Raw genomic sequence first — 115343 nt, forward strand, 5'->3', positions numbered from 1 at the left:
ATCAGACACCGAACGACGCAACGCGCTACCCGACTGGCTGCACTTCTACAATCACCACAGGCAACACTCCGCCATCGGAGCCGCACCCATCAGCAGACTCAACAACCTGCCTGGACATCACACCTAGCCGGCCTGCAGAACTCCTTCGATTCGGGGTAGGCACCGGTGGGTCAGGGACTCATCAGCTTCCGCGCGAGCGGATCGAAGGAGTTCAGCAGACCGCGGCGGGGAGCGGGATTCGACAGGGTCGACCGCAGCGCGGCGAGCACCTCTTCTCGCCGGTAAAGGATGTCCTCCGCGATGGGTGGGATCGTCGTGTAACCCAGCGCTGCCGCCGCAAGGTCGCGGCGACGGTCGCGTTTCTGCGACTCCCACCCTTCGTGGTGCGCACGGCTGTCGCATTCGACGATGAGCCAGCCGTCGACCACGAAGTCGACGCGGCCGACCCCGGCGATCTTCACCTGGACCTCGGTCCGGCAGCCGAGCCCGCGCAGCATCAGTCGCATGATGGTCTCCGGCCCCGACTCCGATCGAGGGTCGAGCAGACGGCGAAGCCGCCGGTACTGCCGCGGCAGCAGCGAGAACACGGCGGCGATGCCAGCTTCGTCGACGAGTCCGTGGTGCCAGGCGCTGTCCAGGGTGGCGATCGCGTCGCGCGGTCTCTGGCACCGGCATGCCTGTGCGAGCGCCTCGAGGAGGTCGGCGGCGAGTGTCTCCCGCTCGCGCGTGGTGGCCCGCCAATGCGCCACCACGTCAGCGCCGCGCGGCGGCAGTCGGCTGGCGCCCTTGTCGACCTGCACGTGCAGGCGGTCGCTCGTGTGGATGAAGACGCCGATCGTGTGCAGCAGCGACACGCAGTCGAGCCGGGCGCCGAGCCGCGCCGCCGTGAGCAGAGCGGGGTGGACGCCTGGTTGACAATAGCGGCCCTTGCGCAGCCGAAGGAGGCCCCCGGTGCGCACGAGACCGGCGATCGTGTGGCGGCTGAACCCTGCGTCTGCCAGCGCGCCCGGGCCGAGGAAGGTCGCAGAGAACACCTGGGCCGCGAGCAGAGGGGGCGCGGGAACGGGCACCCCATCCATCCGACACGCTGGGGCGCAGGACTCGGGCCATCCTTGCCGGATCTGTGGATCCGGTGGGTCGCTCGACGGTTGGGGAGGAGTCCGCGCGACACAGCGCCAGCGCTGCAGAACTCCTTCGAACCCCGCCTAGCCGCCGCTCCGGCGGGCGATCAAGCGGTCGCAAGTCATCGATCGAAGGAGTTCTGCAGCGCCGACAGTGCCCATTGGTGGTCGGTCAGCGGCGGGCCACGTCGGGGTGTGACGCCAGGTACGCCTCGAAGGCCTCAGACGAGGTCTTCGAGGGGGTGAACCCGAACCCGTCCTTCAGCTTCGCGTTCGCGAGCACGGGACGGTAGCGGAGGAAGCGCACCTGTTCCGGGCCGTGGACGGTGAGGCGCAGCATCCGTCCCATCCGCAGGCCGAAGCCCAGCAGCCCGGCAGGCACGGTCACGACGGGCTTGCCGAGGCGCCGGGCGATCTCGGGCACGGTCACGCGGCCGTCGCCGGCGACGTTGTAGATGCCGGGAGGGCCGTCGGTGGCGGCGCGCGCCATCGCGGCGGCGACGTCGTCGACCCACACGAAGACGAAGGGCGACTCCGAGCCGCGCACCTTGAGGAGGGCGGGGCCGTCCCAGAGCGCCGTGATCTGGTTCTGCACCGTCGGGCCCAGGATCGTGCCGATGCGGAACACGACCTGCTCGAGCTCGGGGTGCGCCTCGCGGTATCCGGCGAGCAGCTGCTCGACCAGACGCTTGTGCTTCGAGTACGGGAACTCGTCGTTGCCCCGCACGGGGTCGCTCTCGCGCAGCCACTCGGGGTTGTCGGCGTGATAGCCGTAGGCGGCGCCGGACGACGACACCACGATCCGCTTCACACCGGCCTCCACGCACGCCTCGAGCACGTGCCGCGAGCCGTCCACATCCACCCGGTATTCGAGGCCGTGGTCGCGGCCGGGGTTGACGATCGCGGCGAGGTGCACGACGACGTCGATCCGGTGGCGGCGCAGCAGCGGCACGAGGCCGTCGGGACGGGTGACGTCGCACTCGTCGTACACGACGCCGTCGACGGGATGCTGCGGCCGCCGCAGGTCGCCGGCCACGACCAGCTCCACATCCGGGCGGGCGGCGAGGGCAGCGGCGACGCGCGAGCCGAGGAAGCCGGCGCCGCCGGTGACGAGGGCGCGGCGGCTCATGCGACGGGCTCCGCGGGATCGACCGACCCCGTCGCGGACCCGGTCGCGCCGTCCGCCGACGAGCGCAGCGCGTGGCGGGACGCGTCGCCCTTGGCGGAGCCCGTGCGCTTCTTGGTGTGCCGCGCCCAGAGGGCCGCGACGATGAGCCCCGCGATGATGTCCCAGATGCCCCACCAGCCGGCGACGATCGCCATGCCGCCGAGGCCCCCGAAGAACGCGAAGACGAGTCCGAGACCCAGGCCCGCGTTGCGGATGCCGACCTCGAACGTCATCGCCTTGCGCTCGCGGGTGCCGAGGCCGCCGACGACCGCGGTGCTGTACCCGATCGCCAGGGCGACCGCATCGTGGATCGTGACGACGAGGATGATGACGCCGAGGAACGCGACGAAGTAGGCCCAGTTGCCGACGAGTGCGGCGACGATGAAGCCGACGAGCGCGAGCAGCGAGAACCACTTCACGAACGGCTGCACGCGCTTCGCGAAGACGGGGAAGCGGTGCCGGATGAACAGGCCCAGCGCGAACGGCAGACCGATGATGAGCAGGATGTCGCCGAGCATCGCCCACGCGTCGAGCGACACCGCCTCGAGCAGCGTGCGCGCCGTCGGGTGCAGCGAACCCCAGAACGCGATCGACAGCGGCAGCACGAAGATGTAGACGATGTTCGAGACGGCGGTCATCGACACCGAGAGCGCCACGTTGCCGCCGGAGCGATGCGTGAGCACCTGCGAGATGTTGCCCGGCGGGCAGCAGGCGACGAGGATCATGCCGAGCGCCATGGACGGCGTCACCGGCAGGATCAGGGTCAGCCCGAACGTCACGGCGGGCAGCACGATGAGCTGCGCGAGGATCGCGATGACGAAGGGCTTCGGCTTGCGCGCGACGACCTTGAAGTCGTCCAGGGTCGTATCCAGCGCGATGCCGAACATGATCAGCCCGAGCACGACGTTGAGGATCACGAGTGTGCCCGGATTGAAGTTGAGCACGACGTCGTCGGGGTTCACGCCGTCACCTCCCGGCGGGCGGCACCGCGCGCCCGTCGCGGGCCGCGGGCTGCGGCATCCGTCTTCAGCGCCTGAGTGGCTGTGCGGACGGCGCCGCGGTAGGCGTCTTTGTTGACGTAGTACGACATGCGCTCGAGGCCCAGGTAGTTGTAGCCCCCGGTGAGGTCGGGCCACGGTTCGCCCGTCACGCGCGCCCGGAAGGCGGCCGCGCGGTCGGGGTGGCGCTGGAGTGCCGCCAGGTACGCGGCGATGAGCTCGGCCTGCTCGTACCGACCCTGCCAGCCGATTCCGGATGCCTCGATCATGCCCATCACGTAGAGCCCGTTGAACGTCGGGGTGAAGGTGTTGAGGAAGAGGCGCGGCGCCATGCCCGACCACGCGAGGGCGCCGCGGTCGACGAACGGGTAGTCGAGCTTGTAGCCGGTGGCGAGCAGCACCGTGTCGTACTCGGCCGACGACCCGTCGCGGAAGTGCACCGTACGCCCGTCGAAGCGGTCGATGTCGGGAACGATCCGCAGGTCGCCCTGGCCCAGGTGGTTGAGGATGAGCGTGTTGACGATGGGGTGCGACTCGTAGATCTTGTAGTCGGGCTTGGGGAACCCGAACCGCACGGGGTCGCCGGTGAAGGCGCGCAGCACCCGCGTGTCCACGAACTGCTTGATGCGCGCCGGGAGCGGCTTGCCCTGGTTGAGCGTGTCGGAGGGCTTGCCGAACAGATAGCGCGGCACGAAGTAGTAGCCGCGGCGCACGCTCATGTCGACGGATGCCGCGTGGTGCACGGCATCGACCGCGATGTCGCAGCCGGAGTTGCCCGCGCCGATGATGAGCACCCGCTTGCCGGTGAGCTGGGTCGCGGACTTGTAGGCGCTCGTGTGGAGGAGCTCACCCGTGAACTCACCACGGAAAGCGGGGACGTTCGGCTCGGCGAGCGTGCCGTTCGCGAGGATCACCCCGTCATAGCGCTGCTCGACCGGGCCGTCGCCGCCGGTCCCTGAGCTTGTCGAGGGGCCCTCGGCGCGCAGCATCCAACCGCCGTCGTCCGTGGGCTCGAGCGAGGTGATCTTCGTGTCGAAGCGGAATCGGGCGGTCAGCCCGAAGTGATCGGCGAAGTCGCGGAAGTAGGTGATGAGCTCGCGGTGGCTCGGGTAGTCGGCCTTCGTGCGCATCGGGAACTCGGCGAACTCGGTCGTGGTGCGCGACGAGATGAGGTGCGCCGACTCGTACATCGTGGAGCGCGGGTTCTCGATGTCCCAGAGGCCTCCGACCCCGCGCGACGCCTCGAAGCCGTCGAACTCGATCCCGGCCCTCTGCAGCGCCCGAGCGGCGGAGAGGCCCGAAGGCCCGGCGCCGATGATGGCATAGCGGTGCGCGCTCATGCGTCCTTCATTCCGTCTCCACACGTCGTCGTGTCGTCGGCGCGACGGTGCCGACCCCAGTTTCGAGAGCAACCCTAAGCGTTAGTCGGAATTAACCGAAATCCCGCGTCGCCTCACACGAAGACTGCCAGGATGCCCCGCACCAGCACCACCGTCGCGCCGGCCCACGCGATGGCCAGCATCGCCACCCGGGCGATCCGCGGCGACACGTTGCGCGACAGGATCGTGCCGATCGCGATGCCGGCGATCGTGGCGACCACGAGGGTGCTCACGTCCTCGATGGGGGAGACGGGCAGCCCACGCAGCGCCACGGACGCGATGCCGAATGCCAGGAAGATGACCTGCACGCTGGCCGCGAAGCGGCGCTGCGGCCACTTGTCGCCGACCGCGTACGCGGCCAGTGCGGGGCCGGACAGGCCGCTCGCGGCGTTCATGAAGCCGGCGGCCGATCCGGCGACGATCGCGCCTGTCCGACCGGACAGCGACGCCGAGAGCGCGGGGATGTGACTCGCCACGAGCGCGAAGTACGCCATCGCGGCGATCAGCAGGAGCAGGGCGGCCTCCGGCAGCAGGTGCACCAGCAGCACGCCGAACGGCGAGGCCAGCAGTCCCGGCCAGATGAGCCACCACGTGCGCCGCCATTCGACGTGCTTCCAGACGAACGGGACCGCGGTGCACGCGGCCACGAGGGCGAGCAGCACGGCGATCGTGACCCCTTCGACCGGTCCGTAGAGCACGACGATCGGCCCCACGAGCACCAGCACGAACCCGAGTCCGGTGATGCGCTGGATCACCGCCGCGACGAAGGCCGCGATCGCCGCGAGGACCAGCGTGAGCGCCACGGGGTCAGCCCTGCGCGAGCGCGAAGGCTCCGACGAGCTCGGTGAGCTGGTCGCGCATGTCCTCGTCGGAGATCGTCGGGGTGTTGTCGCCGGCCTGCAGGCCGTAGTCGCCGAACGAGGAGTGGCTCGCGCCCTCGATCTCGTGCATCTCGGCGTCCTCGGGCAGCAGGTGGCGGGCGTCCGCGATCTTCTCGGGCGTCGAGAGCCCGTCCTCGCTGCCGGAGACGCTGATCACCGGCAGACCCGACTCCGACAGGTCGTTCGAGCAGTAGGAGCCGAACAGGGCCAGGCCGTCGGCGTCCGACGCGAGCTGGCACGCCCGGACGCCGCCGAGCGAGTGCCCGCCCACCAGCCACGTGTCGACGTCGGGCGCGAGGCCGGTGAACGTCGACAGCGGCCGGACATCGAAGAACGCGAGGTTGAGCCACGGCTTGGTGATGACGACGGTGACGCCGTCCTCGGCGACGAGGCCCGAGACCTTGTACGCGTACGCCCACGGGTCGACCTTCGCCCCCGGGATGTACACCAGTCCCACGTCGGCGGACTCGCCGGTGGGGGAGAGCACGATGCCCGCGTCGGTGTCGGTGATCTCGATGCCGGGGTTCGCCTTCACCTCCGCGAGCGGATCCGCCTCGGCGCCCATCACGCCGACCTGGCTCCAGATGAGGATGCCGACGACCGCGAGCACGATGAGCGCCCCGATCGAGCCGAGGATCCACCACAGCACCCGCAACCCGCGTCGGCGGGGCTTGGCCGCCGGCGCGGAGGGGGCGCCCGTCGCGGGGTCGGCGTCGGGTGCGGGATCGGCGTCGCGTGCGTTCACCTCACGAGCGTAGCCCGGCGGGAATCTACCCTTTCGCGCTTCCGAGCTCCGCCTGCCGGGCCGCCACGACCGCCTCGACCTTCGGGAAGAGTGGATGCTGCGGCTCGAGGCCCGTGACCGACTCGGTGAACGAGGCGGCATCCTGTTCTCGCAGCATCCGCTGCAGGTCCACCGACTGGGCGTCCTCGGTGTCGTCGAACGCGAGCGCCGCACCCATCGCCGCGACCAGCGCGTCGACGCCGAGCCCGCGCTCGGCGGCCTCGGCCGCCGGACCCACGAACCGCTCGTGCCGCGAGAGCTTGCGCAGCGGCTGCCGCCCGACGCGCCACACGGTGTCGGGGAGCGCCTTGTTGCGGAACCGGCCGAGGATAGTCGCGCGGTAGTCAGCCAGCGAGGCCGCGTCGAGCCCGTGCTTCGCTTCCAGCAGCGCCGACGTCTCTTCGAGCGCAGCCTCGACCCGCGACGCGATCGCCGGGTCCGCCAGTGCCCCGGCGATCCCCTCGACCCCGGCCTGCGCCCCGAAGTAGGCCGTGGCCGCGTGCCCGGTGTTGACCGTGAAGAGCTTCCGCTCGATGTAGGGCGCGAGGTCGTCGACGAAGTGCGCGCCCGGGATGTGGGGCGGGTCGTCGCCGAACGGCGGCCGCTCGATCGCCCACTCGAAGAACGGCTCGACGGTGACGTCGACGCCGGCGCCCTCCGGCTGGGCCGGCACGATGCGGTCGACCGCCGTATTGGCGAAGACCGCGCGGGCGGCGAGAGCATCCCATGCGTCGCCGGCGAGAGCCTTGATCTCGTCGCGCAGCAGGTCGGTGGCATTGATCGCGTTCTCGCACGCCATGATCTGCAGCGGCGGGCTCGAGGGGTCGCGGAGCGCCAGCCCTGCGACGATGTGCGGCGCGACGAACTTCAGGATCGTGGGTCCGACCGCCGTCGTGACGACGTTGGCCCCGGCGATCTCGTCGATGACCTTGTCGGGGTGCTCCGCGCTGTTGATGGCTGTGAAACCCGTCACCACCGTGTCGCGACCGCCCTCGCCCACCTCGTGCACCGTGTAGCGGGACACGTGGTTGATCGCGTCGACGAGCGGGGCGGCGACGTCCGAGAAGACGAGCTGGTACCCGCCCTCGTGCAGGAGCAGCCCGACGAACCCTCGCCCGATGTTGCCGGCCCCGAAGTGGACGGCCTTCATCACACGCCTGCCGCCGACACCAGGCCGAACAGCTCCTCCGGCGTCTGCGCGGTCTTGAGGCGTTCGACCTCGTCCTCGTCCGAGAAGAGGATCGCGATCTGCGACAGGATCTCGAGGTGCTCGTCGCCTTTGCCGGCGATGCCGACCACGAAGGTCACGGGGTTGCCGTCCCAATCCACGCCGCCGTCGTAGCGCACGACCGACAGCGCCGACTCGAGGATCTCGCCCTTGGTCTCGTTGGTGCCGTGGGGGATCGCGAGCTCGTTGCCCATGTACGTCGACACGGTCTGCTCGCGCTGGAGCATCGCGTCGTAGTAGGCGCCGGTCACCGCGCCCGCCGACTGGAGGATGTCGGCCGCCTCCCGCATCGCCTCGTCCCGTGTCGCGCTCCCGGAGTGGATGCGCACCTGCCCGATGCTCAGAACCTCGCGTGCCATGTTCTCGCCTTTCTCGTCGTTCGTCTCTGGTGTCGTCGGAGGAGATACGGATGCCGCGACCCGCCGCCCGTACCGAGCAGCGGGGCGCGGCCGTGCCGAGGGCGATGGGGCCGGGGGCTTCTCGCCCGCCCGGCCCCACCGCGGTCTCAGCTACGCAGTCCCATCCTCGTGCTGGGCGCGGACAAGGTCCACGACCTCGTCGTAGCGCGGCGAGTTCATGAAGTTGTCGACCGACACGTGCACCGAGCCCGGCGTCTTCTGCCGCGCCCGGTCGGTGAGCTGGTTCTGCGTGATCACGAGATCCGCCGACGCGTCCAGGGCCGCGATCGCCTTGTTGGTGACCGTGACGTCCTCGATGCCCGCCTTCTTGATCTTGTTGCGCAGCACGCTCGCGCCCATGGCCGACGAACCCATGCCCGCGTCGCACGCGAACACGATGTTCTTGATCTCGCGCTCGGTCATGGTGGCGGGCTCGATGCCGCCGTCCGCGCTCGTGGCGGCGCCGCTGCGCAGGCCGTCGAGCGCCGCCGACGTCTTGCCCTTGGCGGCCGCGGTCTGCGTGATCGCCGCGCCGAACGCGTCGTCGGTCGCCGCCATCGCCTCGAGGTCGCGCTTGCGCGACGCCCGCAGGATGACCCACGAGATGAGGAACGTCACGGTGGCGGCGAGCACCACCGAGAGCAGCACTGCGACATACGAGTTGTTCGCGACTTGAGCGATCACCGCGAAGATGCTGCCCGGTGCGGCCGGTGCTCTCAGGGCACCGCCGAGGAGCATGTTCGTCGTGACGCCGGTCATGCCGCCCGCGATCAGCGCGAGGATCAGCATCGGCTTCATCAGCGCGTACGGGAAGTACACCTCGTGGATGCCGCCGAAGAACTGGATCACCGCGGCGCCCGGGGCGGAGGCGCGCGCGGCGCCGATGCCGAAGAACGTGAACGCGAGGAGGAGACCCACACCGGGACCGGGGTTGGCCTCGAGCAGGAACAGGATCGACGAGCCGGTCTCGGCGGACTGCTGGATGCCGAGCGGCGTCAGCACGCCGTGGTTGATGGCGTTGTTGAGGAAGAACACCTTCGCCGGCTCGATGATGATGCTCGTCAGCGGCAGCAGGTTCATCGAGACGAGCCAGTCGACCGCGTTGCTGAGCACCTGCATGATGCCGTTGACGACCCATGCGATCGGGTAGAAGCCGATGATCGCGAGCACGAAGCCCCAGATGCCCGCCGAGAACATGTTCACGAGCATCTCGAAGCCGGCCTTGATCTTGCCTTCCCACAGGCTGTCCAGCCACCGCATGGAGTACGCGCAGATCGGCGCCATGATCATCGCGCCGATGAACATGTGCACCTGGCCGAGCTGGTTGTCGGCGGGGAGGTCGGCGTTGATCTGCGCGATCAGGTAGTCCGACCCCGCGATCGCGCCGAACGTGCCGATCGAGGCCACCACGCCGCCGCGCACGCCGTAGATGATGTTGCCGCCCGTGTAGGCGATGAGGATCGGCAGGAGGTAGTGGATGAAGGGCCCCACCAGCGTCGCGAGCGCCGGGACCGGGGTCCAGCCGACCGCGATGAAGAACGCGGTGAAGATGCCCCACGCGATGAGGGCGGGGATGTTCGGCATGATCATGCCGGACAGGAACGTGCCGAAGCGCTGGACTCCGACCCGCGCCTTGCTGGTGCCCGAGGCGGGCACTGACGCCGTTGTCATTTTGCTGTCTCCCTTGTGTGTGGGTGTCCGGGCCGCCGGGGCGACCTATCGGGTGGCCGCCTGCTGGGCTGCGGACCGGGCGGATGCCGCGTCATTGGCGGCGAGTGCGGCCGTGGCGATGTCGCGCGCCTCGGCGATGGTGTGCTGGAGAAGGGTGGCGCGCACGTCGGCGAGGGCCGTGGGTGCCATGGACAGGCTCGTGGCGCCCAGGCCGACGAGCACGACGGCGAGCAGGGGATCTGCCGCCGCCTCACCGCAGATGCCGACCGGCTTGCCGTTCGCGCGGCCGGCGTCGCCGACCTCGCGGATCAGGCGCAGCACCGCCGGGTGCCACGGATCCTGGAACGACGCGACCGATCCGAGGAGCCGGTCTGCGGCGAGCGTGTACTGCGTGAGGTCGTTGGTGCCGATGGAGGCGAAGTCCGCGTCCACCAGGATGCGGTCGGCGAGAAGCGCGGACGAGGGCACCTCGACCATGACGCCGGCGGTCTTGATGCCGTAGTCGCGGGCGAGGGCGGTGAAGTACTCCGTCTCCTCGACGGTGGCGATCATCGGCGCCATGACCCACAGGTCGGCGTCGGTGGCGGCATCCGCTTCGGCGAGGGCCGTGAGCTGTTCGCGCAGGATGTCCTCGCTGGCGCGGAGGGCACGGATGCCTCGGAGCCCGAGCGCGGGGTTCTCCTCGTGCGCGTCGTTCAGGAACGCGAGCGGCTTGTCGGCGCCGGCGTCGAGCACGCGCACGACGACCTTCTTGCCCGGGAACGCGGAGAGGAGCTTCGTGTACGACTCGCGCTGCTGCTCGACGGTGGGTGCCTGGTTGGAGCTCAGGAACAGGAACTCGGTGCGGAACAGTCCCACACCCTCGGCGCCCAGCGCGACCGCGTCGGCGGCGCCTTCCGGGTTGCCGAGGTTCGCCAGCAGCGGGATCGCGGTGCCGTCCGCGAGGGCGCCGTCGGTGATCGGAGCGGATGCTGCGGACGCACGTGCGTCTGCGCGGTTCTGCGCCCGCTCGAGCTCGTCGGCGGTCGGGTCGGTCGTCACGACGCCGGCGGCGGCATCCACGATCACCGTCTCGCCGTCGCGCAGTCCCGTCGCCGAGGTGGCGCCCACGATCGCGACGATCGACTTCTCGCGCGCGAGGATCGCGGTGTGAGAGGTCGGGCCGCCCTCGGTGGTCACGAGGGCCAGCACCTTGGTGAGGTCGAGGAGCGCGGTGTCGGCCGGTGCGAGGTCCTTGGCGACGAGCACGAACGGATGCCCGGGATCCGGCACGCCCGGGGCCGGCACCCCGCGCAGCCGGGCGATCACGCGCTGCGCGACGTCGTCGAGGTCGGCGGCGCGCTCGCCGAGGTAGCCGCCCATCGCCGTGAGCTGATCGCGGAACGACGCGAACGCGTCGTACACCGCGAACTCACCGGTCTTGCCCTGCGCGAGCCGCGTGCCGATCTCGTCGGCGAGGGTCGGGTCCTCGGCCATCATGGCCTGCGCCTCGAGCACCTCCTGCGCGGCGCCGCCCGCCTGCGCGCCGCGGGCCTCGAGCTCTCGCGCGACGGCGGCGACGGCATCCGTCACGCGCGCCTTCTCCTCGTCGGCACTGATCGTGCTCGGCGCGTCCGACGGAGCCGGCGCGGGCTCCGCCATTCGCGCGACGGGTCCCTGGGCGACGCCCAGTCCGATTCCCACACCCCGGAGTTCGGTCATGGTTCAGGCCTCCGCGTCGTGGTCGGTGGTCAGCAGTTCCGCGAGCGTGTCGAGCGTCGACTCCGCCCCGTCGCCGTCTGCCGTGAGGGTCACGTAGTCGCCCTGCTCGATGCCGAGCGCGATCACGCCGAGGATGCTCGCTGCATTCACCGGGCTCCCCGCGTCCTTCGCGATGGTGATCGGGATGCCGGCATCCTTCGCCGCCTGCGCGAACAGCTTCGCCGGACGCGCGTGCAGACCGTGCGCCGATCCGATCCGGACGGTGCGGGAGATGGGTGGCATGTCGTGACCTCTCTGTCTGTTCCTGGTTCGTCGCGGGTGAAGTTCAGTCCTGGAGCGGCGGCACCGCATCCGCGGCCGGGAGCGGCCCCCCGGGGCTCCCGATCGCGGCGCGGACCAGCGCGAGTGTCCGCGTGCCGTCCCGGTCTCCGAAGATGTCGGGCGGCAGCAGCACCACCGTCGTGCCTCGCGCGGCGGCATCCCGTTCTATGCGCTCGAGCGCATGGACCAGGTGCGGACCGACGAGGACGACGTCGGCGGCATCGAGATCGATCGGAAGCGACTGCTCGGTGCCGGCGAAGGCGGAATAGTCGAGTCCCTCTGCGTGGGCCGCGTGACGCACGCGCTGAGCGACGAAGGTGCTCGAGGCACCCGCTCCGCAGACCACCAGGATCCTCATCGATCCGCCTCCTCTTCTGGCCATTCTTGTGAGAACGCTGGGAGCGGCACAACCACTCCTTCTTCCGCGGGGGCGGAAACGCGGAAGCGGCCGACGGCCTCGGGCGACGGTGCGCGTGGTTGACTGGGCGTGTGACCCGAGCCCGGCAAGATCGTGTGCTCGGACTGCTCCTGCGCGACGGCGACTGGGTCACCGCATCCGCTCTGGCCGACGCGCTGGGCGTGACTCCGCGCAGCATCCGCTCCTACGTCACCGCCGCGAACGCGCGGGTGGCGCCGGGCGTCGCTGTGGAATCCGGGCCGCAGGGCTACCGCGCCGGATCCGATGCCGCGGCGGCTCTCCGGGCGGGCGGCGACACGGGCACACCACGCGATCGGCTGCACACGCTGGTGCGTTCGCTGCTCGACGCCCCGGAGGGCATCGAGGTGTTCGAGACCGCCGACGCGCTCCATGTCTCGCCGGCCACGCTCGACGCCGACCTCGCCCGCGTCCGCGGGCTCCTCGGCGGAACCGAGCTCACCCTCGAGCGCTCCGCGTCCCGCGCCCGGCTGCGCGGCACCGAGGGCGCGCAGCGACGCCTGCTGAGCAGGCTCGCCCACGACGAGATGGATGCGGGCTCCTTCGACCTCGCCGCCCTCCGCCGCACGCTCGGCGAGGGATCGGTCGGCGCCCAGGCGTTCGGCCCCTTCAAGACAGAGCTCGTCGCGCGCCTCGGCGAACTGGGCTGGTTCGTCAACGAGTTCGGCATCGCCGACGTCGTCATGCACATCGCGATCGCCGCAGACCGCACGTCGCGCGACCGCCCGCTCGACGCGGCCGGCGGCAGCGCGGCGGAGCGGCCGACCCAGAGCCAGGTCGCCGAGATCATCGCGGAGCTGTCCGAGCGGCACCTCGGCGTGCGGCTCGGCAGCGCCGATCTGCAGCACCTCGCGACGCTGGTGCTGACGCGCGTCGTCGCTCCCGACGGCCATGAGGACGCCGCATCCGGGACCGCTCCGTCGTCACTCGATCCCGAGGTCGAGGCCGTGGTGCGCGAGGTCGTGACGGCGGCCGCCGACGAGTTCCTCGTCGACATCGCGCACGACGACTTCGTGGCTCGGCTCGCGCTCCACGTCCAGAACCTGCTGCACCGCGCCCGCGAGCAGGCGTGGTCGCGCAACCCTTTGACGCGGTCGCTCAAGTCGACGTACCCGATGATCTTCGAGGTCGCGGTGTTCATCGCGAGCCGGCTGCAGCAGCGACTGGGAATCCCGCTTCCCGACGACGAGATCGCGTACATCGCGATGCACGTCGGGGGTCGGCTCGAGCGCAGCCGCCGCGCCGACCAGCTCCTCACCGCGACCATCGTGTGCCCCGGCTACTACGACCTGCACGAGCTGCTGCGCTCCAGCGTCGACCGCTCGCTCGGGCAGGCGATCGAGGTCGTGGGCGTCGAGACCCGCGTCGATCCCGACTGGGCCTCGATCGACACCGACCTCGTCCTGACGACGATCGACCCGCCCACGACGAACGACCGGATCGTGCGCATCCAGCCGTTCCTCACCGACGCCGACGTCGAGCGCGTGCAGGCCGCTGCCGGGAGGATCCGGCGCTCGCGCCGCCTCGCGCGGCTGCGCGCCGAGCTGGAGCGCTACTTCGAGCCGTCCGCGTTCCTCCGCGGCCTCGATGAGGCTGCCGGCGAGGAGGGCGTGATCCGGGGGCTGGGCGCCCTGCTGCAGGCCAGCGGCGTCATCGACGCCGAGTACGTCGAGCGCACGATCGAGCGCGAGCGCCTGTCATCGACCGCGTTCACCGACGCCCTGGCGGTGCCGCACGCGCTCGAGATGACGGCATCCCGCACCGCCATCGCCATCGGCATCGCCGACCCGTCGATCCCGTGGGGCGACGGGCGCGTGCAGGTCGTGGCGCTCGTGGCGTTCTCCGAGACCGACCGCGAGGCCTTCCAGACCGTGTTCGAGCAGTTCGTCGAGGTGTTCAGCGAGCGCGACAGCGTGCAGCGCCTCGTCCGCCGGGGCACCGACTTCAACGCCTTCCTCGACGAGCTCGTCGCCGTCATCGACGGCTGAGCCCGCCGAAGCCTGAGCCCGAGCCTGCCGCATCAGTCTTCGGGAACGGATGCTGCGCCCTCGGGTCAGCCGCGGGCGAGGCGCTCGGTGAGGTCGAGGCGGACGGCGGGCCACTCGGTCGGGAGGATCGAGAAGACCACGGTGTCGCGCAGGGTGCCGTCGGGGCCGAGGCGGTGGTTGCGGAGCACGCCGTCCTGTTTGGCGCCGAGGCGCGCGATCGCGGCGCGGGACTGGCGGTTGTGCCAGTGCGTGCGGAACTCCACCGCGATGGCGTCGCACTGATCGAACGCGTGGGCGAGAAGCAGCAGCTTCGAGGCGGTGTTCACGGCCGTGCGCTGGGCTTCGAGTCCGATCCACGTGTGCCCGATCTCGACGTGCCGGTTGGCCTGGTCGATGTTGCAGAACGTGGTCGTGCCGATCACTCGCCCGGTATCGAGCCGACGCACCGCCCACGGGTTCATGTGCCCCTCGTCGCGCCACGCCAGCCGCTGCGCGATGTCGGCGGCGATGCCCTCGGGGCGCGGCACCGAGGTGTACCAGGTGTGCTCCAGCCCCACCGCCGCGGCAGCGAGGTCGGCCTCGTGCTCGAGGGAGAGGGGTTCCAGCCGCACGTGCGCGTTCTCGAGGGTGACCGGCGAGGTGAGGAGCATGTTCCGAGCGTAGGCCGCGGGTGCGCGGAACCATGCCGGATGGGCATCGTGCGAAGCAACCCGATCGCGTTGACGTCCACATGCGCGCCCGCGCGTCGTCATACTTCGCAATTGTTCGCCCCGCCCGGCCCTCGCCTCCGGAGCCCCGCCTAGGCTCGAACGGTGCGTCCATTCCGGCGCATGCACAGCGAAGAGGACTCGAAACAGATGAAGACGAAGAGGCGAGTGATCGCCCCCATCGCACTGGCACTGGCGGCGACCATCGGTCTGGCCGCCTGCGCGCAGGGCGATGCCGCACCCGAGACGTCCGGTGCCGAGGCCACCGGCCAGCTCACCTACGCGATCGCGAGCGACCCGTCGTCGCTCAACCCGATCAACGTCAGCGACCGCTGGGGCCTGACCGTCACGAACATCGTCTACTCGCCGCTCGCGCGGGTCGAGGGCGACGGCACCGTCGTCAACGAGCTGGCCGAGTCCATCGAGCCCGCCGACGACGGCCTCTCGGTCACCGTCACGCTGAAGGACGGCCTGAAGTGGTCCGACGGCGAGCCTCTCACGGCCGATGACGTCGTCTTCACGTACACGAACAAGGCCGTCCGCGAGAACGGCAACGCCGACCTGCTGTACGTGGGCGACCAGCCCATCACCGCCGAGGCGACCGACGAGCGCACCGTGGTCTTCCACCTGCCGAGCGTCAGCGCCGCGGCCCTCAGCAACATCGCGACCGAGACGTACATCATCCCCGAGCACGTGTACGGCGACGTCACCGACTTCTCGGTGACCGAGCTCGACCCGCTCGCGGTCGGTTCCGGCCCCTACACGCTCACCGAGTACGAGCGCGGCCAGTACCTCACGTTCGAGGCGAACGAGAACTACTACGGCGCGGCGCCGAAGATCCCCGAGCTGACGCTGCGCATCGTGTCGGACCCGAACACGACCAAGACGGCGTTGCAGACCGGTGAGGTCGACGCGTCGTTCGCCACGCCCGACGCGATCGCCGAGCTCGAGGGCGCGGGACTCAACGTCTACCCGTACGCCGAGGGCCGCGTGGCCTACCTGGGCCTCAACGCCGCGAAGCTCACCGACCAGAAGGTCCGCCAGGCGATCTTCTTCGCCCTGAGCCGCGACGACATCAACACTGCCGCGTTCCTCAGCGACGACTACTACGAGAACGCCTACACGATCCTTCCGCCGAGCAACGCGTTCGCGACCGAGGACGTCGAGAAGTACGAACAGGACGCGGATGCCTCGGCAGCCCTCCTCGAGGAGGCCGGCGTCTCCGACCTCTCGTTCACGCTCGCGTACGCCGGGGCCGACCCCGCGCAGAAGACCGAGGCGACCCTCATCCAGCAGCAGCTGAAGGACGCCGGCATCACGGTGGAGCTCGCGGGCATCGAGCCCGCCGCGGTCTTCGAGGAGATCCAGAAGGGCGCCGACTCGCAGTACGACGCGTTCCTCGGCGGCTACATCATGGGTCAGGACCCCGACGCCTACAGCCTGCTGTACCGCACGGGCGCCTCGGCGAACTACTTCTCGTACTCGAACCCGGCCACGGACGCGCTGTTCGACCAGGGTGCTGTCGAGCTCGACCCCGAGGCCCGCACGGCGATCTACGCCGACCTGCAGGCGCAGATCGCCGAGGACGCGGTGGTCTTCCCGCTCGCCGACAACCTCAAGATCCTCGCCGTGAACCCGCGGATCGGCGGCGTCGAGGACGCCAAGCTGGTCCCGATCTACACGTTCGAGAACTTCGGGCTCCTCACCGAGCAGTAGAACGCCGAACGTCGCGGACGCGCCGCGCGGAGGTGGGCCCACGCGCCCCGAGGCTCCGCGCGGCGCGCCAGCGCCGCGTGGAGGGGGCGTGGGGAGTCCCGGCACCGGGGCCCGTGACGTCGTCCTGTGTCCGGGACGCTGCGCCGCAGCATCCCGGACACCGCCCGTGAAAGGAGAACGATGGCGGTCTACATCCTCCGCCGCCTGCTGCAGGTCGTGCCGATGCTGCTGCTCGTGACGTTCGTCGTCTTCGCGCTGCTGCACGCGGCGCCGTACGACGTCGTCGACACCATCACGACGCCGCAGATGTCGGAAGAGACCAAGGCCGCCATGCGCGAGCGGTACGGCCTCGACCAGCCCATCGTGGTGCAGTACGGCCTCTGGCTCGTCAATGTGCTGCAGGGCGACTTCGGCTACTCGCTCGCCAGCCGCCACTCGATCGCCGAGGAGCTGGCCGCGCGCATCCCCAACACGATCATGCTCGTGGCTCCCGCGTACCTCGCGGCGCTGCTGCTCGCGGTGGTGCTCGGCCTCATCGCGGGCTCGCGCCGCGGCACGGTCGTCGACAAGGCCATCGACGGTCTCGCGGGCATCGGCATCGCGACGCCGTCGTTCTGGTTCGCGCTGCTCGTGATCTACGTCTTCGGGTACCAGCTGCGGTGGTTCCCGATCATCGGCATGCACTCCGTCGGCAAGCAGGGGGATCCCGTCGACTTCCTCATGCACTTCGTCATGCCGTTCCTGGTGCTTGTGGTCGCGTTCTTCCCCGAGCTCGCGCGGTACGTGCGATCGGCGACGATCAGCCAGTTCTCGCAGGACTACGTGCTCGTGCAGCGAGGGTTCGGCGCCTCTCGGCGTCAGGTGCTCACCCGCCACGTCGGCCGCAACGTGATGCTCCCGATCATCACGCAGCTCGGTCTCGCCCTGCCGATCCTCGTCACGGGTGCCATCGTGACCGAGTCGATCTTCGGCTGGCCCGGGATCGGCCCCTACTTCCTCACGGCGACCCGCAGCCTCGACTACCCGGTCGTGCTCGCGGTGCTGCTGCTGTCGGCGGTGCTCGTCATCGTCGGCAACCTCATCGCCGACGTGCTGTACGTCGTCGTCGACCCGCGCATCCGGATCGGAGCGGGCTCATGACCACGACGACCACTCCGAACGTCGCGGCGGTCGTCGACGCGACCACGCTGGTGCACCGGACGCGCTCGTTCCGCTCGGTCTCGGCACTGCTCGCGATCGCGTTCCTGGTCGTCGTGGGGCTGGTCGCGCTCCTCGCACCGCTGCTGCCCCTCGACCCGTCGACCACCGACCTCGCGATCCGCTGGCAGCCGCCGAGCGCCGCGCACTGGTTCGGCACCGACGAGCTCGGCCGCGACTACTTCTCGCGGGTCGTCTACGGCGCCCGCATCTCGCTGACCGTGGGCATCCTCGCGATGGCCGCCGCGACCGCCATCGGCGTCATGGTCGGGCTCATCGCGGGCTACGCCGGCGGACGCGTCGACGACGCCCTCATGCGGTTCGTCGACTTCCTCTCGTCCATCCCGTGGATGGTGCTCGTGATCGTCGCGAGCGTCTTCCTCAAGCCGGGCCTCTGGACGATCATCTTCGTGATCGGCGTCTTCTCGTGGATGGCGACGGCCCGCCTCGTGCGGGCCGAGACCCTCACGCTGCGTGAGCGGGCGTTCGTCCGCTACGCGCGGTACATCGGCGTGCGGCGCGAGCTCGTGATGTGGCGACACGTCGTGCCCGACGCGGCGCCGACGATCATCGTCGCCGCGACAGCGAGCATCTCGACCGCGATCCTCACCGAGTCGGCGCTCAGCTTCCTCGGGCTAGGGATCCAGCCGCCGATGGCGTCATGGGGGAGCCTGCTCGAGAGCGCGCAGGGAAGCCTCCAGACCGCGCCGTATCTCGCGCTCATCCCCGGTGTGCTGATCCTGCTCACCGTGCTGTCGTTCAACGTGCTGGGCGACGCGCTGCGTCAGTCGGTCAGCGAAGGAGGAGCGTCATGACGTCGACGAGCGATGTGCTGCTCAGCGTCGACGGGCTCGACGTCGACCTGCCCGGCCGCACGGGCGGTCGTGTGACCGTGCTCGACGACGTCTCGTTCGACGTCCCGCGCGGGCGCGTGGTGGGCATCGTCGGCGAGTCGGGCTCGGGCAAGACGATGCTGCTGCGGGCGCTCATGGGGATCCTCCCCGACGGTGCGAACCGCGAGTGGCGCCGCGTGCTCCTCGACGGAGAGGACGTCACGTCCTCGCGCCGTCGGCTGCCCGCGGCCATGGTCTTCCAGGACCCGATGACCTCGTTCAACCCGCTCGTGCGGATCGGCGCGCACCTCACCGAGGTGGCGCAGCGGTTCCAGAAGGTAGGCAAGCGTCAGGCGACTGTGCTCGCCCGCGAGGCACTCGCCGCCGTGCGCATCCCCGAGCCCGATCGCGTGCTGTCGCGGTACCCGCACGAGCTCTCGGGCGGCATGCGCCAGCGTGCGATGATCGCGATGGCCCTGCTGGCGCAGGCCGAGCTGCTCCTCGCCGACGAGCCGACCACGGCGCTCGACGCCACGATCCAGGCCCAGATCCTGGCACTCCTGCGCACCCTCCAGGCTGAGCGGTCGCTCACCGTGCTCATCGTCACGCACGACCTGGGCGTGGTCGCCGCCGTCTGCGACGACGTGCTCGTGATGAAGGACGGCCGCATCGTCGAATCGGGCAGCGTGGATCGCGTCTTCCGCGAGCCGCACCATCCGTACACGAAGGAGCTGTTGGATGCTGCGCCCGACGCCCCCGCAGAACTCGGGGCGCATGCCGACCAAGGAGGCGACGCGTGAGCGCTGAAACCCCGACCCGCACCGCGGACCTCGTCGAGGTGCAGGGGCTCGTCAAGACCTTCCCGCAGCGCAACGCCTGGGGACGCACCGTCGGCACGACGCGCGCCGTCGACGGGATCGACCTGACCATCCGCCGCGGTGAGACGCTGGCGCTCGTGGGGGAGTCCGGCAGCGGCAAGTCCACGCTCGGGCGCTGCATCCTGCAGATGGACGAGCCCACGAGCGGCACGGTCACGTACGAGGGCGTCGACCTCACGGGGCTTCCCCGCGCGAAGCGCGCGCCGTACCACCGCTCGATGCAGGTGATCTTCCAGGACCCGTTCTCGTCGCTCAACCCGCACCGGACGGCACTCCAGAACGTGATGGAGCCCCTGACGGTGCTCGCCCCCGACTCCGATCCGCGCTCGCGCGCCATCGAGGCCCTCGCCGCCGTGGGGATCGACGGGGATGCCGTGAACCGTCGCCCGCGCGCGTTCTCGGGCGGTCAGCGCCAGCGCATCGTGATCGCCCGCGCGATCGCCGTGCGGCCCGGCTTCGTGGTCTGCGACGAGCCGCTGTCGGCGCTCGACATGTCGATCCAGGCGCAGGTGACCGACCTCCTGCTGCGGCTGCAGCGCGAGCTGGAGCTCACCTACCTGTTCATCTCGCACGACCTGTCGGTCGTGCGGGAGATCGCCACGCGCACCGCCGTCATGAACCGTGGGCGCATCGTCGAACTCGGCCCCACCGCCGAGGTCTTCGCGTCACCGCAGCACCCGTACACGCGGCACCTGCTCGACGCGGCACTGTCGACCGACCCCGCGCAGGCGCGCCGCCGCCTCGAGCGCATCTCCGCGCGCCCCGAGCCGGTCGGCCTCGAGCCCGACGGCACCGCACTGGCCGAGGTGACGCCCGGCCACTTCGTGCTCCGCTGAACGACGAAGGGGACGGATGCTGCGAGCCCGCGGCATCCGTCCCCTTCCTCGTCGTGTCAGCCGCCGTACTCGGCGAGCAGCGCGCGGGCGCCGTCGGCGAGGGCTGCGATGCGCGCAGCGGCGTCCTCGCGGGACTCGCCGCGCACGTCGAGGTACAGCTTGAGCTTGGGCTCGGTGCCGCTCGGGCGCACGATGACGCGCGAGCCGTCGGCGAGCCACAGACGCAGCACGTCGCCCGGGGGCAGGTCGTCGACGCCGTCGAGCAGGTCGTCGATGCGGTCGACCGCGACGTCGCCGACGGATGACGGGTGCCGCTCCCGCAGCGCCGCCATGATCCGGGCGATCTGCGACACGTCCTCGACGCGGATCGAGACCTGGTCGCTCGCGAACGCCCCGAACTGCTCGTCGAACTCGGTCAGCAGATCCCCCAGCGTCGCGCCGCGTCCGCGGGCCTCCGACACCATGCCCAGCATCGCGACGGCGGCCGAGATGCCGTCCTTGTCGCGGACGGTCCCGGGGTTCACGAGGTAGCCGAGCGCCTCCTCGAAGCCGAAGACGATGCCGGGCGCGCGCGAGATCCATTTGAAGCCGGTGAGCGTCGCGTGGAAGTCGAGCCCGTAATGCTGGGCGACCGCCTCCAGGCCGGGGGACGACACCAGCGAGCATGCGAGCGAGGCGCCCTCGGCGGCTCCGTCGGCGGTCGCGAGCCGGCCGGCGCGCCAGCCGAGCAAGAGGCCGATCTCGTTGCCCGTGAGGCGGCGCCAGCCGCCTTCTGCGGACTCGTCAGGCAGGGCGACGGCCAGGCGGTCGGCGTCGGGGTCGTTCGCGATGACGAGCTCGGCGCCCGCCTCGCGCGCGGCCTCGAACGCGAGGTCCATCGCGCCGGGCTCCTCGGGGTTCGGGAACGCGACGGTCGGGAAGGCGCCGTCGGGCTCGAGCTGGGCCGAGACCGGCACCGGGGCGGGGTAGCCCGCGGTCTCGAGGATGCGCGACAGCGTCTCCCAGCCGACCCCGTGCATCGCCGTGTACACCCACGTGAGACCCTCGGCCCCCGCGGGGGCGGGTGCGACCGCGGCCGTCGCGGCGACGTACTCGTCGACGACGCTCTCGGTGGCCAGCTCGAACCCGAGCGACCTCGGCACCGTGCTGATGTCGCCGGCCTCCGCCACGCGCGCGATGTGCGCGGCGATGTCGGCGTCGGCGGGCGACACGATCTGCGAGCCGTCGTCGTCACCGCCCAGGTACACCTTGTAGCCGTTGTCGTCGGGCGGGTTGTGGCTCGCCGTGACCATGACGCCGGCCGCCGCACCGAAGTGGCGCACGGCAAACGCGAGCACGGGCGTCGGCAGCAGCCGCGGCATGAGGATCGCGCGGAGCCCCGCTCCGGCGAAGATCTCGGCAGAGTCGCGGGCGAACACATCGGAGTTGCGGCGGCCGTCGTAGCCGATGACGACGATCGGGGCGTCGTCGAGGATTCCCGGCACCTCGGGCCCTTCCGCCTCGAGCGCGTCGGCCGAGGGGGTCTCGGTGAGCTGGGGCGCGGACGGCTCCGCGAGTTCCTCCGGAGCGGATGCCTCGGCACCGCCGTCGTTCGTGACGTCGGCGCTCTCGTCGCCGGGCTCATCCCCGCGGCCGGCGGTCTCGCCGTCAGCGGCGAGGTCGGCGTCGGCCGGCGTCGACGCCTCATCGTCCGACGGCGTACCCGCCGCGTCATCCGTCTGCTCATCGCCCGCAGGCGCCACGGCGACGCCGTCGTCCGCCGCGCCCTCGTGGGCGGCGGTCGCAGCATCCGCGTGGTCCTCCTGCGAGCCGGCCTCGACGCCCACCGGCGGGAGCCCCGCCGACTCGCGCACGTACGCCGCGAGTCCTGCGGCCGCCTGTGCCACGAGCACGCGGTTCATGCGGTTGCTGCCGGCGCCCAGCGCGCCTCGCAGTCCGGCGGTCCCGAAGGCGAGGCGCGCCGAGAAGCGGTCCTCGAGATCCTCGATCGCGGCCGGGTTGCCCGACTCCGCTGCCTCGATCAGTGCGCGCAGCTCGGCGCGGGTCTCGCCGTCGGGGTCCTGCGCGAGCCACGCGTGTGCCCGCGAGATGACATCGGTGGCAGCATCCGCCCCGCTGTTCACCTCCCCGCTGTTCACCTCCCCGCTGTTCACAGTGCCCCGATCACGCGCGCCAGCAGCGAAGAGATGACGGGCTCGGCGTTGCGGCCGGCCTCGAGCACCTCGTCGTGGCTGAGCGGGTGCTTCTGGATGCCCGCGGCCATGTTCGTGATGAGCGAGAAGCCGAGGATCTCCATGCCCGCCTGGCGCGCGGCGATCGCCTCGAGCGCGGTCGACATCCCTACGATGTGCCCGCCGAACGACTTGACCATCTGCACTTCGGCCGGCGTCTCGTACTGGGGTCCGCGGAACTGCGTGTAGACGCCCTCGTCGAGGCTCGCGTCGATCGAGCGGGCGAGGTCGCGCAGTCGCAGCGAGTACAGGTCGGTGAGATCGATGAAGGTCGCGCCCTCGAGCGGGGTGTCGCCGGTCAGGTTGATGTGGTCGCTGATCAGCACGGGGCGCCCCGGGTGCCAGGTGTGCTTGATGCCGCCCGCGCCGTTCGTGAGCACCATCGTCTGCACGCCGGCCGCGGCGGCGGTGCGCACACTGTGCACCACGCGACGGACGCCGTACCCCTCGTAGTAGTGGGTGCGGGCGCCGATCACGAGGACACGGCGGCCCTTCGGCGTGACGACGCTGCGGAGGGTCCCGACGTGGCCCGTGAGAGCCGGGGCGCTGAAGCCGGTCACCTGAGTGGCGGGGAAGGTCGAGGTGGTCTCACCGAGGAGCTCCGCGGCCTTTCCCCAGCCGCTGCCGAGCGTGAGCGCGATGTCGTGACGCTCGACGCCGGTGATGCGGGCGATGTCCTCCGCGGCGGCGGCGGCCACCGCGAACGGGTCGGCCGTGGGGTCGTCGAGAGGATTGCCGGTGGTGTCTGACATGGGACCACTTTAGGAACGGACGGCGACGAGGGCCAGCGGAGCCGCATCGGGGCGCACCCGGGAGTGTCGCGGTGTCGTGTGCGAGGCGCTCGGCAGGGGAGAATGGAATTCATGTCGATCAGCTTCGAGACCACCCAGACCGTCGCCATCCTCGGCGGCGGACCCGGAGGCTACGAAGCGGCGCTGGCCGCCGCCCAGCTCGGAGCCGAGGTGACGGTGGTCGAGCGCGCCGGCATCGGCGGCTCGGCGGTCATCACCGACGTCGTCCCGTCGAAGTCGCTCATCGCGACCGCCGACGCGGCCGTCGCGATCGCAGGCGCCGGCGACCTCGGCGTGCAGCTGTTCGCCAAGGGCAAGGACGGCAAGCCGCTCAAGCCCGAGATCGCCATCAACCTCACGGCCGTCAACAAGCGCCTCCTGACGCTCGCCCGCCAGCAGTCCGACGACATGCGCGCGTCGCTCGCCGAGGCGGGCGTCCGCATCATCTCCGGCCACGGCCGCCTCGAGGGCGACAATGCCGTCGTGGTGTCGACCGGCCCCGGGGGCACCGACTTCGACCGCATCGAGGCCGACACGCTCGTCGTATCGGTGGGCGCGTCACCCCGGGAGCTCGCCAGCGCGAAGCCCGACGGTGAGCGCATCCTCACGTGGACGCAGCTGTACAACATGACCGCGCTCCCCGAGCACCTGATCGTGGTCGGCTCGGGCGTCACGGGCGCCGAGTTCGCCGGCGCGTACATGAACCTCGGCGCGAAGGTGACCCTGGTGTCGAGCCGCGACCAGGTGCTCCCCGGCGAGGACAAGGATGCTGCCGCCGTGCTCGAACGCGTCTTCAAGCGCGGCGGCATGAAGCTGCTGTCGAAGTCGCGGGCCGACAAGGTCGAGAACACCGGCGACGGCGTCGTCGTGACCCTGTCCGACGGCCGCACCGTCGAGGGCAGCCACTGCCTCATGGCGGTCGGCTCGATCCCGAACACGAAGGGCATCGGCCTCGAGGAGGCCGGCGTCCAGATGACCGAGTCCGGCCACATCCAGGTCAACCGCGTCGCGCGCACCTCGGTGCCGAACATCTACGCCGCCGGCGACTGCACCACGTTCGTGCCGCTCGCCTCCGTCGCCTCGATGCAGGGCCGCACCGCCGTCTTCCACGCGCTCGGCGACGTCGTGATCCCGCTCGAGCGACGCCGCATCACCTCGAACATCTTCACCGCGCCCGAGATCGCCACCGTCGGCTGGCAGGAGAACGACATCGAGGACGGCCACATCAACGGCGTCGTCCACAAGCTGCCGCTGGCGGCCAACCCGCGCGCCAAGATGATGGGCATCAAGGACGGCTTCGTCAAGATCATCGCCCGCGAGGGCAGCGGCACCGTCATCGGCGGCGTCATCGTCGGCCCCCGCGCCTCCGAGCTCATCTACCCGATCGCGATCGCCGTCGAGCGCCGCCTGACGGTCGACCAGGTCTCCCGCGTCTTCGCGGTCTACCCGTCGCTGTCGGGCAGCATCACGGATGCCTCGCGCGCGATGCACGTCGTCGACCACAACGTCTACGGGGGCTGACCCCCACACTCCCCAGGTCTTTCGCCGCGCCGCCGGCATGGTGCGCGCAGCGCGCCGGCCGCGGAGGTCTCGCTGAGTCGCAGCATCCATCCCTCCCTGCTCCGACAGGTCAACCGCGGTTCCACAGGACCGCGGATGCTGATCGGCTCATGTGGAAGCCCGGTTGACCTGTCGAACAAGGGCGAGGGATGACGGATGCTGCGCCCCGCCGCCCGCGGGGAGAGTCCGGCGTCAGCCGAGGCCGGTGTTGCCGCGCCAGAGGTCGGCGGCGCGGTTCGCGGCGGCGTCGACCAGGGCGCGCAGCTCCGGACGATCGGGCATCGCGAACGACACGTACGCGCCGCGCCCGCCGGCGACCGGGCGGCCGTAGGCCTTCACCGCCACGGAGTGGTCGGGGAGCAGGCGCACCGTGAGCGACTGCAGCTCGAACTCCTCGCCGCGGCGCACGTCCGTCCAGCGCAGCTCGGGCGGGATCACGACGTTGATCGCGAGCGCCGACACCTCGGGCGCTTCGCCGGTGGGGGCATCCATCCGGCTATCCTGCCGCGCGTGCGGCGCCGCGTCGAGGACGCGTCAGGAGATGGTGAGGAGCTGGTGGCCAGCCGACACGGTCGTGCCGGGGTCGGCGTTGATGGCGCCGATGACGCCGTCCTTGTGGGCCTGGATGGGCTGCTCCATCTTCATCGCCTCGAGGACGATGACGAGGTCGCCCTTGACGACCTGCTGCCCCTCCTCGACGGCGACCTTCACGACTGTGGCCTGCATCGGCGACTTCACCGCGTCGCCCGAGGCGCCCGCGACGACCGAGGGGGCGTGCGAGCGGCGCGACGGCGGCACGGCCGCGGGGCGTCCGGCGACGCCGACGGGCGCGACGACGCGGTCGGGCAGGCTCACCTCGAGACGCCGGCCGGCGACCTCGACGACGACCGTGTGCCGCGCCTCGGCGGGAGTGGGCTCGCTGAGCTCGCCGTCCCACGGGGCGATGTCGTTGACGAACTCGGTCTCGATCCAGCGGGTGAAGACGCCGAAGCGGCCGTCCTCCGCGGTGAAGGCGGGATCCCGCACGACGGCGCGGTGGAAGGGCAGGACGGTCGGCAGTCCCGAGACCTCGAACTCGTCGAGCGCGCGGCGCGAGCGCTCGAGCGCCTCGGCGCGGTCGCGGCCGGTGACGATGATCTTCGCGAGCAGCGAGTCGAACGCACCCGACACGCTGTCGCCGGCGGTGACGCCGGAGTCGAGACGGATGCCGGGGCCGCCGAACGTCTTGAACACGTGGATCGGCCCGGGCTGGGGGAGGAAGCCGCGGCCGGGGTCCTCGCCGTTGATGCGGAACTCGATCGAGTGGCCCTCGGGCTCGGGGTCGTCGTACCCGAGCTCCTCGCCCTCGGCGAGGCGGAACTGCTCGCGCACGAGATCGATGCCGGTGACCTCTTCCGAGACCGGGTGCTCGACCTGCAGACGCGTGTTGACCTCGAGGAACGAGATCGTGCCGTCGGCGCCGATCAGGAACTCGCAGGTGCCCGCGCCGACGTAGCCGACCTCCTTGAGGATGGCCTTCGACGCCTCGTACAGGGTCTTGTTCTGCTCGTCGCTGAGGAACGGCGCGGGGGCCTCCTCGACGAGCTTCTGGTGCCGGCGCTGCAGCGAGCAGTCGCGCGTCGAGATGACGACGACGTTGCCGGCGGCATCCGCGAGGCACTGCGTCTCGACGTGACGCGGCTTGTCGAGGTACTTCTCGACGAAGCATTCGCCGCGACCGAAGGCGGTGATCGCCTCGCGGGTCGCCGACTCGAACAGCTCGGGCACCTCATCGATCGTGCGGGCGACCTTGAGGCCGCGTCCGCCGCCGCCGTACGCGGCCTTGATCGCGATGGGCAGGCCCACCTCCTCGGCGAACGCGACGACCTCGTCGGCGCCGGCCACGGGGCCGGGGGTGCCGGGGGCGAGCGGCGCGCCGACCTTCTCGGCGACCGCGCGGGCGGTCACCTTGTCGCCGAGGGCCTCGATCGCCTCGGGCGACGGGCCGATCCAGACGAGGCCCGCCGCGATGACGGCGCGGGCGAAGTCGGCGTTCTCGGCCAGGAAGCCGTAGCCGGGGTGCACCGCGTCGGCGCCGGAGCGCCGCGCGACGGAGAGGATCTTCTCGATCGACAGGTACGTCTCGGCGCTGGTCGCCCCCTCGAGCGCGTACGCCTCGTCGGCGAGGCGCGCGTGCATGGCGTCGCGGTCCTGATCGGCGTAGACGGCGACCGACGCCTTCCCGGCGTCGCGGGCGGCGCGGATGACGCGGACGGCGATCTCGCCGCGGTTGGCAACGAGAACCTTGGCGATCTGAGGCATGAGTGCCAGCCTACCGACGGCATCCCGAGGGCTTTTGAGCGGTTCGTACAAGAACCGATGAGAAACGTGGGGTTCCTACTACAAAGCGAACGCCCTCACTGCGCCCCGTCTTCCATGAACGACTTCTCACCGATCTCGGACCGTTCGAGCGACGGATCCGAGCTGTTCCACAGCGAGGTCCACTCCACCCCCACCTCGCGGACGAGCTGCCGCAACGTCGACACCGACATGCCGACGACCGTGGACGGATCGCCCTCGACGCGCTCGATGAACGCGCCGCCGAGGCTGTCGACCGTGAACGCGCCCGCCACGTGCAGGGGCTCGCCGGTGGCGACGTACGCGTCGATCTCGGCATCCGTCACGTCCGCCACGAAGGAGACGGATGCTGCGGCCGTCGCGTGCACCTCGCGCGGGGGTTCGCCCGGTTCGATGCGCACCACGGCGTGGCCCGAATGCAGCACTCCGGTGCGCCCGCGCATCGTGCGCCAGCGGGCGGCCGCGTTCTCGGGCGTGTACGGCTTGCCGAGCACCTCGCCGTCGAGCTCGAACATCGAGTCGCCGCCGATCACGATGCCGTCGAAGTCGGGGATGTCGTCGCGCAGCCGCGCCGCGACGTCCGCCGCCTTGCGCCGCGCGAGCAGCAGGACGTGCTCGTCGGGCGCGAGCGTGCGGGCCTCGGCCGCCTCGACCGCCGCGATGACCGCCTCTTCGTCCACGTCGGGGGCGACGGTGAGCGGACGGATGCCGAACTGCCCGAGCAGCATGAGCCGGGCGGGCGAGGTCGAGGCGAGGCAGACGCGCATCCCCTCACAGTACGGGGCGGGGACGTAGGCTCGTCGGGTGAGTGAAACCGGCGACCTCCTCGATCTCGACATCACGGGCGTCGCCCACGGCGGCGTCTTCGTCGCCCGGCACGAAGGCCGCGTCGTGTTCGTGCCCGACACGATCCCGGGGGAGCGCGTGCGCGTGCGCCTCACCGACACCGGCAAGAAGTCGTTCTGGCGCGGCGAGACGCTCGAGGTGCTCGACGCGTCGCCGCACCGGCAGCTGCACGTGTGGCGGCAGGCCGATGTCGACATCCCGCCGGAGCAGCGGCCCGGCGGCGCCGACTTCGGCCACATCGCGCTCGAGCACCAGCGCGCGCTCAAGCTCGAGGTGCTGCGCGACGCGCTGCAGCGGTTCGGCGGCATCGACGACCCGGTCGCCACGATGAGCGGTGTCGCGGCTGTGCCCGCCCCGGATGGCGCCGAGGCCGACGGCGAGTCCGTCGACGGCACCGGGTGGCGCACCCGGGTGAGCCTGCACGTCGACGCGGACGGCAACGTCGGCCAGTACGCCGCGCGCAGCCACCGGGTGGTCCCACTCGAGGACCTGCCCCTCGCCACGCCTGCCGTCGAGCGCGCCGCGCTCGCCCTCGCCGGCAGCGAGCCCGGGCGCATCGACCTCGTCCAGCCCGCGGACGGTCGTGTCCGTGTACTCCCGCGGCCGGAGAAGAAGCCGGATGCTGCGGGTCGGCGCGGACGCGGCGCTCGCGCGGCGACCAGGCACCGCAAGGCGCCCGCTCCCGAGATCGTCCTCGAGAGCGTCGGCGGCCGCGATTTCCGCGTCGATGCCGGCGGCTTCTGGCAGGTCCACCGTCTGGCGGCGCACACCCTCACCACCACCGTCGCCGCGGCGCTCGGCGCGCTCCCCGGCGATGCCGTCGCCGTCGACCCCGACGCCTGGCACCTGGACCTCTACGGCGGCGTCGGCCTCTTCGCCGCGACGCTCGGCGACCTGGGCGGATCCTCGACCCGCGTGACGAGCGTCGAGTCCGACGCGCGCGCGACCGAGCACGCGGGGGAGAACCTCGCCGAGTGGGTCGGGGCCCGCGCCGAGACCGGGCGCGTCGACCGGTGGCTCGCGCGGCTCGCGGCCGAGGCATCCGTCCCCGAACGCGAGCGGCTGTCGCGTGGGGTCGTCCTGCTCGACCCGCCTCGCTCGGGAGCGGGCCGCGAGGTCGTCGACCATCTCACGTCCCTCGCCCCCTCGACCGTCGTCTACGTCGCGTGCGACCCGGTCGCCCTCGCACGCGACATCGCGACCTTCCGTGCCGGCGGGTACGAGGTCGCAAGTGTCGATGGCCTGGACCTTTTTCCGAATTCGCATCACGTCGAAGCCGTGGCGGTTCTCACGCGCGGGTGACACTCGTCGCTAGGCTGGCGGAATGACGCGGGTGGCCTTCATCGATGATCACGAGTCGGTCCGGCTCGGCCTCGAGGCTGCATGCGCGCGCGCCGAGATGATGAGCGTCGCCTTCTCAGGCAGCACCGTCACGGAGTACGTCGACTGGCGTGCGTACGAGCGTCAGGCCCCCGCCGACGTCGTCGTGCTCGACCTGACGCTCGGCGACGGCACCACGGTGACCGAGAACGTGCGGCGCCTCGTGCTCGACGGTTCGAGCGTCATCATCCACAGCGTCGCCGACCGGCCGGCGGCCGTACGAGAGGCGCTTTCGGCCGGTGCCGCCGGCGTCGTCAGCAAGTCCTCGCCGATCGGCGACGTCATCGCGGCGGTCCGCACGGTCGCCCGCGGCGAGCCGCTCAACAACGTCGAGTGGGCCAGCGCCGTCGAGGGCGACCGCGCCTTCGCCGACGCGCAGTTGTCGGCGCGCGAGCGCGATGTGCTGCGCCTCTACGCCGCCGGACTGCCGCTCAAGGTCGTCGCCGATCGCCTCGGGGTCGCGTACTCGACGGCGAAGGAGAACATCACACGCATCCGCGTCAAGTACGTCGAGGTCGGCAGGCCCGCGCCCACGAAGATCGATCTGCTGCACCGCGCCGTCGAGGACGGGATCCTCGTCGAGCCCTCGGCGGACCCGGGAGACGCCACGCGTGGCCGTTGACGCGCAGACAGGCGTGCTCGACACCGCGTGGGGGCAGATCCCGCACTCGCCGCAGACGACGGCAGGGATCGGGTCGTTCACACGGTCCCGCGTCGAGCGCATCATCTCGCTCGTCGCCGGCGGGTTCGGCTCGCTGATCCTCGGACTCCAGTCATTCCTGAGCGCCCTGGGGCCCGCCCCGGAACGTCCGGGGTGGCACGTGCCGCTCATGGTCGTCGTGTTCGGTGCTCTCGGCGTGATGGTGCTCGCGTGCGTGGTGGGCCGCGGTGTGCGTCCGGCCGCGGGCGTCTTCGCGATCGTGTATGTCCTCGTCCTCCTCGCGTGGCCGATCGCCACGGCCGGCGTCGAAGCTCCGACCACCGACGAGCCGTGGATCTGGTACCTGCTCAACCTCGCGACGCTGGCGGCCGTGCTCGCCTTCCCCTTCCCTCTGCAGATCGCGTTCACGATCGCCCTGCCCCTGCTGTTCGGCGTCGTCCGGATGATCCAGGTCGGCCTCGAGCCGCTCTACTGGCCCGTCGTGATCCTCGACGTGAGCTTCGCGCTCATCCTGGGCGGCATCATCCTGACGCTGGGGTGGCTGTTCCGATCGGTGGCCGTGAACGTGGACAAGACCCGGGCGCAGGCCGTCTCGTCGTACGCGAAGGCGGCCGCCGCCGACGCCGCCGAGCAGGAACGCGTCGCGGTGGCGGCGCTCATGCATGACAGCGTGCTGGCTGCTTTGATCGCCGCGGAGCGGGCGACGACGCCCCGGGAGCGCACGCTGGCGGCGACCATGGCGCGTGAGGCGCTCACCCGGCTGGCCAACACCGAACAGGACGAGCACGAAGGGCCCGACGAGCCGTGGGCGCCCGCCGTGCTGTCCGAGGAGATCGCGCAGGCCGCCGACGAGCTGGGGGTCAGCGTCGATGTGCAGCGGGAGATCGACCCGGACGCCCCGTCCATCCCCGGACGCGTGGCCCGCGCGATCGCGCTGGCCGCGACGCAGGCGATCGCCAACGCGGTCCAGCACGCCGGCGGCGCCGGGCTGGGCGTCGTGCTGCATGCGGCCTATGGGACGGTGCGCGTCGAGGTCCACGATGCGGGCGAGGGATTCGACCTGGACGCCGTCCCCGATGACCGCCTGGGCATCCGCGCGTCGATCATCGCGCGGGTAGCCGCGGTGGGCGGGCGCGCCGAGCTGGAGTCAGGACCCCACGGCACCGTCGTGCGGCTCATCTGGCGGGAGCCGTCGGCATGATCAGCGTCAAGAACGTCCTCACCGTGCTCGGCGTCGCGTTCACCGCCTACTTCGCCGCACGAGGGCTGCTGTGGACCGGGCGGCCGATCCCGCAGCCGCTCATCATCGTCATCTCCGTGGGGATCTACCTCGCGGTGACGTGGCTCTGCATCTTCTGGCAGCCGTCATCGCGTCGCTCGAGTCCGCCCCCTCGCGTGGACGGCTCGACCGACGACGAGTCGCTCGAGAGTCTCGAGGCGCAGGCGGCGCCGCACCCCGCCGGCGAAGGCATCCGCGGCCCGCTGCCGTTGCCGGTGACGGCCCAGGTCCTCGCGCTCGCCTGCGCGGTGATCGTGCCGAACGCCATCCCGATCGCGGTCGGCGAGACGGCTCGCACCGTCTCCTTCGCGACGTGGTACCTCGGGGGCATCGGCGCACTCATGACGATCGTCATGGTGCGCCGTCGTCCCTGGACGGCGTGGGCGGGCATCGTGCTCCTCACGATCGCGTCGTTCCTCTGGATGGGCCCGCTCAATGCGCTCGCGCTCGGGCTGGTCGGCTCGATCGTCTGGGTGACGTGCGCCCAGCTGCTGGTGTTCTCGATGGACCGCGCCGCGCGCGACACCTCGCGGCTCACGCGCCTCCAGCGCGCCGCCACGGGATGGCAGACGTCGCAGGTGGTCCGCCAGCGCGAGCGGCGCGTGCAGGTGCAGCGGGCGCTCGCGGTCGCAGGCCCCGTGCTCACACGCACGGTCGCCCACGCGGGCGTGCTCACGGAGGCCGACCGCCTCGAGGCGCGCATCGCCGAGGGCCGGCTGCGCGACGAGATGCGCGGTCCGCGCCTGCTCGATGACGAGGTGCGCGCGGAGCTCGAGCGGGCACGCCGCCGCGGCGCCAACGTCACCGTGCTCGACGAGGGCGGACTCGACGACGTCGACGATGAGACCCTCGGCATCATCCGCGCGCAGTTGGCCGAGGCCCTGCGCTCGGCGAGCTCGGACCGCCTCTACATCCGCACGTCGCCCGACGAGCGCGTCGCGGTCACGGTCGTCGGCCGCTCGCCCTCCATGGGTGGGCCCAGCGACGAAGACTCCGTCGACCTGTGGCGCGAGATCCCGCACCCGGGCAGGGCCTGACCCTCACTTCTGACAGGGGGGATGCTGCGATTCGTCGTGCCCCCCGGACGCCTGAACCGCGCCCTCCTGGAGGCAGACTCGCTCCCCGCCGGAAAGGGGGAGGGGATTCCTGGCGGAGAGCGGGAAATGAAGGAGGCGAGGGGCGGCGAAGCCGCCCGCCCCTCGCCTGCGCGGAAGGTTACCCGAAAACCATCCGCATGGCCGGATCCGGGGCATCCGCTAAGCGGTGCCGGATCGACCGAACGCAGAAGCGTTCCAGCGAGTCAAGTATCTCGGGGTTGCAAGGGGTGTGTCTGTAGGTATTTCGGGGGACAAACCCGCCACGCCGTGGACCGGGTCCATAAACCTCCGCGGACGGCGTCCACGGTCAGGCGCTCCCGAATCGGCCCCACCCGAGGTCGCGATCAAGCGGCTGCCGCAGCGTCCGCTGCGAGAGCTGCCAGCCGGTGCGGCTCTGGCGGTCGTCGGCGACGGCCTCGGCGGCCTCCCCGGTGTACGCCTCGCTCACGACGGCGATCAGCGCGGCGAGCTCCACCTCGGTGGGCGCGCCGCGGAGGACCTCGATGGTCGGGCCCTGGGGCGCAGCTGGGCCCACGCGGCCGGAGGCTCCGCCCGGCGCGCCAGCGCCGAGCGGAGGGGCCGTGGGGACCGCTTCCATGCTCTCGTCTGCGGGGCTCACAGCGGGATGTTCCCGTGCTTCTTGGGCGGCAGGCTCGCGCGCTTGCCGCGGAGGGCGCGGAGGGCCTTGGCGATCGAGACGCGGGTCGCGGCCGGCTCGATGATGCCGTCGAGCTCGCCGCGCTCGGCGGCGAGGAACGGCGAGGCCACGTTGTAGGTGTACTCGTTCGCGAGGCGCGTGCGGACGGCGGCGACGTCCTCGCCGTTCTCCTCCGCCTTCTTGATCTCGCCGCGGTACAGGATGTTGACGGCGCCTTGGCCGCCCATGACGGCGATCTCGGCCGTCGGCCACGCGAGGTTCACGTCGGCGCCGAGCTGCTTCGAGCCCATCACGATGTAGGCGCCGCCGTACGCCTTGCGGAGGATCACGGTGACCAACGGCACGGTCGCCTCGGCGTAGGCGTAGAGGAGCTTGGCGCCGCGGCGGATGACACCCGTCCACTCCTGATCGGTGCCGGGGAGGTAGCCCGGCACATCGACGAGGGTCACGATCGGGATCGAGAACGCGTCGCAGAAGCGCACGAAGCGGCTCGCCTTCTCGCCGGCCTCGATGTTGAGGGTACCGGCCATCTGCGAAGGCTGATTGGCGATGATGCCGACCGAGCGGCCCTCGACGCGACCGAAGCCGATGACGATGTTCGGCGCGAACAGGGGCTGCACCTCGAGGAAGTCCTCGGCGTCGACGATGCCGCGGATCACCTGGTGGATGTCGTACGGCTGGTTCGGGGAGTCGGGGATGACGGCGTTCAGCGCGCGGTCGGCATCCGTTGTCTCGAACTCGAAGCCCGTCTCGTAGACCGGCAGCTCCGCCATGTTGTTGTCGGGGAGGAATCCGAGCATCGACCGCACGTAGTCGATCGCGTCGTCCTCGTCTTCGGCAAGGTAGTGCGCGACACCCGAGCGGGTGTTGTGCGTGTGCGCGCCGCCGAGCTCCTCCATGCCGACGTCCTCGCCGGTCACGGTCTTGATGACGTCGGGGCCGGTGACGAACATCTGGCTGGTCTTGTCGACCATCACGACGAAGTCGGTGAGGGCGGGGGAGTAGACCGCGCCGCCTGCGGCCGGGCCCATGATGATCGAGATCTGCGGGATGACGCCGGATGCGCGAGTGTTGAGGCGGAAGATCTCGCCGTACTTGCCGAGGGCGACGACGCCCTCCTGGATGCGCGCGCCGCCGGAGTCGAGGATGCCCACGATGGGGATGCCGCTGCGGAGGGCGAACTCCATGACCTTGATGATCTTCTCGCCGGCGACTTCGCCGAGCGATCCGCCGAAGGTCGAGAAGTCCTGCGAGTACACCGCGACGGTGCGGCCGTGGATCGTGCCGACGCCGGTGACGACCGAGTCGCCGTAGGGGCGCGAGCGGTCCATGCCGAAGGCGGTGGTGCGGTGGCGCACGTACTCGTCCAGCTCGACGAAGCTGCCGGTGTCGAGCAGCATCTCGATGCGCTCCCGCGCGGTGCCCTTGCCCTTCGCGTGCTGCTTCTCCTTCGCGACCTCCTCGGGATCGAGGACGGCCTCCTGGAAGCGTGCGCGGAGGTCGGCGATCTTGCCGGCGGTCGTCGACAGGTCGGGCTGCTCTGGCGCTTGAGTCACGGATTCCACCCTATCGGCGGGCTCCGTCGATCGGTTGGAGGGTTCGCACAAGGGGGAGGGGCATCCGCTGTTCGTCGTCGGGGGGAACCGGCGGGCGCGAGTGCGGCGAGGGGCGTAGCGTGAGCGGCATGACGTTCTCGTCCGAGGGGTTCCCGCTCACCGCCGCCGTGAGTCCGCGCGTCCAGGTCGTCGAGGCCACGGACTCGACCAATGCCGACGTCATCCGGCACGTCATCGACGCGCCGCATGAATGGCCGCACCTGTCGCTGCTGCTCACGAACGATCAGCGAGCCGGTCGCGGGCGCCTCGACCGCACGTGGGTCACGCCGCCCGGATCGGCGCTCGCGGTGTCGCTGGCGGTCGACGCGTCGGCGCTTCCGGTCGCGGCCCGTGGGTGGATCCCGCTCATCGCGGGCGCGGCGATGACCCGCGCGATCGCCGCGCAGCTGGTCGGCACGGTGCACAGCGCCACGCTCAAGTGGCCGAACGACGTGCTCCTCGACGGATCGAAGATCTGCGGCATCCTCGCGGAGGTGGTGCCGGGGCATCCCGACGTCGTCGTGATCGGCTCCGGCGTCAACACTCGGATGGCGGCCGTCGACCTCCCCGTGGCGACGGCGACCTCGTTCGCGGCCGCGGGGCTCGTGTGCGACGACGATCGCCTCCTCGCCGACTACCTCGGCGCTCTCGACGAGCAGCTGAAGGCGCTCGGCGCGGCGGGCGGAGACGCCGCCGCATCGGGCGTCCTCGGGGAGGTCGAGTCGCTCTGCAGCACGCTCGGAAGCGACGTCGCGGTGTCGCTGCCCGACGGCGAGACGCTGTGGGGCCGCGCGCAGCGGATCGATCCCGACGGGCGCCTGGTGGTGGTGCAGGATGCCGAGTTCGAGAGCATCGTCTCCGCCGGCGACGTCGTCCACGTGCGGAGCCGCCTCGCATAACGCTGAGCCGGCATGACGCAAAAGCGGCGGGTGCGCACCGGACTGTCAGCCCCGCACCGCACAATGGGGACATGACGCAGCCGACGAGCTACGGCGGCAGGCCGCTGACGCCCGCCCCCGGTGCGCCCACACCGGAGCTGCTCGTCGCGCGCTTCCGTGCGCACGCCCGGCGGCTCGCCTGGTCGGCGCTGGTGCTGATCGTCGTCGCCGGCGCCGTCGGCTACTTGTATGGGAACCTCCCGGCACCTTTCGAGAATTGGATGCTGCTGGCCGGCGCCGCGCTCGTGGTGCTGCTGCTCGTCGTGCTGCCGTACCTGTCGTGGCTCGGCCACGTCTACACGATCACCACCCGGCGCGTGATGGAGCGCCGCGGGGTCCTCGCGGTGAAGCGCCGTGAGCTGGCGCACGTCCGCGGGTACACCCTCAAGGTGCACCGCGGCCTGCTGCAGCGCATGTGGGGCGCCGGAACGATCACCCTGACGAACGGTGTCGACGAGCCGTTGCGGCTTGCGAACATCCCGAGCGCCGAGCTCGTGCACGAGGCGCTCGTCGACCAGGTCGAGGTGAACCAGATCCTCGCGCACCGCGACGCCCAGCCGCTTCCCCCCGGGCCCCAGCCCGCCGTTCCCCCGAGGCCTCCGCTGCCGCAGGCCTGACCCGGCGCGTTCGTCGTCCTGCGGGTGCGGGATGATGGAGGGAGGCTTACGAGAGGGAATGGCATGGCGCTGCGAGTCGGAGTCGTCGGGGGCGGGCAGCTGGCCCGCATGATGATCGCACCCGCGGTCGAGCTCGGGGTCGAGATCCGGGTGCTCGCCGAGGACGAGGGGATGTCGGCATCGCTCGCGGCGACCGCCGTCGGCGACTACCGCGACGCCGCCACCGTGCTCGCCTTCGCGCGCGACGTCGATGTCGTCACCTTCGACCACGAGCACGTGCCGCAGGACGTGCTGGCGACCCTCGTCGGCGAGGGCGTCTCCGTGCACCCCGGCCCCGACGCGCTGAAGTTCGCGCAGGACAAGCTCGTCATGCGCACGCGCCTGCAGGAGCTCGGGATGCCGCAGCCCGACTGGGCCCCGGTCACGAACGCCGACGAGCTGCAGGCCTTCATCGACGATCACGGCGGCCGCGCCGTCGTGAAGACGCCGCGCGGCGGCTACGACGGCAAGGGCGTGCGGGTCGTGTCGGCAGGCACCGAGGCCGACGACTGGTTCGCCACCCTCGCCGAGGACGCGCACGGCGGCGCCCTCCTCGTCGAGGAGCTCGTCGACTTCACGCGCGAACTCGCGCAGCAGGTCGCCCGTCGGCCCTCGGGCGCGGTCCGCGCCTACCCGGTCGTCGAGACCGTGCAGCGCGACGGCGTGTGCGCCGAGGTGATCGCGCCGGCCCCGCATTCCAGTGACCGCCTGCAGCAGGTGGCCGCAGGAATCGGCGTCTCGATCGCCGAGGGGCTCGGGGTGACCGGGATGCTGGCGGTGGAGCTGTTCGAGACCACCGACGAGCGGCTTCTCGTGAACGAGCTGGCGATGCGCCCGCACAACAGCGGCCACTGGAGCCAGGACGGCGCAGTGACGAGCCAGTTCGAGCAGCACCTCCGCGCCGTCCTCGACCTGCCGTTGGGCGACACCGATCCGGTTGCGGGATGGGCCGTGATGGTCAACATCCTCGGTGGTCCGGTCGAGGAGTCCCTCGACGCACGGTTCGCCGCGGCGATGGACGAGCACCCCCAGGCGAAGGTCCACACCTACGGCAAGGCACCGCGCCCCGGCCGCAAGGTCGGGCACGTCAACGTCGTGGGCGATGAACTCGATGACGTGGCGTACCAGGCCCGGGCCGCAGCATCCTTCTTCCTGGACTGACGTCCTGGGAAGCGCGCCGTTGCGGGGAGTTTCCAGCCACGACCCCTACCCTTGACGAGTGACTGCGCCCCTTCATTCCTCCGAGGCGCCGCTCGTCGGCGTCGTCATGGGCTCCGACTCCGACTGGCGGGTCATGAGCGACGCTTCTCAGGCGCTCACGGACTTCGGCATCGCGCACGAGGTCGAGGTCGTCTCGGCGCACCGCACGGTCGACAAGCTCGTCCGCTACGGGCGTGAGGCGCGGGCGCGCGGGCTGCGCGTCATCATCGCCGGCGCCGGAGGCGCGGCGCACCTCCCCGGCATGCTGGCATCCCTCACCGCCCTCCCGGTTGTCGGAGTGCCGGTGCAGCTCGCGACCCTCGACGGCATGGACTCGCTGCTCAGCATCGTGCAGATGCCCGCCGGCATCCCGGTCGCCACCGTCTCCATCAACGGCGCGAAGAACGCCGGCCTCCTCGCCGCACGCATCCTCGGCAGCGCGGACGCCGACATCGCGGACCGCATCGAGGCCTACGCCCGCGATCTCGAAGCGCAGGTCGAGCAGAAGAACCGGCGGCTCAAGGAGTCGCTGTGAGCGTCATGAGCGCGCCCCGCCTCAACGCCCGCCCGTCAGGTCCGGGTGTCGTCGAGGAGCGCCCGATGAGGAATCCGGATGCCTCATCCCGCGCCGTGATGACGCGCCGCGGGTGGTGGCTGGTCGGGCTCAACTTCCTGATCCCGGGTTCTGCGCAAGTGCTCGCGGGCAACCGCAGGCTCGGCCGGTTCGGCATCGCCGCGACGCTGGTGATGTGGGTGCTGCTCGTCATCGCGCTGCTGTTCGGCCTGCTGGCGCCGACGGCGGGGCTGAGCATCGTGACGAGCGCGTGGCTTCCCGACTGGCTCGGGCTGCTGCGCCCGCTTCCGCTGCTGATCGCGCAGGGACTCCTGCTCGCCTACGCGGTGCTGTGGATCGTGCTCACGATCGATACGCTGCGCCTGGTGCGGCTGGTCAAGACGGGGGGCATCGCGCGGTTCGCCATCGCGCTGGTGGGCGTCGGGCTTCTCGTGGTCGCGAGCGGAACCGCGGTCTATGCCTCGAACGCCGTCGGCGCCGTGCGCAGCACGATCAGCTCGATCTTCGGGGCGAGCGGTCCGACGGTTCCGCCCGACGACGGCTACTACAACATCCTCCTGCTCGGCGCCGACAGCGGCGAAGGCCGGGACTCGATGAGGTTCGACAGCATCTCGGTGGTCTCGGTGAACGCCGCGACCGGTGCGACCACGATCACCGGCATCCCCCGTGACATGCCCAACTTCCCGTTCGCCGAGGGGCCGATGCAGGACGAGTACCCCAACGGCTTCGAAGGGCACGGCGACCCCACCTGCGGCTGGGGGAGCGGGATCAACCAGCTGACGAATGCCGTCGAGCAGTGTCGCGAAGACCGCGGGGTCGGGCTGTATCCGGATGCTGAGACCCAGGGCTCGACGCCGGCCATCGAGGCCACGAAGGACGCGGCCGAGGGCATCCTCGGGATCAAGATCCCGTACTACGTCTTCGTCGACATGCACGGCTTCGCGTCCTTGGTCGACGCGCTCGGCGGGGTCGACATCAACGTCGTCGAGCGGCTGCCGAAGGGCGGCCCGCCCGAGGGCGTCGATCCGCACAACGTCGACGCATGGGCGACCGGCTGGATCGAGGCCGGCCAGCAGCACATGGACGGCGACACCGCGCAGTGGTACGCCCGTTCGCGCTACACGACGAGCGACTTCGACCGCATGCGGCGCCAGCGCGAGCTGCAGGAGGCGATCCTCGCCCAGTTCACGCCGCAGATCGTTCTGACGCGCTTCCAGGACGTCGCAGCCGCCGGCGCCGACATCGTGGAGACGGACCTGCCGCAATCGCTGATCCCGACGCTCGTCGACCTCGCGGTCAAGGCGAAGGAGGAGCCGGTGCAGACGCTCGAGCTGACGCCCGCCGGTGGCATCGACGAGTTCAGCCCCGACTGGGCGTACATTGCACAGCTGGTGCAGACGACGCTCCACCCGCCGACCCCGACTCCGGCGGGCTGACCCATGGTGGCCACGCTGCGCGTCATGCTGGATCAGCTGGTCGCACCCTCCGAGCCCGAGTTGGTCGAGGCGTCGCGCGAGCTCGCGCGGGCGCTGGTACTCGGGGCGCCATCGGGCTGCGAGGTCGAGGCGATCGCTCCCGCCGGCGGGGTCGAAGGCGCGCTGGACTCGGTGCCGGGTCTGGCCGGCGTGCGCCGCACGGCCCTGCCGCGACGCGAGCTCGCGGCTGCGCTGCAACTGGGCGTGGGCACGGGGATCGGCGGCGGCATGATCCATTCGCCGTCGCTGTTCGCGCCGCTCGTGCGCCACGATCGGGTGCACAACCACGATCAGGCCGTCGTCACGGTTTGGGACCTTCGGCCGTGGGAGTCGCCTTCGGAGCTGCCCCGAGCGGTGGTGGCCTGGCACAAGGCGATGCTGAAGCGCGCGGTGAAGCATGCGGACGCCCTGGTGGTGCCGACGCACTCGCTGGCAGCGCGACTTCTGGAGATCGCGCCGGGGCTGCGAGATCGGGTGCGCGTGATCGCGGGGGCGTCTCCGCTCGGGTTCGCCGTCCCGACGGATGAGGTCGGGCGGCGGCGCTCGCTCGATGTTCCCGAGGGATACGTATTGCTGGCCGGCGGGCCGCTGGGCTCAGAAGGGCTGGACGTCGGGCTCGCGGCGGTGGCAGCATCCGGTGTCGATCTCCCTGTCGTCGTGATCGACGTCGAGGAGGGCCACGAGCCGGCGGTGGCGGACCTCGCTTCTGCGGCGGGGGTTCCGGAGCGGGCGCTGCACGTGCGGGGGGTTCTGGACACCTCCGACCGCGCTGCGGTGTTCGGCGCGGCGGTCGCGTTCGTGGCGCCCTCGCGCAGAGCGGCGTTCCCGTGGCGCGTGATCGATGCCCTGACCCTCGGTGTGCCCGTGATCGCTGCTTCGTCAGCGGTGCACGACGAGGTCGTGTTCGACGGGGGAGACCTGGTTTCGGGAACGGATGCTGCGAGCCTCGCGGACGCGCTCGGTGCGGCGTTGACGTCGGGACTCGGGTCGACAGCCGCCGCCGAGCGTCTCGGCGTGCTCGCGGGGGATCGGGGTCGCGCGTTCTCCTGGCGCGAGGCCGCCGACAAGGTGTGGATGCTGCACGCGGAGCTGTAGGGCGGTCGGATTAACCGCGCGGATCGGCCTATTCCTTCGGCGAGGCTTCCCGGTACCATCTGACTCATGCGTCACACTGGTCACGTGGCTGCAGGTTACAGGGGGGAGCGTCGCGCCTCTGCGCGACGCCGGGTCGGTGTTTTCGCGATGGTGGTGAGTCTCGTCGCGGCATTGTTGCTGGCGCCGGGGGTTGCGTCGGCAGCTGGTCAGGCCGCGACCGGAACGCCGGGAGCGGGTGTCGCCGGAGGCATCGTCAAGACGGCGGATCTTTCCCAGTTCCAGCCGGGGAACATCATCAGCGACGGCGTCTTCTTCGATAGCGGCACGATGACCGAGACGCAGATCCAGCAGTTCCTCGAGGCGAAGGTGCCGCAATGCCAAGCGGGCTACACCTGCTTGCGCGACTGGTACGACACGCCTCGAACCACCAGCGCCGACGCGATGTGCGGTGCCTATGCGGGTGGCGTGCGCGAGCGTGCGTCGACCATCATCTACAAAGTCGCTCGGGCGTGCGGCATCAACCCGCAAGTCATCCTCGTCACACTGCAGAAGGAGCAGGGCCTGGTCACTCACGTGTGGCCCAGCGAGTGGCGCTACACGATCGCGATGGGGCAAGGGTGCCCTGATACGGCGGCCTGCGACACGCGTTACTACGGATTCTTCAACCAGGTCTTCGGGGCGGCATGGCAGCTGAAGCGCTATGCCAACCCGCCCGGAACCAGCCAGTACTTCACGTGGTACGCCCCCGGCAAGACGTGGAACCTGCGCTATCACCCGAACGTTTCCTGCGGCTCTTCGCCCGTCTACGTCCAGAACCAGGCAACCGCGAACCTCTACTACTACACGCCGTATCAGCCGAACGCGGCCGCCCTGCGGGCAGGCTACGCCGAAGCGAACGATCCGTGCTCCTCGTACGGCAACCGGAACTTCTACAACTACTTCACGGACTGGTTCGGCTCGACTCAGGTCCGCGCGAACGTGTGTGCTCAGCCGGCGGAGTCCGCGATCACGGTGTCGGGCGGGTTGTTCGTTGTCAATGCCGACCAGGTGAATGCACGGATGGCGCCCACGACGGAGTGCGTCGACGGCGGCAGGCTCGTCTCCGCGGACACATTGGTGGTGCGCACGGGCACCTACTCGGGATGGGACCGGGTGACCTTCGACGGTGTTTCTTCGTGGATACGTGCCGACCTGCTCACGCCGCTTTCGGCCACTCCCGTTCCGACGCTGTCGCTCGATGACACCCGCCACATCTTCGCCCTCACGTCAGCGGGTTCGGTGCTCGCCTATCCGTTCTCAAAGGTCGGCCAATGGGGTTCCGCGGTCACGGTGCTCTCAGGGCAGAACCTGAAGCAGATCGTGGCTGTCGGCGACCTCGACGCCGACGGCCATCGCGACCTGATCGGCGTCGACGGCCAGAATCGCGCACTGCTCTACCGTGGTGATGGGGCATCGTTCTCAGGACCGATCACGCTCCCCGTCGATTGGTCCCGGATGCGCCTCGTCACCGGCGCGGGGGACTTCGACGGGGATGGGACGCCAGACGTCTTCACCGCCAACGCAGACGGATCGCTCCAACTGTGGCGCGGAGATCGCAAGGGTTCATTCCAATCTCCGATCGTCGTGGGGAACGGCTGGGGGACGATGACCCTGCTTGCCGGGGGTGCGGACTTCTCGGGAGACGGTGCTCCGGACCTGCTCGCCCGCGACACTGCCGGACGACTGCACGTGTACGAGGGTGATGGGCGGGGGAGCTGGTCTACCTCCGCACCGATCGGTCAGGGCTGGGGTTCGATATCGGCGCTGCTGGCGCCGGGGGACTTCACCGGCGACGGGCGTGCCGACGTCCTTGCAAGGGACAGCGCAGGCGGACTACATCTCTACCCCGGAATGGGCGGCGGGGTCGGTTACCTGAGCCAGATCGGTGCGGGTTGGGGCGGGATGCTTTCCATCGTCGGTCCCGGTGCGGCCGTCGGTGCCCCCGCGCCCCGGGCCCAGGGTCCAGGAGCCGGTGACCTCAGCGGAGACGGCAACCCGGACGTTGTGGCGTTGGGCTCGAATGGTCTCCTCCTTTATCGGGGGAACGGTGCAGGCGGGTGGCTCTCGGCATCAGCAGCAGACGCGAGTTGGCCCTCGAACGCGAGGATCGTCCCTCTCGGAGACTTCAACAACGACGCGGCGCGAGACCTCGGCCGCATCGGCGCCGACGGCACGTTCACCCTCATGGCGGGCAATGGAGACGGAACTTTCCGAGCGCCGGTCGCCATCGGGAACGGCTGGTCGGGCCTCGACATCGTGTTCGGAGGAATCGACTACGACGGTGATGGAAAGGTCGACGTCATCGCACGCGACGCGGGCGGGAGGCTGCTCCTCTACCGGGGGAACGGTGCCGGCGGATGGACTTCGGGCGGCAGTGTGATCGGCTGGGGCTGGGAAGGGTTCGACAGCATCGTCAACGCGGGTGACTTCGACGGCGATGGCCGGTCCGACATCCTCGCTCGCGTGCGGACGACCGGAGCGCTGGTCCTGTATCCGACGAACGGCAAGGGCGGGTGGGGCGAGGCGCGCCAGATCGGCAACGGATGGGGCGCATTCACGTCCCTGTTCAGCCCGGGGGATTTCGACGGCGATGGCGAGCCCGACGTCCTGGTGAGGACCGCAGCCGGAGACGTTCTCCTCTATCGCGGCGACGGACGCGGCGGCTGGCGGGGGAGCGTCAAGATCGGCTGGGGTTGGGCCGGATTCTCCCAGCTGTATTGACCGGCGCCCGCGTTCGCGGGGGATTGCCGTACACGCACGTTATGATGGGGGCGCCCTTCGGGCATGTCCCCCACGTGAGCTTGAGTTGAGCCTTGCCCGATAACACCCAGATCTTCGCCACCGTTCCGCGATCGCACTTCGATGTACCCGGACGCAGCAGCGGTCTCCTCGACGTCTTCCGCTGGCACTACCTGCTGCGGCTGCTGGTCCGGACGGGCGTCACGACCCGCTATCGGAACTCCGTCCTCGGATGGACGTGGTCATACGTCCGGCCGGCCGCCCAGTTCCTCGTCTTCTTCGTGGTCCTCGGCGTCTTCCTTGCGCTGAACCACGGCATTCCGAACTACGCGATCTACCTGTTCTCGGGAATCGTGATCATCAACCTCTTCAGCGAGGCGTTCAAGAACGCGACGACATCGATCGTGAACAACGCGCCACTCGTGCGAAAGGTGTACCTGCCGCGTCAGCTGTTCGCGGTCTCCTCGGTCATCGTCGCCCTCGTGCACTTCCTCCCGCAGGTGGCGTTGCTCGTGATCGTGTGCCTGTTCTTCGGCTGGATCGTCAAGCTGTCCGTGCTCTCGATCCTCGCCATCTTGGCGGCGGTCGTCATCATCGTGCTCTTCGCGCTCGGCCTGGGGCTCTTCTTCGGCGCCGTGAACGTCCGCTACCGCGATGCGGAGAACATCGTCGAGCTGCTCCTGCTCCTCGCGACCTGGGCGTCTCCGGTGCTGTACTACTGGACGATGGTCCAGGATGTGCTGCCGGAGTGGCTGGTGACGCTGTACATGCTGAACCCGATCACGCAGGCCGTCGAACTCTTCCACTTCGCCTTCTGGTACCCGATCACCGAGACCACCCTGCCGTTGCCGCCCATGCTGGCGATCAACACGCTCTGGACGACACTGATCACGATCGCGACCGTCGCCGTCGGGCACATCGTGTTCCGGCGCCTCGAGGGAAGGTTCGCGCAGGACCTATGAGTTCCATCACCGAACAGACTCGTCCGAGCGTCGTCGTCGACGGCGTTCACAAGACCTTCACGCTCAACCATGCGTTCTCGCTGAAAGACACCCTGGTGTCCTGGGTTCGGGGGCGCAAGACGACCAGCACCTTCGAGGCGCTCCGGGGAATCGACATCGTCATCGACGAAGGGGAGTCCGTCGCGATCCTCGGCCTCAACGGCTCCGGCAAGTCCACGCTGCTGAAGCTCATCTCCGGCGTGATGCGTCCCGACGGCGGCGAGGTGCTCACCCGCGGGCGAGTGGCCGGCCTCATCGAGGTCGGCGCCGGTTTCCACCCCGAGCTGTCCGGCCGCGAGAACGTTTTCCTGAACGCGGCCATCCTGGGGATGAATCGCAAGGAGATCGAGGCGCGCTACGACCAGATCGTCGCGTTCAGCGAGATCGAGGAGTTCATCGATCAAGAGGTCAAGCACTACTCATCAGGCATGTTCATGCGGCTCGCGTTCTCGGTCGCGATCCACGTGGAACTCGATGTGCTGCTCGTGGATGAGATTCTCTCCGTCGGTGACGCCCCGTTCCGCGAGAAGTGCCGTGAGAAGTTCCAGGAACTGATCGCTGCGGACAAGACTCTCGTCGTCGTCAGCCACGACATGGAAATGGTTCGCGAACTCTGCACCCGCGCGATCGTGATCGACAAGGGTCTGGTGGTCTACGACGGTGGAGTCGAGGGCGCCATCGCGATCGTCGAGGGCTGAGCCCTGAGCTGGTGGGAGGCCGCGGGGGCCGTTGCCGCCGCCGCTCTGTGGCTCTTCGGCCCTGGCCTGGCGATCGGGCTGGCGGCACGTCTGCGAGGGCTCGCGCTCTGGGCGATGGCGCCGGCGTTGTCGACGGCGGGCCTCGCCGTTCTCGCCATCGTCTTCGGGCTGACGGGTCTGCCGTGGCAGCCGCTGTCGGCGGGCATCGGCGCCGTTGTGGTCGCTGCGGCCGTCTGGGCACTGAGCCTCGTCGTGCGGCCCGGGTCCGCCCCGACGAGCGCGCCGCGGGGAGCCCCTTGGCTTGTACCCGCCGGTGTCGCCGTCGGCGCCGTGCTCACCGCACTGCGCCTCGCGCTCTACATCGGCGACCCCGACAACCCTTCGCAGACGAACGACGCGGTGTTCCATTTGAACGCGCTCCGGTACATCGCCGACACGGGGTCCGCCTCGTCGCTGGATCTGACCGGAATGCTCGGCGCGACAACCATCTACCCCGCAGGCTGGCACGCACCCGCCTCGCTCGTGTTCATGATGGGCACCGACATCGTCGTCGCCGCGAACGCCATGAGCCTCGTGATCGGCGGAGCGGTGTGGACCCTCGGCGTGGCGTGGTTGACGCTGGTGGCTACCCGGGGTGACCGGCTCGCCGCGGCGGCCGCTGCGGCGCTCGCCGCCGCCGCCGCCGCGTTCCCCCTGCTGATGATCCAGTGGGGCGTGCTATACCCGTCGCTGCTGGCCATCGCAATCCTCCCGGCAGCGCTCGCAAGCATCCTCGAACTGCCGCAGCGCTGGTCGTCGACGCGCTGGCGGGGAGTGATCTGGGGTGCAGGTCTCGCGGGCGTAGCGGCTCTCGGCGTCGCGCTGGCGCAGCCGTCGATCCTCGTGATCTGGGGCATCGCCGGAACGAGTTTCGGTATGTGGCTTGTTGTCTCGGCGTGGCGGAGCGCTGCCGCTCGCACCCGCATCTGGCTCGTGGCGGCGGCACTCGGCCAGGTCGCCGTGCTCGTGTGTCTGTGGTGGCTGCTCGGGCGGTTCGTCACGTCCGAGTGGCCGCCATCGAGAGGCAAGCTCGAGGCGGTGCTGGACGTGTTGTCCAACAGCCTGGTCGGATTCCCACGCGAGTGGGCTCTGAGCGCGCTGATGCTCGTCGGCCTCATAGCCAGCGTGAGAGTCGCGCATCTACGATGGCTTGCCACTTCGTGGGCCATGGTCGCGGCGCTTTACTTCGTCGCGGTGGCGGTCGGGAATGCGACGGTCCGCGCCTTCCTGCTGGCCCCGTTCTACGGCGACCCCTATCGTGTGGCTGCGGCGCTCCCGGTCGTCGTGATACCGCTCGCGGGAATCGGAGCCGCGGCCCTGGCGGGTCTCGTGGGCGGTCTGATCCAGCGTCGGCGCGACCTCCCGCACGCCCCGGCTGCAACCGTCGGTGCAGCGACGCTTGCGGCACTCGCCGTCGCCGGACTGATCTCCATCGCGGTCTCGCCCATCATCCAATGGCGCGACGTCTGGACGGGCGCAGTGGATCGCGTGACGTGGTACACGATGGCCGACGACAGCTACCTCACGCCCGATGAACGGGCGCTGCTGGGTCGGCTGAACGCGGTCGTCGCACCGGGTGACGTCATCGTCGGGAATCCATCGACCGGAATGGCCTTCGGGTTCGCGATCGGCGATCACACGGTTTATCCCTTGACCTGGCAACCGCCTCAGACGGCAGCGTACGACGTCCTCGCGTCCAACCTCAACGAGGTCGCCACCGATCCTGCGGTGTGCCCGGCAGTGGAGTCGATCGGAGCACGGTACGTACTCGACTTCGGGCCCGGCGAGACCGAGTATGGTCGCTACATCCTCCCCGGGTTCACGGATATCGCCGCGCGTGACGGCTTCGAGCTCGTCGATCGACAGGGTGACGCCGTCCTCTGGCGGATCACCGCCTGCGGCTGATCAGCCCTGTCCGCCCGTCGGACCGTCAGGGGAGTGGCGGGTCGGCTCAGCCGGAGACTCGCTCTCGCGTGCCTCCAGAAGTGCGATCCGTCGCGCGAGCTGGGTGATGCGTCGGTTCTGTTCGACGTTCGCCCGGTACTGCGTCGCGATGAAGACCAGTACGACGACAACGAGCGCGTACAAGAGCAGGTCGGTACCGCGCCCGACGCCGATCAGTGTCGCTACCCAGGTGAGCCACTGGGGGAACAGGACCGAGAGGACGGCGGCGACGACGAAACCGAGCAGAAGGAGTCGACGGATCGCGAGGTGGCTGTCGCTGCCCGGATTGCGGATCACGAGGAAGCCGATCACGAGGATCGCCGCGATGAGGAGGATCTGGATGAGCATCAGCGGACCACCAGATCGACGAGGATGTTGATCGAGTTCAGCACGCTCTGACCCTTCGCCTTCGAGTAGTCGGTGTAGAGCAACTCAACCGGATACTCCTGCCAGGCGAGCCCCGTGTTGCCGAGTTGCAGCACGATCTCGGTCGCGTGCGCCATGCGGTCCTGTTTGAGATGCACCCGCTCGGCGGCGTCGCGGCGGATCACGCGCAGGCCGTTGTGCGCGTCCGTCAGACGCAGTCCCGTCGACTTGTTCGTCACCCATACCGCGGTCTTCAGGATGACACGCTTGATCAGGCCCGGATTCGTGCGGTCGTCGAGGAACCGTGAGCCGAAGACGATCGACAGATCCGACTCCCGTGCACGCCGGACCATCCCCAGTGCGTCATCCACCCGATGCTGGCCGTCCGCGTCGAACGTGACCAGATACCGGGCGCTCGGGTGCTCCAGTGCGTACTCGATGCCCGTCTGAAGAGCGGCGCCCTGACCGAGGTTCACCGGATGACGCACGACCCGCGCGCCGGCCGCCTCCGCGATGGCTGCAGACCCGTCCGAGGAACCGTCATCGACGCAGACGACGTGGGGAAACGACGGCAGAAGCCCGGCGATCACGTCGCCGATGACGGCCGCTTCGTTGTAGAGGGGTATGACGACCCAGCTCTCGGCGTCGGGCACAGGTGCGCCACTCGGGGACTCGGCGGTCATCCAACCATTCTGACAGAGCACGGTAGACTTGACGGCGCGTTGCGATGACCGATGCCGCAACGCGAGGAGCCCCCAAACGTGAGTGAGCCTTTCGCCGTGCGTGTCACGGAAACCGCCGACGTGTCCGCCGACTCGGAGATCGGCGACGGATCCTCCATCTGGCACCTCGCCCAGGTGCGCGAGGGTGTGAAGATGGGCCGCAACTGCATCGTGGGCCGCGGCGCGTACATCGGCACCGGTGTCCAGATGGGCGACAACTGCAAGGTGCAGAACTACGCTCTCGTCTACGAGCCCGCGAAGCTGGCCGACGGCGTGTTCATCGGACCGGCCGTCGTCCTGACCAACGACACCTACCCCCGCGCGATCAACGCCGACGGCACACTGAAGGATGTCCACGACTGGGTTCCGGTCGGGGTGACCATCGAACGCGGCGCGTCCGTCGGGGCGCGCGCCACCTGTGTCGCGCCGGTCACGATCGGTGAATGGGCGACCGTTGCCGCGGGAGCGGTCGTCGTCAAGGATGTTCCCGCGTTCGCACTCGTCGCCGGCGTGCCCGCCCGCCGAATCGGCTGGGTCGGCCGTTCCGGACACCCGCTGATCGAGCGGGACGGTCTGTGGCGTTGCCCTGTTTCGGATGACCTCTACGAAGAGGTCGACGGTCTGTTGAGAGAGGTCACCAAGTGACACCGGATTTCATTCCTCCTGCCAAGCCGATCATCGGTGAAGACGAGAGGGCGGCCGTCGACCGCGTCCTGCGCAGCGGGATGGTCGCACAGGGGCCTGAGGTCGCGGCGTTCGAGAGCGAGTTCGCTGCGCACTTCGTCGAGGGTCGCGAGACGGTTGCGGTGAACTCCGGAACGTCGGGTCTGCACCTCGGGCTGCTGGCGGCCGGCGTCGGACCGGGCGACGAAGTCATCGTGCCCTCCTTCACCTTCGCCGCGACGGGCAACTCGGTCGCCCTCACCGGCGCGACGCCGGTATTCGTGGACATCGAGCCCGAGACGTTCACACTGGCCCCCGAGGCGGTGGAAGCGGCGATCTCGTCCCGCACGCGCGGCATCCTTCCCGTTCACCTGTACGGACACCCCGCGCGGCTCAGGGAACTCTCCGCCCTGGTGGAGAAGCACGGCGTGGCGCTGTACGAAGACGCCGCGCAGGCGCACGGCTCCTCCCTCGACGGGCGTCCCGTCGGAACGTGGGGGGAGTTCGCGATGTTCTCGCTGTACCCGACGAAGAACATGACGTCGGGCGAAGGGGGCATGGTCACGCTCGCCGACGCGGCGACCGCCCGCAGGGTGCGTCTGCTGCGCAACCAGGGGATGGAGAAGCAGTACGAGAACGAACTCGTGGGCTTCAACGCGCGCATGACCGACCTGCACGCGGCCATCGGTCGGGTCCAGCTCACGAAGGTCGACGGCTGGACTGCGCGCCGTCAGGCGAACGCCGCGTTCCTCGACCAGCACCTCCGCGGGGTCGGGGTGCCTTCGGTCGCTGCCGGTGCCGTGCACGTCTATCACCAGTACACGATCCGGGTGCCGGAGGATCGCGACGGGTTCGTCACGGCGCTCAGGGACGAGCACCAGGTCGGCAGCGGCGTGTACTACCCGATCCCGAATCACCGCCTGCCGTCGCTCGCACACTTCGCGCCTGGCGTCGACTTGCCGGAGACCGAGCGCGCCGCACGCGAGGTCGTCTCTCTGCCCGTGCATCCGTCGTTGTCGCAGAACGACCTCGAGCGCATCGTGGCCGCCGTGAACGCCGTCGCGGGAGCGGGCGCCTGATGGCCGACACCCTCCGCGCCGGACTGCTCGGCGTCGGGATGATGGGCAGGCACCACGCACGCGTCCTGCGCGAGGTGGACGGCGTCGACCTCGTCGCGATCGCCGACCCGGGCGGCGATCCGCACAGCGTCGGCGGTTCTCTTGCGGTGCTGCCTGACATCGATGCGCTCATCGAGGTAGGCCTTGACATCGCCGTCGTCGCCGTGCCGACCCGGTTCCACCACGAGGCGGCGCTCAAGCTCGCCGAGGCGGGCGTGCACACGCTCGTCGAGAAGCCGATCGCGCACACCGTCGACGCGGGTCGAGAGATGACGGACGCCTTCACGTCGCGCGGCCTGGTCGGGGCGGTCGGTCACGTCGAGCGCTTCAACCCCTCACTCCAGGAGCTCCGCCGTCGCCTCGCGAACGGCGACGTCGGCGAGGTGTACCAGATCGCCACGCGCCGTCAGAGCACCTTCCCCAGCCGTATCGCGGATGTCGGCGTCGGGAAGGACCTCGCATCGCACGACATCGATCTCACCGCTTGGGTGGCGCAGAGCGACTACCGCAGTGTCTTCGCGCAGACGAACTTCAAGAGCGGACGCGAGCACGAGGACATGATCGCGGTCACGGGCCGCCTCGCGAACGACATCATCGTGAGCCACCTCGTCAACTGGTTGAGCCCGATGAAGGAGCGCGTGACGGTCGTGACGGGCGACCGCGGCACCTACATCGCCGACACGGCGACGGGGGACCTCACGTTCTTCGCCAACGGCACGATACCGCTCGAGTGGGACTCGGTCTCGTCATTCAGGGGTGTCTCGGAGGGCGATGTGACCCGCTTCTCCTTCGCCAAGCGTGAGCCGCTGCGTGTCGAGCACGAGGCATTCCGCGACGCCGTCCTGGGGCTGCCGAGTGATGTCGTCACGATGGAGCAGGGACTGCACACGCTCGAGGTCATCGAGGGAGCTCTCGAGTCAGCGCGGACGGGATTGTCGGTCACCTTCTGATGTCGATTCTCCAGACCCGGAGCGCCGCATGAAAGGTGTCTGGGTAATCCTCCGGCTCCTCCTCCCGCTCCTGCCGGCGGGTGCGCGTCGCTACTTCCTCGGCTACATGATCTGGACGAGCGCACTCACGGTGCTCGACGTCATCGCCGTGTCCATGCTGGCGATCGTCATCGGCCCCGCGATCACAGGCGGCACGCTGAGCATCCCCCTGATCGGGGAGGTCACAGCCGAGCAGGCTCCGCTGTTCGCCCTACTCGCGTGCGTGCTCATCATCGTGAAGTCGGCGCTGTCGCTCCTGCTCCACTGGCACGCGACGCGACGCTTCGCGAAGTACGAGCTCGCGATCGGCGATCGCATGTTCAAGGCGTACATCAACTCGAGCTGGGAGCAGCGCTCCAAACGCACGGTCGCTGAGATCACGCGCATCGCCGACTCGGGCATTGCGAACACGATGGCGGGCTTCCTGCTCCCGCTCATGCGCGTGCCCGCCTCGATCTGCACGTTCGTCGTCGTGCTCACGGTGCTGCTCGTGGTCGATCCGATGATCTCGATCATCACGCTCGTCTATCTGACACTCATCGCCCTGGTCGTGCACAATCTCGTCACCAAACGTGCCCTTGAGGCTGCCACGGTGAACCTCGAGTTCAGCTACCGCGTGGCGATCCTGATGACCGAGATGATGGAGGCGCTCAAAGAGCTCAGCCTCCGCAACCGCCTCGGCGACGTCGCCGATCTCGTGACGGCCAATCGGCAGCGCTCCGTGCGCGCTCGCGCGAACGGGTCGATCCTCGGGCTCATCCCCGGGTTCGTCTTCGAAGCGGCGCTGATCGGCGGCATCATCCTGATCGGCGGCTTCTCCTACCTGCAGGGCGGGTTCACCTCGGCCCTCACGTCGGTCGCGCTGTTTGCGACGGCGGGCTTCCGGCTCATCCCCGCGATCAATGGCATCCAGGGCGGCATCGTGCAAGCGATCGCGTCCATCCCGTCCGCGAGCGACGTCGTGGACGATCTCATCGCGGCCGAGAAGGACATGGAGACCTCGACGACGCCCGCCGACACGGCGGTGCTCGTCGAACGCCCGGAGCGACTCGCGCTGACCGATGTGCGCTTCCGCTATCCCAAAGCGGAGGAAGACGTCATCCGGGGCATGTACCTGGACATCCCGCTGGGCAGCTCGGTCGGGATCGTAGGACCTTCGGGAGCGGGCAAGTCGACGCTCATCGACCTCCTCCTCGGGCTCAGCGTGCCCTCGTCGGGCGAGATCCTCATCGACGGGCAGCCGCTCAACGCTGTTCTGCGCCAGTGGCGCGGCCGTGTCGGCTACGTGCCGCAGCGCGTCGCGCTGTTCGACGGCACCATCGCGCAGAACGTCGCCCTCACGTGGGGCGACGAGGTGGACCGCGAGCGCGTCGTGCACGCGCTGGAACGTGCGCAGCTGAGCACGCTCGTCGCGTCGCGCACGGGCGGCATCGACGAGCGGATCGGCGAGCGTGGCGTGTCGCTGTCGGGCGGTCAGCAGCAACGGCTCGGCATCGCGCGCGCCCTCTACACCGACCCCCTCGTGCTCGTGCTCGACGAGGCCACGAGCTCGCTCGACACCAAGACCGAGGACGAAGTCACGAGGTCGATCCGCGCGCTGCAGGGTGAGGTCACCCTCATCTCGGTGGCGCACCGACTCTCCACGGTCAAGGACTATGACCGCATCTGCTATGTGGATGAGGGGCGGATCGTTGCGCAGGGAACATTCCGGGAGGTGGCATCGCAGCTTCCGTCGTTTGCGGAGCAGGTGCTGCTGGCGGGCCTCGGTCGCGAAATCGATCTCTAGGTCGCTCGTCAGGTCGCGGACAGCGACCGCAGACCCGCGTAGAGCGTGCGAAAAGGCGCCTGACGGTGCAGAGCGAGAAGCGGGTTGCGCGGAAGCATGGCGGCGACCGTCCGATAGTTCCACCGCGCATCGATGAAGTGCAGGATTGCAACGGGGTCGGGCTGCTCCCTCTCGAGTTCGTCGATGACGCTGCGGTCGGCGCGGGCGAGCAGGCTGGTCACCCCCGGTGCCGAAGCCTCGAGGCGCGCGAGCACCGTGAGAAGATCGGCGCGATGCGCGACGATCCCTTCGGGCACCCTCGTACGGGCGAGCACGGCGTCGAAGAAGTGCACCCGGAGGATCTTCACCGCGAGCGCACGTCGATCCGCTCGCCCGAGTCGCCCGAACCAAGGGTGAGCCTCGATCGCATCGAGGAAGGCGAAATCGTCGTGGACGGGGCGGGGCGCCGACGTGACGCGGTCGATCGCGTCGTCGTTGACGAGATACGCGGGCCCCGTCCTGTCGTAGGCGACGTTGCGACCCGTGAACCACAGGGTCGCCGAGTACGCGAGGTCCTCGCCCGATGCCAGCCCTTCAGTGAAGCGGAGGTCGGGGAATCGCTCGCGCGACACCAGGCCGAGCGGCGCGCTCCGATACGCGAGCCGGTCCTTGCGGGCGCTGAGTCGGCGTGTGCGACGGCCGCGGCGCACCGGCGGATAGGGGTCGGCACCGCGTGCACCGAGGAGGATACGCGCGATTATCGTCGACGCCCCCGTCGCGCGCTGCAGCGCCAGCCACGAATCGAGGGCCCCCGGCGCGAGCTCGTCGTCGGAGCCCATGACCGAGACGAAAGGCGCGTCCGATAAGTCCAGCCCGTGATTCATCGGACCCGCGGGGGAGTGGACGCCGTCGGCGAGCGAGAGGAGCCGGACGGACGGATGCTGCGCGTAAGGTCCGAGGTTCGCTCGGATGACCTCGGGGTCGATGTTGTGGGCCACCACGTTGACACGCACATCGGCGGTCGTGTGATCGACGATCGACGCGACGGCGCGGGCGATGGGGCGGGATGCCGAGTGCACGGCGATCGTCACGTCGACGTCGGGGCGGGTCATGGATCGAGCCTACCGAGCGCGGAGAGCACCGCCGGGCGCCCGACGCGGCCGACCCAATCAGGCGCGAGGCCGGATCCAGTCGTCGAGCAGGACACGCGCGCTGAACGGACCGGAATGAACGGCCTGAACGAACGCCGGGCCGGCAGCTGCGAGCTCGCGTGCTGCTACGGGGTCCGCGAGCAGTCCCGACACGACGTCGCCGAGGGTGTCCGGAGTCGCCTGGACGATCGGGAGCTCCAGGCCCGTCGCGCGCTCCACCTCGTCGCGGACGTCGGGGAGAACATGCCCGACAACGATGCGGCCGGCTGCCATCGCCTCGCACGCGGCCACGCCGTACGACCCGATCCGGAACTGGTCGATCACGATGTCGGCCGCGGCGAAGCGCGCCGGCATCTCGTCGGCCGTCGCGCCCGTGACAGTCTCATAGACGGCTCGGCCCGATTCGAGGAGGGGTGCCAGTGCCGGCGCGATGAGGTGGCTGCCCTTCTGGACGGGCGCGCTCGAGGCGTGGATGATGCGGGCCGGGCCTCCGCCATCGAGCAAACGCGCGTCGGTCGCGAACGCCGCGACGTCGGTGACGACGGGGCACCAGATCGCGGTCGGCACGTCGAAGAGGAGGTCGGGGGTGGAGACGAACACAGGTCGGTCGAGTCGCCGCAGCAATTCGAGGTTTGCGCGCGCGTCCTCGCGCAAGACGTCTGTCCTGGGGTCTTCCGGGTACGGCGACCAGGGCGTTCGCTCCGCATGACGGTCGGGATCGCGCACGTCGGTGCCGTGGGCGAGGAAGGCGACCGACACCCCGGCTGACGCCAGTGCCTCGACCTCAGCCGCGACGCTGCGTGAGAAGCGTGTGCCGAAGAGGGGCCGCTCGGCCTCTACCAGCACGTGGGTGAACTGCGAGACCGCCTCCCACTGCGCCTCGCCCCACTGCGACGACGCGTTCACCACCGCGATCGCGACCGACGAGTCGGCGGGGAAGTCGAACCCTCCGGGCAGCGAGACCGCCATATTGCGTGCCGCGAGACCCGCGTCGGCGGCCTCGAGCGACCGCGCCCAGCGGTAGCCCTGCCCGGAGTAGTTCGTCGGACCGATGAAGACGCGGATTCCGCCCGTCGGGACTTCGGTCGGAGCGCCGTCGCCCCCGCCGAGCAGAAGTGATGACAGCCGGCCGACGACGCCGTCGGGGTTGCGCGCTGCGGACGCCATGAGTCTGTTCACCCATGCGGGCAGCGAGGACCGATGCCGCATGAGCCAGTCGACCGTGCGGCTGACGAGCCCGCTCACGGCATCCGCCTGCGCGTGGCGGCGGCGATCTCGTCCGCGACCCGCCCCGCGACCGCGGCCATCGAGTGCTCGCGGGCCGTCCACGCGGCCAGGGCCGCGCGGTCGGGCTCGGTCGGAGGGTGATCGATCATCGCCCGCAGGGCGCCTGCGAGCTCGTCCGCGTCGTGCGACACAGCGGCGCCGGCCCGCACGTGCCGACTAGCCTCCGTGACGAACGGGCCCGTCGGACCGGGGCCGGCGAACACGACGGGGCAGCCGGCGGCGAGCGACGAGTACACCTTCGAGGTGAAGGCGTAGTCGTACCCTGTTCCCGGCCGCAGGGTCGCGATCGAGACCAGCGCGCCGCCCAGCACGCGCGAGAGCTCCTCTGGGCCGACGGGTGCCGCGAACTCGACAGAGGAATCGACGCCGCGGTCGCGCGCGCGAACGGCGAGCGTTTCTTGCTCACCGTTGCCGATGACGAGGAGGCGCAGATCGACTCCGTTGTCTCGCAAGACCGCCAGGGCATCCACGACGACCTCCGCCCCGTGCCAGGTCGAATAGCTGCCGGCGTAGACGACCAGCGGCTGGATGTCGGCCGGGCGGTACGAGAAAGACGACGTGTCGGCGCCGAACCCCGTCACAGCGATCGGCCGCTCGATGCCGAGCGCGCGCACGCGGTCGACCACGCCCTGCGAGATCGTGACGAGTCGCGTCGCTCCACGCATAGCGAAGCGTTCCAGCCGGCGCAGCACGCGCGTGACAGCCGTCGACGAGGTCGCCATGCTCGCGGCATCCGACCAGATGTCGGCAGCGTCGTAGACGTACGGGATGCGGCGCAGAGCGCACACGACTCGCACGACGACGCCCGTCGTGGGAGGCGGTTCGACGAAGACGACATCGGGACGCCGCGCGAACAGCAGCCGGAAGAACAGTGGAAGGTCGAAGCTCGCGTAGGGCAGGTATCCGCGTACGTAGCCGTTGCGGTCCCGGACGACCGGGAAGGTCCGCACGCGCTCACGGGGTGCGTGCGTCTCGGACGAGCGTGGTGGCCGGGCTGTCAGGACGGTCACATCGTCGCCGCGCTCGACGAGTGCATCCGCGACGCTACCGAGGAAGAACGACGCGGCCGACGGCTCGGGCCGGTAGATGCGTGAGACGATCGCCACCCGCACGTCAGGCCTCGATGAAGTGCTTCATCAGCACATCGCGCGAGAAACGCCCGTCGTGCAGTCTTCGAACGAACTCGGGGCCGGACTGGGCGATCTCGCGATAATGATCCGGGCGGGCCGCGATATCGCGAAGCCGCTCCTCGACGGTCGCGAGCGTCGTCTCGGGGATCGGAAGCGGCATCCCGGCATGCCTCTCGACCTCGTTGCGCACTTGATCGGTCACGTGCGCAAGCACGATCCGTCCCGACGCCATCGTCTCGCACGCGCCGACGCCGTAGTCGCCCGTGCGGAACTGGTCGAGGACGACATCGGCATCCGCGAACACCGCGGGCATCTCGTCGTTCGGGATGCCCTTGAGCTCCACGTACTCGATGACGCCCTCATCGTGCAGACGTCGCACGATCGGCGCGAGGTCGGGGGTGCCCTTCAGGTTGGGGTTGGTCGGGGCGTGCACGACCTTGACGCGCTCGCGCGTAAGCGCGGGGCGATCGCTCGCCCACTTGTCGGGGTCGACCACAACCCCGAGGAAGTGCGCCTGCGGCACGTCGACGAGCAGCCCCGCCGTCGACACGAACGTCGGCACGCCGAGGTCGGCGATGAGGCGCAGATTCTCGGCGACGCTGGGTTCGAGCAGGGCCGCGGGCACCCAGATGTCGTTGTGGAAGTACGACCATTCGTCGCCCGCCATGTGCGTGGACGGCAGGCGGATGTCGGTGCCGTGGCCGACGACCGCGAGCTTCGCGCCTTGGGCCTGCATGAGCGCGGCCTGCTTGCGCACGTCGCCCGAGTGCAGTCCGCCCAGGACGGGGAAGCATGCCTCGATCATGACGTGGGTGTACTCCGTGCCGATCGTGTCGAGCATCGCCTTCTGCCACGCGCGGGAGTGCTCGGCGGTGCGCCACGTCACTCGGTAGTCGGCCTCGTACTGGAGCACGTTGTTCTCGGTGTGCACGTAGTTGCGCGCCGACACTTCGCCCGTCGACTCGAGCGCACGGGACCAGCGGTAACCCTGGCCTGCGTAGTTGACGGGGCCGACGAGCAGACGGTAAGGCTTCGTCAGGTCGGGATGCGGGGGCTCCGGCGGACGCACGCCGCGTACACGGTCCACGTTCGACGCGATCGCGTCCTGCAGCGACTTGGGGATCAGTTTCCATGCGCGCTCAACGACGGGGTGCATGCTGCTCGCTTCCCTTGCGGCTTTCGCCGAGATCGATCCAGTGCTCGAGCAGGGCTCGTGCGGCCAGTCGGCCGTCGTGCACCGCGTGCACGAACGCGACGCCCGCAGACCGGAGCTCGGCCCCATCGCTCCGGGCGAGACCTCGCAGCACATCCTCGATCGTGGCCGGGGTCGCCTCGACGATCGGCAGCTCGAGACCTGTGAGCGCCGCCACCCTCTCGCGGATGTGTTCGGCGACGTGGCCGACGACGATGCATCCCGCCGCCATCGCCTCGCACGCGGCGACGCCGTACGACCCGACGCGAATCTGATCGATCACGACATCCGCCTTCGTGAAGACGGCCGGCATCTGGTCGGACGGTCGCCCCTGCACGAGATCGAGCTCGATCACGCCCTCGGCGGCCAGCTGCTCGAGGACGGGCAGCACGAGCGAGGTGCCCTTGACCGGGCCGACGGAGGGGGCATGCGCGACGCGGAGCGGGCCGACCCGGCCCGGGCGCTCGACCTGCCAGCGCGCTGGGTCGACGACGACCGGGCACCAGTGGGCATCGGGCAGGTCGTCGAGCAGATCGGGCGTCGACACGAAGACGGGTCTGCCGCTGGTCGTGACCAACTCGATGTTGCGCGACGCAAGGGTCTCGGCCCGCGGCGCATAGATCGAGGGGTCGTTGTAATGCGACCATTCATGGCGCTCGACGTGGCGCGACGGCAGACGCACGTCCGTGCCGTGGGCGAGATAGGCGACGTCGACCCCGTCTTCGGCCAGGGCCCGTGCCTGCGTGCCGACCGACCGTCCGAAGAGACGGCCGAACGGCGGCTCCTCGGCTTCGATGAGCACGTGAGTCGCGCCGAGCGCAGCTTCGAACTCCCGACGCTGCCAATCACCGTCGTTGTGGTAGGTCCCGACCGGAACGACGACGTCGGCCGGGAAGTCGAACCCGCCGGGCACCTCCACCGCGAGATTGCGTGCGCTGATCGACGCGTCAGCCGCTTCGAGCGCGCGCGCCCACTCTCGTCCTTGACCGGAGTAGTTGACCGGGGCGATGAGGACGCGTCGCGGCGCGTCGTCGAATGACGTGGCGGGCACCGAGCCGATCGCCGCGGGACGCCCGAGCCGCTTCGCGGCGACGCGGCCGATCAACGAGTCCGGGGCATCGGCGACGGCATCGATGGCGGCGTTGATCCAGCGCGGGATTGAGTTCCTGTTCACAGCGTCGGGTGGGTCCCCATCGGCGCGCGAGTCATGGCATCCAGTCTACGAGCACGAGCCCGCGCGACGGCTCGACGCATGCCCCGTATCATGGCAGTCGGTCGCAGAGCGGGTATCGCGGTCGTCTGCGGCTCCGCCGCCGAGTCGCAGGGATCTATCGAAAGGTGTCGCACGCTGATGGGCCGTGATTCGCAGGCGGAGAGACCGACGCTGCTCATCCTGTCGTTCTCGGCGATCGCCGGCGATGCACGTGTGCTCAAGCAGGTCGAGGCCTTCCGCGGCGACTACGCCGTGACGACGGTCGGGTATGGCCCGACACCCGGCGGCGTCGCAGAGCACATCCGCATTCCCGACGACGTGCTGCACAATGTCCTCGACGACCGGTACATCACGCGACGCGCGTACCGTCGCGCGTATTGGACGCTCTGGTCGGTGGACTGGGTGCGCAAGAACGTGCCGAGGCGGCGATGGGACGTCGTCCTCGCCAACGATGTCGAGGCCGTGCCGATCGCGCTGCGCCTCCGGCCGAGAAGGGGCGTGCACGCCGACCTCCACGAGTACTCGCCGCTGCTCCACGAGGACTGGGAGGGGTGGCGCGAGCGCATCACCCCGTACGTCGAATGGGTGTGCCGGCGTTACCTGCCGAAGGCGTCGTCGTGGACGACCGTGAGCAAGGGACTCGCCCGCGAGTACGAGAAGAACTTCGGCATCCGGGCGGAGCTCGTCACGAACGCGGCGCCGTATCGCGAGGGCGAGCCGACTCCCGTTCACCACCCCGTCCGGCTCGTGCACTCAGGCGCCGCGATGGGGGACCGCCGGCTCGAGAGCCTCATCGCGGGCGTCGCCAGAGCGTCGACTCCTGTCACGCTCGATCTGTATCTCACCCTCAATCAGCCCGCCTACGTCGAACAGCTGCGCGAGCAGGCTGGGGCGACGCACGGGCGCGTGCGCGTGCTCGATCCGGTGCCCTACTCGCAGCTGATCGAGACCCTTCGCGACTACGACATCGGCGTGCACCTGCTCGCGCCCACCAACTTCAACAACACCTGGGCGCTGCCCAACAAGCTGTTCGACTACGTGCAGGCGCGGCTCGGTGTGATCGTCGGCCCGACGGCCGAGATGGCCGAGTACGTCGAGCGCCACGGCCTCGGTGCCGTCGCCGACGGGTTCGAGCCCGACGGCCTTGCGCGCCTGCTCGACGCGACGACGACGCCCGACGTCGAGCGGTGGAAGGATGCCTCGGCCCGCTCCGCACGCGAACTGTCGGCCGAGTCGCAGGTCCAGATCTGGAAGACCGCGATCGCAAAGCTCGCTCCGCCGGCGGTCTGAGTCAGGCCCGATCGGCCTCGCGCCCGACCGCGGCCGGCGCCTGAAGCGCGGCGCGCATTGCTGTACGGCTCGCCGACGCCGAGGCGTGGGTCCTCGCCCAGTCCCATCCGTGATCGGCCTGCGCCGCGAGCGTCTGCGGGTGTTCGAGCAGTCCGGCGACGGCGTCGTGCAGCGAATCGACGTCCGCGACCACCCACGCTCCGCGCGACTCCACGCCGAGGTCGGGCTCGTCGTCTGCGGAGGCGCTGGTGACGACGACGCATCGCCGGGCCATCGCCTCGACGCCGAAGACGCCGGGCACCGACGAGTAGAACTCGTTGAGCGCGATGTGCGCCTCGTCGAGCGCGGCGAGCACCTCGCTGTGCGGCACACCGATGAGTTCGCGATATTCGACGTGCGGATGAGCGGCAGTGATCCGTGCCATGGCGTCTCGCACAGCATCCGTCCCCTTCAGCACGGGACTGGACGGCGCATGCACGACCACAATTCTCGACGGGTCGTCGAACTTCCCAGACGGCGGCGCGAACTGCTCGTCGGGATGGAAGTAGAGGAAAGGGTGAGTCGGCGACTGCAGGTACGACAGCTGGTCGTGCTTCGCGTTGAAGATGACCTCGGCGTTGCGATCCGCGACCTCGGCGCGGAGTCGTCGGGCGTCGTCGTACGCGTCCGTGCCGAAGAGTGGGTCGACGTCGAGGAGACGGGTGCCAAGATTGGGTCGCCCCGTGCGCGCCGCGAGCGCCGCCATGAGCTTCGGGGAGCGGATGTCATTGCCCGTGAAGTAGCAGACCAGACGCCGCCGGTGCCGGCGGAGGAACGAGAACTCGAACTCGCGCTCGTCGTGATGGCCTTCGAGGAATGCGCCGCCGCCGACGTAGATGAAGCCACGCGCGCGGTTCGCGAGCCATGCGAGCAGGATCGGGCCGCCGTACAGGCGCCGCCAGGTCGCCCAGCGGCCGCCCAGCGCGGTGCTCGTCGTCTGGATCACCGCGTCGTACGGCACGTCGTAGAACCGGTTGCGTGAGTGGATCGCCGTGTATGAGCGGGGGAGCGCCGACGCGATGTTCGTCGCCATGAGCGCGATGTCCTCAGGACCGACGACCCAGTCGATACGGCGCGCGAAGAGCGCGAACGGCTTCAACATCCAGTACATCACCCGCAGGATGAGCTTCTGCCGCGAGAAGACCGTCGTGTCGCTCATGACGTGCGTCGAGGGATGCAGAACTTGACGTAGAAGCTCTTCGGGACGCGGTCCAGCTTCCACATGAGCCAGAAGAACGGGCGGAGCAGCTCGAACCGGCGCTTGTAGGTCGGATAGTCCGTGTACATCTTCTTCGGCATCGTCATGACGCGCTCGAACTCGGCGTCGTCGAAGCCCATGCGCTTCTTGACGAGCGCGATGAGCTCAGGATCGCCGACCCGTGGCTCGATGAACTGGCCTGCGGCCACGGTGCGGTCCATCTGGCCCGAGCGCACCAGAGCCGACAGCTCGATCTGGCGGAAGTTGATTCCGAACCGGGTCGGCAGGAAGTACGTGTGGTAGAACGCCGTGAAGCGGTTCTCGAGGTGGTGGCCGCCGTACCACTGCCATCCGAACTCGTCGTGCAGGAACGTCTTGGCGGCTTCCTTGTTGTAGTCGATCCAGTACAGCGGTCGTGCGCGCTGTATGCGGCTGAACGCCGACCACTTGACGAAGTTGGCGAAGTCGAGGTTCGGGTACGTCTTCATCGGCACGCGGCCGAATTGCTCATGGACGCCTTTGACGTATCCGCCGTCCATGTAGAGCCAGCCCATGGGCGACACGCCCTCCGTGCGGAACGAGTGCCCCTCGACGATGTGCCGGATCCCGTGCTTCTCGGCCGCGCGGTAAAGCACGCCCATGAATCCGATGTCGGTCGGGGCCTCGATGTCCTTCACGCCGGCCAGCATGAAAGAGCGGTAGATATCGTCGTACTCGACGTTGTCGACGACGTAGGTCTCGAGGTCGACGCCCAGCTTCTCAAGCACGGCGAAGATGTTCGACGTCGCGGTGGGGGAATTCCAGGTGTTGTCGAAATGCACTGCGAGCGGGCGCACGCCCTTCGAGACGAGCAGGTGCGCGAGGTACGACGAGTCGGTGCCGCCCGACACCCCCATGATGCAGTCGTACTTCTTGCCCTTGCCCGCGGCCTTCAGCTCGGCGACGAAGCGATCGAGCGCTTCTTCGCTCTCGGGGCCGATCGGGTACTGCTGATCGAGCGAGTCGTGCAGGTGGCAGTAGTAGCACACGCCGTCGGCGTCGAAGTCGGCGCCGGGGACGTCGGCCGTGATGATGCAGCGTGCGCAGATGTCGGCTGTCGCGAGGAAGTCTGCGGCAGCGGCGAGGTCGACATCATGCGCGACACCCACCGAGGCCGCCATGTCGCCGCGGCCGGCGAACAGGTGGGCGAACAGTGCGTCGATCCGATCGCGCGTCGGGTAGTTGATGAGCACGCTGTCGCGACCCGCCTGCATGACGAATGCGGTGCCTGCCGCGACGGCGGAAGCGCCGGAGTGCTCGATGGGTGCTACGAGGTCTTCGCGCGTCCCCGCGCCGCCGTGTCCGATGACGGGCACCGACGCGGTCTCGGCGACGCGTCGTACGAGCTCGAGGTCGATGCCTTCGCGCGAGCCCTCGCGGTCGATCGACGTGACCAGGATCTCGCCTACCCCGACATCCTCGGCGCGGCTCAGCCACTCGTCGAGGCCGAGGCCGGTATCCCGCTTGCCGCCCTCGACGAACACGCGATAGCCCGCACTCGTCAGACGCACATCCACCGCACCGACGACTGCCTGCGACCCGAGGGTCGCGACCATCGCCCGCACGGCTTCGGGGTCTTCGACGAGGACGGTGTTGACGACGACCTTCTCGATGCCTGTCGCGATGATCTGCTCCGCCTGCGCGGCATCCGTCACGCCGCCGCCGTAGGCGAGGGGGATGAACGCCTCCGAGACGAGGCGCTCGAGCAGCGAGATCGGAGCAGCCTCGCGCGAGCGCGCGGCGCCGATGTCGAGGAGCATCAGCTCGTCGACCTCGAGGTCGTTGAAGATGCTGATGACGTTCACGGGGTCGCCGACATAACGGGGGTCGCCGAACTGCCGCGTCTTGACGAGCCGTTCGCCGTCGAGGAGGAGCACCGGGATGATGCGGGGGTAGACGTGCATCAGCAGCTCGATCCAGCGAAGTCGCGGAGGATGGCCAGGCCGTAGCGGTGGCTCTTCTCAGGGTGGAACTGGATGCCGAGAACGTTGTCACGCTCGACGGACGAGGCGTACCGGTGGCCGTAGTCGGTCCACGTGAGCACGTCGTCGGCGTCGTCGGCGTCCACGGCGTAGGAGTGTACGAAGTAGAAACGACCGCCGTCGCTCAACGCGGGTGCGAGGCGCGACGGCTTCGCTGCGACGGCGCTGCTCCAGCCCATGTGGGGAACGAGCAGGCGATGGCCGTCGATCGTCGCGGGGAATCGGGTCGCCCTGCCGGCGATGAGGCCGAGCCCGGGTAGCGTGCCCTCGTCGCTGCCGTCCAGAAGCAGCTGCATGCCGAGGCAGACGCCGGCGAGAGGCGTGCCGGCCTTGGCGGCCGCGGTGATCGCCTCCGCGAGCCCGGTCTCCGAAAGCCGCCCGACGGCACGGTCGAAGGCGCCGACGCCGGGCAGGATGATGCGCTCGGCCACCGCGACGGCGTCGGGGTCGCCCGTGATGTCGGCGGTACGGCCGACTTTTGCGAGCGCGTTGCGCAGCGAGCCGAGATTGCCGACGCCGTAGTCGACGATCGTCACGTCTGCGCGCGTCATGCCGGCTCGCGGGTGCTCGTCGCCACGCTCTCACGCAGGGCACGTGCGACGATGTCGAGGTCGTCGTAGGTCAGCTGCGGATAGAGGGGGAGCGTCAACGACTGGTGGTGGGCACGCGTCGTCTCGGGCAGAGCGGAGTCCGGTATTCCGAATCGCTCGCGGAAGTAGGGCTGCAGGTGCATTCCGTACGTGCCGAGCGTCGTCTCCACGTCGCGGTCGCGCATCGCCCGGATGACCGCATCCCGATCGATGTCATCGTCGAGAAGCACGACGTAGGACTGGTAGGTGTGCTCGACGCCGTCGGGTGCTGACGGCGTGTGCACGCCGGGGATGTCGGCGAGACGCGCCGTGAGCGCCGCGGCCGCACGGCGGCGGCCGTCGAGGATCGCGGCCAGCTTCTGCATCTGGGCCAGCCCGATCGCGGCGTGCACGTCGCTCAGCCGGTAGTTGAATCCGGCATCCACGAACTCCATGAACAGCTCGCCTCGCACGGCGCCGTGAGCACGCAGCACCGCGATGCGCTCCGCGAGGGCGTCGTCATCCGTCGTGATCATGCCGCCCTCGGCGGTCGTGATGATCTTGCGCGGGTGGAACGAGAAGACACCGGCGGTGGCGAGCGAGCCGGCGGCTCGGCCGTCATAGACGCCGCCCAGGGCGCAGGCTGCGTCCTCGAGGACGGGAAGCCCATGGCGTCCCGCGATCTCGTTGATCGGGTCCATGTCGGCGCACAGACCGAAGGCATGCACCGGCATGATCGCGCGTGTGCGCTCGGTGATGGCGGCCTCGAGGTGGGTGGGGTCGAGGTTGAACGTGTCACGACGGATGTCGACGAAAACGGGGATCGCGCCCTGCTGCACAACGGCGTTGGCGGTCGCGGGGAAGCTGAATCCGGGGATGACGACTTCGTCGCCGGGGCCGACGCCGAGCCCCACGAGCGCCAGATGGAGTCCCGTGGTGGCCGAGCTCACCGCCTGCGCATGACGCGTGCCTGTCACGGCCGCGATCTCGGCCTCGAACTGTCGCGTGCGAGCACCCTGGGTGAGGTAGCCCGACTCCAGCACCTCGCCGACGGCGGCGAGCTCGGCTGCGTCGAGGACGGGGACGTTGAGCCTCATCGCAGGACCGACAGGTACCAGTCGACGGTCCGCTGCAGCGCGTCGTCCGTGAGCGACGGCGTCTCGTGGCCGAGGATGCCCTTGAGCTTCGAGACGTCGGCGAGATGGCGCCGCACGTCTCCCGGGCGCTCCTCCGAGTGGAAGGTCGGGTGGTCGGGGCGGCCCATGATGCCGAGGATGCGTCGAACGAGCTCGTTGACAGACGTCTCGACGCCGGTCGCGACGTTCAGCACCTGTCCACGGCACTCCGGCGAGTCGTGGATCTGCGCGATCAGGTCGGCCGTGTCGCCCGCGTAGATGAAGTCGCGGGTCTGCTCGCCGTCCCCGTAGATCTCGATCGGCTCGCCCGCGAGCACGCGCCGCACGATGATCGGCACGATGCCGGCGTAGGAGCCCGGATTCTGGCGCGGACCGATGTTGTTGAACGGGCGGATGACGGTGGCGTCGATGCCGAAGGTCTGCACGTAGGACTCGATGATGTGGTCCGCAGCCGACTTGCTCGCGGCGTAGGGGGTGATGGCGTCGTGGGGGTGCCCTTCGTCCATCGGGATGTAGCGGGCGGAGCCGTACGCCTCGGAGCTCGAGACGTGGACGAGGCGCTCGACGAGGCCTCGGCGGGCGATCTCGCAGAACGTCGTCGCGATGCCGACGTTGGTCTGCACGGTCCACGCGGGATACGTGAGCGATGTGGGCAACGGGATGACGGCGAGATCGAAGACCGTGTCGACCTCGTGCTGCGTGATGACGTCCTGCATCGCGGCGAGGTCGGCGGCGTCGAGCCGGATCACGTCGATGTCGGACCGAGCGCGCAGGGCCGAGGACAGGTTGTCCATGCTGCCCAGGAAGAAGTTGTCGACCACGGTGATGCGGGACGGCTCGTCGGCGATGAGCCGGTCGACCAGGTGGCTGCCGATGAAGCCGGCCCCGCCGGTGACGAGCACCGATTTCGCGCGCACAGACATGCGTGATTCTCCCGATTCGGTGGGCGGCGGCACTGAAGGCCGCAGGACCCACCCATCCTAGGCGACGGCTCATGAGAGCCGAGGCACGGGTGTCAGGACAGGCGTCCGCCGCGCACGCCGATCCATTCCTGGTCCCGCTCGATCCGCAGACCCGTGCCGTGGCCGCACGCGACGACGAGCGCCTCGTCGTCGCTCAGCACCACCTGACCGGGCGCGCCGAAGCACGGGAACTCGGTCGCGGTCGCCCGCCATACGCGTCGGATCTCGCCCTTGGCCTCGGTGAACGCGCCCGGGTATGGGCGGGACTGCGCGCGGACGAAGCGCTCGACTTCATCCGCAGCCCGAGTCCAGTCGATGCGCCCGTCGGAGGGGAGACGGGGCGCCGCGTAAGAGGCCCCTTCGCGCGGCTGCGGCAGGAACTCGACGGTGCCGTCGAGAACCCCGCGCGCCACCCCCACGAGTGCGGGGACAGCCGCGGAAGTGAGCCGGTCGAGCGCCGGGCCGATGTAGCCGTCGCCGCGCGGTACCCGCCCTGAGGCTGCGATGGGTCCCTCGTCCATGCCGGACGACAGCCGGAACACCGAGTAGCCGAGCTCGGGGTCGCCGTTGAGGAGCGCCCAGACGACAGGCGACGAGCCGCGGTAGCGCGGCAGCGGCGAGTAGTGCAGGCCGATGAAGCCCGCGGGTACGGCTTCGAGTACATCGTCGGAGATGAGCCAGTACCAGCCGGCGACGAGCACGGCCGCGGGCTGCTGGGAGAGCGCGATGCGATACGCGTCCCGCGGACTCTCGGCGACGATCGCGCGCGCCGCGCGCAGACGCTCGAGCTCGCTGCGCACGTCCGGCGTGTCGTCGACCGTGACGGCCGTGAACGGCAGGCCCGCGCCGGAGAGGGCGCCGACGAGCCGGACGCAGAGCTCCTTCGTGCCGAGGACGACCAACCCCTGTGTCATCGATCCCTCGCTTCCGGCGTGATGGCGTCCCTTCAGGATAGGGCGACGCCCGTTCGGCTCCCGGCACCCGCCTAGACTCAGGAACCGTGAAGGTGCTCAGCGTGGTCGGTGCGCGTCCGCAGTTCGTCAAGCTCGCCCCCGTCGCCCGCGCCTTCCGCGAGAGCGGCGTCGAGCACGTCATCGTGCACACGGGCCAGCACTACGACCCGATGCTGTCGGACGTGTTCTTCGACGAGCTCGGGATCGGAAGCCCCGACATCCATCTCGGCGTCGGATCGGGCTCGCATGGCGTGCAGACAGGAGCGATGCTCGGGGCGCTCGACGCCGTCATCGAGGAGCACGCGCCGGACTGGGTGCTCGTCTATGGCGACACGAACTCGACGCTCGCCGCCGCGGTGAGCGCCGTCAAGCTGCACGTGCGCGTCGCGCATCTCGAGGCGGGCCTGCGCTCGTTCAACCGCCGCATGCCCGAGGAGCACAACCGGGTGCTCACCGACCACGCTGCCGACCTACTGCTCGCCCCGACCGAGACGGCCATGGGCCATCTCGCATCGGAGGGCCTCTCGGCACGGTCGGTGCTCGTCGGAGACGTCATGACCGACGTCCTCCTCGGCGTCCGCGCCGGCGTCGGCGACCGCATCGGCGACGCGGCGGCCCGCAACGGCCTGGAGGAGGGCGGGTACTATCTCGCCACGATCCACCGCGCCGAGAACACCGACGACCACGCACGGCTCCGCGAGGTGGTGGAGGCCCTCGCGCATCTCGACCGGCCCGTGCTGCTGCCCGCGCACCCGCGACTCGCGGCCCGGGCGGCCGCCGCGGGGATCGACCTCTCCGTCGGCACGCTCCGCCCGCAGGCGCCGCTCGCATACGCCGATCTCATCGCGGCCGCGCTCGGGAGCGCGGGCGTCGTGACGGATTCGGGTGGACTCCAGAAGGAGGCGTTCCTGCTCGGTGTTCCGTGCACGACGGTGCGAACCGAGACGGAATGGGTCGAGACGATCGACCTCGGCTGGAACATCCTCGCGCCGAATGCAGCCGACATCGCATCGGCCGTGCGCCGCCCCCGCCCCTCCCCGACGACCGCGACGCCATACGGCGACGGACACGCCGCACGGCGCGTCGTCGAGGCGCTCAACGCGGCATCCTGAGGCTGCTCCGGCGGCGCAGAGCCGGGGTAGTGGGCCGCATAGAATTGCCCGATGCGCATCGCAGTCGTCGCACTGGGCAAGATCGGTCTGCCCCTCGCTGTCCACTTCGCCACCTCGGGGCACGATGTGGTCGGCGTGGACACGCAGCAGGCGACGGTCGATGCCGTCAACTCGCTCTCACGCTCCTACCCGCTCGAGGCAGGCCTCGATGATGCGCTGCGTGCGGCCATCGGCGACGGGCGCCTGCGCGCGACCACCGACTTCGCGGACGCGATCCCTGGCGCCGATGTCATCGTCGTCGTCGTGCCGCTCATCGTCAACGAGACGACGGGCGAGCCGGATTTCACATGGATGGATGCCGCCACCCGCGACATCGCCGCCTCCATGACGCCGGGCGCGCTCGTCGTGTACGAGACGACCCTTCCCGTCGGTACGACGCGAACGCGGTGGAAGCCCATGCTCGAGGCAGGCTCGCATCTCGTCGAGGGGTCCGACTTCCACGTGGCCTTCTCGCCCGAGCGCGTGCTCACGGGCCGGATCTTCCAGGACCTCCGGCGCTACCCCAAGCTGATCGGTGCGTTGTCGGACGAGGGCGCTCGACGTACTCGCCGGTTCTACGAGTGTGTCCTCGTCTTCGAACCGCGCGACGACCTCGCGCAGCCGAACGGTGTGTGGGATCTCGGCAGCGCCGAGGCGGCCGAACTCGCCAAGCTCGCCGAGACCACCTACCGGGACGTCAACATCGCCCTCGCGAACCAGTTCGCGACCTTCGCGGCGGCTCACGGCATCGACGTCCACCGCGTCATCGAGGCCTGCAATTCGCAGTTCTTCAGCCACATCCATCGGCCCGGCATCGCGGTGGGCGGGCATTGCATCCCGGTCTATCCGAGGCTCTACCTCGCGACCGATCCCGGCGCCACGGTCGTCCGCACCGCGCGCGAGTACAACGAGACGATGCCCGAGCGCCTCGTCGCCCAGGCCGAGGCGCTCCTCGGATCGCTCGAGGGCCTGTCGACCGTCGTGCTCGGGGCGTCGTACCGAGGCGGCGTCAAAGAGACGGCGTTCTCGGGTGTCTTCCCCACTGTCGCGGCGCTCAGCCGGCGCGGGGCGACCGTGCGGGTGCACGACCCGCTCTACGCGCCCGATGAGCTGCGCGCGCTCGGCTTCGAGCCCCATTCGCTGGGCGATGCCATCGACGTCGCAGTGCTGCAGACCGACCACGCCGAATACCGCGCGCTCGTACCGGGCGACTTCCCCGGCATCAAGGTGCTCGTAGATGGCCGCAACGCGACGGACGCCGCAGCGTGGATGCACACGCCGCGGCTCGTCATCGGGGTGGGCTCGGCGGCCTGATCGCGCCGCGACGCCGTCGATCGGCCAGAGGCGGCGAGCTCGATTCGTCGTCTGCGCAGGCGGGCGGAGTGAGGCTCACTGCTCGCTGAGCCGCCAGATGGTGACATCCTGCCCGGGATTGTCGCTGGGGTGTTCGGCGACGACTTCGAAGTCCTCGGGGAACTGCACGCCGCATCCCTCGAGTCCCTCCGGCACCTGGTCGTAGATCGTCACGCCGGGCTCCTGGCTCTCAGACTGGATCACGAAGAAGTCCTCCGGTGCCTGACCTCCGCACGCCCGCGTGATCGCCTGCGCCCAGTCCGGCCCGGGCCAGGGGTTGACCCATCCGCTCGCGTTGAACGCCAACAGGGAGCCGGGGGAGGACATGGAGAGGGCAGGCACGCCCGCGGCGTCGAGTTCCTCGCCGGTCTCCGACAACCAGGTCACGAGTTCGGCCTCGTCCGCGAGGAGCCTCAGGCCACGGAAGTCGGCGACCGTCACCTCCGTCTTCTGAGCGAGATAGGGGGCGGTGCGATACGGGTGCGTGAAGACATCCCCCGCCACGGCGAGCCCGCCGGCGGCGACGACAGCGCCGGCCAGCAGGAGCGGGATCATGCGCACGGCAGACGACGCCGTCGAGCGCTCCCACAGGGCCACCAGTGCCACCGCGGCGCCGACCGCCCAGAGCGTCGCGGAGAATACCGTGTGACCCATGATCGAGTTGCTCGTGCCTGCGCCGCTCACGAGGGGGATGAGTGCGAAGAGCCCGATCACGACGCTCATCGTCACGGTGCGGTTGCCGACGATCTCGCCCGGTGCAGGTGTCCCCGGGAACATCACCGCGAGGGCGAGGAGGGCGGCGAAGAAGGTGAAGGAGATGCTCATGCCGAGCGCATCCCAGATGTGGGCACCGCCCGGCGGGAACATCGGGATGAAGACCACGATCAGGAGGAGGACGGCCGCCAGCACGAGCGTCACCTGCTCCAGTCGCGCGACGACCCGCGCCTCGAGCGCGATGCCACGGCCGCGGGGAACGCCGAAGCTCACCATCAGAGCGACGGCGGCGAGGATGATCGGCACCGCGAGCGCGCCGAGGGTGGTGGATGCGGACCAGAGGTACAGCTGCGGAAGCCCGCCGACGGAGTAGCCGGTCGCCTCGCGGGCAGCCGGATTGATCAGGAGTTCGACGACGGATCGGGTGTACGCGACGATGGGCACGCCGATGATCAGCATGACGAGAGCCGCGACGGCCACGCCCGCTGCGAGGAAGCCGATCCTCGGCCAGCGACGACCTGCTCGAGAAGGCATCAGGGCGACGATCACCGCGAGCGCGCCGAAGACCATCGCACCGGTGATCTTGGCGACGAACAGCGTGCCGACGACGAAGCCCACCGCGGCCCACAGCGCGTAGAGAATCCACCCCTCGCGCGTCGAGGGCGCGACGGGTCGAAGTCGACCGCGGACGATCAGAAGAATGAGGAGCGCGCCGCCGACCAGGGTCAACCACGAGGAGAGCTCGTTGTAGCCGAGGTAGCGGGGCGGATAGCTCCACGCGGCGAATGTCCCGGCCTGCGCCACCAGAAGCACGAGGATCCAGCTCGAACGCTTGAGTCGGAAGCCGACTGCCTCCAACGCACTCCTCGCGATCACCACGAGAATGATCGACAGGGCGATGTAGCCGAGGAGGCGGAGTACTCGGAACGCCAGGATGCTGTTCCCGAACAGGACGTAGACCGGGTGCAGCAGAAGCTGGAAGCCCCAGAACTCGCCGCTGGCCTGTCGGCCGCTCGAGTTCATGACGTGGACGAAGCCCTCGTCACTCCAGTCGAAGCCGCGATTGAGGGTGTATACGATCACCGCGAGGGTGATCGCCACGATTGCGGCGATACCGCCGGTGATGATCCAGAACGCCAGGGTCGTCTGTCGACCGCCGTGCGGCATCGGGCCGCCTGCAGTTCGGGACGCCTTCGTGGCGATGGCCTTCGTCCGCGGGTGCTGGGAGGACACTCGGAATCCTTCGGTCAAGATCGTTTCTCGGGCCCGCCCGCGCGACACCTGCCGTGCGAGGGCTCCCTGCGCCGCTGCACGCCGCTCCGGGGCCTCACCGCGCTGTCACACTCCGGCAGGGGGACACCTCGCGAAGCTCTCGCTGCAGTGCGGCACGGTGCACCGCACGATTTCGAGATCACGCGCACCGGGTGCAGTGCGGGGCCGAGGAATCGGCCTCGACAATCATATCCGGCGGCCCGGCTCGCGCCGTTCCGAGGAGACCCCACCGGATTGGTAGGGTGAATCGACCCCGAGACCAGGAAATCAGATGTCCCTCACTCAGCCGACGGAGCTCGGTTCGGAGCCCCGCTGGCGCAGAGCGATCTACCCTGTGGCGGCCGTTCTGATCACCCTCGTGCTCGGCGCCGTCCGCCTTGCCGGAACCCGGGCCTTCTACTTCGCCGACGACACGCAGACCGGCGCCTTCGGTCAGTGGTGGGAGCTCGGCCGTCGGATCCTCGACGGAAGCGTCACGATTCTGAGCCCTCAGGCGTGGCAGGCCGGGAACTACCTCGCCGAGGGACAATGGGGCCTGCTGAACCCCGTGGTGTGGCTCATCGCCGTCGGCGCGCATCTGAGCAGCGATGCCGCGATCTACAGCACTCTGGTCAAGCTGGCGTTCCTTGCCGTGATGGCACTGGGCGTGTACTTGCTCGCCCGATCGTTCGGCGCGGATGCGAAGTGGGCCGCGGTCGCAGGCGTGCTCGCCCCCCTCGGCGGGTTCACCGTCTACATGGATGCAGCCTCGTGGGCGACCGGCCTGTTCAATGCGGCGCTCGTCCCCTGGGCGTGGTGGGGTCTGCGGCGCTCGACCGAAGACGCGAAGTCGCCGCTGCCGTACCTGGTCGGCGGATACATCCTCATCGCCTTCGGCTACGTCTTCGGCGTCATCGTGTTGGCCGTGATCCTCGTCGTGACGCTCATTGAGAAAGCCCTGAGGCGCGACTGGATCGCCTTGCGCCGTGTCATCGCCGCCTCGGTGTACGGCGGCCTCCTCACGGTTGCCCTGTATCTCCCCGGTGTGCTGACCGCGCCGGTCACTGAGCGGGCAGGCCTCGACATCACCAATTCCGGCTTCCTCAATGCGGATCTGACCGATCTCGGCGCGGCGGCCGCGCCGCTCGCCCGAGGGTCGGTGGGGGCATGGTCGGGAATCTTCACCGATGCGCCGCTTCCGTACATCGCCTGGGTGATCCCCATGTTCGCGCTGTTCCTCCCGTGCTCGCGCGCGGTCGCCCGCACGTTGCTTCCCGTGATGGTCGTCACGGGGGTGATGCTCGTCGTGGTGCTCGGGCCCAGCCACATCGGCCCCATCCGGTGGCCGATCCGCTTCATCCCGTACGTCGCCATCGGAGTCGTCGTGCTGTTCGCCGTCCTGGCTACCAAGGCCTATCCGGCACAGGTGACCCGACGCAGGATGTGGGCAGCCCTCGTCGTCCTGGTGGTCATGACGTGGCTCGCGTGGACGCAGACCCCGGGCCGCGGGTCGACCGCTGCGCTCGTCGGCGTGGCGCTCGTGCAGGCGGTGGCGATCGCCGCAGTGACGTTCGTGGCGACCAGCCGCCGCCGCGTCACGTGGTCGGAGCGTCGTCGATCGACGGTGGCGGTGGGCGGTGTGCTCGTGGTCACGGCAGCGCTGGTGGCCCCTCAGATGGCGGTCTTCCCCGCCACGCCCCTGCCCACCTTCGCGGTCCCGCACCAGGTCGCGGATCTGGAATCGGTCCTGCCCGACGAGCCGGGCGACGCCATCGTCGTCGGGAACATCTATCAGGACGGCGGCAACGAGGCGGCCTTCGGCGAGATCCTCCTCGGCAATCTCTGGTATCTCTCGTCCACATCCGTGTCGAGCCTGTATACGGTGCTGCCGTTCAGCGCCTATGCCGCAGACCTGTGCACCGACCTGCGCGGATCCACGTGCGCAGGCGCCTACGACACGCTGATGAGCACGGACGCCGACACCGGTCTCGCCGTCGTCGACCTCCTCTCCGTCAGCACCGTCGTCGTGATCAAGTCCGCGTTCTCGTCGACGCTGCCGCCGGTGCCGCGCGGCTGGTCCGTCGCCGACGACGGTGACTACACGTGGGAGCTGCGCCGCGATGAGCCCGTCGCCCGGGCGGGAGGTCTCGCCTGGTCGAGCCGCGGCACCGAGGTGACCGTCACCGCGCAGACTGAGACATCTGTCAGCCTGCGCGTGGATCGGGTGGGCGACAGCCCCCGGGTCGTGCTCAGCCGGCTGGCGTGGCCGGGCTACCTCGTCACCGGCGCAGCGCTCTCCGACGACCCCGTGCGGGGCTATCTGCTCACCCTCGATCTGTCCGAGTCGCGCGAGGGGGACGTCGTGATCGTCGAGTTCCGTCCCCCGGGCTACATGCTGAGCCTCGCCGCTCTCGTGCTCGCGGTCGGGATCCTCGTCGGATGGCCCATCGCGCGCAGCCTGGCACGGCGTCGCGCTGCAGCACGCGGGTAGACGTCCGAGGCGCTCGGGCGGCAGGTCGGCATCCGGTCCGGCGCGCGCAACGGACGCTGAACGCAGCTGCGCCGGCCGACGAGGACGTCGGCCGGCGCAGCAGGGCTTCTGGGGCTTACTGCCCCTTCGAGCTGTAGAACGCCTCGGTGGCCTGCTTCGAGGGGGCCCACCAGTCTTCGTTGTCTCGGTACCACTCGATCGTGCGCGCGAGCCCGGACGGGAAGTCGCCGAATGCCGGCGTCCAGCCCAGTTCGTCTCGCAGCTTGCTCGAGTCGATCGCGTAGCGCAGGTCGTGACCAGCGCGGTCGACGACGTGATCGTATGCGTCGCGGGGCTGCCCCATGAGCTCCAGGATGAGCTCGACGACTTCCTTGTTGTTCTGCTCGCCGTCCGCGCCGATGAGGTACGTCTCTCCGATGCGACCCCGGTCGAGGATCGTGAGAACGGCGGACGAGTGGTCGTCCGCGTGGATCCAGTCGCGGACGTTCTCTCCCGCACCGTAGAGCTTCGGGCGGATGCCGCGGATGACGTTCGTGATCTGGCGCGGGATGAACTTCTCGACGTGCTGATACGGACCGTAGTTGTTCGAGCAGTTCGAGATCGTCGCAGCGACGCCGAAGGATCGCACCCAGGCGCGCACCAGCAGATCGCTTCCCGCCTTGGTTGAGGAGTACGGGCTGGACGGGTTGTACGGCGTCTCTTCGGTGAAACGCGCGGGGTCGTCGAGCTCCAGATCGCCGTAGACCTCGTCGGTGGAGATGTGATGGAAGCGGCGACCGTGACGACGCGCCGCTTCGAGGAGCGTGTAGGTCCCGACGATGTTCGTGTCGAGGAACGGCCGCGGATCGTGGAGCGAGTTGTCGTTGTGCGACTCCGCCGCGTAGTGGACGACCGCGTCGACCTGGCCGAACAGCTCGTCGACGAGCGACGCGTCGGTGATGTCGCCCTCGACGAAAGTGAGGCGGTCGGCGGGAAGCCCTTCGAGCGAATCCCGGTTCCCCGCATAGGTCAGGGCATCGAGCACGGTGACGTCATGGTCGGTATGACCGATGACGTGGTGCACGAAGTTCGAGCCGATGAAGCCGGCTCCTCCGGTGACGAGAAGTCGCGACATCGGATCAACGCCCCTGTTCGAGAATGGAAGTGAAGTATTTGCCGTAGCCCGACTTGTGTAGTGTCGCGGCGTGTCGGCGCAGCTCATCGTCAGTGAGGAATCCGCGCCGCCAGGCGACCTCTTCCGGGGACCCGATCTTCTGGCCGGTGCGCCGTTCGATCGTCCGGACGAACTCGGCCGCGTCGGTCATCGAGTCGAACGTCCCCGTGTCGAGCCACGCGGTGCCGCGGGGCAGGACCTCGACCCGGAGCTTGCCCCGAGCCAGGTACTCCAGATTCACGTCGGTGATCTCCAGCTCTCCGCGGGGGGAGGGCTGGAGGTTGCGGGCGATCTCGACCACATCGTTGTCGTAGAAGTACAGTCCCGGAACCGCATAGTTGCTGCGCGGCTTCTCCGGCTTCTCCTCCATCGAGATGGCGGCGCCGCTGTCGTCGAACTCCACCACTCCGTACGAGGATGGGTCCGCGACCCAGTACGCGAAGATCGCGCCGCCGTCGATGTCCTTGAACCGGCGCAGCTGCTGGCCGAGCCCCGGCCCGTAGAGGATGTTGTCGCCCAGGGCGAGGGCGACTCGGTCTTCGCCGATGAAGTCCGCGCCGATCGTGAACGCCTGCGCCAAACCGGCCGGCTCCGGCTGGACTGCGTAGGTCAGGCTGATGCCGAACTGCGAACCGTCACCGAGCAGACGGCGGAACTGGTCCGCGTCGTGCGGCGTGGTGATGATGAGTATCTCGGAGATGCTGGCGTTGATGAGCGTCGACAGCGGGTAGTAGATCATCGGCTTGTCGTACACCGGCACCAGCTGCTTCGATACGCCCAGGGTGATGGGGTGCAGCCGCGTGCCCGATCCGCCCGCGAGGATGATGCCCTTCATCGGAAGAACCCTCGCGAATCCTCCCACGTGGGAAGCGAACCCGCGTCGAGGAGGTCTTGCAGCGTAGGGGCCACGATGTCCTTCTCCGAGAGGATGGGTTCACCCAGCTCCTCGGGGAAGGTCAAGCCGATGGTCGGGTCGAGAGGCTGGATCGCCCCCTCGGTCTCGGCGTTGTACACGTTCGAGCAGAGATACGTGACGATCGAGTCCTCGACGAGAGACACGTAAGCGTGGCCGAGGCCTTCGGAGATGTAGATCGCGCGGCGGTCCTTGTCGTCGAGGAGCACCGTGTCCCACTGGCCGAATGTGGGGGAGCCTACGCGGATGTCGACGACGAAGTCGAGCACAGCGCCGTAGGCGCAGGTCACGTACTTGCCCTGGCCGGGGAGGTCCACGTAATGGATGCCGCGGAGGACTCCCTTGGCCGACCGGGAGATGTTCGCCTGGCGGAGGTCCAGAGGGTGGCCGACGGCTTGCTCGAGCGCTTCGAAGCGATACCACTCGGCGAACGAGCCACGGTTGTCATCGAACTGCCGGGGCGTGAACTCGAAGCTCCCGGGGATCGTCAGGGGGCGGAATTGCATGGGGTCCAGCGTATCAGCGGCGCGCTGGTGCTCACGGAGCGTCCGCAGCCCACGGCCCACGCGCGACGGTCTGCAGCATCGCCTGGAAAACTGCGTCGATGCCGACGGGCAGCGACGTCGTGACGAGGCTCTGGAGATCGGTCCACTGCTCGCTCTGCACGCGCAGGTCCAGCGCCTGGCCGCTGGCGTTGCCCGGACCGTACGCCACGAGTGCGCGGCGCCCTCGAACCCGCTCGATGGTGGCGACGAGTTCGCCGATCGACACCGCCCGCCCGGCGCCGATGATCTTCAATGCCGTGCTCCCTCGGGCAAGTGACCCAGCTCGTGCCGCACCCGCGACGATCACCGCGGCGGCATCGTCCTCGAAGATGTAGTCGCGCAGGGTGTCCAGCGACACGTAGATCGTCGCCGCCTGCCGTGTGAGGTATGTCTCGCAGACGACGGAGATCAGGCCTTGTCGCTTCCCCAGCTTCTGGCCCGGACCGTAGAGGTTCGTGATCCTGCCGACGAAGCCCCGCAGACCGCTGGCGGCGACGGCGGCGCCGAGGGCTTCCTCCATCGCGAGCTTCGTCTGACCGTATGCGGACGCCGGCGTCGCGAGCGAGCGCTCACTGAAGGGAGGACTCGGGTTGCCCGCGTATGCGCCGCCGACTGATGACGCGAGGAACACGACCGTGCGCCGGCGCAGATCCTCGGGCAGTTCGGCGAACATGCCCACGAAGGCCGAGAACACGGCCTCCTCTCTCGACAGTGAGTCCGCGGAGCTCGATGTCACGCCGCTGCCGGCGCACCAGAACACGCGGTACTGGTCGCTCGGCGTCGCGTACAGCGCGCGCAGGCCTTCCGCGAGGTCCTCGATGGCCGCGGCGTCGTCGCCCCAGCTCACGCTGCGCCGCAGCGGTGCCCGCGGCAGTGCCCGTGCGACCGCGTTGCCGAGGAGGCCGCGGCCGATGACCCAGTCAGCGGCCGTCGGCGACGTCATCGGGGTCCGTGAGTGGGGAGAGGGCGGGATCGCGGACGATGAGGTATGGAGGCTTGCCCATCGCCATGTTCACCGCGATGCCGATGTACTCCGCGACGATGCCGAGGGAGACGAGGATCGCCCCGACCCCCAGCGACGTGAGCACCATCTGCGACGTCCATCCTTCGGGGATGTCGCCCGAGACGAACCGTGTGATGACGAGGTAGATGGCGAACAGCACGCCGGCCACGGCGAAGATCACGCCGAGCGTGGTGACCAGTCGAAGACCTTTCGTGCCGGTCGAGAGCACCATGCGCCAGAAGTGCCCGAGCAGCCGCATATACGAATAGCCCGACGGCCGGTCGCCTTCCTCTCTCAGCAGCACGGGCGACGTGACCTGGCGATTCGTCACCCAGGTCAGCGCGACGTCCAGGTACACCCCGGTGCCGGTGTAGGCGGCGACGCTTCGACCGATCTCACCCATGATCAGCCGGAAGCTGTTGAAGTCCGATGCGTTGCCGCTTCCGAACACGGACTGCAGGATGCGCTTGGCAAGCTTCGAGGCGCCATTGCGCACCGCGCCGTGCGGCGGCTTGTTCGTCGGCTTCGCATACACGACCTCCGCCTGCTCGCGGACGGCCGTGTCGAGCATCGAGCCGATGAACGACGGATCCTGCTGGCCGTCCTCGTCCATCGTGACGATCCAGTCGCCGCCGGTGGACGAGATGCCCGCGAGGGTTGCCGCGTGCTGGCCGAAGTTGCGGCTGAGCCAGATCACTTTGACGAACGGATGCGTCGCCGCCAAGTCGCGAAGGACCCGGTCGGAGCGGTCCGGTCCGCGGTCGTACGACAGGATGATCTCCTGCACGATCGCTTGACGTCCGTCGGGGGTCGCGAACCCCTCCGTGTAGGGGAGGAGTTCATCGACGACGGTCGGTAGCGTCTTCTCTCCTCGATACACGGGGATCACGATCGAGATGCGGTGCTGCTGCGTCATGACGACATCCTCTTCTTCAGGAGCCGGTAGGTGAGTCGGCGCCGTTGCGCCATCAGCCACGCCTGCGTGTTGCCGATCCGGACGTCCGCTGCGCTGACGATGTCGGGACGCCGTGCCGCCAGCTCGCGGTGGAAGCCTGACACCTGCTCGTACTGGTAGCTCGTCAGCGCCACGCTCCACTGTCCGTTGTTGAGACGGAAGACGGCCCCCGGCTCGAAGTCGGGGATGAACCGGCCGCCCAGCAGAACATTGATATATGTGGCCTCGTCGACCAGATAGGGGTGCGCGAAGTCCCAGTAGCCGACGGACTCGAGCGCGCTGCGGCGCATGAGGACGGCTCCGGGCTCGCCGAAGACATTCGAGCCGGCGCGCACCGCGTGCCTGATCGCCGCCTCTCCGGACATCGGGCCGCGGATGCCCTTGAGCCCGTAGGAGCGCATGATCGCGTCTCCTCGGGCATCGACGAGCATCCGCCGCCCCGCGGTGAGGACCGCGTCGGGTGAAGCGTCGAGCATCGCGGTCTGGCGGGCCAGCACACCTGGCAGCAGGTAGTCGTCACCGGGGAGCAGCTTGATGTATGTCCCGGTCGCCTCGGCCGACACGCGGTTGAAGTTCGCTTCGGCACCGCCGCCGGCTGGGGTCACGAGCAGTCGCACCCTCTTGTCCGAGGCGTATTCGTTCATCGCCTCCCAGGTGCCGTCGTCCGAGCTGTGATCGGCGACGATGAGCTCGAGGTCCACACCCTCCTGCGACAGGACCGATTCCATCGTCTGTCGGATGAACGACGCCTGCCGGAAGGCGGGGACGACGACGGAGACGCGGGGACTTGTCATTGGCTCTCGTGCTTTCTGCGGAAGGAGAAGTAGTTGTGCCCGACGTAGCTGACAATCGTGGTGATCACGACGATGACGACCTGCGAGACGAGCGGGTTCATGCCGACGACCTCGACCAGCAGCGGGAGGGCGACCAGGTTGATCCCGAACGACACCGCGTAGACGGACGAGAAGCGGATGAGGTCGCGCCACACGTGGCCGCGGACCCGGAACACGAACCTCCGGTAGAGGACGAACGCGCACAGCACACTGACGACCTGGGCGGCGACCAGGGCGATCATGTACCCCGCGGGCAGTGAGTGGAACATCCAGAGGAACAGCGTGTACCAGAGGAAGCCGATGAGCGTGTTCGCGGCCCCCACGATCAGGAACGCCACCCGCTTGTCTTTGATGAAGCGCAGGAGCGGCCCGGGGGGCGCGTCGGGCTCAGGAGGTGTAGAGGTCACGCACCGACCTCTTCCACGACGACGCGGCGGTGCTCGGCGGCCGAGATCCGAGCGGCTTCCATCGTGCGCGCGTGCCGCTCGCGGTTGATCAGCTCGGCATTGCCGTCACCGTCGCGCACCGCGTCGCGGAAACGTGCCATCTGCAGTGCGAACTGGTCGGCCGCGGCGAGATCCACGCGCTCGCTTGCGGTGTTGCGAGTGATGGTCACGTGCGGCGGGCGATCAGCTGGGATCGAGTAGGCGCGATCGATGTCGATCTGCCCGGCCGATCCCCAGAAGCGGGCCTCGTTGCGGTAATCGTGCAGGAATCCGAAGGATGCCGCGGCCGTGGCGCCACCGTCGAACTCGAGGAAGGCAGCGCCGATCACGTCGACGTCGTAGTCCGCGCTGCTCAGGGTCGCGGTGACGGCGGACGGCTGGGCGCCCAGGTAGAACGCCGCCATGTCGAGGCAGTACGCACCCGCGTCGTTGAGCGCCCCGCCCTGCAGCTCAGCCGAGTTGCGGAGATCGTCGCGGGGGAAGGGCGGGAATCCGAACGACAGGCTTGCGTGCCGGATCTCGCCGATCTCGCCGTCCGCTATCGCGTCCCTGATGAACTGATTCTGGGGATGCCGCTCGCACATGAAGTTCTCGAACAGTACGAGCTCGCGTGCCCGGGCTTCCTCGATCAGCGTGAGGCAGTCCGTGTAGGACCCGGCCAGCGACTTCTCGCACAGCACGTGCTTGCCTGCGCGCAGAGCTGCGAGCGACCATTCGAAGTGAAGGCCGACAGGCAGTGGCACATAGACGGCATCCACCGAAGAGTCGTCGATCACATCGGCGTAGGACTCGTACGAACGGATGTCGTGGCGCGCGGCGAATTCCGCGGCGCGGGACGCGCTCCGCGCGGCGACGCCGACGACCTCCAGACCGTCCGTCGCCTGCATCGCCGGCACTGATGAACGGTCGGCGATCTTCGCTGCTCCGAGAACGCCGATCCTCACAGGTGACACAGGATGCCTCGCACGTGCGGGTTGATGTAGTTGTCCTCGGTGAGCAGCGTCTTGATCTGGGAGAGCGTGAACCAGCGATACTCGTCCGGGAACTCGGGAAGGTCGTCCGCATCGACCTCCACGAGCATGTTGAGGTTCGACTTGAGGTAGAAGCGGCCGCCGTCCTCTGCGAGCCACTGGCGGTATACGACAGTGCGGGGCGCGGCACCTTCTTCCAGGAAGAACTCCGCGAATCGGGGGATGCGGCCGCCGTGCGCGGTCTTCAGGTTCGAGTATGTCGCCTGCAACGTCGGGGAGATCTGGTACAGAAGGGTGTTGCCCGGCTCCGCCTTGGCATGCAGGAGATAGTGCCACACGCCCTCGAAGCGTGTGCGCACGATGCCGAGGATGCCGGCTTCCTTCTGGTAGATGAATGGCTGATCCCAGCCGGCGACCTCGCGCGCGGAGTTCGAGATCTCCACGCCGATGATCCGGAAGAACTCACCGGACTCGTGGTAGATCTCGCCGGTGACCGGCTCTACGTGCCAGTTGCGCAGTTCGGGGATGTTCTTGCGCGTCAGGCGGATCGGTGAGGACGCACGGATATCGTCGATCCAGGTCCGCAGCTGGTCCAGCGTGTGGAAGGCATTCGCGTCGTCGAGCACGAGGTCGACGTACTCGCGGAGCTTCGCGGCCGCGGCCGGGTCGTCGATCTGAGCGATCGTCTGCAGGAGGTCGTCTCTGGCGGTCATGCTTCCTTCTCCGATTGCGTGGCGGCCGTCAGCACGCGGTTGATCTGATCGGGGTCGCCCCATACGCCCGGCGAGTCGAAGGGGCGGTCGGGGAACGCACCGTACTCGAGACGGATGGCGAGACCCTCGCGGGCGATGAAACCCTCGACCGCGTCGGCGAGGCTCGTGGGTGTGCCGGTGCAGCATTCGATCGCGCCGACGACGGACTCGTCGAGCGCGGCCGCGACGAGTTGCCGCGCGAGATCGCCGACGTCGATGAAGTCGTAGAGATTCTTGCCCGTCGTGAAGGGGAAGGTTGCGTCTCCGCGGGCCTCGGCGGCGAGGATCTTGCTGAAGATCGAGTTGCTCCGCGCGTCGTCACCGGTGATGTAGTAGCAGCGGAGCCAAGCGAGGGCGGTGGTCGACTCGGCCAGCGAGGAGGTCACCAGGCGGCGCAGCGCGTCTTTGGCGATGCCGTAGGGAGTCGTCGGGTTGGCCGGCGTCGCCGAATCGACGGCGCCCTCCCAGTAGCCGATCTCGTGCATGGTTCCGAGAACCGCGAGCCGTGGCACGCCCTTGTCGGCCGCTCGCATGAGGAAGTCGTAGTGGCGAGAGAGGTCCTCGCCGTGCGCGCGCGATCGGAGGACGAAACCGTCGCGCCAGGCCAGGTGCAGCATCGCGTCGCTCGCCGCGATGCGCTCCCACGCGGCGTCGTCGAGATCGAACGCCCCGCTCGAGATGACCGCGTCCTGTCCGAGGGTGCCGGTCAACCAGGGGTCGTCCGAACGTGTGACCGCCAGCACGTCGTGCCCGAGGCTCTGGAGTCGCTGTACGACGTGGCGGCCGATGTAGCCGCCCGCCCCGGTCACGGTGACGAGCGCGGTCATACGCAGTACTCCTTATCGGCAGGCTGGGACATCCTCAGGCAGGCTCGGACATCGCGACTGCCGCGGTCCAGGGTACTAGTTGTGCCAGGGAACCCCGCTCGGAGAAGCCTCAGGGACCGACGCTCTAAGCTGTCCTGGGCGAAAGCGCCCCGGAAGGGCAGTGCACTGTATGGATCTCCTCGTCGTCGGTTCTGGATTCTTCGGCCTCACGATCGCCGAGCGAGCGGCAGCGGCCGGACGCAAGGTCACGGTGATCGACCGACGGCACCACATAGGCGGCAACGCGTACAGCGAGGACGAGCCCACGACGGGCATCGAGGTCCATCGGTACGGTGCACACCTCTTCCACACGTCGAACCCTGGAGTGTGGGAGTACGTCAACCGCTTCACGACGTTCACGGACTACGTGCACCGCGTGTACACGAACCACAAGGGCGTCGTGTTCCCGCTCCCCATCAACCTCGGCACGATCAACCAGTTCTTCCAGGCCGCCTACACGCCCGACGAAGCGAGGGCGCTCGTGCACGAGCTGGCCGGAGAGTTCGACGCGAAGGACGCCGCGAACCTTGAGGAGAAGGGCATCGCCCTGATCGGCCGCCCGCTCTACGAGGCCTTCATCCGCGACTACACCGGCAAGCAGTGGCAGACGGACCCGAAGGAGCTGCCCGCCGAAGTCATCAGCAGACTTCCCGTCCGCTACAACTACGACAACCGGTACTTCAACGACACGTGGGAGGGGTTGCCCGCCGACGGCTACACCGCGTGGCTGGAGCGCATGGCGGACCACCCGAACATCGAGGTGAAGCTGGACACGGACTTCTTCGACGGGACCCAGCCCCTGAACAAGGGGGCAACGGTCGGCCAGGTTCCGATCGTCTACACCGGTCCCGTCGACCGCTACTTCGACTACGCCGAAGGGGCGCTGTCGTGGCGCACGCTCGACTTCGAAGAGGAAGTGCTGGAGGTCGGCGACTTCCAAGGCACACCGGTGATGAACTACGCGGACGCAGGCGTGCCCTACACGCGCATCCACGAGTTCAAGCACTTCCACCCGGAGCGGTCCGACCGGTACCCGGCCGATAAGACCGTCATCATGCGCGAATATTCGCGCTTCGCCTCGCGCGAGGACGAGCCCTACTACCCCGTGAACACCCCGGAGGACCGCGCGGGCCTCGTCGCCTACCGCGAACTCGCGAAGGGCGAGCAGGACGTGCTGTTCGGAGGCCGGTTGGGTACGTACCAATACCTCGATATGCATATGGCAATCGGGGCGGCGCTGTCCATGTGGAACAACCAGCTCGCCTGACCGGGCCCCATAGACTCGACACGTGACCACCGCCGCCGTCGGCGCCCCCGGATCGCCCCGGCGCTACCTCCATTCGCTGTGGCTGCTGTCGGCGCGCGACCTCAAGGTCCGCTACGCCACGAGCGCCCTCGGGTACTTGTGGTCGATCCTCGACCCGCTCGTGATGAGCGCCATCTACTGGTTCGTCTTCACCCAGGTGTTCCAGCGCACCGTCGGGCATGAGCCGTACATCGTGTTCCTCATCACGGCGCTGCTGCCGTGGGTCTGGTTCAACTCGTCGGTGTCGGATTTCACCCGGGCGTTCAGCAAGGACGCACGACTGGTGCGGTCGACGTCGATTCCACGCTCGATCTGGGTGAACCGTATCGTGCTCAGCAAGGGCATCGAGTTCCTGTGTTCACTCCCTGTCCTGGCGCTGTTCGTGATCCTGTCGGAGTTCTCCGACACCCCGGCTCAGCTCAACTGGGGCCTCCTGTGGATTCCGGTCGCGATCATCCTGCAGTCGGTGTTGCTCGTCGGGCTGGGGTTGCTCGTTGCGCCCCTCTGCGTGCTCTGGACGGATCTCGAGCGGACCACGAAGCTGATCCTGCGTGCCCTCTTCTACGCCTCGCCGGTGATTTACGGCGTAGAGGACCTCCCGGGCGCCTTCGAGACCCTCGCCGCCTTCAATCCACTGTCAGGCATTTTCGCCCTGTACCGCGTCGGGTTCTTCGCGGAGGAATGGGACCCGTGGGTCATCGGGATGGGCGCTGTGATGTCATTTCTCTTCCTGGCCCTCGGCGTCTTCGTCTTCCGGCGGCTCGAGCGCCCCGTGCTGAAGGAGCTGTGATGACGGCGTCCGACCTGGCGATCGAGGTGCAGGGCCTCGGCGTACGCTTCCGCCGTAATCGGCGGGGCCGGCGCAGCATCAAGGACCTCTTCTCGGATTCGACCCGTCGCTCCAAGCCCGGCGAGTTCTGGGCGCTGAGAGACGTCAGCTTCGATGTGCGGCCCGGCGAGTCCATCGGTGTCGTCGGCCGCAACGGTCAGGGCAAGTCGACCTTGCTCAAGCTTGTCGCCGGTGTACTCCTGGCCGATGAGGGGGCTGTGTCGGTCAACGGCGGCGTGGCTCCCTTGATCGAGATCACCGGCGGCTTCGTCGGCGATCTCACGGTGCGCGAGAACGTCCGGTTGACCTCGGGACTGCATGGGATGTCGAAGGCCGAGGTCGCGCGGCGATTCGACGGAATCATCGACTTCGCCGAGCTCGGCGACTTCGTCGACACCCCGTACAAGCACTTGAGCAACGGCATGAAGGTGCGCCTCGCATTCGCCGTCGTGTCTCAACTCGAGGAGCCGATCCTGCTCGTCGACGAGGTGCTCGCCGTCGGCGACAAGGCGTTCCGTGAGAAGTGCTACACGCGGATCGACGAGCTGCTCGCCGACGGTCGCACGCTCTTCTTCGTTTCGCACAGCGAGCGCGACCTGCGGCGCTTCTGCACGCGCGGGCTCTATCTGGACAAGCACCGCCTGGCCATGGATGCGCCGATCGCCGAGGTGCTCGACCGCTACAACGCGGATTACCCGACGGGGTGAGTCGCCCGCGCGGAGCGAGCCTCGTAGGCTGGAGCGATGCGTGTTCTTCTTTCGGGCGGTGCCGGATACATCGGCGCGCACACGGCTCTCGCACTCATCGAGGCGGGGCACCACGTGATCGTGGTCGACGATCTGTCGAACTCGTCGGCTGAGGCGATCGTGCGTGTGCAGCAGCTCAGCGGGGTCGTCGTCCCGCTGCTCGTCGCCGACGTCAGGGACGAGCCTGCGCTCCGCGCGTTCGTGCAGGCACACGCGCCCGTCGACGCCGTCATCCACTTCGCCGGCGCGAAGGCGGTCGGCGACTCCGTTGCCGACCCCATCCGCTACTACGACGTCAATCTCGGCTCGGCGATCGCCGTGCTGAAGGTGATGGCCGCCGAACGCATCTCCACGATCGTTTTCTCGAGCTCAGCGACCGTTTACGGGCAGTCCGAGAGTCTTCCCCTGTCGGAGTCTTCGCCGACGGGTATCGATCTCGCGAACCCGTACGGCAAGACCAAGCGGATCATCGAGGCGATCCTCGAAGACGCCGCCAGCGCCGACCCGGGGCTGGCGGCGATCGCTCTTCGGTACTTCAATCCCGTAGGCGCCCACCCCAGTGGCCTCATCGGCGAGGACCCTTCGGGCGTGCCGAACAACCTGATGCCGTATGTTGCACGGGTCGCTGTCGGCGCACTCGAGAGAGTCGGTATCTTCGGCGATGACTACGCCACCCCCGATGGAACGGGACAGCGCGATTACGTCCACGTGCTCGACCTCGCCGCAGGTCATGTGGCTGCGCTCGAGCATGCCCGGGCCGGCTACGACGTATTCAATCTGGGAACCGGTGTCCCGGTGAGCGTCCTCGAGCTCATCGCCGCATTCGAGCGCGCAGCCGGCAGGAGCATCCCGACAGAAGTGCTCGGAAGGCGTCCCGGTGATGTCGCAGCCTCCTACTGTGACCCGAGCAAGGCCGGTCGAGAGCTGGACTGGATCGCCTCACGGACGATCGACGACGCCTGCCGCGACACGTGGCGCTGGCAGTCCCGGAACCCCGCGGGCTATGGCTCTGCCGCCGATCGCCGCGCGGCGGCGAGCGGGTCTCAGCTGGGCGCCGGAGCCGCCTGAAGCGGCGGCATCGGCTGCCAGGACGCGTCCCTTGCGATCGCCCTTCCGTCACGCAGGCCGCGGAAGAGGTTCGACGTCCCCCGCACGGTGCGCTCGACGAATACCAGCCGGATGAGTTCCTTGCCGAATGTCAGCGCGGTGCCGAGGCCGAAGAGAAGTGGGTTGTAGACGTCGAGCGACCGGTAGTACTTCTTGATGTATGCGCGGTTGCGCATGATGTAGTACCGGTACGCGTTGCTCGATGCGTTCATGTGGCGGATGCCCATGTCCCACTGCTTGATCTCGCGCGTGCGCCGCAGCACGAACTCGTCGACGATCACCGACTGGGTCTTACGAGACGCGAGCCAGCCGTACATCTGGTCGTCCCAGTAGATGAAGAATCGCGGATCTGGCAGACCGATCTGCTGCACGATTTCGCGGTGGATGAACATGCCCTCGAAGCATCCGGAGTTCATCGGCTTGTAGCCGGACTCGTCGAACTCGGCGGGCGCGAACGGGATCGGGATACCGAGGGGCTCGGCGACGCGGTACTGCCAGTAGAAGGCGCTGCCGTCGTAGTCGTATCGACGCCCCTGGATGCTCTTGAATCGCGGCGCCCACTTGCCCATCTTCGCAAGCCCATCAGGAAGCACCTCGACGTCGTCGTCCATGAGCCAGATCCACTCGGAGTCGAGCTCGTACGCGACGCGCATGCCCTCGCTGAACCCGCCGGAGCCGCCGGTATTGGTCTCCATGCGGTGGTAGACGAGTGTCGCCGGCTCGAGGCTATCGCGGAACGACTCCACGACGTCCGTCGTGTCGTCGGTCGACGCGTTGTCGATCACGACGATGTGCCCCGGCTTCGGATCCATCTTGGTGATGCTCGTCAGGAGGCGGGTCAACAGACCCGACCGGTTGTAAGTCACGACGGCGATGGTCGCGGTGGAGGCGTCGAACGACGGTCGCGTGACGGGCGAGTTCACGATGCTTCCTCGAACGTCCGCTGCCACGCGGCCGGCGAGGTCAGCTCTGGCGCCGCGGCACGATAGCTCGCTGCCAGTCTCTGCCAGTCACGGCGCAGACGTCGGTGCAGTCCGACGGAATCGACAAGCATCTTGCGGAACTTCTGGCGATCGCGCGTGTAGACGTTCTTGCCGGATCCGTCGGCCGAACTGACGAGCGCGCTGTCGTACAGCGGGAGGCGCCACCAGTGCGCGTCGCCCTTGCCGAACTCGACTTCAGGCTGTTCGAGGTTCGCAGGCTTCGGCGCGTGCAACCAGTGCGAGATCAGGGTGGTCGTGGTGAACCACCGGAGCCGGAGTCCGGTCGGGCTGTCGAACGAGTGCTGCTTCATGCGCTTGAACACAAGGCGTCCCCGCCGCGACCGCAGCGGCACCCCGCTGTCGCGATGGACGACGGTCTCGGGGTATTCCTTGGCGACGGCGCGGGCTGCCGGCATCGCCGTCGCGAGGTTGGCCCGCATATGCTCGGGCCCGGATAGCACGTCTCGCAGCGCCTGATGGCGCAGCGCCACGGGGTAGTACTGCATCATCATGAGGTGTTTCAGGTCCATCCGCATGCTATGGCGGAGGAGCGTCCCGCCGTTCGGCGCGGGCGAGTGCAGGAGACCGGCGACGATGCGATTGCGTGCGTGGAAGTACGCCTGCCAGTCGATCGAGTCGTCCTTGCCCACCCAGGAGACATGCCACAGGGCGACCCCCGGCATCGAGACTGTCGGGTATCCGGCCTCACGCGCCCGAAGGCAGAACTCGGCGTCGTCCCACTTGATGAACGCGGGGAGCGACAGTCCGACATCGCGGAGGATCGACACGGGGATGAGACACATCCACCACCCGTTGTAGTCGGCGTCGAGCCGCATGTGGAGCAGTGGCGACTGGCGCAGATTCGCCACGCTGAAGTCGTGAGGGAGCTTCTCCTGATACAGCGCACGCCACATGAACGGCGTGTCGTCCACGACCTCCGCCCATGCGTGGAGCTTGGGCCGGTCCAGCAGGTCGAACATGTGGGCGCCGACGATGGTCGGTACGGTGGCGAACCTGCCGAAGACAACCGAGCGGCGGATGGACTCGGGCTCGATGCGCACGTCGTCGTCCAGGAGTTGCACGAACTCACTCTCCGGGCGAGCAAGGGTCTCGGTCATCGCTCTGGCGAATCCGCCCGAGCCGCCGAGATTGGGCTGAGTGACCACCTGGAGCGTCTCGCCGAGTCTCGCGGCGACCTCGCCGAATTCGGGTTGCGCGTCCACCCGTCGATCGCCCTGATCCACGAGGAAGATGCGGTCGACCACGTCCAGGACTTCGGGAGAGTCCGCGAGGTTCATCAGCGTCCACACGCAGTAGTCCGGCTTGTTGAACGTGGTGATGCCGATGGAGGCCTTGCCGTCGCGCACCGGGTCCAGCTCGGTGGTCCACTCCGCGCCCTCGAACAGCGCGCTCTTCTCGTCTGCGACGATGTCGAACCAGATGAATCCCCCGTCGCTGTACTGGTCCAGCACGAGTTCGAACGTCGACGTCGCGGCGCCGTCGACTTCGCACGTCTCCAGCCGTTGCTTGACGCCAGCACCGTTCGAACGGTAGACGAGGATCGTCGCAGGGCCGACGGTCCTCACTGTCAGCGTCACATTCCGCACCGCAGTCCAGTGCTGCCAGTAGGAGGCAGGGAACGCGTTGAAGTACGTGCCGAACGAGACGCGTCGCCCCGCGACGATCCGGGCCGACGTGCGGCTCAGGATGTTGCCGAGCTGGGCGCGGTTGGAAACCCGGACAGGCTCCTCGTCGATCACCGACCACGTTTCCGGGTCGACGTACAGGGGCAGCAGATCAGGGTCGCGATCCAGCGGGAAGACGACGTTCTGAAGGACGTGGGTCACGGGGATGATCTCCGGAAAACGATGGCTGGCGCCGAGACGTCGGGCCGGAGAGAAGCCTACCCTGCCGTCCCCTGCTCTCCCTGGGCGTGCGGAAGCCCCGAACCCGCCGACGCAGCAGGGCCGTCGGCATCCGTCCCGCTGTCGAGCTTCTCGCGCCACGAACGCGACTGGCCCGCCCGCACCGCGCACAGGACGAGCATCAGCCACCCGAGGCCCGTGAGCGTGAAGCTCTCGAACATCGAGTCCACGAGCAGCGCGACGAGCATCAACGGCGTCCACGCGTACACCACGGACCGGCGCTCGCCCGCGACCAGCCACGAACGACCCAGCGCGAGCGCACCCAGCGCGAGGAACAGCACCAGCCCGACCCATCCGAGCTGCAGCGCCACATCGAAGTACGCGTTCAGGCCGGTGGCGTGGTCCTTGTTCAACCAGAAGTTGATCGCGTTGAAGGGATACTCGCCCTGGTCCCAGACGCCGAACCAGCCGAAGCCCTGCACGGGCTTCTGGCGGAGGAGGTCGACCATGAAGTTCCACAGCTCGACCCGCATCGAGAAGTCGGTGCCGGCGCCCAGCAGCGCGATGATCTGATGCCGCGCCGTGTAGCCCACGAACACCCCGACGACGACGAGGGCGCCGAGGGCGAGCTGCAGGCCCGCGCGGCGCTCGGGGCGGGCATGGCGCACGAGGGCGAGCGCGCCGACGGCGAGCCCGACGCCCAGAGCGAGCACGACGACGGTGGGGGAGTCGCTGAGGACCGCGAGGCCTCCCGCCAGCACGACCGACGCCAGCGAGACGCCGGGGCGCACCGACTGCGTGCGGTACTCGATGAGGAACGTGATGAGCGCCATCACGGCGACGAACCCGAGCAGGTTGCGCGTGCCGAAGATGCCCTGCACGGGGCCGAGTTCGGCGATCCTGCCCTGGATGCCCAGGAACGTGAACGGGATGTCGAGGAGGATGCCTGAGAGCACCTCGAGCGCGAGCGAGACGCCGAGGAGCGCCCGCAGCACATCGCCGAGCGCGCGCACCGTCTGCAGGGTGTCGCGCACATGCCCGATGACCACCGCGAGGAACGCGAGTGCCGCCATCGACACCCAGCTCCAGAACGAGGCGCTCGAGTCGCTCGACCAGAAGATGCTCGCGAACGCCCAGACGACGAACATCACGACGGTCGTCGGCACGAGCCGCAGCAGCGAGAGCTCACGGCGGCGGGAGATCATCACGCCGAGACCGAAGATGCAGAGCCCGGTGACGATGGTGACGTAGGTGACACGGCCGGCGATCCGCTCGATCGCGTAGGCCGAGAAGACGGTGGCGAAGACGACGAGGGTGAAGGCGCGGGCGAAGGATGCCGAGGCCAGCAGTGTGCCCAGCCACCCGGGCGCCGCGGCATGCGGCGAGTCGGTCACGCGCCGCGCCCTGCAGGCAGGTCGTCCGCCGCGGCCGCCGGCGTGCCCGGCTCGCGCCCCGCGCGTCCGTCACGCGCGACGGCCTCGCCGCGCTCGATCGCGACCGTCTGCTCGGCGGGCCCCACGCCGACATGGGGCGACTGCTTGATCTTGGAGCCGAGCATCACGAGGAACAGCCAGCCCCACAGAAGCAGCGGGCTCGATTCGGCGAGCCCCTGCACGAGCAGGATGGCGCCCACCAGCGTGGGAAGCAGGGTGAGCGGCGAATAGGGGCGATCGGCGCGGAGGTCCCATCGGGGTCGGTCGATCGCGAAGAACCATGCGCGCCACACGAACGCGAGGTAGAGGAGCGCGAGCAGCGCGACGCCGATGATGCCGAGCTGCATCGACACGTCGACCCACATGTTGTGGGCCTGCATGACGAGTTGCCCGTGGTCGATGATGCGGATGTCGAACGCCGGGTCGGCGGTGACCCAAGGAGTCGCGAAGCCCCATCCGGTCCACGGGCGCTCGCCGGTGCGCGCCAGCACCTCCTCCCAGATGCCCTCGCGGCCCGTGAGATCGGCGCTGCGGCCCAGGGTCGAGAAGATCAGGTCGCGCACGAGCCACAGCGTCAGCAGCCCACCGAGGCCGACGACGACGTAGGCGACGTAGTACTTGGTGCGCTCGCCGGGTTTCGTCGCCGTCCTCATCAGCAGCACCGTGACCAGCACGACGACCACCGCGGCAGCGGTGAGGTACGCGGTCGCCGACCCGGCGCGCACGAACAAGAAGGCCGACAGCCCGATCCAGATCCACAGGAAGGTGCGTCGCGGGGCGCCGGAGGCGAGACGGATGCCGAACACGATGATCGCCAGGAGCGCCACCGGGGCGAGCAGATTGGCGTTGCCCATGATGCCCTGGATGCGCTTGTCCCACTCGAACAGGTTGCCGCGCGACCAGTACTCGATCGGATCGTCGGCCTTCTCGATGATCCAGCCGGGCATGATCGGCCCGCGGATGAACACCCAGACCCACAGCTCGAACACGAAGGAGAGCGCCACCACCCACTTGAGCGCCGAGGCCGCGGCGCGCACGAGCTCGCGCCAGGTCAGCACGCTGCCGATGAAGAGCGCCTGCAGCGTGGTGATCCACAGGAGGAGCAGGGTGAGTGCGGTCGTTCCCGGCCAGGCCGACCACGTCAGCGAAAGCGTGGCCCACGCGACGTACGCGACCACGAACCAGGGCAGCCGCCGCCACTGCACGGGCGGGCGCAGCACGATCCACAGGACGGCGGAGAGAACGCCGCCCGCGATCGTGATGACCGTCGCCGCCGTCTGACCGAACGCGTTCACCCACGCAGTGCCCGACAGCGACATGAAGAGCACGAAGATGCACCAGCCGCGCAGCATGAGGTGGCCGGTCTTCTCGCGGACCGGCGGTTCCGGCGGCGCCGACGCCGGATGCTTCGAATGGACGGCCATCGCTCTCAGGGTACCCCGGGCGCCCGTCCGATCCGCGAGCCCCGGAAGCGGGGTCCCGACCCCGCCTGGCTAGGCTGTTCGGGTGCTGATCCCGCTCGCGAACGACCCCCGCGATTACGCCTGGGGCTCGACCTCCCTGCTCGCCGATCTCGAGGGGCGCGAGGCGTCCGGTCGTCCCGAGGCGGAGGTGTGGTTCGGCGACCACCCCGGCGATCCTTCCGAGACCGCTGACGGCCGCACGCTCGACCGCTGGATCGCGGACGAGGGCGCGGCGTCGGGTGTCGGCGGACCGCTGCCGTACCTGCTCAAGCTGCTGGCCGCAGCATCCCCCCTCTCGATCCAGGCGCACCCGTCGAAGGCCCAGGCCGAGGAGGGCTTCGCGCGCGAGGAGGCCGCGGGGATCCCGCGCGGCGCCGGCGATCGCACCTACCGCGACGCGAACCACAAGCCCGAGCTCATCGTCGCGCTGAGCGACGAGTTCCGCGCGCTCGCGGGTCTTCGCGACCTCGACGCGACGCGTCGCCTGGTGGCGACGCTCGGCCAGGGTGCCGCGCCGCTCGCCGACCGTCTAGAAGGGTCGGATGCTGCGCTCTCGACCGTCATCGGCTGGCTGCTGTCCGACGGCGCCGATGTCGCACGCGGCGTCATCGCGGCCGCTGTCGCGGCCGAGTCCGACGAGTTCGCCGCCGAGCTCGCGCTCGCGCGCACACTGGACACCGCGTTCCCCGGCGACCCCGGAATCGTCGTCGCGCTCCTCATGAACCTCGTGACCCTGCAGCGCGGCCAAGGCCTCTTCGTTCCGGCCGGCGTACTGCACGCCTACCTCGAGGGTCTCGGCGTCGAGCTGATGGCGGCGAGCGACAACGTCCTGCGCGGTGGCCTCACCCCCAAGCACGTGGACGCCGCCGAGCTCGTGAGCGTGCTCGACGCGACGCCGGGGCTGCCGCCCGTGATCCGGCCTCGTGAGATCGCGGCGGGCGTGCGCCGGTACGACGTCCCGGTCGCGGACTTCGCGCTGCTCGCGGTCTCGCCGAGCGCCGAGGGCGTCGAGGTGACGCTCGAGGGTCCGGCGATCGCGGTCGCGACGGCGGGCGCTCCGGCGGTCGCAGGGCTGGCCAGCCAGGAGGCCGCGACGCTCGCCCCGGGAGCAGCTGTGCTCGTCACGCCGAACGAGGGCGGCCTGCGCGTGCGCGGCGGAGGCGAGCTCTTCATCGCCCTTCCCGGGCGCTGACACGCCGCACCTCATCATCGCTTCATCGCTTTCTCATCGGACCGTTATGACAGAGCGACACGCCGTCGGCGCGTCGTGAAGGTTCAAGAGACGGTTGAGCATTTACTATCTGCGACTTGACCTCGTCGAACTACACGGGTGTAATTAGCCCTACAACACGCACCAGCGTGGAGCAGGATCACGGGGGGTGAGAACGACATGACGGTTTCGCAATACCGTTCCGGCGTTCCCGACGACTGGTTCGTCGATCCGGTTCAACTGGGGGTTCCGGGGGTACGCCGCAACATCGATGCGGAAGAAGACAATCCGCTCGCCTGGCAGACCGACGCACTGTGTGCGCAGACCGATCCGGAGGCGTTCTTCCCTGAGAAGGGCGGCTCCACGCGTGATGCGAAGCGCATCTGCACGTCGTGCGACGTGCGAGGCGAATGCCTCGAATATGCGCTGCAGAACGACGAGCGGTTCGGCATCTGGGGCGGTCTCAGCGAGCGCGAGCGTCGCAAGCTGAAGCGTCGAGCGGGCTGACGCGCACGCCGGGCGGCCGGTCGATCCGGCCGACCCGGCGCGTGCGCCCGGCGTGAGCTCCGAGCGCCACCTAGGCTGACCAGGACATGCCCACCGCCACGTCGAACACCGTCACCTCGAACCGCGTCCACGCCATCCTGGTGGTTCGTCCCGATGGTCGTACCCCGGCGGCATTCCATCTGAAGCGCACCCTTGCGGCACTCCGCGAGCAGACGCGTCCTGTCGACGTCCTCACCATCGTGGTGTGCGGGGGCGACGATCATCTCTTCGAGATCGCGGATGCCGCGGGCGCCGAGTTCGTCTTCCGCGCCGGCGCGTCCACCGGCCACGCCGCGGCGACCGCCCTGGTCGCGCCGCGTCTCGACGGGGATGCCGTGTGGCTCCTGGCGCAGGACACCGCACCGGAGCCCGACGCGCTCGCCCGCCTCGCCGGCGCGCTCGAGCTGTCGCCGTCGGTCGCCTTCGTCGCCCCCAAGCTCGTGCGCTGGGACGACCGCACGGAGATCGTGTCGCTCGGGGTCGGGATGACCCGGTTCGGCCGCACGGTCGGGCTCGCCGACGACGAGCTCGACCAGGGTCAGCACGACGCGCGGGAGGACGTGCTCGGCGCCGACGTCCGCGGCATCCTGGTCCGCGCCGACGCGTGGCAGCGGCTCGGCGGCCTCGATCGGGGACTCTCCGGCGCCGACGAGGGGCTGGACCTCGGCGTGCGGGCCCGCCTGGCGGGCGGGCGCGTCTTGCTCGTGCCGAGTGCACTCGTCGCCACGGCGGGCGACGGCGTCGCGGGTCTGCCGACGCCCCTCACGCCTCAGCGGCAGCGCCGCGCCGTGTACGCGGAACGCGTCGCGCAGCTGCACCGCCGGCTGGTGTACGCCCCGGCGTTCGTCGCGCCGCTGCACTGGCTCACCATTCTTCCGCTCGCGCTGTGGCGCTCGATCGTGGATCTGGCCCGCAAGCAGCCCGGACGCATTGCAGCGGAGTGGGCGGCGGCCGCTGTCGTCCTCGTTCGTCTGGTGCCCGTCTGGCGCGCGCGCCGTCACCTCGCGCAGGCGCGCACCGGGTCATGGGCGCAGGTGGCACCACTGCGCACGACGCGGAGTGAGCTGCGCGAACGACTCGACGATGACCCCGAGGTCATGCTCGGTGGTCACCGCCGCAGCGATCTGAGGTTCTTCGCCGGCGGCGGGGCCTGGCTCGTGCTCGCCGCGCTCGCCGTCTCGGTGGCGGCGTTTCCGGCGCTGCTGGCGTGGCCGGTCCTGGGCGGGGGAGCGCTCCAGCCGCTGGCGACCACGGTCGGGCAGCTCTGGGACGACGCCATGTACGGCCAGCGTGCGCTCGGCCTCGACACGATCGGTCCTGCCGATCCGTTCGCCGCGGTGGTCGCCGTGCTCGGCTCCCTCTGGGCCTGGGCGCCGTCCCGCGCGCTCGTGCTGCTGTGGGTGCTGGCACTGCCCCTCGCCGCGCTCGGCGGATGGTTCGCCGCGACCCGGGTCACCGAGCGGGCGAGCCTTCGACTTCTCGGCGGGGCGGTCTGGGCGCTGTCGCCCGCGCTGCTCGTCGCCCTGACGCAGGGCCGCCCGACCGGCGTGATCCTGCACCTGCTGCTGCCGTGGCTGTTCTATGCGGGCGCCGTCGCGCACCGCTCATGGGCGGGCGCCGGTGCGGCGTCCATCCTGCTGGCGGGAGTGGTCGCCACCGCTCCTTCGCTCGCACCGGCGATGCTGGTGGTGTGGATCGGCGCGGTGCTCGCCGCCGTCATCCTGCGCGCGGGTCGTGGCGTCGCACGTCTGATCTGGACGCTCATCCCGTCCGCGGCGCTCGCGCTGCCTCTGGTGTGGAACGCGCTCGCGAACGGCCAGGCGTGGAGCCTCGTCGCCGACCCCGGTGTGCCGTGGGCGGGCCCGCAGGTGGCCGCGGACGCCGCCGGGCGTGCGCTGCTGGCAGCCGGCATCCCGACCCCTGACCTCGCCGGGTGGGCGACGATCCTGCCTGACGGGCCCACGTGGTGGGTACCGCTGCTCACCGTGCCACTCGCGCTGCTCGCCCTCGCCGCACCCCTCACGCAGCGCTGGGCGGCCGGGATCGTGCTGCTCGTCGTCACCGCGCTCGGCCTGGGTACGGCGTTCGCCGCGGTGGGGATCTCGGTCGCCTTCTCGCAGTCGATCACCGTGCCGCTCTGGCCGGGCACCGGGCTGAGCCTGGCGTGGCTGGGCGCCCTCGGCGGCGCCCTCGTGGCGCTCGACGCCGGGCTGGCGCCTCGCGTCGCCCTGGTGCGGGGCGTGGCGGCGGCGCTCGTCTTCGCCGCCATGGCGGTGCTCGCGGTTCCCTCGCTCACCGCGTTCACTCGAGGAGCGGCCACCATCGCCGACGGGCCGGCGAGCACGCTTCCCGCCTTCGTCGCCGCGGAGGGGCGCGAGGATCCCGACGTCGGGACGATCGTGCTCACCCCCCAGGCGGACGCCGGGGTCGCCGCGCAGGTGGTGTGGGGCGCGAGCGAGACGATCGGCGGGCAGACGACCCTGCTGTCGACGCGAACCGTGCCGACCCCCCAGGACGCCGAGCTCGCCGGGCTCGCCGCCGATCTCGTCACTCCCTCCTCGGAGGACGTCGTCGGACAGCTTGCGGACCGCGGAGTCGGCTTCATCCTGCTCGCCCCGAGTACGCAACCGGAGACGGATGCCGCGCGCACGATGCGGCTCTCGGCCATGACCGCGCTCGGCCAGCGCGACACGCTCGTCGTGGTCGGCGACACCGCCAAGGGCGAGTTGTGGCGCGTCGTCGACGAGATCGCGCCGAGGCCCCAGGAGGCGGCATCCGTGTCGGTCCTCGGTCGCTGGATCGCGTTCGGGCAGCTCGCGATCTTCGGCATCGCGCTGCTGCTGGCCGTGCCGACAGCCGCCTCGATCCGGGAGGCCCGGCGCACCCCGCGCGTCGTGGGACCCCACTGGCAGGAGGGTCGATGAGCGACCGCCGCGTGTTCCGCTGGGCGACGACGAGCGCCCGCCTGCTGATCGGCACCGCCGTATCGGTCGCGGCGGTGGTCGCGGTGGTGACCGCGGTCTCAGTGCCGTGGCCGACCCTCGTGCGCGAGCCCCTCAGCATTCCCGCGACCCCGGCGCCCGCCGCATCCGTGATCGCCTGCGACGGCGGGCTGCTGTCGATCGGACGCAACCCCACCGCAGCGTCCACGGTGACCCTCGCCGCGCCTCAGTCCGTCATCGGAGGCACCGCAGACGGCGAGGGGGCCGCGGAGCAGCAGTTGCAGACGACCGGGGTCGGACCCGGCCCGCTCGCGTACACGGCGCAGCCGCGTGACGGCGAGGCTGTCGACATCGCCGCGACCGGTTCGGCCACGGCGAACGCCGACGACCTCTCGGGCTTCGCGGTCTCCGCCTGCCGCCCGCCGCTCCTCGACTCGTGGCTGGTCGGCGGATCGGGGGCCACCGGCGCCGCGGATCTGGTGCTGCTCGCCAACCCGGGCGCGGTCCCCGCCACCGTGCAGCTGACGGTGTACGGGGTGGACGGACCAGAGACGCCGCCCGGCGGAGCCGACCTCGTGATCGCGCCGGGAACGCAGCGCGTGGTCCCGCTGGCCGGCCTTGCGCTCGGCGAGGAGACGCCGGTCGTCCGCGTGTCGGCGATCGGTGCGCCGATCCACGCGTCGCTGCAGACGAGCATCACCCGCACTCTGACGCCCGGCGGGGTCGATCAGGTCGGGCCGATCGCCCACACCGAGAACACGCAGATGATCACCGGGATCACGGTCACGCGTCCGACCGACGAGGACGGCGCGACGAACGAGACGACGGTGCTGCGGATGCTGTCGCCCAACCTTCCCGCCACGGCACGCGTGTCGGTCAACTCCGCCGGCCGCACCGAGACGGTCGGGGAGCCCCAGGAGCTGTCCCTCGAGGCCGGCAAGCCGCTCGAGCTCGCCCTCAACGGGCTGCCTCCCGGTGCCTACACGGTCACGGTCGAGGCGGACGCCCCCGTGGTCGCAGCCGTGTGGCAGGCGACGGGCATCTCGGCGGGCGACGACTTCGCCTGGTACACGCCGGCGCCCGAGGTGACGGTGCCGTCGCTGTTCGCGACGCCCGGTGGCCCGACGCCCTCGCTCACGGTGGTGAACCCTTCCGGCGAGCCCGTGACGGTGAACGTGACCCCGACGGACGGCGGGTCGGCCATCAGCCTGAGCGTTCCGGCGAACGGGTCGGTCGCGGTGCGTCTGGCGACCCGAACGCTGTACCTCTTCGAGCCTGCGGCTCCCGTGCGTGCAGGATTGTCGTTCGCGGGCGATGGCGCGCTCGCCGGCGTGCCGGTGTGGCCGGCCGACGTCGCGACCCCGGAGATCGTCGTCTACCCCTGACCGGGAGTCGGACCCGGGGGAGTCAGAAGTACCTGAAGCGCTCCGGCCCGAGGTCCCACGGGTCGCGGTCGAGGTACTCGGCCGCCGCGCGGAAGACGGCACCCTCCACCAGCATGCGCCGGTGCAGCTCGTCGTCGCGATGCATGTGGCTGAGGCGCTCGATCGGCAGACGGTAGAGGATGATGCGGCCCGCGTCGGGCAGCACCGTCCACCGGGGGATTCCGTCGTCGTCGGTCGCGGCGGGCATGTCTGCGACCTCGAAGCGGACGTCGCGCAGCTCCGGCCACGCCGAGCGCAGGAACTCGGCAGCGGTGCCGACCGACAGGTCGAACCGGTCGACGCGGGTGTCGAGCGGGGGCAGCGGCGGGCGGACCACGGAGCTGCGCCCTTCGCGTCCGTGGCGTCCGTGACGGGATGCGCGCCGCGGCGCGCGCTCGCTGGTCTTGCTCCGACGCCACGCCATGCCTCCATCCTAGGTCGCGTGGCCACGTCCTCAGCTGAGGAGCGTGGCCGGAGTGCGGGCCGACGCGCCGAGATCCGGTCCGCATCTCGGCAGCAGTCCTCAGCTGAGGACGCGCCCTCACCGGGTGCGCAGAGCAGGGTCTGCCGGAGACGCTGCGGCGCGGCATCCGTCCCCGTGTCGGCCGTGCGCGATAGCGTCTACCCGATGCGCGAGAGAGTCTGCTCCAAGGTCGGATGCGCCCGTGAGGCGGTGTCCACGCTCACCTACGACTACGGCGACCAGATGGCGGCTCTCGGTCCGCTCGGCGCCGCCGGCGATCCGCACGCCCACGACCTCTGCGCGATCCACACCGACCGCCTCTCCGTGCCCAAGGGCTGGGTCGTGGTCAGGCACGAGACCCTGCGGGCCTGATCCTGCACTTCTCCTGGGCCCGCGACGGGCGTGGGAGAATGGGCGGATGCCGACCCACACGCCCGTCGCCACGCCTGCCGCCACCGAGGTCACCGAGTCCCGCGAGGGCTTCGAGTACGAGGTCGCCGACCTCTCCCTCGCGGAAGCGGGGCGCCATCAGCTGCGCCTCGCCGAGAACGAGATGCCGGGGCTCATGGCGCTGCGGGAGGAATTCGGGGCATCGCAGCCGCTGAAGGGCGCCCGCATCGCGGGGTCGCTGCACATGACGGTGCAGACCGCGGTGCTCATCGAGACGCTGGTAGCCCTCGGCGCGCAGGTGCGCTGGGCGAGCTGCAACATCTTCTCCACGCAGGACGAAGCAGCCGCGGCCGTCGTCGTCGGACCGACCGGCACCGTCGAGGCCCCCGCCGGCGTCCCGGTCTTCGCGTGGAAGGGCGAGACTCTCGAGGAGTACTGGCGCCTCGCCGACCGCATCTTCGACTGGACCGCCGAGGGCTACGACGGCCCCAACATGATCCTCGACGACGGCGGCGATGCGACCCTCCTCGTCCACAAGGGCGTCGAGTTCGAGAAGGAGCGTTCGGTTCCGGATGCTGCGGCCGACGACTCCGTCGAGTACCGCATCGTCCTCGAGACCCTGCGTGCCAGCCTCGCGCGCGACCCGCAGCGTTTCACGCGCATGGCGGAGGGCCTCCTCGGCGTCACGGAGGAGACCACCACGGGCGTTCACCGCCTCTACGAGCTCGCAGCATCCGGCGATCTGCTGTTCCCCGCGATCAACGTCAACGACTCGGTGACGAAGTCGAAGTTCGACAACAAGTACGGCATCCGCCACTCGCTCCCTGACGGCATCAACCGCGCCACCGACGTGCTGATGGGCGGCAAGGTCGCGTTCGTGTGCGGCTACGGCGACGTGGGCAAGGGCGCCGCCGAGGCGCTGCGCGGGCAGGGGGCGCGCGTCATCGTCAGCGAGGTCGACCCGATCTGCGCGCTGCAGGCCGCGATGGACGGCTACCAGGTCGCGCGCCTGGACGACGTCGCCGGCGAGGTCGACATCGTCATCACCGGCACCGGCAACAAGGACGTCGTGACCGTCGACGACCTGCTCAAGCTCAAGCACCTCGCGATCGTCGGCAACGTCGGCCACTTCGACAACGAGATCGACATGGCGGGCCTCGAGTCCCTCCCGGGGGTCGAGAAGATCGAGATCAAGCCCCAGGTGCACGAGTGGCGCCTTCCGAACGGGCGCAGCGTGCTGGTGCTGAGCGAAGGCCGTCTGCTGAACCTGGGCAACGCGACGGGCCACCCGTCGTTCGTCATGAGCGCGTCGTTCACGAATCAGGTCCTCGCTCAGCTCGAGCTCTTCACGAAGCGCGACGAGTACCCGGCCGCGGTCTACGTGCTCCCCAAGCACCTAGACGAGAAGGTCGCGCGCCTCCACCTCGACGCGCTCGGCGTGCAGCTCACCGAGCTCACCCCCGAGCAGGCGTCGTACATCGGCGTGCCGGTCGAGGGCCCGTACAAGCTGGAGCACTACCGCTACTGAGTGCGGTCCCCGGCTCAGCGCTCGGGGAAGCCGCGGGGCGGCGCCGACACCGGGCCCGCGAGCGCGTCAGCGCGCGCGGTCTCGAGCCGCAGTGCCCGCAGCTCGCGCTCGCGGCGGACCGCGACGACCCCGATGAGGAACGTCTCGGGGTCGACGGACGGCACCGGTGAGACGTGCTCGGCGGCTTCTCGGGCGAGGGATGCTGCGACCCGCGCGCGTGCGGTGGGCTCCATGCTCGCCGCCGATCGGGCGAACTGAGCCAGGCGCCGGGAGAGGCGTTCGGGGAGTCGCGCGACGTCCGCGACGGCTGCCCATTCGGCGAGCTGAGGCGGGATCCCGAGCTGCGGGTCGGGGAGGCGCGGCGTGCGCGTGCGCTCGGAGTAGGTTCCCGCGAGGAGGTCGCCGAGGCGCTGCGACCGAGGGGTGAAGGCGCCGACGAGCGCAGCGACGGCGCCCACCGTGAACCACAGCTCGAACACGCCCACGAGGGCGCGGATGAAGGCGTGACGGAAGCCCGAGGCGCCGCCGTCGGCCCGCACGATGCGGCCGCCGACGGCGAGCTTGCCGAGGCTGCGCCCATGGCTGGTGGTCTCGACGACGGTCGGGATCACCACCATGACGAGCACGAGCAGCACGATCGTGAGGATCGGCATCACCGCCTCGTCCACGGCGCCGATGCCCGCGAGCCAGGTGATGGCCCACACCAGCAGCAGGAAGACCACGACGCCGAGGATCATGTCGATGATCACCCCGAGTGCGCGCATGAAGAAGCCGAGCGGCTGCACGTCGAGCGCGACGGCCTCGCCGGTGAGCACCTCGTCCTGGTGGATGTCGACGATGGCGGGCTCTACGGCGGGCATGGCTACAGTAAAGCGCATGGACCTCGACGCGCTGACGGCGGCTCGGCGCGAGGAGTGGGCGCGTCTCGACGAGCTCAGCCGCGCACGTCGCCTCTCGGGCGCAGAGGTGGACGAGCTCGTCACCCGGTATCGCGCGGCCTCCGCCGACCTCGCCGATGCGAAGACATCGGCGGGCCGCAGCGTCCAGGGCGACCACATCTCGACCATGCTGGGCCGCGCCCGGCTGCGACTGACGGGCGCGCCCGAGAATGTCACGCGCCAGATCCCGCGCTTCTTCGCGCTGCAGCTGCCCGCCGCGCTGTACCGCGTGCGGTGGACCACGCTCGCGATCGCGGTCGGCTTCGTCATCGTGATGGTCGTCGTCGCGCTGTGGGTCTCCGGTGATCCTGCCCTGATCGCGAGCCTCGGAAGTCAGGCGCAGCTCGAGAAGTACGCCGAGAACCAGTTCACGGACTACTACAGCGAGAACCCCGCGGCCGTGTTCGCCGGCACGGTGTGGACCAACAACGCCTGGATCGCCGCGCAGTGCGTGCTGTTCGGCATCACCGGCATCTGGCCGGTCATGGTGCTCGTGCAGAACGCGGTCGGCGTCGGCACCGCTGCGGCGATCATGGCGGCGTTCGACCGCGGCGACGTGTTCGTGCTGTACATCCTCCCGCACGGCTTGCTGGAGCTCACGTGCATCTTCGTCGCCGGCGCCGCGGGGCTGCAGATCTTCTGGGCCTGGGTCGCCCCCGGCCCGCGCTCGCGCGGAGAAGCGCTCGCGTCGGCGGGTCGGTCCCTCGCGACGATCGCGATCGGCCTCGTGATCGCGCTGGGCGTGTCGGGCGTCATCGAGGGCTTCGTGACGGCGCAGCCCTGGCCCTGGCCGGTCAAGATCGGCATCGGCGCGGCGGCGCTCGCCCTGTTCCTCGTCTACATGCTCGTGGTCGGCCGACGTGCGCACCGGCTGGGGGAGAGCGGCGACCTCACCGAGTACGAGGCGGGCACCCCGACGCTCGTCGCGGGCTGACCCCGAGACGGATGCCGCATATCACTGTTTTGAGTTACTCAAAACAACGCTAAGCTCAGGGTATGACCCCGCACACCGACGTCGATGCGCGCGCCGTCGACACGGCGGCGCGACTGCGTGCCGCGGGACTGCGGGTCACCGATTCGCGGCGCGCGGTCGTCGATGCGCTGATCGAGCGCCCCCACGCGAGCGCCGACGAGCTGTTCTCCGTCGTCGCCCGGACGCTTCCCGCCACGAGCCTGCAGTCGGTGTACAACGCCCTCGGCGACTTCGTCGACGCCGGCCTCGCGCGCCGCATCGAGCCCGCGGGCCGCCCTGGCCTGTTCGAGCTGCGCGTCGACGACAACCACCACCACCTCATCTGCTCGCAGTGCGGCGCCGTCGAAGACGTCGACTGCGTCGTCGGCGCGGCACCGTGCCTCACGCCCGCCGACGCGCACGGCTACGCGGTGCAGGTGGCCGAGGTGACTTTCTGGGGCGTGTGCCCCGCGTGCGCGGCCGCGGCAGACGCCGCGCCCGGCGCGCGGGCCGAGGCCGCAGCATCCTGATCCTGTCCGATTCCCCAGCCCATCCGATTGGAAGGAAGCCATGACCGACACCAACGACACGATCCCGGAGATCGGTGAGAACCCGACCGACGCCGATCAGGCGGTCACCCCGATCGACACCCCGGTCGACGAGCGCGAGGACGGCGAGACCCGCCCGCGCCCGAACGAGACCGAGGGCTGCCCCGTCATCCACGGCGGCCAGCCGCATCCGACCACCGGCAACGCCAACAGCGTCTGGTGGCCGAACCAGCTGAACCTCAAGATCCTCGCCAAGAACCCGGCGGTCGCCAACCCGCTCGGTGAGGACTTCGACTACAAGGCGGCCTTCGAGTCGCTCGACCTGGCCGCGGTCAAGGCCGACATCGCCGAGACCCTCACCACGTCGCAGGACTGGTGGCCCGCCGACTTCGGCAACTACGGCCCGCTCATGATCCGCATGGCGTGGCACAGCGCCGGCACGTACCGCGTGACCGACGGCCGCGGCGGCGGCGGCGCCGGTCAGCAGCGCTTCGCACCGCTGAACAGCTGGCCCGACAACGTCAACCTCGACAAGGCGCGCCGCCTCCTCTGGCCGGTCAAGAAGAAGTACGGCCAGTCGCTGTCGTGGGCCGACCTCATGATCCTCGCGGGCAACGTGGCGCTCGAGTCGATGGGCTTCGAGACCTTCGGCTACGCCGGTGGCCGTGCCGACGTGTGGGAGCCGGACGCCGACGTGTACTGGGGTCCCGAGACCACCTGGCTCGCCGACGAGCGCTACTCGGGCGACCGCGACCTCGAGCGCCCGCTCGCCGCCGTGCAGATGGGCCTCATCTACGTGAACCCGGAGGGCCCGAACGGCGAGCCCGACCCGCTGAAGTCGGCGCGCGACATCCGTGAGACGTTCGGCCGCATGGCGATGGACGACGAGGAGACCGTCGCGCTCATCGCCGGTGGTCACACCTTCGGCAAGACCCATGGCGCCGCGCCCGACACGAACGTCGGCGACAACCCCGAGGCCGCCGGCCTCGAGGAGCAGGGTCTCGGCTGGAAGAACGGCCACGGCACCGGCCACGGCGACGACACCATCACGTCGGGCCTCGAGGTGACGTGGACCTACCACCCGACGCGGTGGGACAACGAGTTCTTCCACATCCTCTACGCCTACGAGTGGGAGCTCATGCGCAGCCCGGGCGGCGGTCACCAGTGGCGCCCGATCAACGGCGGCGGTGCCGACATGGTGCCCATGGCGCACTCGAACGGCCGTCGCGAGCCCCGCATGCTCACGAGCGACCTGGCCCTGCGCACCGATCCCGCCTACGACGCGATCTCGCGGAAGTTCAAGGACGACCCCGAGGCGTTCGCCGACGCGTTCGCGCGCGCCTGGTTCAAGCTCACCCACCGCGACATGGGCCCGATCGAGCGCTACCTGGGCGCCGAGGTCCCCGCCGAGGAGCTGCTGTGGCAGGACCGCGTGCCCGCGGTCGACCACGAGCTCATCGACGCGGCGGACGCGGCGGCGCTGAAGGCGCAGATCCTCGACAGCGGGCTGAGCGTGTCGGAGCTCGTCGAGACCACGTGGGCGGCAGCATCCTCGTTCCGCGGCAGCGACAAGCGCGGTGGCGTCAACGGCGCCCGCATCCGCCTCGCCCCGCAGAAGGACTGGGCGGTCAACAAGCCCGCCCAGCTCGCCACGGTGCTCGCGAAGCTCGAGCAGATCCAGGCCTCGTTCAACGACGGCCGCACCGACGGCAAGAAGGTGTCGCTGGCCGACCTCATCGTGCTCGCGGGCAACGCGGCGGTCGAGAAGGCGGCGAAGGACGCCGGCGTGGACGCCGAGGTGGTCTTCCACCCGGGCCGCACCGACGCCACGCAGGAGCAGACCGACGTGACCTCGTTCGCGTTCCTCGAGCCGACCACCGACGGATTCCGCAACTACTACGGACCGCAGGCGTTCATGCCCGAGGAGCACCACCTCATCGACCGTGCGAACCTGCTCACACTGAGCGCGCCGGAGCTGACGGTGCTCGTCGGCGGCCTGCGCGTCCTCGGTGCGAACTGGGACGGCTCGGAGTACGGCGTGTTCACCGAACGCAAGGGCGAGCTCACGAACGACTTCTTCGTGAACCTGCTCGACCTCGGCACCACCTGGAAGCCGCTCGACCCGGGTGCGCACGCCTTCGCGGGCGTCAAGGACGGGTCGGGCGCGCCCGTCGGCATCGGCACGCGCGTCGACCTGCTGTTCTCGTCGAACTCGGAGCTGCGCGCCGTCGCAGAGGTCTACGCCTCGGACGACGCGAACGAGAAGTTCGTGCGCGACTTCGTCAAGGCCTGGGGCAAGGTCACCGAGCTCGACCGGTTCGACCTCGTCTGAGACCTGCCGACCCGCAGAAAGCAGAAGAGCGGCCCGTCCCCGGAAGGGGGCGGGCCGCTCTTCGCGGTGGGTGCGGGCCGGGACTACTTGACGCGCGCCTCGGCCTGCACCGGGGGCAGCGTGCCCTTGGGCTCGAAGAGCGCGCGGTGCAGGACGCCGGCGATGAGGCCGCCGACGATCGGGAACACGATGAACACCCAGAGCTGCGACAGCGGACCGGGGCCGCCGTAGATCGCGGCGGCGATCGAACGGGCCGGGTTCACCGACGTGTTGTCGATCGGGATCGAGATCAGGTGGATGAGGGTCAGCGTGAGGCCGATCGCGAGCGGCGCGAGCGCCGCGGTGCCCCGTGTCGAGTGGGTGACGCCGAGGATGATGAGCACGAAGATCGCCGTCAGCAGAACCTCGGCGATGATCGCCGCGCCCAGCTCGAAGCCGCCCGGCGAGCCGAACTCCCCGGTGCCGTAGCCGTTGGAGGCGAAGCCGCTGTCCTGGGCGTTGGCGAGCCAGTTGTCGGTGCCGAAGATGCCGATCAGCACGATGAGCGTCGTGCCGAGGGCGCCGCCGATCACCTGCGCGATGATGTAGCCGATCGTGTTCTTCCACTCGAAGCGGCCGGCCGCGGCGAGGCCGAGCGTGATGGCGGGGTTGAAGTGGCCGCCCGAGATCGGCCCCCACGCATAGGCGCCCGCAACGACCGTCAGACCGAACGCGAGCGAGACGCCGACGAAGGCGATGCCCAGCGGGTTGCCCTCGTCGCCGGCCGGGAAGTTGGCCGCGAAAAGCGCCGCACCCACACCGCCGAAGACGAGCAGAAACGTTCCCAGTGCCTCCGCGACGAGCCTGTTCACCGTGGTGGGCGGGATGGTGGTATCCGACATGGCGGACTCCTTTCCTCGCCGCGAGGCTAGCGGCATGTTCAGCGGTTTCCCAGGAACCGCGCGCGGAGTGTCCCCGTATAACGCCTGATCTCCACAAGTTTCCCCGGCGGTTCAGGCGGTGGTTGCCACCCGTTCGCGCTGCCGGATGCTGCGCCGCGACCTCTCAGAGACGACCGGCGGCCTTCAGCGCGAGGTAGCGGTCGGCGATGCGCGGCGGCATGTCCTCGGGCGTCGCGGCGATCGCCTCGCCTCCGGCCCGGCTGATCGCCGCCGCGACGACGGCGGCGTCGTGGGCGCTCTGCTCGATTGCGGCGGCACGGTACACGTCCGCGGCGTCGGGGCGATCCGGCAGCTCGTCCCGTTCGTCTGTGACCGTGCCGACCAGCACGTGCGCTCCGCGCGCGAGGGCGGGCAGCGACCCGAGGAAGCCGCGCGCCGCCTCGGCTGCGTCCTGCGCGGTCAGGAGCGCCACCAGGGACGGGCGGGAGGTGAGCGCGCGCACCTGCGCGAACGCGGCATCCCAGTCGGTGTCGATCAGCTGCGGTTCGACGGGCGCCATCGCGTCCACCAGCGCGGGCAGCAGGCCGGGTCCGTCCACGCGTGTGACGCGGGCGCGGATCGTGCGGTCGAACATCAGCAGGTGCACGTGGTCGCCTGCTCGAGTCGCGAGGGCCGCGAGCAGCAAAGCGGCCTCCATCGCGGCATCCATCCGCACGCCGTCGCCGACGCGCGCGGCCGCCGTGCGCCCGGTGTCGATCACGATCACGACGTGCCGGTCGCGCTCGGGGCGCCACGTGCGCAGCATGGTCGTGCTGGCCCGCGCCGTCGCACGCCAGTCGATCGATCGCACGTCGTCGCCGCGCACGTACTCGCGCAGGCTGTCGAACTCGGTGCCCTGACCGCGCACCTGCACGCTGGTGTTGCCGTCGAGCTCGCGCAGCCGGGCCAGGCGCGAAGGAAGGTGGCGTCGCGCCGTGAAGGGCGGCAGGACGCGCACGGCGCCGGGCTCGTCGAGGCGGGCCTGGCGTCCGGCGAGGCGCAGGGGTCCGTCGGACCGTACGACGACGAAGCGTGAGCGCAGCTCGCCACGGCGGCGGGGGAGCAGCGGGACGGCGATGGTCCGGGCCTCGCCGGGCGGGATGTCGACGGCCGGCCGTTCCGCCGGAGCTCCCGCAGTCGGCTGCCACGCGTCGCGGACGCGGCCCCGCATGGTGCGCTCGCCGCCGTTGCGCAGGACGAGTTCGGCGACCACGGGCTGGCCGAGGAGCACGCGCCCCGGCATCCTTCGCGTCACCACGATCCCGCGGGGGTCCGGTGCCGCCGCGGCGTCGCCGAGCATCGCGACGAGGCACAGCAGCACCCACCCCGCAGCTGCGATCCATGCGTCGACGCCCGCCACCGAGAGCAGCACGACAGGCAGCGCCCCGACGGCGAGGAGCAGCGGCAGACGACCGGTGACGTACATGGGGCTCAGATCGGGACGCGGGTCTGCTGCAGAACGGAACCCAGCACGGCGTCGACGGACACGCCCTCGAGCTCGGCGTCGGGCCGCAGGCGGATCCGATGGCGCCACGTCGGCAGCAGCATCGTCTGCACATGGTCCGGCGTGATCGCCGGGTACCCGCCCAGCCATGCCCACGCCTTCGATGCCGCGAGCAGCGCGGTCGCCGCACGCGGGCTCACCCCGAGCTGCACCGAAGGGCTCCGGCGCGTGGCCTGCGCGAGATCCACCACGTAGCCGAGCACGTCGTCCGAGACGGTGACGGATGCCGCGGCCCGCTGTGCCGCCCGGATCTCGTCGGCGCTCGCCGCACGGCGCAGTCCCGCGCCCGCGAGGTCGCGCGGGTCGAATCCGCTCGCGTGGCGACGCAGCACCGCGAGCTCGGCGTCCCGTGCGGGCACCTCCACGATGAGCTTCAGCAGGAACCGGTCGAGCTGCGCCTCGGGCAGCGTGTAGGTGCCCTCATGCTCGATGGGGTTCTGGGTGGCCGCGACGAGGAACGGGTCGGGGAGGGGACGGGTCACGCCGTCGGTCGAGACCTGGCGCTCCTCCATCGCCTCGAGCAGAGCCGCCTGCGTCTTGGGCGGCGTGCGGTTGATCTCGTCCGCGAGCACGACGTTGGTGAAGACCGGGCCCGCGCGGAACTCGAACTCGCCGGTCTTCGCGTCATACACGAGCGACCCCGAGACATCGCCCGGCATGAGGTCGGGCGTGAACTGGATGCGCTTCGTGTCGAGACCCAGCGCCGTCGAGAACGCCCGGACGAGGAGCGTCTTCGCGACGCCGGGCACCCCCTCGAGGAGCACGTGACCACGCGACAGCAGGGCGATCAGCAGGCCCGTCACCGTGCCGTCCTGCCCGACCACGGCCTTGCCCACCTCCAGGCGGACGCGGTTCATCGCCTCGCGCAGCGCGGCGTCGTCGAGGGGTGGGCGGTCCGTCGCGGGGGGCGCCTCGGTGCTCGCGGTGGCGGGCGTGTCCGTCATCGGGGACTCCTTTCGGGGCGGACGGCCGTGCGCACGGCGTCCTCGAGATCTCTCAAGCGTGTGCTCAGGGCGACGAGATCCGCGTCACTACGGGGGATGTCGTCGATCAGGATGCCGCGCGCCATCCTCCGGTCGAGCCCGGTGCGGCCCGCGGCGGCGTCGGCGATCTCGGGGGCGGCGGCGTTCGCGCCGAGGCCGAGGAGGGCGGCGATGCGCCGCAGCGCGCCGATGCGCAGGCGGTCCGCCGCGTGCAGCGGATCGCCGGCGCGCGCGTAGAGGCGGGCGCGGCCCTCGGTCGTCTCTGAAGCGCGCACCGTCACGGGCAGGGTCTCCGCGACGAGCGGTCCGAACCGGCGGCCGCGCCAGACCCCCGCGGCGACGCCCGCGATCAGGAGGAGGACGATGACCGCGCTCACCCAGGGCGGCGTGAGGTCGCCGAGCGAGGGGTTCGCGTTCGCCAGGTCGGTGTCGCCGGGATTCGGGACGTACCAGACGACGAGTGGATGCCGCCCCAGCAGGTTCACCGCGAGCGCGGCGTTGCCGTTCTCGGCGAGGTGCTCGTTGGCGAAGAGCGGCCGGGCGTCGATCGCGGCGACGTGGCCGTCATCGGCGGAACGCACGAGGAGCGCGGAGCCGGCCTCCGCCGGGTAGCACGCCTCGGCATCGCCCGCGCTGTACAGCGCCCCCGGGGCGACGGCACCGGCGCGCAGCGCCGCGTCGACATCGCAGTCGGGCTCGATCGCCGTGTCGGGGGCGACCCCCGCGGGCGCGGAGCCCGGGAGCAGGAGATCGAGCGTGCGGGCACGTGGCTCGATGAGCACGATGTCGGTCGCGTCGGCGGCGAGGTCGGCGATCGCCTCGTCCGAGAGCGCCGGCGCGTCCGGGAGGACGAGGGTTGCGGGCACCGTGCCCAGAATCTCCGATGCGGCCGCGCGATCTCGCACCACTCGCACGTCGACACCGTGGTCGCGCAGGATCTCGGCGAGCGCGCGGGTGCCGCCGGGGCCGGTCGAGTCCGGGTCGAGCGCGTCGCGCTGCGCCCACTGGTTCGCCGCCGACACCGCACCGCCGATCCCGCCGATCACGAGCAGCGCGAGCCCGATCGAGACCCACGCCGCGATCCGGCGGCCGCGCCGGGGTGCAGCATCCGGAGTCGACGTCTCCCGCGGGGTCGCCGTCGCTGTGGTCACGCGGAGACCTCCTCGCCGATGACCGGGCGGGCCGCGACGACGGCGTCGTCGGCGGACTCGACGAGGCGGTAGAGGTCCTCGCTCCCGGGACGCCGCAGGTACCGGACGTCGTCGAACGCGGTGGCCGCGGCTTCGAGCCGGGGCTCGAGCGCGGGGAAGGCCGCGCCGGCGGCTCGAGCGAAGGCGTGCACGGTCGCGCCGGGCGGCGGGTCGACGACACCGCGTTCGAGGCAGCCGCGGGCGAGGGCGCGGAAGCGCAGCACGATCGCCGCGTCCCAGTCCGCCGCGCGGGCGCGCTCGGCGGCGGCCGCCCGGAGTTCGGCGGCGGAGCGGTGCTCGGCCTCGCCGAACAGCAGCGGCGTCCGCGAGGCGGCACGCCGAGTCACCCGCGGCACGCCCCACAGCAGGAACGCCGCGACGATGACGACCGCGACGACGATCGCGGCGACGAGCGCGAACGTCGAGCCCCAGCCGCCCGAGAGGTCCGGGTTCAACAGCGACGCGATGAAGTCGCCGACGGCGCGCGCGATGCGGTCGAACGGCGTCGGCTCGGCGATGTCGTAGGCCGGGTCCGACAGCTCCTGCTCCGCCCACCGCCGCGCTTCGTCACCGTCCGGCGTGAGCGGCGGGACGGCGTCGGACGCGCGCGCGAGTGCGCGCAGAGCGGCGGGGATCAGGCCCACGGCGACTCGCGGTCGGCGCCGTCGGGTGCGGCGCCGGGGGCGGTCCAGCGGGTGGGGGAGGGCTCGTCCGCGGGCGCCGGGGTGGCGGAGTCTGCGGGGGGCGGAGCGACAGGCGGCTGCGCGGGCGCCGGGGCTGCGGGGCGGTCGGCGGGTGCTCCGTACGCCGGCTGCGCGGGCGCACCGTTCGCCGGCTGCGCAGGCGCACCGTGGGCAGGCGGCGCCGGGGCGCCGTACACAGGCTGCGCCGGTGCACCGTACCCGGTCGGCGCGCCGTAACCCGGCTGGGCCGGTGCGCCGTAGCCGGGCGGCACGCCGTAGCCCGGCTGGGCGCCGTACCCGGTCGGCACGCCGTAGCCCGGCTGGGCGCCGTACCCTGCGGGTGGCCCGTAACCCGGCTGCGCCGGTGCGGTGGAGAACACCGCGCCCGCCGGCGGGTACCCCGGGGTCGCGTATCCGGGCGGGTACGGCGCGTAACCGGGCGCCGGGTATGCCCCGGGAACGCCCCGCGGCGCGATCTCGCGCCCGATGTGCTCGCGGTACGGATCCGCGAGGGCGGTGGCGCCGGCATCCCGGCGCTCCACGTACGCGAGCAGGTCGAGGTCGAGCCCTTCCCGGCGCATGCGGCAGTCGATGTAGATGAGAGCTGTCGCGGTCGACTGCACGACGACGGCGACGGACTGCAGGAGCAGCGTGAGCACCTGCGTGAGGAGGGTGGCGGCGATGAAGCCGATGATGGCCGTCGGCTCGGGATCGCCTGTGGGGGCGATGATCGTCGTCAGCCCCATCGAGAGGAAGCTCATCGGCAGGCTCACGACCTGCGCGACGGCGGCGAAGATGACGCTGATCACGATGATGATGCCGAGGGCCGGCCAGAAGCGCCGGCGCGTGAGGGTCCATGAGCGCGACAGCCCCTGGAGGATCGTGGCGTGCTCGACGATGATGGCGGCCGGCACCAGCAGGAGCTTGATCATCAGCCACCACGTGAGGGGGATCGCGGCGAGGATCACGAGGACCGTCAGCAGGATCGCCGCCGGCGGTGCCGCGATCGCGATGCCGACGATCCCCAGCACGACCACCGCGACGACCGCGACGACCGCCAGGACGACGAGCAGCGAGTAGCCGATGAGGCGCCACGCGATCGGCTTGACCTGACGCCAGAGCGCGCCGAGGGTCTGCTTCTCGGCGACGGCCGCGTGCGTCACCTCGACGACGACGATGCCCTGCACGATGACGCTGAGCGCGCCCGCTGCGAGCGACAGCACGATGCCGGCGACGGCGGTGAGCGCGATCGACCCCGCCATGACGGTGGCGTACTCCTCGGTGCCCGGCCGCAGTGTGTCGAGGCGCGAGAACGACGCCCACCCGATGGCGAGCACACCGCCGAGGACGACGATGTACGCGAGCGTCTGCACGACGAGCGCGAATCCCAGCAGCACGCGCGGGTTCTGCCGGAGGGCCGAGAACGAGCGGCCCAGGATCATGCCGAACGACAGCGGGTGCAGCGGGATGATCCCGGGGCGTGACGCCGGCGTCCAGGCCGGGTATGCGGACACGATTCCCCTCTCGGTCGGCGGCGCGTCGTGGGCTGTGCGGCGCGTCGGCCGCGCCCTCAGGACGGCGCTTGCCCCTATCGTTCCACATCGGAAGGATGCCGCAGCCGCCGTGTGGATGAGCCTCTCGGTGTCCGTTCGGGCGAGCTTCGGCCGGTCCACAGCCCTGGTCGACTACTCTGTGGGAAGCGCACGGGGACGCGCACGTCGTCCTCTGCGCCTGGACAGAAGGAACGAACGCGCGCGATGACTTCACGCATCCTGGTGGTCGACGATGACACCGCCCTTGCCGAGATGATCGGGATCGTGCTGCGCACGGAGGGATTCGAGACGGTCTTCTGCGCGGACGGTGCCGAGGCCGTCGACGCGTGGCGCACCGAGCGCCCCGACCTCATCCTCCTCGACCTGATGCTGCCGGGCATGGACGGCATCGAGATCTGCACCCGGATCCGCGCGGAGTCCGGCATCCCGATCATCATGCTCACCGCCCGCACCGACACCGCCGATGTCGTGAAGGGCCTCGAGTCGGGCGCCGACGACTACATCGTCAAGCCGTTCAACCCGAAGGAGCTCGTCGCCCGCATCCGCACCCGGCTGCGCCCGGCGAGCCAGCCGGCGAACGACTCGCTGCGGATCGGCGACCTCACCGTCGACGTCGCCGCGCACGAGGTGCGCCGCGGCGACGGGCCGATCGCCCTGACGCCCCTCGAATTCGAGCTGCTCGTCGCCCTGGCATCCAAGCCGCAGCAGGTGTTCTCGCGCGAGATGCTGCTCGAGCAGGTGTGGGGCTACCACTACAAGGCCGACACGCGCCTGGTGAACGTGCACGTGCAGCGGTTGCGGGCGAAGGTCGAGAAGGACCCCGACAACCCCAAGATCGTGACGACCGTGCGCGGTGTCGGATACCGCGCCGGCGCCGTCGTCTAGACGGCCATGACCGCGCCCATCACGGCCGTGACGCCGGCGCGCGCCCGCGTCCGGTGGTGGCGCCTCTGGCGGGCATGGCCGGGGGACATCGCGGGCCTCTGGCGGCGCTCGCTCCGGTTCCGCACGATCCTCGTCACGATCGGCCTCACGGCGCTCGCCGTCGTGATCGCGTGCGTGTGGATGGCCCTCGCCATCCAGAACGACCTGTTCGCCTCCCGCAAGGACCAGGTGCTGATCGACGCCGAGCAGGCGCGCGCCGCGGCGCAGCGGACCCTCGACGCCTCGGTGCAGAACGACTCCATCCAGCTGCAGAACGTCATGACCCTGGCGTTCACGGCGCTCCGCGACCAGTCGTCGGCCACCATCGTCGGCGCCTACCGCATCGGCCCCCTCGTGCCCAACGCGCCGCAGGACTTCAGCACCAACGAAGAGGTGATGAACGAGCTGCTGACCCCTCCGATGCGGGCACTCGTGCGCACCAACCCCGACCAGCAGATCTGGCAGCCCGTCGCGCTTCCCGTCGGTGACGACTCCACGGTCCCCGGGATCCTCGTGGGCCAGCAGCTCACGATCGACAACGTCGCGTCGTACGAGCTGTATCTCGCCTACGACCTCGCCAACGCCCCGGAGACGCTCACGTTCGTGCAGCGGACCCTGTGGGTGGTCGGCATCGGTCTCGTCCTCCTGATCAGCGGCATCGCGTGGTTCGTGCTGAGATCCGTGACGACCCCGATCAGCGAGGCCGCCGACACCAGCGCCAAGCTCGCGTCCGGGCGCCTCGACGTGCGTCTGGAGGTGCGCGGCGAGGACGAGCTCGCGACGCTCGGCCGGTCGTTCAACGCCATGGCCGACAGCATGGAGTCGCAGATCAAGGAGCTCGCCGACCTCTCGCTCGTGCAGCAGCGCTTCGTCTCCGACGTGTCGCACGAGCTGCGCACCCCGATGACGACGATCCGCCTCGCCGCCGACATGATCAACGACCAGCGCGAGGACTTCGATCCGGCCACCGCACGCGCGGCCGAGCTGCTGAATGCGCAGGTGCAGCGATTCGAGACCCTCCTCACCGACCTCCTCGAGATCAGCCGGTACGACGCGGGCTCCGTCCAGCTCGAACTCGAGCCGACGAGCCTCGCCCACCTCGCGGAAGACGTGATCGGCTCGATGCAGCAGCTCGCGGAGCAGCATGGCACCGACGTCCGCCTGGTGGCGCCGGGGGGATATTCCCCCGTGGACATGGACCCACGGCGCGTGCGCCGCGTGGTGCGCAACCTGCTCGGCAACGCGATCGAGCACGGCGAGGGCCGACCCATCGTGGTCAGTGTGGACAGCAACCAGCAGGCGGTCGCCATCGGCGTGCGCGACTACGGCATGGGGATGAAACCCGAGGACGTCGAGCACGTCTTCGACCGATTCTGGCGCGCCGATCCCTCGCGCAAGCGCACGATCGGCGGCACGGGCCTCGGCCTGTCGATCGCGCTCGGCGACGCGAAGCTCCACGGCGGCGAACTGGCGGTGTGGTCCGAGGTCGGCCGCGGCACGAACTTCGTCCTCACCCTCCCGAGACAGGCGGTGCCGCTCGCGGGGGAGTCGCCGATCCCCGTCGATCCGGGCGACGACGCGGTCGCCGCCCTCGATGACCTCGGCCTCACCACACCGATCGATCTGCCGCCGGGCGCCGCGACCGACACGGATGCCGGCACCCGAGGAGGATCCGCATGACCCGGGTACGCGGCATCCTGGCCCTCATCCTCGCGCTGTGCGCGGTCGTCGTGACCGGCTGCGCGGGCTTTCCCACGAGCGGGCCTCCGGAGTACGGGCTCGAGAACGGCAACACCGGCAACGGATCGCAGAACGTCGTGTTCATCCCGAACCGGCCGCAGCCGGGTGCCACGCCGCAGCAGATTGTCGAGGGGTTCATCGATGCCGGATCCGGCCCGGGCGTCCTGGGCAACTGGGCCGTGGCCCAGGAGTTCCTGGCACCGTCACTGCGTGGCACCTGGAACCCCGACGCCCAGGTGATCGTGGATGAGCGAGCCGAGAGGGACTACGTCGAGACCGGCGAGGGCGTCGTCGACTTCGCATCGGAGGTCGTGGGCTCGGTCGACGACAAGGGCGCCTATCAGCGAGCCGACCTGTCGCCGGCGAGCTGGACCTTCCGCCTCGAACAGCAGGACGACGGCGAATGGCGCATCACCGAGGCGCCCGACGGCATCTGGCTCGACGAGGCGCAGTTCCCGCAGGTGTTCCACCGCTATCCGCTGATGTACTTCGACCCGTCGTACCAGTACCTCGTGCCCGACGTCCGGTGGTTCGCGGTGACGAAGGCGGCGGGGAGCATCGCCAACGCGCTCGTGAACAAGCCCAAGAGCGAGTGGCTGGAGGAGT

101 protein-coding genes and 1 pseudogene (1 of these 102 running past the window's edge) are annotated in these 115343 nt (G+C 69.8%); 46 read left to right on the plus strand and 56 right to left on the minus strand.

The features are described 5' to 3' along the window. Positions 1–127: pseudogene (locus ACLBXX_RS05495) on the plus strand (IS481 family transposase); the annotation flags it as partial. 43 nt (positions 128–170) lie between these two features. On the opposite strand, the gene ACLBXX_RS05500 reads toward ACLBXX_RS05495, so the two are convergent. The 12 genes from ACLBXX_RS05500 to ACLBXX_RS05555 all read right to left on the minus strand — a co-directional run bounded on the left by ACLBXX_RS05500 (position 171) and on the right by ACLBXX_RS05555 (position 12008). Next, a complete protein-coding gene (locus ACLBXX_RS05500; protein ID WP_447657197.1) occupies positions 171–1070 on the minus strand; it encodes an endonuclease domain-containing protein in 900 nt (299 codons plus the stop codon). Between the two features lie 223 nt (positions 1071–1293). Continuing rightward, a complete protein-coding gene (locus tag ACLBXX_RS05505; protein ID WP_447657198.1) occupies positions 1294–2250 on the minus strand; it encodes an SDR family oxidoreductase in 957 nt (318 codons plus the stop codon). Next, a complete protein-coding gene (locus ACLBXX_RS05510; protein WP_447657199.1) occupies positions 2247–3251 on the minus strand; it encodes a bile acid:sodium symporter family protein in 1005 nt (334 codons plus the stop codon). The genes ACLBXX_RS05505 and ACLBXX_RS05510 overlap by 4 nt, the downstream gene beginning before the upstream one ends. Next, positions 3248–4627 (minus strand): flavin-containing monooxygenase, encoded by a 1380-nt coding sequence (locus tag ACLBXX_RS05515; RefSeq protein WP_447657200.1) that lies wholly within the window; start codon positions 4625–4627, stop codon positions 3248–3250. The genes ACLBXX_RS05510 and ACLBXX_RS05515 overlap by 4 nt, the downstream gene beginning before the upstream one ends. 113 nt (positions 4628–4740) lie before the next feature. Next, positions 4741–5469: a TSUP family transporter gene (locus tag ACLBXX_RS05520; RefSeq protein ID WP_447657201.1), complete on the minus strand. Its 729-nt coding sequence runs from the start codon at positions 5467–5469 to the stop codon at positions 4741–4743. A 4-nt stretch (positions 5470–5473) separates the two neighbouring features. Next, entirely contained in the window at positions 5474–6292 is an 819-nt protein-coding gene (locus ACLBXX_RS05525; RefSeq protein ID WP_447657202.1) for an alpha/beta hydrolase, read from the minus strand. A gap of 25 nt (positions 6293–6317) precedes the next feature. Next, positions 6318–7481 carry a mannitol-1-phosphate 5-dehydrogenase gene (locus ACLBXX_RS05530; RefSeq protein WP_447657203.1) on the minus strand — a complete coding sequence of 388 codons (1164 nt, stop codon included), beginning with the start codon at positions 7479–7481 and terminating at the stop codon, positions 6318–6320. Further along, positions 7481–7918: a PTS sugar transporter subunit IIA gene (locus ACLBXX_RS05535; protein WP_056370616.1), complete on the minus strand. Its 438-nt coding sequence runs from the start codon at positions 7916–7918 to the stop codon at positions 7481–7483. Before ACLBXX_RS05535 ends, ACLBXX_RS05530 begins: the two co-directional genes overlap by 1 nt. 150 nt (positions 7919–8068) lie before the next feature. Continuing rightward, positions 8069–9628, minus strand: a complete 1560-nt coding sequence (locus ACLBXX_RS05540) for a PTS mannitol transporter subunit IICB (RefSeq protein WP_447657204.1) — start codon at positions 9626–9628, stop codon at positions 8069–8071. 45 nt (positions 9629–9673) lie between these two features. After that, positions 9674–11329: a phosphoenolpyruvate--protein phosphotransferase gene (gene ptsP, locus ACLBXX_RS05545; RefSeq protein WP_447657205.1), complete on the minus strand. Its 1656-nt coding sequence runs from the start codon at positions 11327–11329 to the stop codon at positions 9674–9676. Between the two features lie 3 nt (positions 11330–11332). Then, positions 11333–11611 (minus strand): HPr family phosphocarrier protein, encoded by a 279-nt coding sequence (locus ACLBXX_RS05550; RefSeq protein ID WP_045300983.1) that lies wholly within the window; start codon positions 11609–11611, stop codon positions 11333–11335. Positions 11612–11654: 43 nt separating this feature from the next. Continuing rightward, positions 11655–12008 (minus strand): PTS sugar transporter, encoded by a 354-nt coding sequence (locus tag ACLBXX_RS05555; protein ID WP_447657206.1) that lies wholly within the window; start codon positions 12006–12008, stop codon positions 11655–11657. 131 nt (positions 12009–12139) lie between these two features. Between ACLBXX_RS05555 and ACLBXX_RS05560 the strand changes: the two genes are divergently transcribed. Continuing rightward, positions 12140–14074, plus strand: coding sequence for a BglG family transcription antiterminator (locus tag ACLBXX_RS05560; RefSeq protein ID WP_447657207.1), 1935 nt, complete (start codon positions 12140–12142; stop codon positions 14072–14074). A gap of 65 nt (positions 14075–14139) precedes the next feature. Here the strand turns inward: ACLBXX_RS05560 and ACLBXX_RS05565 are convergent, their stop codons facing one another. Continuing rightward, the gene (locus ACLBXX_RS05565) at positions 14140–14724 is read right to left on the minus strand and encodes a GNAT family N-acetyltransferase (protein ID WP_447657208.1); all 585 of its coding nucleotides are present in this window, start codon (positions 14722–14724) and stop codon (positions 14140–14142) included. A 225-nt stretch (positions 14725–14949) separates the two neighbouring features. On the opposite strand from ACLBXX_RS05565, the gene ACLBXX_RS05570 reads away from it, so the two are divergent. The 5 genes from ACLBXX_RS05570 (at position 14950) to ACLBXX_RS05590 (ending at position 20241) form a co-directional block, all read left to right on the plus strand. Then, on the plus strand, positions 14950–16497 hold the full coding sequence (locus ACLBXX_RS05570; RefSeq protein WP_447657209.1) for an ABC transporter substrate-binding protein: 1548 nt from the start codon (positions 14950–14952) through the stop codon (positions 16495–16497). Positions 16498–16677: 180 nt separating this feature from the next. Further along, on the plus strand, positions 16678–17637 hold the full coding sequence (locus ACLBXX_RS05575; RefSeq protein WP_447657210.1) for an ABC transporter permease: 960 nt from the start codon (positions 16678–16680) through the stop codon (positions 17635–17637). Then, positions 17634–18509 (plus strand): ABC transporter permease, encoded by an 876-nt coding sequence (locus ACLBXX_RS05580; RefSeq protein WP_310289283.1) that lies wholly within the window; start codon positions 17634–17636, stop codon positions 18507–18509. The genes ACLBXX_RS05575 and ACLBXX_RS05580 overlap by 4 nt, the downstream gene beginning before the upstream one ends. Further along, positions 18506–19327, plus strand: coding sequence for an ABC transporter ATP-binding protein (locus ACLBXX_RS05585; RefSeq protein ID WP_447657211.1), 822 nt, complete (start codon positions 18506–18508; stop codon positions 19325–19327). The genes ACLBXX_RS05580 and ACLBXX_RS05585 overlap by 4 nt, the downstream gene beginning before the upstream one ends. After that, a complete protein-coding gene (locus tag ACLBXX_RS05590) occupies positions 19324–20241 on the plus strand; it encodes an ATP-binding cassette domain-containing protein (RefSeq protein ID WP_447657212.1) in 918 nt (305 codons plus the stop codon). The genes ACLBXX_RS05585 and ACLBXX_RS05590 overlap by 4 nt, the downstream gene beginning before the upstream one ends. 56 nt (positions 20242–20297) lie before the next feature. On the opposite strand, the gene ACLBXX_RS05595 is transcribed toward ACLBXX_RS05590, so the two are convergent. Together ACLBXX_RS05595 and ACLBXX_RS05600 are read right to left on the minus strand one after the other, a co-directional pair. Next, a complete protein-coding gene (locus ACLBXX_RS05595; protein ID WP_447657287.1) occupies positions 20298–22142 on the minus strand; it encodes a phospho-sugar mutase in 1845 nt (614 codons plus the stop codon). Positions 22143–22390: 248 nt separating this feature from the next. Next, positions 22391–23224, minus strand: a complete 834-nt coding sequence (locus tag ACLBXX_RS05600; protein WP_387147852.1) for a purine-nucleoside phosphorylase — start codon at positions 23222–23224, stop codon at positions 22391–22393. A 102-nt stretch (positions 23225–23326) separates the two neighbouring features. Here ACLBXX_RS05600 and ACLBXX_RS05605 point away from each other — a divergent pair, with 102 nt between their 5' ends. Continuing rightward, complete coding sequence (locus ACLBXX_RS05605) at positions 23327–24784, plus strand: NAD(P)H-quinone dehydrogenase (protein WP_375871316.1); 1458 nt, start codon at positions 23327–23329, stop codon at positions 24782–24784. A 231-nt stretch (positions 24785–25015) separates the two neighbouring features. Here the strand turns inward: ACLBXX_RS05605 and ACLBXX_RS05610 are convergent, their stop codons facing one another. The 3 genes from ACLBXX_RS05610 to ACLBXX_RS05620 form a co-directional block, all read right to left on the minus strand. Continuing rightward, positions 25016–25315, minus strand: a complete 300-nt coding sequence (locus tag ACLBXX_RS05610; protein WP_447657213.1) for a hypothetical protein — start codon at positions 25313–25315, stop codon at positions 25016–25018. Positions 25316–25357: 42 nt separating this feature from the next. Then, positions 25358–27124, minus strand: a complete 1767-nt coding sequence (locus ACLBXX_RS05615; RefSeq protein WP_447657214.1) for an acetyl/propionyl/methylcrotonyl-CoA carboxylase subunit alpha — start codon at positions 27122–27124, stop codon at positions 25358–25360. A gap of 95 nt (positions 27125–27219) precedes the next feature. After that, positions 27220–27927, minus strand: coding sequence for a Maf family protein (locus ACLBXX_RS05620; protein WP_447657215.1), 708 nt, complete (start codon positions 27925–27927; stop codon positions 27220–27222). Positions 27928–27964: 37 nt separating this feature from the next. Between ACLBXX_RS05620 and ACLBXX_RS05625 the strand changes: the two genes are divergently transcribed. Genes ACLBXX_RS05625 through ACLBXX_RS05640 form a run of 4 tightly spaced genes read left to right on the plus strand, consistent with a single transcriptional unit; the run spans position 27965 to position 32363 of the window. Then, complete coding sequence (locus ACLBXX_RS05625; RefSeq protein WP_387147840.1) at positions 27965–29308, plus strand: class I SAM-dependent RNA methyltransferase; 1344 nt, start codon at positions 27965–27967, stop codon at positions 29306–29308. 22 nt (positions 29309–29330) lie between these two features. Beyond that, on the plus strand, positions 29331–30008 hold the full coding sequence (locus ACLBXX_RS05630; protein WP_310289299.1) for a response regulator transcription factor: 678 nt from the start codon (positions 29331–29333) through the stop codon (positions 30006–30008). Beyond that, positions 29998–31248, plus strand: a complete 1251-nt coding sequence (locus ACLBXX_RS05635) for a sensor histidine kinase (RefSeq protein ID WP_310289300.1) — start codon at positions 29998–30000, stop codon at positions 31246–31248. The genes ACLBXX_RS05630 and ACLBXX_RS05635 overlap by 11 nt, the downstream gene beginning before the upstream one ends. Further along, entirely contained in the window at positions 31245–32363 is a 1119-nt protein-coding gene (locus ACLBXX_RS05640; protein ID WP_447657216.1) for a hypothetical protein, read from the plus strand. Before ACLBXX_RS05635 ends, ACLBXX_RS05640 begins: the two co-directional genes overlap by 4 nt. A gap of 367 nt (positions 32364–32730) precedes the next feature. Here ACLBXX_RS05640 and ACLBXX_RS05645 read toward each other — a convergent pair whose 3' ends face one another. After that, a complete protein-coding gene (locus ACLBXX_RS05645) occupies positions 32731–33042 on the minus strand; it encodes an acyl-CoA carboxylase subunit epsilon (RefSeq protein ID WP_447657217.1) in 312 nt (103 codons plus the stop codon). Further along, positions 33039–34646, minus strand: coding sequence for an acyl-CoA carboxylase subunit beta (locus ACLBXX_RS05650; protein WP_310289305.1), 1608 nt, complete (start codon positions 34644–34646; stop codon positions 33039–33041). Before ACLBXX_RS05650 ends, ACLBXX_RS05645 begins: the two co-directional genes overlap by 4 nt. A gap of 119 nt (positions 34647–34765) precedes the next feature. On the opposite strand from ACLBXX_RS05650, the gene ACLBXX_RS05655 reads away from it, so the two are divergent. The 10 genes from ACLBXX_RS05655 to ACLBXX_RS05700 all read left to right on the plus strand — a co-directional run bounded on the left by ACLBXX_RS05655 (position 34766) and on the right by ACLBXX_RS05700 (position 47035). After that, complete coding sequence (locus tag ACLBXX_RS05655) at positions 34766–35575, plus strand: biotin--[acetyl-CoA-carboxylase] ligase (RefSeq protein WP_447657218.1); 810 nt, start codon at positions 34766–34768, stop codon at positions 35573–35575. Positions 35576–35646: 71 nt separating this feature from the next. After that, entirely contained in the window at positions 35647–36231 is a 585-nt protein-coding gene (locus ACLBXX_RS05660) for a PH domain-containing protein (RefSeq protein ID WP_447657219.1), read from the plus strand. Between the two features lie 63 nt (positions 36232–36294). After that, complete coding sequence (locus tag ACLBXX_RS05665) at positions 36295–37431, plus strand: 5-(carboxyamino)imidazole ribonucleotide synthase (protein ID WP_447657220.1); 1137 nt, start codon at positions 36295–36297, stop codon at positions 37429–37431. 106 nt (positions 37432–37537) lie between these two features. Then, positions 37538–38005, plus strand: a complete 468-nt coding sequence (purE, locus tag ACLBXX_RS05670) for a 5-(carboxyamino)imidazole ribonucleotide mutase (RefSeq protein WP_387147602.1) — start codon at positions 37538–37540, stop codon at positions 38003–38005. After that, complete coding sequence (locus ACLBXX_RS05675) at positions 38002–39480, plus strand: LCP family protein (RefSeq protein ID WP_447657221.1); 1479 nt, start codon at positions 38002–38004, stop codon at positions 39478–39480. Before purE ends, ACLBXX_RS05675 begins: the two co-directional genes overlap by 4 nt. A 3-nt stretch (positions 39481–39483) precedes the next feature. Next, entirely contained in the window at positions 39484–40614 is a 1131-nt protein-coding gene (locus tag ACLBXX_RS05680; RefSeq protein WP_447657222.1) for a glycosyltransferase, read from the plus strand. Positions 40615–40698: 84 nt separating this feature from the next. Then, positions 40699–43374, plus strand: coding sequence for an FG-GAP repeat domain-containing protein (locus ACLBXX_RS05685; protein ID WP_447657223.1), 2676 nt, complete (start codon positions 40699–40701; stop codon positions 43372–43374). 92 nt (positions 43375–43466) lie between these two features. Further along, positions 43467–44354 (plus strand): ABC transporter permease, encoded by an 888-nt coding sequence (locus ACLBXX_RS05690; protein ID WP_447657224.1) that lies wholly within the window; start codon positions 43467–43469, stop codon positions 44352–44354. After that, complete coding sequence (locus ACLBXX_RS05695; RefSeq protein ID WP_375871303.1) at positions 44351–45091, plus strand: ABC transporter ATP-binding protein; 741 nt, start codon at positions 44351–44353, stop codon at positions 45089–45091. Before ACLBXX_RS05690 ends, ACLBXX_RS05695 begins: the two co-directional genes overlap by 4 nt. Before the next feature lie 45 nt (positions 45092–45136). Continuing rightward, the gene (locus tag ACLBXX_RS05700) at positions 45137–47035 is read left to right on the plus strand and encodes a DUF6541 family protein (protein WP_447657288.1); all 1899 of its coding nucleotides are present in this window, start codon (positions 45137–45139) and stop codon (positions 47033–47035) included. Here the strand turns inward: ACLBXX_RS05700 and ACLBXX_RS05705 are convergent, their stop codons facing one another. After that, positions 47036–47422, minus strand: coding sequence for a DUF2304 family protein (locus tag ACLBXX_RS05705; RefSeq protein WP_447657225.1), 387 nt, complete (start codon positions 47420–47422; stop codon positions 47036–47038). It abuts the gene before it with no gap. After that, positions 47422–48123 (minus strand): glycosyltransferase family 2 protein, encoded by a 702-nt coding sequence (locus ACLBXX_RS05710; RefSeq protein ID WP_447657226.1) that lies wholly within the window; start codon positions 48121–48123, stop codon positions 47422–47424. Before ACLBXX_RS05710 ends, ACLBXX_RS05705 begins: the two co-directional genes overlap by 1 nt. Before the next feature lie 51 nt (positions 48124–48174). Between ACLBXX_RS05710 and ACLBXX_RS05715 the strand changes: the two genes are divergently transcribed. The 4 genes from ACLBXX_RS05715 to ACLBXX_RS05730 are packed head-to-tail and all read left to right on the plus strand — an operon-like array spanning position 48175 to position 52718. After that, entirely contained in the window at positions 48175–48807 is a 633-nt protein-coding gene (locus ACLBXX_RS05715; RefSeq protein ID WP_447657227.1) for a DapH/DapD/GlmU-related protein, read from the plus strand. Then, positions 48804–49904 carry a DegT/DnrJ/EryC1/StrS family aminotransferase gene (locus ACLBXX_RS05720; RefSeq protein ID WP_447657228.1) on the plus strand — a complete coding sequence of 367 codons (1101 nt, stop codon included), beginning with the start codon at positions 48804–48806 and terminating at the stop codon, positions 49902–49904. The genes ACLBXX_RS05715 and ACLBXX_RS05720 overlap by 4 nt, the downstream gene beginning before the upstream one ends. Beyond that, on the plus strand, positions 49904–50893 hold the full coding sequence (locus tag ACLBXX_RS05725; protein WP_447657229.1) for a Gfo/Idh/MocA family oxidoreductase: 990 nt from the start codon (positions 49904–49906) through the stop codon (positions 50891–50893). Before ACLBXX_RS05720 ends, ACLBXX_RS05725 begins: the two co-directional genes overlap by 1 nt. 28 nt (positions 50894–50921) lie before the next feature. Next, complete coding sequence (locus ACLBXX_RS05730; protein WP_447657230.1) at positions 50922–52718, plus strand: ABC transporter ATP-binding protein; 1797 nt, start codon at positions 50922–50924, stop codon at positions 52716–52718. An 8-nt stretch (positions 52719–52726) separates the two neighbouring features. On the opposite strand, the gene ACLBXX_RS05735 is transcribed toward ACLBXX_RS05730, so the two are convergent. The 5 genes from ACLBXX_RS05735 to ACLBXX_RS05755 are packed head-to-tail and all read right to left on the minus strand — an operon-like array spanning position 52727 to position 58631. Next, on the minus strand, positions 52727–53809 hold the full coding sequence (locus tag ACLBXX_RS05735) for a glycosyltransferase (RefSeq protein WP_447657231.1): 1083 nt from the start codon (positions 53807–53809) through the stop codon (positions 52727–52729). A gap of 57 nt (positions 53810–53866) precedes the next feature. Next, on the minus strand, positions 53867–55093 hold the full coding sequence (locus tag ACLBXX_RS05740) for a hypothetical protein (protein WP_447657232.1): 1227 nt from the start codon (positions 55091–55093) through the stop codon (positions 53867–53869). Beyond that, positions 55090–56241, minus strand: coding sequence for a glycosyltransferase family 4 protein (locus ACLBXX_RS05745; RefSeq protein WP_447657233.1), 1152 nt, complete (start codon positions 56239–56241; stop codon positions 55090–55092). The genes ACLBXX_RS05740 and ACLBXX_RS05745 overlap by 4 nt, the downstream gene beginning before the upstream one ends. Positions 56242–56248: 7 nt before the next feature. Next, a complete protein-coding gene (locus ACLBXX_RS05750; protein WP_447657234.1) occupies positions 56249–57421 on the minus strand; it encodes a glycosyltransferase in 1173 nt (390 codons plus the stop codon). Continuing rightward, complete coding sequence (locus tag ACLBXX_RS05755) at positions 57405–58631, minus strand: hypothetical protein (protein ID WP_447657235.1); 1227 nt, start codon at positions 58629–58631, stop codon at positions 57405–57407. The genes ACLBXX_RS05750 and ACLBXX_RS05755 overlap by 17 nt, the downstream gene beginning before the upstream one ends. 177 nt (positions 58632–58808) lie before the next feature. On the opposite strand from ACLBXX_RS05755, the gene ACLBXX_RS05760 reads away from it, so the two are divergent. Next, positions 58809–59960, plus strand: coding sequence for a glycosyltransferase (locus ACLBXX_RS05760; protein WP_447657236.1), 1152 nt, complete (start codon positions 58809–58811; stop codon positions 59958–59960). A gap of 1 nt (position 59961) precedes the next feature. On the opposite strand, the gene ACLBXX_RS05765 is transcribed toward ACLBXX_RS05760, so the two are convergent. From ACLBXX_RS05765 to ACLBXX_RS05790, 6 genes are all read right to left on the minus strand, one after another. Beyond that, complete coding sequence (locus tag ACLBXX_RS05765; protein WP_447657237.1) at positions 59962–61158, minus strand: hypothetical protein; 1197 nt, start codon at positions 61156–61158, stop codon at positions 59962–59964. After that, positions 61155–63140, minus strand: a complete 1986-nt coding sequence (locus tag ACLBXX_RS05770) for an N-acetyl sugar amidotransferase (protein WP_447657238.1) — start codon at positions 63138–63140, stop codon at positions 61155–61157. Before ACLBXX_RS05770 ends, ACLBXX_RS05765 begins: the two co-directional genes overlap by 4 nt. Further along, a complete protein-coding gene (gene hisH, locus ACLBXX_RS05775; protein ID WP_447657239.1) occupies positions 63140–63769 on the minus strand; it encodes an imidazole glycerol phosphate synthase subunit HisH in 630 nt (209 codons plus the stop codon). The genes ACLBXX_RS05770 and hisH overlap by 1 nt, the downstream gene beginning before the upstream one ends. Then, positions 63766–64884 (minus strand): DegT/DnrJ/EryC1/StrS family aminotransferase, encoded by a 1119-nt coding sequence (locus tag ACLBXX_RS05780; RefSeq protein ID WP_447657240.1) that lies wholly within the window; start codon positions 64882–64884, stop codon positions 63766–63768. The genes hisH and ACLBXX_RS05780 overlap by 4 nt, the downstream gene beginning before the upstream one ends. Beyond that, positions 64881–65846, minus strand: a complete 966-nt coding sequence (locus tag ACLBXX_RS05785) for a dTDP-glucose 4,6-dehydratase (RefSeq protein WP_447657241.1) — start codon at positions 65844–65846, stop codon at positions 64881–64883. The genes ACLBXX_RS05780 and ACLBXX_RS05785 overlap by 4 nt, the downstream gene beginning before the upstream one ends. Before the next feature lie 92 nt (positions 65847–65938). Continuing rightward, the gene (locus tag ACLBXX_RS05790; RefSeq protein ID WP_447657242.1) at positions 65939–66799 is read right to left on the minus strand and encodes a methionyl-tRNA formyltransferase; all 861 of its coding nucleotides are present in this window, start codon (positions 66797–66799) and stop codon (positions 65939–65941) included. Positions 66800–66885: 86 nt separating this feature from the next. On the opposite strand from ACLBXX_RS05790, the gene wecB reads away from it, so the two are divergent. Together wecB and ACLBXX_RS05800 are read left to right on the plus strand one after the other, a co-directional pair. Beyond that, entirely contained in the window at positions 66886–67950 is a 1065-nt protein-coding gene (wecB, locus tag ACLBXX_RS05795) for a non-hydrolyzing UDP-N-acetylglucosamine 2-epimerase (RefSeq protein ID WP_447657243.1), read from the plus strand. 51 nt (positions 67951–68001) lie between these two features. After that, entirely contained in the window at positions 68002–69303 is a 1302-nt protein-coding gene (locus ACLBXX_RS05800; protein WP_447657244.1) for a nucleotide sugar dehydrogenase, read from the plus strand. Positions 69304–69378: 75 nt separating this feature from the next. Here the strand turns inward: ACLBXX_RS05800 and ACLBXX_RS05805 are convergent, their stop codons facing one another. After that, the gene (locus ACLBXX_RS05805) at positions 69379–71289 is read right to left on the minus strand and encodes a hypothetical protein (RefSeq protein ID WP_447657245.1); all 1911 of its coding nucleotides are present in this window, start codon (positions 71287–71289) and stop codon (positions 69379–69381) included. A gap of 310 nt (positions 71290–71599) precedes the next feature. On the opposite strand from ACLBXX_RS05805, the gene ACLBXX_RS05810 reads away from it, so the two are divergent. Continuing rightward, positions 71600–73798 carry a hypothetical protein gene (locus ACLBXX_RS05810; RefSeq protein WP_447657246.1) on the plus strand — a complete coding sequence of 733 codons (2199 nt, stop codon included), beginning with the start codon at positions 71600–71602 and terminating at the stop codon, positions 73796–73798. Positions 73799–73913: 115 nt separating this feature from the next. Here the strand turns inward: ACLBXX_RS05810 and rfbB are convergent, their stop codons facing one another. The 10 genes from rfbB to ACLBXX_RS05860 are packed head-to-tail and all read right to left on the minus strand — an operon-like array spanning position 73914 to position 82196. Next, a complete protein-coding gene (rfbB, locus tag ACLBXX_RS05815) occupies positions 73914–74912 on the minus strand; it encodes a dTDP-glucose 4,6-dehydratase (RefSeq protein WP_447657247.1) in 999 nt (332 codons plus the stop codon). Positions 74913–74916: 4 nt separating this feature from the next. Next, entirely contained in the window at positions 74917–75786 is an 870-nt protein-coding gene (gene rfbA / locus ACLBXX_RS05820) for a glucose-1-phosphate thymidylyltransferase RfbA (protein ID WP_447657248.1), read from the minus strand. Continuing rightward, positions 75783–76370, minus strand: a complete 588-nt coding sequence (locus tag ACLBXX_RS05825; RefSeq protein ID WP_375871278.1) for a dTDP-4-dehydrorhamnose 3,5-epimerase family protein — start codon at positions 76368–76370, stop codon at positions 75783–75785. Before ACLBXX_RS05825 ends, rfbA begins: the two co-directional genes overlap by 4 nt. A gap of 31 nt (positions 76371–76401) precedes the next feature. Then, a complete protein-coding gene (locus ACLBXX_RS05830; RefSeq protein WP_447657249.1) occupies positions 76402–77352 on the minus strand; it encodes an NAD-dependent epimerase/dehydratase family protein in 951 nt (316 codons plus the stop codon). After that, complete coding sequence (locus ACLBXX_RS05835; protein ID WP_447657250.1) at positions 77330–78328, minus strand: glycosyltransferase; 999 nt, start codon at positions 78326–78328, stop codon at positions 77330–77332. Before ACLBXX_RS05835 ends, ACLBXX_RS05830 begins: the two co-directional genes overlap by 23 nt. After that, the gene (locus ACLBXX_RS05840; protein ID WP_447657251.1) at positions 78325–79161 is read right to left on the minus strand and encodes a glycosyltransferase family 2 protein; all 837 of its coding nucleotides are present in this window, start codon (positions 79159–79161) and stop codon (positions 78325–78327) included. The genes ACLBXX_RS05835 and ACLBXX_RS05840 overlap by 4 nt, the downstream gene beginning before the upstream one ends. After that, positions 79158–79607, minus strand: a complete 450-nt coding sequence (locus ACLBXX_RS05845) for a GtrA family protein (RefSeq protein WP_375871274.1) — start codon at positions 79605–79607, stop codon at positions 79158–79160. Before ACLBXX_RS05845 ends, ACLBXX_RS05840 begins: the two co-directional genes overlap by 4 nt. Beyond that, the gene (locus tag ACLBXX_RS05850; protein WP_447657252.1) at positions 79604–80590 is read right to left on the minus strand and encodes a Gfo/Idh/MocA family protein; all 987 of its coding nucleotides are present in this window, start codon (positions 80588–80590) and stop codon (positions 79604–79606) included. Before ACLBXX_RS05850 ends, ACLBXX_RS05845 begins: the two co-directional genes overlap by 4 nt. Then, a complete protein-coding gene (locus ACLBXX_RS05855) occupies positions 80587–81330 on the minus strand; it encodes an NDP-hexose 2,3-dehydratase family protein (RefSeq protein WP_375871273.1) in 744 nt (247 codons plus the stop codon). The genes ACLBXX_RS05850 and ACLBXX_RS05855 overlap by 4 nt, the downstream gene beginning before the upstream one ends. Continuing rightward, positions 81327–82196 (minus strand): NAD-dependent epimerase/dehydratase family protein, encoded by an 870-nt coding sequence (locus tag ACLBXX_RS05860; RefSeq protein ID WP_447657253.1) that lies wholly within the window; start codon positions 82194–82196, stop codon positions 81327–81329. Before ACLBXX_RS05860 ends, ACLBXX_RS05855 begins: the two co-directional genes overlap by 4 nt. 169 nt (positions 82197–82365) lie before the next feature. Here ACLBXX_RS05860 and glf point away from each other — a divergent pair, with 169 nt between their 5' ends. Genes glf through galE form a run of 4 tightly spaced genes read left to right on the plus strand, consistent with a single transcriptional unit; the run spans position 82366 to position 86184 of the window. Continuing rightward, positions 82366–83502, plus strand: coding sequence for a UDP-galactopyranose mutase (gene glf, locus ACLBXX_RS05865; RefSeq protein WP_447657254.1), 1137 nt, complete (start codon positions 82366–82368; stop codon positions 83500–83502). 22 nt (positions 83503–83524) lie between these two features. Next, positions 83525–84331 (plus strand): ABC transporter permease, encoded by an 807-nt coding sequence (locus ACLBXX_RS05870; RefSeq protein WP_447657255.1) that lies wholly within the window; start codon positions 83525–83527, stop codon positions 84329–84331. Then, complete coding sequence (locus ACLBXX_RS05875; RefSeq protein ID WP_447657256.1) at positions 84331–85077, plus strand: ABC transporter ATP-binding protein; 747 nt, start codon at positions 84331–84333, stop codon at positions 85075–85077. Before ACLBXX_RS05870 ends, ACLBXX_RS05875 begins: the two co-directional genes overlap by 1 nt. 36 nt (positions 85078–85113) lie before the next feature. After that, a complete protein-coding gene (gene galE / locus ACLBXX_RS05880; protein WP_447657257.1) occupies positions 85114–86184 on the plus strand; it encodes a UDP-glucose 4-epimerase GalE in 1071 nt (356 codons plus the stop codon). On the opposite strand, the gene ACLBXX_RS05885 is transcribed toward galE, so the two are convergent. Genes ACLBXX_RS05885 through ACLBXX_RS05900 form a run of 4 tightly spaced genes read right to left on the minus strand, consistent with a single transcriptional unit; the run spans position 86160 to position 91928 of the window. Beyond that, positions 86160–87146: a glycosyltransferase family 2 protein gene (locus ACLBXX_RS05885; protein WP_447657258.1), complete on the minus strand. Its 987-nt coding sequence runs from the start codon at positions 87144–87146 to the stop codon at positions 86160–86162. The two genes, galE and ACLBXX_RS05885, sit on opposite strands and share 25 nt — an antisense overlap. Beyond that, positions 87143–89053: a glycosyltransferase gene (locus ACLBXX_RS05890; protein WP_447657259.1), complete on the minus strand. Its 1911-nt coding sequence runs from the start codon at positions 89051–89053 to the stop codon at positions 87143–87145. Before ACLBXX_RS05890 ends, ACLBXX_RS05885 begins: the two co-directional genes overlap by 4 nt. 56 nt (positions 89054–89109) lie before the next feature. Next, on the minus strand, positions 89110–90465 hold the full coding sequence (locus ACLBXX_RS05895) for an O-antigen ligase family protein (protein ID WP_447657260.1): 1356 nt from the start codon (positions 90463–90465) through the stop codon (positions 89110–89112). Beyond that, positions 90462–91928, minus strand: a complete 1467-nt coding sequence (locus ACLBXX_RS05900) for an O-antigen ligase family protein (protein WP_447657261.1) — start codon at positions 91926–91928, stop codon at positions 90462–90464. Before ACLBXX_RS05900 ends, ACLBXX_RS05895 begins: the two co-directional genes overlap by 4 nt. 82 nt (positions 91929–92010) lie before the next feature. Between ACLBXX_RS05900 and manA the strand changes: the two genes are divergently transcribed. From manA to ACLBXX_RS05920, 4 genes are all read left to right on the plus strand, one after another. Next, positions 92011–93159, plus strand: coding sequence for a mannose-6-phosphate isomerase, class I (manA, locus tag ACLBXX_RS05905; protein WP_447657262.1), 1149 nt, complete (start codon positions 92011–92013; stop codon positions 93157–93159). A 198-nt stretch (positions 93160–93357) separates the two neighbouring features. Beyond that, a complete protein-coding gene (locus tag ACLBXX_RS05910) occupies positions 93358–93684 on the plus strand; it encodes a WhiB family transcriptional regulator (protein ID WP_163616798.1) in 327 nt (108 codons plus the stop codon). A gap of 86 nt (positions 93685–93770) precedes the next feature. Further along, positions 93771–96647 (plus strand): glycosyltransferase, encoded by a 2877-nt coding sequence (locus ACLBXX_RS05915; protein ID WP_447657263.1) that lies wholly within the window; start codon positions 93771–93773, stop codon positions 96645–96647. Then, positions 96644–98050 (plus strand): DUF5719 family protein, encoded by a 1407-nt coding sequence (locus tag ACLBXX_RS05920; RefSeq protein ID WP_447657264.1) that lies wholly within the window; start codon positions 96644–96646, stop codon positions 98048–98050. Before ACLBXX_RS05915 ends, ACLBXX_RS05920 begins: the two co-directional genes overlap by 4 nt. A 22-nt stretch (positions 98051–98072) precedes the next feature. Here the strand turns inward: ACLBXX_RS05920 and ACLBXX_RS05925 are convergent, their stop codons facing one another. Beyond that, positions 98073–98513, minus strand: coding sequence for a metallopeptidase family protein (locus ACLBXX_RS05925; RefSeq protein ID WP_201448807.1), 441 nt, complete (start codon positions 98511–98513; stop codon positions 98073–98075). 204 nt (positions 98514–98717) lie between these two features. Here ACLBXX_RS05925 and ACLBXX_RS05930 point away from each other — a divergent pair, with 204 nt between their 5' ends. Both ACLBXX_RS05930 and ahcY read left to right on the plus strand, forming a co-directional pair. After that, positions 98718–98924 (plus strand): DUF3499 family protein, encoded by a 207-nt coding sequence (locus ACLBXX_RS05930; RefSeq protein WP_045301176.1) that lies wholly within the window; start codon positions 98718–98720, stop codon positions 98922–98924. A 46-nt stretch (positions 98925–98970) separates the two neighbouring features. After that, positions 98971–100470 carry an adenosylhomocysteinase gene (ahcY, locus tag ACLBXX_RS05935; RefSeq protein WP_447657265.1) on the plus strand — a complete coding sequence of 500 codons (1500 nt, stop codon included), beginning with the start codon at positions 98971–98973 and terminating at the stop codon, positions 100468–100470. A gap of 14 nt (positions 100471–100484) precedes the next feature. Here ahcY and ACLBXX_RS05940 read toward each other — a convergent pair whose 3' ends face one another. Beyond that, positions 100485–101330, minus strand: a complete 846-nt coding sequence (locus tag ACLBXX_RS05940; RefSeq protein ID WP_447657266.1) for an RDD family protein — start codon at positions 101328–101330, stop codon at positions 100485–100487. A gap of 16 nt (positions 101331–101346) precedes the next feature. Between ACLBXX_RS05940 and ACLBXX_RS05945 the strand changes: the two genes are divergently transcribed. The 3 genes from ACLBXX_RS05945 (at position 101347) to katG (ending at position 105240) form a co-directional block, all read left to right on the plus strand. Continuing rightward, on the plus strand, positions 101347–102342 hold the full coding sequence (locus ACLBXX_RS05945; RefSeq protein WP_447657267.1) for a stage II sporulation protein M: 996 nt from the start codon (positions 101347–101349) through the stop codon (positions 102340–102342). A 62-nt stretch (positions 102343–102404) separates the two neighbouring features. Continuing rightward, entirely contained in the window at positions 102405–102890 is a 486-nt protein-coding gene (locus ACLBXX_RS05950) for a Fur family transcriptional regulator (RefSeq protein WP_447657268.1), read from the plus strand. Between the two features lie 40 nt (positions 102891–102930). Further along, entirely contained in the window at positions 102931–105240 is a 2310-nt protein-coding gene (katG, locus tag ACLBXX_RS05955; protein ID WP_447657269.1) for a catalase/peroxidase HPI, read from the plus strand. An 83-nt stretch (positions 105241–105323) separates the two neighbouring features. On the opposite strand, the gene aqpZ is transcribed toward katG, so the two are convergent. The 6 genes from aqpZ to ACLBXX_RS05985 form a co-directional block, all read right to left on the minus strand. Further along, entirely contained in the window at positions 105324–106121 is a 798-nt protein-coding gene (gene aqpZ, locus ACLBXX_RS05960; protein WP_447657270.1) for an aquaporin Z, read from the minus strand. A gap of 163 nt (positions 106122–106284) precedes the next feature. Then, complete coding sequence (locus ACLBXX_RS05965) at positions 106285–107586, minus strand: DUF58 domain-containing protein (RefSeq protein WP_447657271.1); 1302 nt, start codon at positions 107584–107586, stop codon at positions 106285–106287. A 5-nt stretch (positions 107587–107591) separates the two neighbouring features. Beyond that, complete coding sequence (locus tag ACLBXX_RS05970) at positions 107592–108608, minus strand: AAA family ATPase (RefSeq protein WP_447657272.1); 1017 nt, start codon at positions 108606–108608, stop codon at positions 107592–107594. Then, positions 108605–109798: a DUF4350 domain-containing protein gene (locus ACLBXX_RS05975; protein ID WP_447657273.1), complete on the minus strand. Its 1194-nt coding sequence runs from the start codon at positions 109796–109798 to the stop codon at positions 108605–108607. The genes ACLBXX_RS05970 and ACLBXX_RS05975 overlap by 4 nt, the downstream gene beginning before the upstream one ends. Continuing rightward, complete coding sequence (locus tag ACLBXX_RS05980) at positions 109795–110481, minus strand: DUF4129 domain-containing protein (RefSeq protein WP_447657274.1); 687 nt, start codon at positions 110479–110481, stop codon at positions 109795–109797. Before ACLBXX_RS05980 ends, ACLBXX_RS05975 begins: the two co-directional genes overlap by 4 nt. Further along, the gene (locus tag ACLBXX_RS05985; protein WP_447657275.1) at positions 110472–112034 is read right to left on the minus strand and encodes a glycerophosphoryl diester phosphodiesterase membrane domain-containing protein; all 1563 of its coding nucleotides are present in this window, start codon (positions 112032–112034) and stop codon (positions 110472–110474) included. Before ACLBXX_RS05985 ends, ACLBXX_RS05980 begins: the two co-directional genes overlap by 10 nt. 243 nt (positions 112035–112277) lie before the next feature. On the opposite strand from ACLBXX_RS05985, the gene mtrA reads away from it, so the two are divergent. The 3 genes in view from mtrA to ACLBXX_RS06000 are tightly spaced (at most 6 nt apart) and all read left to right on the plus strand, a layout consistent with a single transcriptional unit that may run on beyond the window. Then, positions 112278–112958 (plus strand): MtrAB system response regulator MtrA, encoded by a 681-nt coding sequence (gene mtrA, locus ACLBXX_RS05990; protein ID WP_045297395.1) that lies wholly within the window; start codon positions 112278–112280, stop codon positions 112956–112958. 6 nt (positions 112959–112964) lie between these two features. Then, positions 112965–114677, plus strand: a complete 1713-nt coding sequence (gene mtrB / locus ACLBXX_RS05995) for an MtrAB system histidine kinase MtrB (protein WP_387147539.1) — start codon at positions 112965–112967, stop codon at positions 114675–114677. Beyond that, on the plus strand, positions 114674–115343 hold the 5' portion of the coding sequence (locus tag ACLBXX_RS06000; RefSeq protein ID WP_447657276.1) for an LpqB family beta-propeller domain-containing protein. Its footprint extends 1040 nt past the window's final position; only the first 670 of its 1710 coding nucleotides appear in the window; its start codon is at positions 114674–114676; its stop codon lies off the right edge, out of view. The genes mtrB and ACLBXX_RS06000 overlap by 4 nt, the downstream gene beginning before the upstream one ends.

Source organism: Microbacterium sp. C23T, assembly GCF_053345975.1.

Excerpts from the sequence above, each read along its gene's own strand:
- ACLBXX_RS05860 (WP_447657253.1), bottom strand. The coding sequence starts at position 82,196 with ATGACCGCGCTCGTCACCGTGACCGGGGCGGGCGGCTACATCGGCCGC.
- ACLBXX_RS05530 (WP_447657203.1), bottom strand. The coding sequence starts at position 7,481 with ATGAAGGCCGTCCACTTCGGGGCCGGCAACATCGGGCGAGGGTTCGTC.
- ACLBXX_RS05680 (WP_447657222.1), top strand. The coding sequence starts at position 39,484 with ATGGTGGCCACGCTGCGCGTCATGCTGGATCAGCTGGTCGCACCCTCC.
- ACLBXX_RS05575 (WP_447657210.1), top strand. The coding sequence starts at position 16,678 with ATGGCGGTCTACATCCTCCGCCGCCTGCTGCAGGTCGTGCCGATGCTG.
- glf (WP_447657254.1), top strand. The coding sequence starts at position 82,366 with ATGGATCTCCTCGTCGTCGGTTCTGGATTCTTCGGCCTCACGATCGCC.
- mtrA (WP_045297395.1), top strand. The coding sequence starts at position 112,278 with ATGACTTCACGCATCCTGGTGGTCGACGATGACACCGCCCTTGCCGAG.
- ACLBXX_RS05770 (WP_447657238.1), bottom strand. The coding sequence starts at position 63,140 with ATGCACGTCTACCCCCGCATCATCCCGGTGCTCCTCCTCGACGGCGAA.
- ACLBXX_RS05555 (WP_447657206.1), bottom strand. The coding sequence starts at position 12,008 with ATGAGGATCCTGGTGGTCTGCGGAGCGGGTGCCTCGAGCACCTTCGTC.
- ACLBXX_RS05925 (WP_201448807.1), bottom strand. The coding sequence starts at position 98,513 with ATGGCGTGGCGTCGGAGCAAGACCAGCGAGCGCGCGCCGCGGCGCGCA.
- ACLBXX_RS05705 (WP_447657225.1), bottom strand. The coding sequence starts at position 47,422 with ATGCTCATCCAGATCCTCCTCATCGCGGCGATCCTCGTGATCGGCTTC.
- rfbB (WP_447657247.1), bottom strand. The coding sequence starts at position 74,912 with ATGTCGCGACTTCTCGTCACCGGAGGAGCCGGCTTCATCGGCTCGAAC.
- aqpZ (WP_447657270.1), bottom strand. The coding sequence starts at position 106,121 with ATGTCGGATACCACCATCCCGCCCACCACGGTGAACAGGCTCGTCGCG.
- ACLBXX_RS05695 (WP_375871303.1), top strand. The coding sequence starts at position 44,351 with ATGAGTTCCATCACCGAACAGACTCGTCCGAGCGTCGTCGTCGACGGC.
- mtrB (WP_387147539.1), top strand. The coding sequence starts at position 112,965 with ATGACCGCGCCCATCACGGCCGTGACGCCGGCGCGCGCCCGCGTCCGG.
- ACLBXX_RS05605 (WP_375871316.1), top strand. The coding sequence starts at position 23,327 with ATGGAATTCATGTCGATCAGCTTCGAGACCACCCAGACCGTCGCCATC.
- ACLBXX_RS05750 (WP_447657234.1), bottom strand. The coding sequence starts at position 57,421 with ATGCACCCCGTCGTTGAGCGCGCATGGAAACTGATCCCCAAGTCGCTG.
- ACLBXX_RS05835 (WP_447657250.1), bottom strand. The coding sequence starts at position 78,328 with ATGACGCAGCAGCACCGCATCTCGATCGTGATCCCCGTGTATCGAGGA.
- ACLBXX_RS05945 (WP_447657267.1), top strand. The coding sequence starts at position 101,347 with ATGGACCTCGACGCGCTGACGGCGGCTCGGCGCGAGGAGTGGGCGCGT.
- ACLBXX_RS05830 (WP_447657249.1), bottom strand. The coding sequence starts at position 77,352 with ATGACGTCGCCGACGGCCGCTGACTGGGTCATCGGCCGCGGCCTCCTC.
- ACLBXX_RS05920 (WP_447657264.1), top strand. The coding sequence starts at position 96,644 with ATGAGCGACCGCCGCGTGTTCCGCTGGGCGACGACGAGCGCCCGCCTG.
- ACLBXX_RS05655 (WP_447657218.1), top strand. The coding sequence starts at position 34,766 with ATGACGTTCTCGTCCGAGGGGTTCCCGCTCACCGCCGCCGTGAGTCCG.
- ACLBXX_RS05550 (WP_045300983.1), bottom strand. The coding sequence starts at position 11,611 with ATGCCACCCATCTCCCGCACCGTCCGGATCGGATCGGCGCACGGTCTG.
- hisH (WP_447657239.1), bottom strand. The coding sequence starts at position 63,769 with ATGACGCGCGCAGACGTGACGATCGTCGACTACGGCGTCGGCAATCTC.
- ACLBXX_RS05600 (WP_387147852.1), bottom strand. The coding sequence starts at position 23,224 with ATGTCAGACACCACCGGCAATCCTCTCGACGACCCCACGGCCGACCCG.
- ACLBXX_RS05615 (WP_447657214.1), bottom strand. The coding sequence starts at position 27,124 with ATGCCTCAGATCGCCAAGGTTCTCGTTGCCAACCGCGGCGAGATCGCC.
- ACLBXX_RS05765 (WP_447657237.1), bottom strand. The coding sequence starts at position 61,158 with ATGAGCGACACGACGGTCTTCTCGCGGCAGAAGCTCATCCTGCGGGTG.
- ACLBXX_RS05610 (WP_447657213.1), bottom strand. The coding sequence starts at position 25,315 with ATGGATGCCCCCACCGGCGAAGCGCCCGAGGTGTCGGCGCTCGCGATC.
- ACLBXX_RS05665 (WP_447657220.1), top strand. The coding sequence starts at position 36,295 with ATGGCGCTGCGAGTCGGAGTCGTCGGGGGCGGGCAGCTGGCCCGCATG.
- ACLBXX_RS05565 (WP_447657208.1), bottom strand. The coding sequence starts at position 14,724 with ATGCTCCTCACCTCGCCGGTCACCCTCGAGAACGCGCACGTGCGGCTG.
- purE (WP_387147602.1), top strand. The coding sequence starts at position 37,538 with ATGGGCTCCGACTCCGACTGGCGGGTCATGAGCGACGCTTCTCAGGCG.
- ACLBXX_RS05940 (WP_447657266.1), bottom strand. The coding sequence starts at position 101,330 with ATGCCCGCCGTAGAGCCCGCCATCGTCGACATCCACCAGGACGAGGTG.
- ACLBXX_RS05540 (WP_447657204.1), bottom strand. The coding sequence starts at position 9,628 with ATGACAACGGCGTCAGTGCCCGCCTCGGGCACCAGCAAGGCGCGGGTC.
- ACLBXX_RS05585 (WP_447657211.1), top strand. The coding sequence starts at position 18,506 with ATGACGTCGACGAGCGATGTGCTGCTCAGCGTCGACGGGCTCGACGTC.
- rfbA (WP_447657248.1), bottom strand. The coding sequence starts at position 75,786 with ATGAAGGGCATCATCCTCGCGGGCGGATCGGGCACGCGGCTGCACCCC.
- ACLBXX_RS05855 (WP_375871273.1), bottom strand. The coding sequence starts at position 81,330 with ATGACCGCCAGAGACGACCTCCTGCAGACGATCGCTCAGATCGACGAC.
- ACLBXX_RS05790 (WP_447657242.1), bottom strand. The coding sequence starts at position 66,799 with ATGACACAGGGGTTGGTCGTCCTCGGCACGAAGGAGCTCTGCGTCCGG.
- ACLBXX_RS05900 (WP_447657261.1), bottom strand. The coding sequence starts at position 91,928 with ATGGCCGTCCATTCGAAGCATCCGGCGTCGGCGCCGCCGGAACCGCCG.
- ACLBXX_RS05840 (WP_447657251.1), bottom strand. The coding sequence starts at position 79,161 with ATGACAAGTCCCCGCGTCTCCGTCGTCGTCCCCGCCTTCCGGCAGGCG.
- ACLBXX_RS05825 (WP_375871278.1), bottom strand. The coding sequence starts at position 76,370 with ATGCAATTCCGCCCCCTGACGATCCCCGGGAGCTTCGAGTTCACGCCC.
- ACLBXX_RS05725 (WP_447657229.1), top strand. The coding sequence starts at position 49,904 with ATGGCCGACACCCTCCGCGCCGGACTGCTCGGCGTCGGGATGATGGGC.
- ACLBXX_RS05730 (WP_447657230.1), top strand. The coding sequence starts at position 50,922 with ATGAAAGGTGTCTGGGTAATCCTCCGGCTCCTCCTCCCGCTCCTGCCG.
- ACLBXX_RS05910 (WP_163616798.1), top strand. The coding sequence starts at position 93,358 with ATGACGGTTTCGCAATACCGTTCCGGCGTTCCCGACGACTGGTTCGTC.
- ACLBXX_RS05710 (WP_447657226.1), bottom strand. The coding sequence starts at position 48,123 with ATGACCGCCGAGTCCCCGAGTGGCGCACCTGTGCCCGACGCCGAGAGC.
- ACLBXX_RS05965 (WP_447657271.1), bottom strand. The coding sequence starts at position 107,586 with ATGTACGTCACCGGTCGTCTGCCGCTGCTCCTCGCCGTCGGGGCGCTG.
- galE (WP_447657257.1), top strand. The coding sequence starts at position 85,114 with ATGCGTGTTCTTCTTTCGGGCGGTGCCGGATACATCGGCGCGCACACG.
- ahcY (WP_447657265.1), top strand. The coding sequence starts at position 98,971 with ATGCCGACCCACACGCCCGTCGCCACGCCTGCCGCCACCGAGGTCACC.
- ACLBXX_RS05660 (WP_447657219.1), top strand. The coding sequence starts at position 35,647 with ATGACGCAGCCGACGAGCTACGGCGGCAGGCCGCTGACGCCCGCCCCC.
- ACLBXX_RS05760 (WP_447657236.1), top strand. The coding sequence starts at position 58,809 with ATGGGCCGTGATTCGCAGGCGGAGAGACCGACGCTGCTCATCCTGTCG.
- ACLBXX_RS05810 (WP_447657246.1), top strand. The coding sequence starts at position 71,600 with ATGTCCCTCACTCAGCCGACGGAGCTCGGTTCGGAGCCCCGCTGGCGC.
- ACLBXX_RS05930 (WP_045301176.1), top strand. The coding sequence starts at position 98,718 with ATGCGCGAGAGAGTCTGCTCCAAGGTCGGATGCGCCCGTGAGGCGGTG.
- ACLBXX_RS05875 (WP_447657256.1), top strand. The coding sequence starts at position 84,331 with ATGACGGCGTCCGACCTGGCGATCGAGGTGCAGGGCCTCGGCGTACGC.
- ACLBXX_RS05580 (WP_310289283.1), top strand. The coding sequence starts at position 17,634 with ATGACCACGACGACCACTCCGAACGTCGCGGCGGTCGTCGACGCGACC.
- ACLBXX_RS05780 (WP_447657240.1), bottom strand. The coding sequence starts at position 64,884 with ATGAGGCTCAACGTCCCCGTCCTCGACGCAGCCGAGCTCGCCGCCGTC.
- ACLBXX_RS05715 (WP_447657227.1), top strand. The coding sequence starts at position 48,175 with ATGCCGCAACGCGAGGAGCCCCCAAACGTGAGTGAGCCTTTCGCCGTG.
- ACLBXX_RS05630 (WP_310289299.1), top strand. The coding sequence starts at position 29,331 with ATGACGCGGGTGGCCTTCATCGATGATCACGAGTCGGTCCGGCTCGGC.
- ACLBXX_RS05620 (WP_447657215.1), bottom strand. The coding sequence starts at position 27,927 with ATGCGCGTCTGCCTCGCCTCGACCTCGCCCGCCCGGCTCATGCTGCTC.
- ACLBXX_RS05970 (WP_447657272.1), bottom strand. The coding sequence starts at position 108,608 with ATGACGGACACGCCCGCCACCGCGAGCACCGAGGCGCCCCCCGCGACG.
- ACLBXX_RS05800 (WP_447657244.1), top strand. The coding sequence starts at position 68,002 with ATGCGCATCGCAGTCGTCGCACTGGGCAAGATCGGTCTGCCCCTCGCT.
- ACLBXX_RS05595 (WP_447657287.1), bottom strand. The coding sequence starts at position 22,142 with ATGAACCGCGTGCTCGTGGCACAGGCGGCCGCAGGACTCGCGGCGTAC.
- ACLBXX_RS05640 (WP_447657216.1), top strand. The coding sequence starts at position 31,245 with ATGATCAGCGTCAAGAACGTCCTCACCGTGCTCGGCGTCGCGTTCACC.
- katG (WP_447657269.1), top strand. The coding sequence starts at position 102,931 with ATGACCGACACCAACGACACGATCCCGGAGATCGGTGAGAACCCGACC.
- ptsP (WP_447657205.1), bottom strand. The coding sequence starts at position 11,329 with ATGACCGAACTCCGGGGTGTGGGAATCGGACTGGGCGTCGCCCAGGGA.
- ACLBXX_RS05515 (WP_447657200.1), bottom strand. The coding sequence starts at position 4,627 with ATGAGCGCGCACCGCTATGCCATCATCGGCGCCGGGCCTTCGGGCCTC.
- ACLBXX_RS05950 (WP_447657268.1), top strand. The coding sequence starts at position 102,405 with ATGACCCCGCACACCGACGTCGATGCGCGCGCCGTCGACACGGCGGCG.
- ACLBXX_RS05505 (WP_447657198.1), bottom strand. The coding sequence starts at position 2,250 with ATGAGCCGCCGCGCCCTCGTCACCGGCGGCGCCGGCTTCCTCGGCTCG.
- ACLBXX_RS05785 (WP_447657241.1), bottom strand. The coding sequence starts at position 65,846 with ATGTCTGTGCGCGCGAAATCGGTGCTCGTCACCGGCGGGGCCGGCTTC.
- ACLBXX_RS05735 (WP_447657231.1), bottom strand. The coding sequence starts at position 53,809 with ATGACCCGCCCCGACGTCGACGTGACGATCGCCGTGCACTCGGCATCC.
- ACLBXX_RS05535 (WP_056370616.1), bottom strand. The coding sequence starts at position 7,918 with ATGGCACGCGAGGTTCTGAGCATCGGGCAGGTGCGCATCCACTCCGGG.
- ACLBXX_RS05915 (WP_447657263.1), top strand. The coding sequence starts at position 93,771 with ATGCCCACCGCCACGTCGAACACCGTCACCTCGAACCGCGTCCACGCC.